Annotated in this window: 102 protein-coding genes (1 of these 102 only partly in view); 38 read left to right on the forward strand and 64 right to left on the reverse strand. The window is 70.7% G+C overall.

The features are described 5' to 3' along the window. Window positions 1-91: 91 nt before the first annotated feature. The 3 genes from AC0ZLC_RS14780 (at window position 92) to AC0ZLC_RS14790 (ending at window position 1,542) form a co-directional block, all read left to right on the forward strand. Window positions 92-733 carry a TetR/AcrR family transcriptional regulator gene (locus AC0ZLC_RS14780; RefSeq protein ID WP_476752396.1) on the forward strand — a complete coding sequence of 214 codons (642 nt, stop codon included), beginning with the start codon at window positions 92-94 and terminating at the stop codon, window positions 731-733. Between the two features lie 143 nt (window positions 734-876). Continuing rightward, on the forward strand, window positions 877-1,104 hold the full coding sequence (locus AC0ZLC_RS14785; protein WP_006379546.1) for a DUF3107 domain-containing protein: 228 nt from the start codon (window positions 877-879) through the stop codon (window positions 1,102-1,104). A gap of 168 nt (window positions 1,105-1,272) precedes the next feature. Beyond that, window positions 1,273-1,542 carry a hypothetical protein gene (locus AC0ZLC_RS14790; RefSeq protein WP_476752397.1) on the forward strand — a complete coding sequence of 90 codons (270 nt, stop codon included), beginning with the start codon at window positions 1,273-1,275 and terminating at the stop codon, window positions 1,540-1,542. A 95-nt stretch (window positions 1,543-1,637) separates the two neighbouring features. Here AC0ZLC_RS14790 and AC0ZLC_RS14795 read toward each other — a convergent pair whose 3' ends face one another. After that, the gene (locus AC0ZLC_RS14795; RefSeq protein WP_476752585.1) at window positions 1,638-2,396 is read right to left on the reverse strand and encodes a ferritin-like fold-containing protein; all 759 of its coding nucleotides are present in this window, start codon (window positions 2,394-2,396) and stop codon (window positions 1,638-1,640) included. Between the two features lie 459 nt (window positions 2,397-2,855). Here AC0ZLC_RS14795 and AC0ZLC_RS14800 point away from each other — a divergent pair, with 459 nt between their 5' ends. Together AC0ZLC_RS14800 and AC0ZLC_RS14805 are read left to right on the forward strand one after the other, a co-directional pair. Then, window positions 2,856-5,114, forward strand: coding sequence for a DEAD/DEAH box helicase (locus AC0ZLC_RS14800; protein WP_476752398.1), 2,259 nt, complete (start codon window positions 2,856-2,858; stop codon window positions 5,112-5,114). A 378-nt stretch (window positions 5,115-5,492) separates the two neighbouring features. Next, on the forward strand, window positions 5,493-6,443 hold the full coding sequence (locus AC0ZLC_RS14805) for an alpha/beta fold hydrolase (protein ID WP_476752399.1): 951 nt from the start codon (window positions 5,493-5,495) through the stop codon (window positions 6,441-6,443). A gap of 30 nt (window positions 6,444-6,473) precedes the next feature. Here the strand turns inward: AC0ZLC_RS14805 and AC0ZLC_RS14810 are convergent, their stop codons facing one another. After that, window positions 6,474-7,370, reverse strand: coding sequence for an NYN domain-containing protein (locus tag AC0ZLC_RS14810; RefSeq protein ID WP_476752400.1), 897 nt, complete (start codon window positions 7,368-7,370; stop codon window positions 6,474-6,476). Between the two features lie 247 nt (window positions 7,371-7,617). Between AC0ZLC_RS14810 and AC0ZLC_RS14815 the strand changes: the two genes are divergently transcribed. Further along, window positions 7,618-7,770: a hypothetical protein gene (locus tag AC0ZLC_RS14815; RefSeq protein ID WP_121405831.1), complete on the forward strand. Its 153-nt coding sequence runs from the start codon at window positions 7,618-7,620 to the stop codon at window positions 7,768-7,770. A gap of 139 nt (window positions 7,771-7,909) precedes the next feature. Here AC0ZLC_RS14815 and AC0ZLC_RS14820 read toward each other — a convergent pair whose 3' ends face one another. The 4 genes from AC0ZLC_RS14820 to AC0ZLC_RS14835 all read right to left on the reverse strand — a co-directional run bounded on the left by AC0ZLC_RS14820 (window position 7,910) and on the right by AC0ZLC_RS14835 (window position 11,373). Beyond that, the gene (locus AC0ZLC_RS14820) at window positions 7,910-8,515 is read right to left on the reverse strand and encodes a MarC family protein (RefSeq protein WP_476752401.1); all 606 of its coding nucleotides are present in this window, start codon (window positions 8,513-8,515) and stop codon (window positions 7,910-7,912) included. A 360-nt stretch (window positions 8,516-8,875) separates the two neighbouring features. Then, complete coding sequence (locus tag AC0ZLC_RS14825) at window positions 8,876-9,745, reverse strand: PHP domain-containing protein (RefSeq protein ID WP_476752402.1); 870 nt, start codon at window positions 9,743-9,745, stop codon at window positions 8,876-8,878. A 255-nt stretch (window positions 9,746-10,000) separates the two neighbouring features. Further along, entirely contained in the window at window positions 10,001-10,642 is a 642-nt protein-coding gene (locus tag AC0ZLC_RS14830; protein ID WP_476752403.1) for a DUF6758 family protein, read from the reverse strand. Window positions 10,643-10,788: 146 nt separating this feature from the next. Further along, window positions 10,789-11,373 carry a suppressor of fused domain protein gene (locus AC0ZLC_RS14835; RefSeq protein ID WP_476752404.1) on the reverse strand — a complete coding sequence of 195 codons (585 nt, stop codon included), beginning with the start codon at window positions 11,371-11,373 and terminating at the stop codon, window positions 10,789-10,791. Window positions 11,374-11,931: 558 nt separating this feature from the next. On the opposite strand from AC0ZLC_RS14835, the gene AC0ZLC_RS14840 reads away from it, so the two are divergent. Both AC0ZLC_RS14840 and AC0ZLC_RS14845 read left to right on the forward strand, forming a co-directional pair. Next, window positions 11,932-13,044: a magnesium and cobalt transport protein CorA gene (locus AC0ZLC_RS14840; protein WP_476752405.1), complete on the forward strand. Its 1,113-nt coding sequence runs from the start codon at window positions 11,932-11,934 to the stop codon at window positions 13,042-13,044. A 44-nt stretch (window positions 13,045-13,088) separates the two neighbouring features. After that, window positions 13,089-13,634, forward strand: coding sequence for a hypothetical protein (locus AC0ZLC_RS14845; RefSeq protein WP_476752406.1), 546 nt, complete (start codon window positions 13,089-13,091; stop codon window positions 13,632-13,634). Between the two features lie 118 nt (window positions 13,635-13,752). Here AC0ZLC_RS14845 and AC0ZLC_RS14850 read toward each other — a convergent pair whose 3' ends face one another. Beyond that, the gene (locus AC0ZLC_RS14850) at window positions 13,753-14,514 is read right to left on the reverse strand and encodes a hypothetical protein (RefSeq protein WP_476752407.1); all 762 of its coding nucleotides are present in this window, start codon (window positions 14,512-14,514) and stop codon (window positions 13,753-13,755) included. A gap of 188 nt (window positions 14,515-14,702) precedes the next feature. Here AC0ZLC_RS14850 and AC0ZLC_RS14855 point away from each other — a divergent pair, with 188 nt between their 5' ends. From AC0ZLC_RS14855 to AC0ZLC_RS14865, 3 genes are read left to right on the forward strand one after another with little or no spacing between them, the layout of a single operon-like run. Then, on the forward strand, window positions 14,703-16,001 hold the full coding sequence (locus tag AC0ZLC_RS14855; protein WP_476752408.1) for a magnesium transporter MgtE N-terminal domain-containing protein: 1,299 nt from the start codon (window positions 14,703-14,705) through the stop codon (window positions 15,999-16,001). After that, window positions 15,991-16,575, forward strand: a complete 585-nt coding sequence (locus AC0ZLC_RS14860; RefSeq protein ID WP_476752409.1) for a DUF1003 domain-containing protein — start codon at window positions 15,991-15,993, stop codon at window positions 16,573-16,575. The genes AC0ZLC_RS14855 and AC0ZLC_RS14860 overlap by 11 nt, the downstream gene beginning before the upstream one ends. 44 nt (window positions 16,576-16,619) lie before the next feature. Then, window positions 16,620-17,753, forward strand: coding sequence for an Mrp/NBP35 family ATP-binding protein (locus AC0ZLC_RS14865; RefSeq protein ID WP_476752410.1), 1,134 nt, complete (start codon window positions 16,620-16,622; stop codon window positions 17,751-17,753). 62 nt (window positions 17,754-17,815) lie between these two features. Here AC0ZLC_RS14865 and AC0ZLC_RS14870 read toward each other — a convergent pair whose 3' ends face one another. The 5 genes from AC0ZLC_RS14870 to sigE all read right to left on the reverse strand — a co-directional run bounded on the left by AC0ZLC_RS14870 (window position 17,816) and on the right by sigE (window position 23,444). Then, on the reverse strand, window positions 17,816-18,472 hold the full coding sequence (locus tag AC0ZLC_RS14870) for a hypothetical protein (protein WP_476752411.1): 657 nt from the start codon (window positions 18,470-18,472) through the stop codon (window positions 17,816-17,818). Window positions 18,473-18,734: 262 nt separating this feature from the next. Beyond that, a complete protein-coding gene (locus AC0ZLC_RS14875) occupies window positions 18,735-19,187 on the reverse strand; it encodes a sec-independent translocase (protein ID WP_476752412.1) in 453 nt (150 codons plus the stop codon). Between the two features lie 194 nt (window positions 19,188-19,381). Further along, window positions 19,382-21,298, reverse strand: a complete 1,917-nt coding sequence (locus AC0ZLC_RS14880) for a S1C family serine protease (protein ID WP_476752586.1) — start codon at window positions 21,296-21,298, stop codon at window positions 19,382-19,384. A 482-nt stretch (window positions 21,299-21,780) separates the two neighbouring features. Then, entirely contained in the window at window positions 21,781-22,746 is a 966-nt protein-coding gene (locus AC0ZLC_RS14885; protein WP_476752413.1) for an anti-sigma factor family protein, read from the reverse strand. Then, the gene (gene sigE / locus AC0ZLC_RS14890) at window positions 22,743-23,444 is read right to left on the reverse strand and encodes an RNA polymerase sigma factor SigE (protein ID WP_476752414.1); all 702 of its coding nucleotides are present in this window, start codon (window positions 23,442-23,444) and stop codon (window positions 22,743-22,745) included. The genes AC0ZLC_RS14885 and sigE overlap by 4 nt, the downstream gene beginning before the upstream one ends. A 214-nt stretch (window positions 23,445-23,658) precedes the next feature. Between sigE and AC0ZLC_RS14895 the strand changes: the two genes are divergently transcribed. Continuing rightward, window positions 23,659-24,357, forward strand: a complete 699-nt coding sequence (locus AC0ZLC_RS14895) for an O-methyltransferase (RefSeq protein WP_476752587.1) — start codon at window positions 23,659-23,661, stop codon at window positions 24,355-24,357. A 140-nt stretch (window positions 24,358-24,497) separates the two neighbouring features. On the opposite strand, the gene AC0ZLC_RS14900 is transcribed toward AC0ZLC_RS14895, so the two are convergent. Beyond that, the gene (locus AC0ZLC_RS14900) at window positions 24,498-24,665 is read right to left on the reverse strand and encodes a DUF3117 domain-containing protein (protein WP_003966491.1); all 168 of its coding nucleotides are present in this window, start codon (window positions 24,663-24,665) and stop codon (window positions 24,498-24,500) included. A gap of 363 nt (window positions 24,666-25,028) precedes the next feature. Between AC0ZLC_RS14900 and chcB the strand changes: the two genes are divergently transcribed. Continuing rightward, on the forward strand, window positions 25,029-25,835 hold the full coding sequence (chcB, locus tag AC0ZLC_RS14905) for a 2-cyclohexenylcarbonyl CoA isomerase (protein ID WP_476752415.1): 807 nt from the start codon (window positions 25,029-25,031) through the stop codon (window positions 25,833-25,835). A 25-nt stretch (window positions 25,836-25,860) separates the two neighbouring features. On the opposite strand, the gene AC0ZLC_RS14910 is transcribed toward chcB, so the two are convergent. Then, a complete protein-coding gene (locus tag AC0ZLC_RS14910) occupies window positions 25,861-26,439 on the reverse strand; it encodes a DNA-3-methyladenine glycosylase I (RefSeq protein ID WP_476752416.1) in 579 nt (192 codons plus the stop codon). Further along, a complete protein-coding gene (locus tag AC0ZLC_RS14915; protein ID WP_358850216.1) occupies window positions 26,436-26,786 on the reverse strand; it encodes a DivIVA domain-containing protein in 351 nt (116 codons plus the stop codon). The genes AC0ZLC_RS14910 and AC0ZLC_RS14915 overlap by 4 nt, the downstream gene beginning before the upstream one ends. 148 nt (window positions 26,787-26,934) lie before the next feature. Between AC0ZLC_RS14915 and folP the strand changes: the two genes are divergently transcribed. Next, window positions 26,935-27,795, forward strand: a complete 861-nt coding sequence (gene folP, locus AC0ZLC_RS14920; RefSeq protein WP_476752417.1) for a dihydropteroate synthase — start codon at window positions 26,935-26,937, stop codon at window positions 27,793-27,795. Between the two features lie 100 nt (window positions 27,796-27,895). On the opposite strand, the gene AC0ZLC_RS14925 is transcribed toward folP, so the two are convergent. Both AC0ZLC_RS14925 and dapE read right to left on the reverse strand, forming a co-directional pair. Then, window positions 27,896-28,654 carry an LOG family protein gene (locus tag AC0ZLC_RS14925; protein ID WP_476752418.1) on the reverse strand — a complete coding sequence of 253 codons (759 nt, stop codon included), beginning with the start codon at window positions 28,652-28,654 and terminating at the stop codon, window positions 27,896-27,898. A 110-nt stretch (window positions 28,655-28,764) separates the two neighbouring features. Then, window positions 28,765-29,844, reverse strand: a complete 1,080-nt coding sequence (gene dapE / locus AC0ZLC_RS14930) for a succinyl-diaminopimelate desuccinylase (protein WP_476752419.1) — start codon at window positions 29,842-29,844, stop codon at window positions 28,765-28,767. A 106-nt stretch (window positions 29,845-29,950) separates the two neighbouring features. On the opposite strand from dapE, the gene AC0ZLC_RS14935 reads away from it, so the two are divergent. Together AC0ZLC_RS14935 and AC0ZLC_RS14940 are read left to right on the forward strand one after the other, a co-directional pair. Beyond that, a complete protein-coding gene (locus AC0ZLC_RS14935; RefSeq protein WP_476752420.1) occupies window positions 29,951-30,934 on the forward strand; it encodes a VldE C-terminal domain-containing protein in 984 nt (327 codons plus the stop codon). A 342-nt stretch (window positions 30,935-31,276) separates the two neighbouring features. Further along, complete coding sequence (locus tag AC0ZLC_RS14940; RefSeq protein WP_476752421.1) at window positions 31,277-31,684, forward strand: ATP-binding protein; 408 nt, start codon at window positions 31,277-31,279, stop codon at window positions 31,682-31,684. Between the two features lie 101 nt (window positions 31,685-31,785). Here AC0ZLC_RS14940 and AC0ZLC_RS14945 read toward each other — a convergent pair whose 3' ends face one another. Both AC0ZLC_RS14945 and fdxA read right to left on the reverse strand, forming a co-directional pair. After that, window positions 31,786-32,880, reverse strand: a complete 1,095-nt coding sequence (locus AC0ZLC_RS14945) for a bifunctional succinyldiaminopimelate transaminase/glutamate-prephenate aminotransferase (protein WP_476752422.1) — start codon at window positions 32,878-32,880, stop codon at window positions 31,786-31,788. A gap of 143 nt (window positions 32,881-33,023) precedes the next feature. Beyond that, on the reverse strand, window positions 33,024-33,344 hold the full coding sequence (gene fdxA / locus AC0ZLC_RS14950) for a ferredoxin (protein WP_003973842.1): 321 nt from the start codon (window positions 33,342-33,344) through the stop codon (window positions 33,024-33,026). A gap of 140 nt (window positions 33,345-33,484) precedes the next feature. On the opposite strand from fdxA, the gene AC0ZLC_RS14955 reads away from it, so the two are divergent. Further along, the gene (locus AC0ZLC_RS14955; protein WP_476752423.1) at window positions 33,485-34,525 is read left to right on the forward strand and encodes a GNAT family N-acetyltransferase; all 1,041 of its coding nucleotides are present in this window, start codon (window positions 33,485-33,487) and stop codon (window positions 34,523-34,525) included. 17 nt (window positions 34,526-34,542) lie between these two features. Next, complete coding sequence (locus tag AC0ZLC_RS14960; RefSeq protein ID WP_476752424.1) at window positions 34,543-35,394, forward strand: transglutaminase family protein; 852 nt, start codon at window positions 34,543-34,545, stop codon at window positions 35,392-35,394. Between the two features lie 26 nt (window positions 35,395-35,420). Here AC0ZLC_RS14960 and AC0ZLC_RS14965 read toward each other — a convergent pair whose 3' ends face one another. From AC0ZLC_RS14965 to AC0ZLC_RS15005, 9 genes are all read right to left on the reverse strand, one after another. Then, a complete protein-coding gene (locus AC0ZLC_RS14965) occupies window positions 35,421-36,035 on the reverse strand; it encodes a response regulator (RefSeq protein WP_476752425.1) in 615 nt (204 codons plus the stop codon). 25 nt (window positions 36,036-36,060) lie between these two features. Continuing rightward, window positions 36,061-37,227, reverse strand: a complete 1,167-nt coding sequence (locus AC0ZLC_RS14970) for a sensor histidine kinase (protein ID WP_476752426.1) — start codon at window positions 37,225-37,227, stop codon at window positions 36,061-36,063. Window positions 37,228-37,397: 170 nt separating this feature from the next. Continuing rightward, window positions 37,398-39,632, reverse strand: a complete 2,235-nt coding sequence (locus AC0ZLC_RS14975; RefSeq protein WP_476752427.1) for a hypothetical protein — start codon at window positions 39,630-39,632, stop codon at window positions 37,398-37,400. A gap of 159 nt (window positions 39,633-39,791) precedes the next feature. Next, window positions 39,792-40,211, reverse strand: a complete 420-nt coding sequence (locus AC0ZLC_RS14980; protein WP_476752428.1) for a DUF6113 family protein — start codon at window positions 40,209-40,211, stop codon at window positions 39,792-39,794. Beyond that, a complete protein-coding gene (mshB, locus tag AC0ZLC_RS14985) occupies window positions 40,208-41,116 on the reverse strand; it encodes an N-acetyl-1-D-myo-inositol-2-amino-2-deoxy-alpha-D-glucopyranoside deacetylase (RefSeq protein WP_476752429.1) in 909 nt (302 codons plus the stop codon). The genes AC0ZLC_RS14980 and mshB overlap by 4 nt, the downstream gene beginning before the upstream one ends. A 92-nt stretch (window positions 41,117-41,208) precedes the next feature. Then, window positions 41,209-41,466 carry a hypothetical protein gene (locus AC0ZLC_RS14990; protein ID WP_476752430.1) on the reverse strand — a complete coding sequence of 86 codons (258 nt, stop codon included), beginning with the start codon at window positions 41,464-41,466 and terminating at the stop codon, window positions 41,209-41,211. Further along, on the reverse strand, window positions 41,463-41,810 hold the full coding sequence (locus AC0ZLC_RS14995; RefSeq protein ID WP_476752431.1) for a hypothetical protein: 348 nt from the start codon (window positions 41,808-41,810) through the stop codon (window positions 41,463-41,465). The genes AC0ZLC_RS14990 and AC0ZLC_RS14995 overlap by 4 nt, the downstream gene beginning before the upstream one ends. Window positions 41,811-41,890: 80 nt before the next feature. Continuing rightward, entirely contained in the window at window positions 41,891-42,760 is an 870-nt protein-coding gene (locus AC0ZLC_RS15000; RefSeq protein ID WP_476752432.1) for a helix-turn-helix domain-containing protein, read from the reverse strand. A 323-nt stretch (window positions 42,761-43,083) separates the two neighbouring features. Beyond that, window positions 43,084-43,554: an ATP-binding protein gene (locus AC0ZLC_RS15005; protein WP_476752588.1), complete on the reverse strand. Its 471-nt coding sequence runs from the start codon at window positions 43,552-43,554 to the stop codon at window positions 43,084-43,086. 111 nt (window positions 43,555-43,665) lie between these two features. Between AC0ZLC_RS15005 and AC0ZLC_RS15010 the strand changes: the two genes are divergently transcribed. Beyond that, complete coding sequence (locus tag AC0ZLC_RS15010; protein ID WP_476752433.1) at window positions 43,666-44,544, forward strand: helix-turn-helix domain-containing protein; 879 nt, start codon at window positions 43,666-43,668, stop codon at window positions 44,542-44,544. Next, complete coding sequence (locus tag AC0ZLC_RS15015; protein ID WP_476752434.1) at window positions 44,541-44,753, forward strand: DUF397 domain-containing protein; 213 nt, start codon at window positions 44,541-44,543, stop codon at window positions 44,751-44,753. The genes AC0ZLC_RS15010 and AC0ZLC_RS15015 overlap by 4 nt, the downstream gene beginning before the upstream one ends. Before the next feature lie 105 nt (window positions 44,754-44,858). Here the strand turns inward: AC0ZLC_RS15015 and AC0ZLC_RS15020 are convergent, their stop codons facing one another. Then, window positions 44,859-45,053, reverse strand: coding sequence for a hypothetical protein (locus AC0ZLC_RS15020; protein WP_476752435.1), 195 nt, complete (start codon window positions 45,051-45,053; stop codon window positions 44,859-44,861). A 174-nt stretch (window positions 45,054-45,227) separates the two neighbouring features. On the opposite strand from AC0ZLC_RS15020, the gene AC0ZLC_RS15025 reads away from it, so the two are divergent. Next, window positions 45,228-47,387, forward strand: a complete 2,160-nt coding sequence (locus tag AC0ZLC_RS15025) for a S9 family peptidase (protein ID WP_476752436.1) — start codon at window positions 45,228-45,230, stop codon at window positions 47,385-47,387. A gap of 150 nt (window positions 47,388-47,537) precedes the next feature. On the opposite strand, the gene AC0ZLC_RS15030 is transcribed toward AC0ZLC_RS15025, so the two are convergent. The 7 genes from AC0ZLC_RS15030 to AC0ZLC_RS15060 all read right to left on the reverse strand — a co-directional run bounded on the left by AC0ZLC_RS15030 (window position 47,538) and on the right by AC0ZLC_RS15060 (window position 54,325). Continuing rightward, window positions 47,538-48,680, reverse strand: a complete 1,143-nt coding sequence (locus AC0ZLC_RS15030; RefSeq protein ID WP_476752437.1) for an ABC transporter ATP-binding protein — start codon at window positions 48,678-48,680, stop codon at window positions 47,538-47,540. After that, window positions 48,673-49,647: an ABC transporter ATP-binding protein gene (locus tag AC0ZLC_RS15035; RefSeq protein ID WP_476752438.1), complete on the reverse strand. Its 975-nt coding sequence runs from the start codon at window positions 49,645-49,647 to the stop codon at window positions 48,673-48,675. Before AC0ZLC_RS15035 ends, AC0ZLC_RS15030 begins: the two co-directional genes overlap by 8 nt. Before the next feature lie 5 nt (window positions 49,648-49,652). Then, the gene (locus AC0ZLC_RS15040) at window positions 49,653-50,633 is read right to left on the reverse strand and encodes an ABC transporter permease (protein ID WP_476752439.1); all 981 of its coding nucleotides are present in this window, start codon (window positions 50,631-50,633) and stop codon (window positions 49,653-49,655) included. Beyond that, the gene (locus AC0ZLC_RS15045) at window positions 50,626-51,549 is read right to left on the reverse strand and encodes an ABC transporter permease (protein WP_476752440.1); all 924 of its coding nucleotides are present in this window, start codon (window positions 51,547-51,549) and stop codon (window positions 50,626-50,628) included. The genes AC0ZLC_RS15040 and AC0ZLC_RS15045 overlap by 8 nt, the downstream gene beginning before the upstream one ends. Before the next feature lie 57 nt (window positions 51,550-51,606). Next, window positions 51,607-53,235, reverse strand: a complete 1,629-nt coding sequence (locus tag AC0ZLC_RS15050) for a peptide ABC transporter substrate-binding protein (protein ID WP_476752441.1) — start codon at window positions 53,233-53,235, stop codon at window positions 51,607-51,609. Between the two features lie 190 nt (window positions 53,236-53,425). Then, window positions 53,426-53,818 carry a VOC family protein gene (locus tag AC0ZLC_RS15055; RefSeq protein WP_476752442.1) on the reverse strand — a complete coding sequence of 131 codons (393 nt, stop codon included), beginning with the start codon at window positions 53,816-53,818 and terminating at the stop codon, window positions 53,426-53,428. A 3-nt stretch (window positions 53,819-53,821) separates the two neighbouring features. Further along, window positions 53,822-54,325 carry a DinB family protein gene (locus AC0ZLC_RS15060; RefSeq protein WP_476752443.1) on the reverse strand — a complete coding sequence of 168 codons (504 nt, stop codon included), beginning with the start codon at window positions 54,323-54,325 and terminating at the stop codon, window positions 53,822-53,824. A gap of 99 nt (window positions 54,326-54,424) precedes the next feature. Between AC0ZLC_RS15060 and AC0ZLC_RS15065 the strand changes: the two genes are divergently transcribed. Then, window positions 54,425-55,477: an amidohydrolase family protein gene (locus AC0ZLC_RS15065; protein WP_476752444.1), complete on the forward strand. Its 1,053-nt coding sequence runs from the start codon at window positions 54,425-54,427 to the stop codon at window positions 55,475-55,477. Between the two features lie 104 nt (window positions 55,478-55,581). Here the strand turns inward: AC0ZLC_RS15065 and AC0ZLC_RS15070 are convergent, their stop codons facing one another. The 7 genes from AC0ZLC_RS15070 to AC0ZLC_RS15100 form a co-directional block, all read right to left on the reverse strand. Beyond that, the gene (locus AC0ZLC_RS15070) at window positions 55,582-56,730 is read right to left on the reverse strand and encodes an ABC transporter ATP-binding protein (RefSeq protein WP_476752445.1); all 1,149 of its coding nucleotides are present in this window, start codon (window positions 56,728-56,730) and stop codon (window positions 55,582-55,584) included. After that, complete coding sequence (locus AC0ZLC_RS15075) at window positions 56,723-57,772, reverse strand: ABC transporter ATP-binding protein (RefSeq protein WP_476752446.1); 1,050 nt, start codon at window positions 57,770-57,772, stop codon at window positions 56,723-56,725. Before AC0ZLC_RS15075 ends, AC0ZLC_RS15070 begins: the two co-directional genes overlap by 8 nt. Window positions 57,773-57,783: 11 nt before the next feature. Continuing rightward, window positions 57,784-58,740: an ABC transporter permease gene (locus AC0ZLC_RS15080; protein WP_476752447.1), complete on the reverse strand. Its 957-nt coding sequence runs from the start codon at window positions 58,738-58,740 to the stop codon at window positions 57,784-57,786. After that, window positions 58,733-59,665: an ABC transporter permease gene (locus AC0ZLC_RS15085; RefSeq protein WP_476752448.1), complete on the reverse strand. Its 933-nt coding sequence runs from the start codon at window positions 59,663-59,665 to the stop codon at window positions 58,733-58,735. The genes AC0ZLC_RS15080 and AC0ZLC_RS15085 overlap by 8 nt, the downstream gene beginning before the upstream one ends. A 150-nt stretch (window positions 59,666-59,815) precedes the next feature. After that, on the reverse strand, window positions 59,816-61,441 hold the full coding sequence (locus AC0ZLC_RS15090) for a peptide ABC transporter substrate-binding protein (protein ID WP_476752449.1): 1,626 nt from the start codon (window positions 61,439-61,441) through the stop codon (window positions 59,816-59,818). A gap of 787 nt (window positions 61,442-62,228) precedes the next feature. Then, window positions 62,229-64,145, reverse strand: a complete 1,917-nt coding sequence (gene typA, locus AC0ZLC_RS15095; RefSeq protein WP_476752450.1) for a translational GTPase TypA — start codon at window positions 64,143-64,145, stop codon at window positions 62,229-62,231. A gap of 160 nt (window positions 64,146-64,305) precedes the next feature. Then, window positions 64,306-66,567 (reverse strand): ABC transporter family substrate-binding protein, encoded by a 2,262-nt coding sequence (locus AC0ZLC_RS15100; protein WP_476752589.1) that lies wholly within the window; start codon window positions 66,565-66,567, stop codon window positions 64,306-64,308. A 447-nt stretch (window positions 66,568-67,014) separates the two neighbouring features. On the opposite strand from AC0ZLC_RS15100, the gene AC0ZLC_RS15105 reads away from it, so the two are divergent. The 4 genes from AC0ZLC_RS15105 to AC0ZLC_RS15120 are packed head-to-tail and all read left to right on the forward strand — an operon-like array spanning window position 67,015 to window position 70,892. Continuing rightward, window positions 67,015-67,302, forward strand: coding sequence for a hypothetical protein (locus AC0ZLC_RS15105; protein WP_476752451.1), 288 nt, complete (start codon window positions 67,015-67,017; stop codon window positions 67,300-67,302). A gap of 19 nt (window positions 67,303-67,321) precedes the next feature. After that, the gene (locus AC0ZLC_RS15110; protein WP_476752452.1) at window positions 67,322-68,143 is read left to right on the forward strand and encodes a hypothetical protein; all 822 of its coding nucleotides are present in this window, start codon (window positions 67,322-67,324) and stop codon (window positions 68,141-68,143) included. After that, a complete protein-coding gene (locus AC0ZLC_RS15115) occupies window positions 68,143-70,125 on the forward strand; it encodes a fumarate reductase/succinate dehydrogenase flavoprotein subunit (protein ID WP_476752453.1) in 1,983 nt (660 codons plus the stop codon). Before AC0ZLC_RS15110 ends, AC0ZLC_RS15115 begins: the two co-directional genes overlap by 1 nt. Next, window positions 70,122-70,892 carry a succinate dehydrogenase/fumarate reductase iron-sulfur subunit gene (locus AC0ZLC_RS15120; protein WP_476752454.1) on the forward strand — a complete coding sequence of 257 codons (771 nt, stop codon included), beginning with the start codon at window positions 70,122-70,124 and terminating at the stop codon, window positions 70,890-70,892. The genes AC0ZLC_RS15115 and AC0ZLC_RS15120 overlap by 4 nt, the downstream gene beginning before the upstream one ends. 21 nt (window positions 70,893-70,913) lie before the next feature. Here AC0ZLC_RS15120 and AC0ZLC_RS15125 read toward each other — a convergent pair whose 3' ends face one another. Next, complete coding sequence (locus AC0ZLC_RS15125) at window positions 70,914-72,173, reverse strand: glycoside hydrolase family 18 protein (RefSeq protein ID WP_476752455.1); 1,260 nt, start codon at window positions 72,171-72,173, stop codon at window positions 70,914-70,916. A 105-nt stretch (window positions 72,174-72,278) separates the two neighbouring features. Here AC0ZLC_RS15125 and AC0ZLC_RS15130 point away from each other — a divergent pair, with 105 nt between their 5' ends. Then, window positions 72,279-72,662, forward strand: a complete 384-nt coding sequence (locus tag AC0ZLC_RS15130) for a hypothetical protein (RefSeq protein WP_476752456.1) — start codon at window positions 72,279-72,281, stop codon at window positions 72,660-72,662. Between the two features lie 13 nt (window positions 72,663-72,675). Here AC0ZLC_RS15130 and AC0ZLC_RS15135 read toward each other — a convergent pair whose 3' ends face one another. The 7 genes from AC0ZLC_RS15135 to AC0ZLC_RS15165 form a co-directional block, all read right to left on the reverse strand. Then, window positions 72,676-75,300 (reverse strand): SpoIIE family protein phosphatase, encoded by a 2,625-nt coding sequence (locus tag AC0ZLC_RS15135; RefSeq protein WP_476752457.1) that lies wholly within the window; start codon window positions 75,298-75,300, stop codon window positions 72,676-72,678. Window positions 75,301-75,621: 321 nt separating this feature from the next. After that, window positions 75,622-76,083, reverse strand: a complete 462-nt coding sequence (locus AC0ZLC_RS15140) for an ATP-binding protein (protein WP_476752458.1) — start codon at window positions 76,081-76,083, stop codon at window positions 75,622-75,624. A gap of 161 nt (window positions 76,084-76,244) precedes the next feature. Beyond that, the gene (locus tag AC0ZLC_RS15145; RefSeq protein WP_476752459.1) at window positions 76,245-76,652 is read right to left on the reverse strand and encodes a (deoxy)nucleoside triphosphate pyrophosphohydrolase; all 408 of its coding nucleotides are present in this window, start codon (window positions 76,650-76,652) and stop codon (window positions 76,245-76,247) included. 224 nt (window positions 76,653-76,876) lie between these two features. Beyond that, window positions 76,877-77,059, reverse strand: coding sequence for an SPOR domain-containing protein (locus AC0ZLC_RS15150; protein WP_476752460.1), 183 nt, complete (start codon window positions 77,057-77,059; stop codon window positions 76,877-76,879). Between the two features lie 349 nt (window positions 77,060-77,408). Further along, complete coding sequence (locus AC0ZLC_RS15155; RefSeq protein WP_476752461.1) at window positions 77,409-78,161, reverse strand: GntR family transcriptional regulator; 753 nt, start codon at window positions 78,159-78,161, stop codon at window positions 77,409-77,411. A 147-nt stretch (window positions 78,162-78,308) separates the two neighbouring features. Continuing rightward, window positions 78,309-79,025, reverse strand: a complete 717-nt coding sequence (locus tag AC0ZLC_RS15160) for a septum formation family protein (RefSeq protein ID WP_476752462.1) — start codon at window positions 79,023-79,025, stop codon at window positions 78,309-78,311. Between the two features lie 547 nt (window positions 79,026-79,572). Next, window positions 79,573-81,135, reverse strand: coding sequence for a S8 family peptidase (locus AC0ZLC_RS15165; RefSeq protein WP_476752463.1), 1,563 nt, complete (start codon window positions 81,133-81,135; stop codon window positions 79,573-79,575). 219 nt (window positions 81,136-81,354) lie between these two features. Here AC0ZLC_RS15165 and AC0ZLC_RS15170 point away from each other — a divergent pair, with 219 nt between their 5' ends. Further along, window positions 81,355-82,461 carry a pyridoxal-phosphate dependent enzyme gene (locus tag AC0ZLC_RS15170; protein ID WP_476752464.1) on the forward strand — a complete coding sequence of 369 codons (1,107 nt, stop codon included), beginning with the start codon at window positions 81,355-81,357 and terminating at the stop codon, window positions 82,459-82,461. A gap of 170 nt (window positions 82,462-82,631) precedes the next feature. On the opposite strand, the gene AC0ZLC_RS15175 is transcribed toward AC0ZLC_RS15170, so the two are convergent. After that, window positions 82,632-83,072, reverse strand: coding sequence for a MarR family winged helix-turn-helix transcriptional regulator (locus tag AC0ZLC_RS15175; RefSeq protein WP_358850273.1), 441 nt, complete (start codon window positions 83,070-83,072; stop codon window positions 82,632-82,634). A 125-nt stretch (window positions 83,073-83,197) separates the two neighbouring features. Between AC0ZLC_RS15175 and AC0ZLC_RS15180 the strand changes: the two genes are divergently transcribed. Beyond that, a complete protein-coding gene (locus tag AC0ZLC_RS15180; protein ID WP_476752465.1) occupies window positions 83,198-84,202 on the forward strand; it encodes an SMP-30/gluconolactonase/LRE family protein in 1,005 nt (334 codons plus the stop codon). 22 nt (window positions 84,203-84,224) lie between these two features. Here AC0ZLC_RS15180 and AC0ZLC_RS15185 read toward each other — a convergent pair whose 3' ends face one another. The 6 genes from AC0ZLC_RS15185 to AC0ZLC_RS15210 all read right to left on the reverse strand — a co-directional run bounded on the left by AC0ZLC_RS15185 (window position 84,225) and on the right by AC0ZLC_RS15210 (window position 91,501). Next, window positions 84,225-86,687, reverse strand: a complete 2,463-nt coding sequence (locus tag AC0ZLC_RS15185; RefSeq protein ID WP_476752466.1) for a DEAD/DEAH box helicase — start codon at window positions 86,685-86,687, stop codon at window positions 84,225-84,227. A 186-nt stretch (window positions 86,688-86,873) separates the two neighbouring features. Continuing rightward, on the reverse strand, window positions 86,874-87,917 hold the full coding sequence (locus tag AC0ZLC_RS15190) for an isopenicillin N synthase family dioxygenase (protein WP_476752467.1): 1,044 nt from the start codon (window positions 87,915-87,917) through the stop codon (window positions 86,874-86,876). Between the two features lie 203 nt (window positions 87,918-88,120). Then, window positions 88,121-89,011 carry a homocysteine S-methyltransferase gene (mmuM, locus tag AC0ZLC_RS15195; RefSeq protein WP_476752468.1) on the reverse strand — a complete coding sequence of 297 codons (891 nt, stop codon included), beginning with the start codon at window positions 89,009-89,011 and terminating at the stop codon, window positions 88,121-88,123. Window positions 89,012-89,022: 11 nt separating this feature from the next. Then, the gene (locus AC0ZLC_RS15200; protein WP_476752590.1) at window positions 89,023-89,772 is read right to left on the reverse strand and encodes an amino acid ABC transporter ATP-binding protein; all 750 of its coding nucleotides are present in this window, start codon (window positions 89,770-89,772) and stop codon (window positions 89,023-89,025) included. Further along, window positions 89,772-90,599: an amino acid ABC transporter permease gene (locus tag AC0ZLC_RS15205; protein ID WP_476752591.1), complete on the reverse strand. Its 828-nt coding sequence runs from the start codon at window positions 90,597-90,599 to the stop codon at window positions 89,772-89,774. The genes AC0ZLC_RS15200 and AC0ZLC_RS15205 overlap by 1 nt, the downstream gene beginning before the upstream one ends. Then, window positions 90,599-91,501, reverse strand: a complete 903-nt coding sequence (locus tag AC0ZLC_RS15210) for an ABC transporter substrate-binding protein (RefSeq protein WP_476752469.1) — start codon at window positions 91,499-91,501, stop codon at window positions 90,599-90,601. Before AC0ZLC_RS15210 ends, AC0ZLC_RS15205 begins: the two co-directional genes overlap by 1 nt. A gap of 181 nt (window positions 91,502-91,682) precedes the next feature. Here AC0ZLC_RS15210 and AC0ZLC_RS15215 point away from each other — a divergent pair, with 181 nt between their 5' ends. Then, window positions 91,683-92,504, forward strand: coding sequence for an IclR family transcriptional regulator (locus AC0ZLC_RS15215; protein ID WP_476752470.1), 822 nt, complete (start codon window positions 91,683-91,685; stop codon window positions 92,502-92,504). A 9-nt stretch (window positions 92,505-92,513) separates the two neighbouring features. Here AC0ZLC_RS15215 and AC0ZLC_RS15220 read toward each other — a convergent pair whose 3' ends face one another. Together AC0ZLC_RS15220 and AC0ZLC_RS15225 are read right to left on the reverse strand one after the other, a co-directional pair. Continuing rightward, window positions 92,514-93,263, reverse strand: coding sequence for an IclR family transcriptional regulator domain-containing protein (locus AC0ZLC_RS15220; RefSeq protein ID WP_476752471.1), 750 nt, complete (start codon window positions 93,261-93,263; stop codon window positions 92,514-92,516). 802 nt (window positions 93,264-94,065) lie between these two features. Beyond that, window positions 94,066-95,223, reverse strand: a complete 1,158-nt coding sequence (locus AC0ZLC_RS15225; protein WP_476752472.1) for a tyrosine-type recombinase/integrase — start codon at window positions 95,221-95,223, stop codon at window positions 94,066-94,068. 580 nt (window positions 95,224-95,803) lie between these two features. Here AC0ZLC_RS15225 and AC0ZLC_RS15230 point away from each other — a divergent pair. From AC0ZLC_RS15230 to AC0ZLC_RS15250, 5 genes are all read left to right on the forward strand, one after another. Next, window positions 95,804-97,414, forward strand: a complete 1,611-nt coding sequence (locus tag AC0ZLC_RS15230; RefSeq protein ID WP_476752473.1) for a class I SAM-dependent DNA methyltransferase — start codon at window positions 95,804-95,806, stop codon at window positions 97,412-97,414. Further along, a complete protein-coding gene (locus tag AC0ZLC_RS15235) occupies window positions 97,414-98,679 on the forward strand; it encodes a restriction endonuclease subunit S (RefSeq protein WP_476752474.1) in 1,266 nt (421 codons plus the stop codon). Before AC0ZLC_RS15230 ends, AC0ZLC_RS15235 begins: the two co-directional genes overlap by 1 nt. Next, window positions 98,676-101,912 carry a type I restriction endonuclease subunit R gene (locus tag AC0ZLC_RS15240; RefSeq protein WP_476752475.1) on the forward strand — a complete coding sequence of 1,079 codons (3,237 nt, stop codon included), beginning with the start codon at window positions 98,676-98,678 and terminating at the stop codon, window positions 101,910-101,912. Before AC0ZLC_RS15235 ends, AC0ZLC_RS15240 begins: the two co-directional genes overlap by 4 nt. Before the next feature lie 754 nt (window positions 101,913-102,666). After that, window positions 102,667-103,479, forward strand: a complete 813-nt coding sequence (locus tag AC0ZLC_RS15245; RefSeq protein WP_476752476.1) for an AAA family ATPase — start codon at window positions 102,667-102,669, stop codon at window positions 103,477-103,479. Between the two features lie 32 nt (window positions 103,480-103,511). Further along, a complete protein-coding gene (locus AC0ZLC_RS15250; protein WP_476752477.1) occupies window positions 103,512-104,234 on the forward strand; it encodes an HNH endonuclease family protein in 723 nt (240 codons plus the stop codon). 77 nt (window positions 104,235-104,311) lie between these two features. On the opposite strand, the gene AC0ZLC_RS15255 is transcribed toward AC0ZLC_RS15250, so the two are convergent. Then, on the reverse strand, window positions 104,312-106,186 hold the full coding sequence (locus tag AC0ZLC_RS15255) for a DUF2075 domain-containing protein (protein WP_476752592.1): 1,875 nt from the start codon (window positions 106,184-106,186) through the stop codon (window positions 104,312-104,314). Between the two features lie 913 nt (window positions 106,187-107,099). Next, entirely contained in the window at window positions 107,100-108,188 is a 1,089-nt protein-coding gene (ychF, locus tag AC0ZLC_RS15260; protein ID WP_476752478.1) for a redox-regulated ATPase YchF, read from the reverse strand. A 176-nt stretch (window positions 108,189-108,364) separates the two neighbouring features. Here ychF and AC0ZLC_RS15265 point away from each other — a divergent pair, with 176 nt between their 5' ends. Further along, on the forward strand, window positions 108,365-109,036 hold the full coding sequence (locus AC0ZLC_RS15265) for a DUF6542 domain-containing protein (protein WP_476752479.1): 672 nt from the start codon (window positions 108,365-108,367) through the stop codon (window positions 109,034-109,036). A 179-nt stretch (window positions 109,037-109,215) separates the two neighbouring features. Here AC0ZLC_RS15265 and ppgK read toward each other — a convergent pair whose 3' ends face one another. Together ppgK and AC0ZLC_RS15275 are read right to left on the reverse strand one after the other, a co-directional pair. Next, window positions 109,216-109,962: a polyphosphate--glucose phosphotransferase gene (gene ppgK, locus AC0ZLC_RS15270; RefSeq protein ID WP_476752480.1), complete on the reverse strand. Its 747-nt coding sequence runs from the start codon at window positions 109,960-109,962 to the stop codon at window positions 109,216-109,218. A gap of 61 nt (window positions 109,963-110,023) precedes the next feature. Then, complete coding sequence (locus AC0ZLC_RS15275) at window positions 110,024-111,028, reverse strand: 4-hydroxy-3-methylbut-2-enyl diphosphate reductase (protein WP_476752481.1); 1,005 nt, start codon at window positions 111,026-111,028, stop codon at window positions 110,024-110,026. A gap of 97 nt (window positions 111,029-111,125) precedes the next feature. On the opposite strand from AC0ZLC_RS15275, the gene AC0ZLC_RS15280 reads away from it, so the two are divergent. Both AC0ZLC_RS15280 and xseA read left to right on the forward strand, forming a co-directional pair. Further along, a complete protein-coding gene (locus AC0ZLC_RS15280) occupies window positions 111,126-112,532 on the forward strand; it encodes an APC family permease (RefSeq protein ID WP_476752482.1) in 1,407 nt (468 codons plus the stop codon). 367 nt (window positions 112,533-112,899) lie between these two features. Then, window positions 112,900-112,975, forward strand: the 5' portion of a protein-coding gene (xseA, locus tag AC0ZLC_RS15285; protein ID WP_476752483.1) for an exodeoxyribonuclease VII large subunit. 1,133 nt of this gene lie beyond the right edge of the window; only the first 76 of its 1,209 coding nucleotides appear in the window; it begins with the start codon at window positions 112,900-112,902; the stop codon falls past the right edge of the window.

Here is a 112,975-nt window from a genome sequence, read left to right on the forward strand (position 1 = left end):
AATTGTGCGTCCGTGGCGCGCACACCGGGGTTACCGAAAAGTACGATGGCGGCGCGGCGCACACCGCATGTGGACGATTTTGGGAGGCGGCGTGACAGCCATCGAGCAGACAGAGGCAGCACGCCCGCGAGGCACACGCCTGCCGCGCCGTGCCCGACGCAACCAGCTCCTCGGCGCGGCCCAGGAAGTCTTCGTCGCCCAGGGGTACCACTCGGCCGCGATGGACGACATCGCCGAGCGGGCGGGTGTCAGCAAGCCGGTCCTGTACCAGCACTTCCCGGGCAAGCTGGACCTGTATTTGGCCCTCCTGGACCAGCACTGCGAGTCCCTGCTGGAAGCGGTGCGCACGGCGCTCGCCTCAACCACCGACAACAAGCTGCGCGTCCGCGCCACGATGGACGCCTACTTCGCGTACGTCGAGGACGAGGGTGGCGCCTTCCGGCTGGTCTTCGAGTCCGACCTGACGAACGAGCCCGCCGTGCGCGAGCGCGTGGACCGGGTCACGGTGCAGTGCGCGGAGGCCATCTGCGACGTGATCGCCGAGGACACGGGCCTGTCCCGGGCCGAGTCGATGCTGCTCGCCTCCGGGCTGGGCGGACTGGCCCAGGTGGTGGCCCGTTCCTGGCTGCACAGCGACCGCAGCGTGCCGCGCGACCAGGCGGTCCAGCTGCTCACGTCGCTTGCCTGGCGCGGCATCGCCGGCTTCCCGCTGCACGGCAGCGAATCCCACTGACGTACGGCGGGCGCGTTTGTTCCCGTCCGCTGTTCGCTGATGGCGTTCTCGGACGGAACGTGTACGTCCCCTCACCGGGCTAATGTGTGCTGCGTACGGCGCGGAGGAACGCGCACATCACTGACCGTCGGAGGGACAAAGCCGTGGAGGTCAAGATCGGCGTGCAGCACGCGCCTCGCGAGATCGTTCTGGAGAGCGGTCAGAGCGCCGAGGAGGTCGAGCGCGCGGTGTCCGAGGCGCTGGCCGGCAAGTCGGCACTGCTGAGCCTCGTGGACGACCACGGCCGCAAGGTCCTGGTCCCGGCCGACCGTCTCGCGTACGTGGAGCTCGGCGAGCCCACAGCGCGCAAGGTGGGCTTCAGCGCGCTGTAGTCGAGACAGCGCGAAGGGGCCCGGCGGCATCAGCCGCCGGGCCCCTTTCCGATGATCTGAACTGCACAGACGAAGCACATCGCCCGGACAGGGGAGGATTGCCTTCCGCACCTCGGGGGTAGATCGAGTAGGACCGATTTGCCCCAGCCGTGCGGGAGGGAACCCACCATGTTTTTGGAAGCGCTCGGCTCTGCGATCCTCGGTCTCGCGCTCGCCTGGGCGGCGCAGCACCGCCTGTCCCACCGGCTCCCGGCGCACAGTCTCGTCCTGTCGACGGGCGTCGCCGGAGCCCTTTTCGGAGCCTTTCTGACCCACAGCGCGCTCGGACCCGGCTACTTCGTGCCGACCCTGATCGGCGCGATCGCGGTGTCGTCCGCCTCGCTGTCGCTGCTGCTCCGCCCGGCCGAGAGGTTTCGCCGCCGCTCGGCAACGGCGTAGGACCGCCGCGCACCGGGCGCCGCACTGAGCCGACGGACGCCGGCCTGCCTTCTCGAAAGGCCGGCCGGCGTCGTGAACGTCCGTGGACCCTCCGGTCAGGCCGCCAGCCCCAGCGCCGCCATGCGCTTGGTGTGGGCCTCGGTGATCCGGGAGAACATGCGGCCGACCTCCGCGAGGTCGAACCCGTCCGCGACCCCTCCGACCAGCATGGTGGAGAGTGCGTCGCGGTCGGCGACCACTCGCTGCGACTGCGACAGGGCCTCGCCCATCAGCCTGCGGGCCCACAGCGCGAGCCGTCCGCCGACGCGCGGATCGGCGTCGATCGCGGCCCGCACCTTCTCGACGGCGAAGCTGGCGTGCCCGGTGTCGTCGAGGACGGCGAGGACCAGACGCCGGGTGTCGGTGTCGAGCCGCGCGGCGACCTCGCGGTAGAAGTCACTGGCGATCGAGTCGCCGACGTACGCCTTGACGAGCCCCTCGAGCCAGTCCGAGGGGGCGGTCTGGCGGTGGAATCCGTCGAGCGCGGCCACGAACGGCTCCATCGCCCCGGTCGGTTCCACACCGACCGCGGCCAGCCGCCCGCGCAACTGCTCGAAGTGGTGGAACTCGGCCGACGCCATCTTCGCCAGCTCCGCCTTGTCGTTGAGTGTGGGCGCCAGCTTGGCGTCCTCCGCGAGCCGCTCGAACGCCGCCAGCTCGCCGTACGCGAGCGCTCCGAGCAGGTCCACGACCGCGGCTCGGTACTGGGGGTCCGCGGAGGCCGTGTCCCAGTTCTGGGCGGCGACCGCGGTGGCCGCGGGAGCGGTTTCGGCGGGGGTGGCAGCGGCGTTGTCGGGCGTCGTCATGAAGCGCACAATAGCCCGCTCACCGCGGCGTGGACGTTCCTGGTCAATCAGTGTGACGACGACCATGTGACCGAATCGGCCATCGCGTGTGCGTGATTCCGGGGTATGGTGGTAATGCGCCCGTTGAGTACTGCGACGGGCCGCGTGAATGAGGATGCCCGGTCGGAGGCCCGATCGGCTCCGACCCGACAGACCTCCACGTCCGTACGGCACCTTGCGTACGACACCGGAGGAACCCTCAGCGGTACGAGCGCTCGAGCGTCGGCAGTGGTCCCATGCCACTCGGCCAGCCCGCAAAGCGGCCGACGTCCCCGGCACGGTCCAGACACGACCCCCGCGCTCGCCTCGCACCGCGTACACAGAAGAGGCAGCACCCTGACTACGACTTTTCGTGACCTCGGAATCCTTCCCGAGACGGCCGAAGCCCTGGAGGCCGTCGGCATTCTCAACCCCTTCCCGATCCAGGAGATGACGCTCCCGGTCGCCCTCACGGGCAAGGACGTCATCGGCCAGGCGAAGACCGGCACCGGCAAGACCCTGGGTTTCGGCCTTCCGCTCCTGGAGCGCGTGACCGTCCCCGCGGACGTCGAGGCCGGCCGGGCCCTGCCCGAGCAGCTCACGGACGCCCCGCAGGCGCTCGTCGTCGTGCCGACGCGTGAGCTGTGCACCCAGGTCACGAACGACCTGCTGACCGCGGGCAAGGTCCGCAACGTGCGCGTGCTCGCCATCTACGGCGGTCGTGCCTACGAGCCCCAGGTCGAGGCCCTGAAGAAGGGCGTCGACGTGATCGTCGGCACCCCCGGCCGGCTGCTGGACCTCGCGGGCCAGAAGAAGCTGGACCTGAAGCACATCAAGTCGCTCGTCCTCGACGAGGCCGACGAGATGCTCGACCTGGGCTTCCTGCCCGACGTCGAGAGGATCATCAACATGCTGCCGGCCCGCCGTCAGACGATGCTGTTCTCGGCCACGATGCCGGGCGCCGTCATCGGTCTGGCCCGCCGCTACATGTCGCAGCCCACGCACATCAGCGCCACGTCGCCCGACGACGAGGGTGCGACGGTCCGCAACACCGCGCAGTACGTCTACCGCGCGCACAACATGGACAAGCCGGAGATCGTCTCGCGGATACTGCAGGCCGACGGCCGCGGTCTCGCGATGGTCTTCTGCCGCACCAAGCGGACGGCGGCGGACCTCGCCGACCAGCTCCAGCAGCGCGGTTTCGCGTCCGGCGCGGTCCACGGCGACCTCGGACAGGGCGCCCGCGAGCAGGCGCTGCGCGCCTTCCGCAACGGCAAGGTGGACGTCCTCGTCTGCACCGACGTCGCCGCTCGCGGCATCGACGTCGAAGGCGTCACGCACGTCATCAACTACCAGTCCCCCGAGGACGAGAAGACGTACCTGCACCGCATCGGCCGTACGGGCCGCGCGGGCGCCAAGGGCATCGCCGTCACGCTCGTCGACTGGGACGACATCCCGCGCTGGCAGCTCATCAACAAGGCGCTGGACCTCGGGTTCCCGGCCCCGCCGGAGACGTACTCCACGTCCCCGCACCTCTTCGAGGAACTGAGCATCCCGGCCGGCACCAAGGGTGTCCTGCCGCGCGGCGAGCGCACCCGCGCCGGGCTCTCGGCCGAGGCGGTCGAGGACCTGGGCGAGACGGGCGGACGCGGTCAGCGCGGGGCCCGTGGTGGCCGCGCCGCCGCGCCGGTCGTGGAGCGCGAGAGCGAGCGTGAGCGCCCGGCGCGCACGCCGCGCCGCCGCCGCCGTACGCGCAACGGGACGCCGCTGGAGGAGACCGCCGCGTCTCCCGCGGTGACGGCCACCGAGCCCGCCGAGCCGGCCGGGACCGCGGAGGCCACCGAGCCCCGTACCCCGCGCCGTCGCCGCCGTACCCGCGGCAGCGGGGCGTCCGCCGAGCCGGTCGCGGTGACCGAGACCACCGCCGAGCAGCCGTCGGCCGAGGCCGCCGTCGACACGGCCGAGGGCGTCACCGAGGAACCCTCGAAGCCGCGCCGCCGCCGCACTCGCAGGACCGCGGAAGCGGCGGCCGCCGAGGCCCCGGTCGCCGAGGCCCCGGTCGCCGAGGCCCCGGTCGCCGAGGCCCCGGTCGCCGAGGCCCCGGTCGCCGAGGTCCCGGAGACCACCGAGACCAAGCCGCGCCGCCGCACCCGCAAGGCCGCCGCCGCGCCCGTCGTCGAGGTGGCACCCGAGGCCGCCGAGGTCGTGGAGCCGAAGCCGCGTCGCAGCCGTGCGAAGGCCGCGGCGCCGGAGGCCGAGGCCGCTCTGGACACAGCGGAGGCCAAGCCGAGGCGCCGCACCCGCAAGGCCGCGGTTGTCGTGGCCGACGCCGACATTCCGGCGCAGGCGGTCGACGAGCCCGAGGCCAAGCCTCGTCGCCGCACGCGCAAGGTCGCGGAGGCAGCGGTCGAGACCGCAGAAGGTGCCGCCGAGACCCCGGCCAAGCCGCGCCGCACGCGCAAGGCCGTCGCCGCCACGGCGGAGGCCGCGAGCGAGGTCGCGGAGGCCAAGCCGCGCCGCAGCCGTGCCAAGGCCGCGGCGCCGGAGGCCGAGGCCGCCGTCGAGACCACGCCGAAGCGCCGTACCCGCAAGGCCGCGGTTGCCTCCGTCGACGCCGCCATCCCGGCGCAGACGGCTGAGGAGCCCGAGGCGAAGCCGCGTCGGCGTACGCGCAAGGCCGTCGCAGCCACGGAGCCCGCGGACAGCTGATCACCGACCCGATGGCCCGGTCCCCGCACTTGCGGGAACCGGGCCATCGGCGTCTCCGCACGCCGCCGGGGGGCCAACCCCCGCATCAGCACCCGGCGTTGCCGCTGGGGCCGGGTGGTACGGCGAACCCGGCGCGAACGAGGTGCAGCCGAGCCGAGACACCCCGCACCCGCCCTCCCACCGAAGGGGCCGTGCCGGTACATCAGATGCCCGTTGCAGGTCGGGCAGACAACCCCGGGGCCCCATGTGACGCGGCCGGTCGCCCGACATGCAACGGGCGGATGTACCGGCGCGGCCCCGACCCACCCACCGGGCCAAGGCGCGACGGGACCTACCCACCCCGGGAGAAGAGACACCCCGCACCGATAGCCTCGCTGCATGAGCAGGCCGCCGACCTTCGTCCCCCCGCCCGGTGTCCGCGCGTACCGTCTCGCGACCACCCGCGGCGAGTTCGCCGTGCTCGACGCGACACCGCAGGCACCGCGCGCACCGCAGGAACCACTGGCACCGCACGCACCCCAGGCACCGCCGAAGGGAACCGCCCTGCTGGTCCCCGGTTTCACCGGCAGCAAGGAGGACTTCATCGCGCTGCACGAGCCGTTGGCGGCGGCCGGATACCGGACCGTCGCCGTGGACGGCCGCGGCCAGTACGAGACTCCTGGGCCCCCGGACGACGAATCCCCCTACGCACAGGCCGAGTTGGCGCAGGACGTACTTGCGCAGGCAGCCGCCCTCGGCACCCCCGTGCACCTCGTTGGCCACTCTCTCGGCGGACAGATCGCGCGCGCCGCGGTCCTGCTGGACCCGACCCCGTTCAGCTCGCTCACCCTCATGTCCTCGGGCCCCGCCCAGATCTCCGCACCCCAGCAGCAGCGCGTGAAACTGCTGAGAGACGCCCTCGCGGTGATGGGCATGGCCGACGTCTGGGAGGCCATCCAGGCGATGGAGGCCCCCGCGCAGACCGGCCCGGGCGACCCCGGCGACTCGGACGGCCCCGGTTCCGGCAACCTCGACGCCGGCCTGGACGACCGCGCCGACCTGCGCCGGCGCTGGTTGGCCAACAGCCCGGCCCAGCTCATCGCGACGGGCCGGCAACTGTGCACGGAACCCGACCGCGTCGCGGAACTCGCCGCCGTACCCATACCGGTGCACGTGCTCTCCGGCGCCTTCGACGACGCCTGGCCGGTGCCGCTCCTGGACGACATGGCCGTACGCCTGCACGCGCAACGCAGCGTCGTGCAGGGCGCCGAGCACTCCCCCAACACGGACCGGCCGCGGGAGACGGCCCAGGCCCTCGCCCGCTTCTGGGACCGGTGCGGCCCGGCCTGACACGCGCCGGTCGGTCCCGCCGGGCACGTCCTAGTACTGCGCCTGAAGATGCGCCCAGAAGCCGTCCCGCAGCGCACGCCGCAGATCCGCCTGCCCGCGCAGGGAGTACTGGAGCAGCCCCTCGGCCTCCACGAGCAGGTCCTGGTCGACGGACCCCGGCAGGTAGGGGTGCCCGGGGAGCAGGTCCACGAGCGCCTCCCGCCCCCGCTCCGCGAGCCACTTCGCGGCGATCTGCGCGCCCACGAACCGCACGTCGTCCCGCCCGGGCCGGGCCGTCCCGGCGGCGTCGTACGTGGTGGCGGTCCGCCGGGACACGTACGGCTTGATGAAGTCGAGGTCGAACGTCCGCTGGCTGTCGACCTCCCACAGCAGCGGCTCGGCCTGGTTGCGGCCCTCGGGCACCTCGATCCCCCACAGGTGGACCCGCGCCCCGTACCCCTGCGCCGCCTCGACGGCCGACACCAGGTCCTCGTCGCCGCCGAGCAGGGCGGCGTCGCTGATGGCACGGTGCCGGGCGAGCGACTCGAGGTCGCTGCGGATCAGCGAGTCGACGCCCTTCTGCTGGTTGTTGGCGTTGAGATTGCCGAGGCGCACCTTGACGTCGGGCAGCTCGGCGATCGACTGCTGCTCGGAGGTGTGGATACGGCGCCGCGCGCCGTCGTACCAGTAGACGCGCAGCAGCCTGCTGTCCGCGAAGATCGTGCGGGCCCGGTCGATGAGCGCCTCGATGAGGCCTCCGGCGTCGAGGTCGAAGGCCCGACGGTCCTCGGACCCGGAGACGAGCCGTCCGGCGGCCGCGTACAGATACCCGGCGTCGACGAAGATCGCGTGGGTGGAGGGCGTCTTCGCCACCTCGGCGAGCATGCGCTGGAGCAGCTCGTTCGTACGGTCGATGCGGCCGCCCAGCGCCGCGAGGTCGTCGTTCATCTCTGCCATTGTCCCGGCGGTCACGCTGCGAACACAACCGGCCCCTGCCGGTCCGGCCGGGGGCCGCAGCCGCCTTCACCCACCTCTTACCGGTCAGTAATTAGGTTCTCGAAAAATTTCCTTAGCGTAGGGAATGTTTGTAACACGCATCCCGTTGAATCCGTATGAAGCGGAAGGGCAGCGACGCCCCACGCCTCACACATCAGTAGTTCTCCTCAGGAGGATGACCAGACGAAGGGAGAAGCCAATGCGCTTCGAAATCATGCGACTCGACGATGTCGACGGCACCCCCGTGGACACGACCGTCGTGGACGCCGCCTCCGTCAACCGGATCGTTCAGCAGGCCGCGGCCATCGGCCAGCGCCTCTGGATCCGCCCGGCCGACTCGACTGCCTCGTAACACGCGGGTGATTTCCACGTAACCCGCAGACGGTTCGCAGACTTCGGAGCCCCCGTACGGCACATGCCGTACGGGGGCTTTGCACGTGGCCCGCGCCGAGGGCCCGGCGCCACCCGTCGGCGCCACCGGCCCACGCCGCTCAGGCGCCGCGGATCACCTGCGTGACCCCGTTGATGATCTGCTGCACGGCGATCGCGGAGAGCATCATCCCCGCGAGGCGGGTCACCAGCACGACACCGCCGTCCTTGATGACGCGGATGATCAGCAGCGAGTACCGCATGACGACCCACAGCACGACGTGGATGGCGAGGATCGCGGCCCACACGGACACCTGGGTGGTCGCGGTGTCCGCCTTCTGGACGGCCAGGATCACGGACACGATCGCGCCGGGACCGGCCAGCAGCGGCATGCCCAGCGGTACCAGGGCGACGTTGACGTCCTTGGTCTGCTTGGGCTCGTCGGTCTTGCCGGTCAGCAGGTCGAGGGCGATCAGCAGCAGGAGCAGCCCGCCCGCGATCATCAGCGCGGGCACGGACACGTGCAGGTAGTCCAGGATCTGGTGCCCGAGCAGACCGAACACGGTGATCACACCGCCGGCCACGCAGACGGCCTGGAAGGCCATGCGCTTCTGCACCTTGCCGGGACGTCCGGCGGTGAGCGCGAGGAAGATCGGGGTGATCCCGGGGGGATCCATGATCACGAAGAGGGTCAGGAAGAGGGAGCCGAAGACGGCGACGTCGAACACGGTGGTGCCTTGCTGCTTGCGGAGAGACGAGACGGGCAGGACGAGGCGGCCACGCCTTGCGGGCGGAGGCCACACATACGGGTGTTGCGAGGAACGGACCAGAACGGAACGAGCTCGGGCAATCGGAAGGAATCCCGACCCCGGTTCCCCACCCCGGTCCCGGCCCCCGGCCCCGGCCCCCCGGTCCCGGCCCTGGTCCCGGCCAGACCCGGAAACGGACCTGGAGAACCGGAGCCACCGAGACCGAAGAGGCCGAAGAGGCCGGACGAGCCAGGGACGCCGTGAGTCCGAAGAAACGGTCGGCCCGGGCCACGCCGGCTCGGACATCGTCACCGGCCCGCGAAGCCCGACGGGACAGGCCTAGACGGAGCGGCGGCTTCCCCCCGCGCCGGGCACGGGGAACGCCCCGGTGGCCCGCCGGGTGATCTCCCCGTAGACCTCGGGGTCGGTGGTGTACTCACCGAGCGCACACGACTTGCGGCTGCCGTGGTAGTCGGAGGACCCCGTGATGAGCAGCCCCAGCTCGGCCGCCAGGCCACGCAACCGCGCCCGGGTGGCCGGCTCGTGGTCCATGTGGTCGACCTCGATGCCGTCGAGTCCGGCGGCGGCGAGCTCGGCGATCGTGGAGTCCGGCACGGTCCTGCCGCGCTTGGCGGCGCCCGGGTGGGCGAACACGGCGACGCCGCCCGCGCCCTTGATCAGCCGGATCGCTTCGAACGGGTCGGTCTCGTGCTTGGGGACGTAGCCCCGGCCGCCGTCGGCCAGCCACTCGCCGGTGAAGGCGTCCCCCACGGTGGGCACGACGCCGATCTCGACCAGGGCGGAGGCGACGTGCGGGCGGCCGACCGAGCCGTCGCCCGCGATCCGTGCCACCTGCTCCCAGGTGATCGGAACGCCCAGTTCCTGGAGCTTGGCGACCATGGCCCGCGCGCGCGGCACCCGGTCGTCCCTGACCAGCTCGCGCTCGGCGAGCAGCTCGGGCTCCTCGGGGTCGAAGAGGTACGCCAGTACGTGCATGCCGACGCCGTCGAGCCGGCACGACAGCTCGGCGCCGGTGACCAGCGTCAGCCCCCCGGGGAGGGCGGCGATCGCCTCCGCGTGGCCCCGGGTCGTGTCGTGATCGGTCAGCGCGACGACGTCCAGTCGGGCGGCGGCGGCCTTGCGGACCAGCTCGGCGGGGGTGTCCGTACCGTCGGAGGCGGTGGAGTGGGTGTGCAGGTCGATGCGCACGACGCGGACTCCAAGCGGTGTCGGTACGGAAGGGGCTGCTCAAGGATAACGGGAATCCGACGCCCCCCTGTCACACCCGCTACGGCCGAGCACCCCCTACGCCCGCCGCGCTCCACCCCGCAACCGGAGCACACAGGAACCGCACGGACCGCACCCCGTACGGTCGGGCACGGCGCCGGCAGAGCTCACACGAACCGCACGAAGCGCCCCCCTGTGATCGCGCACGGCCGAGCGGGCCGCGAGCGGGTGCCGTACCTACGGCTCCAGAATCCGTGGCGACAGCGCCCCGCACGGCAGCAGGTCCACCTCCGCACCGGCGTCCCGCAGGTCCGTCAGCACCAGTTCGTCGTACATCAGCAGCCCCGACTGCTCCGGCCACACGACGGCCCACAGCCACAGGCCGCGCGCCTCGCCCGCGAAGACGGCGCGGTCGTCCGGGGAGCCGGAGACGAGCCAGAGCGGGGTCGGCCGGCCGGCCGCGAGGACCTTGGCCTGGGGAGGCTTCTCGACGTTCATGTACGGACCGGGGTCGGGGCCGTCGACGCCCGCGTACCGCGCGCCGAGGCCGACGCCGAGTTCCTCGGCGACGAGGACCAGCTCCCCCATGCCGCCCAGCGGGCCGGGGCCCGAGCAGGCGACGACGGTCGCACGGCCGCCGCTGCGGTCGTCGCCGGCGCAGCCCACCCCCGTGAACAGCCAGCCCACCGGCAGCGGCCACGGCATCCACACCGGGACCCGCGCGCGGTGCACCACGACACTGAGCGCCTCGACGCTGGGCGGGATCACGGGCTGCAGCGGATGCACCGTCCCGTGCACGTCGCACTGCCAGGAATCGGAGAAGAGTCCGGGAGCCCTGACCCGGCCACCACACTTCGGGCAACTGGGTTCGCCCCTCATAAGCCCCAACGGTCCTCCCCGTCCTTCGCCGCGTCAAGGACGATCACCCGTCCGGCGTGAGCCCTTCACCCCGGGTGAGTAGGCACCCGCACTCGTCGGCGGGACCGGCGAAGGCCGGATGCGGACTCGTACGGAGCCGCCGCGGCTCAGTCCAGCGGGACGGACCTGCGCAGCGGATCGCGCAGGTCCGTCCCGCTGCTCAGCCAGCGTTCCTGGAGGGCGCCTGCGCCGTGCACCCTCTTCCAGGCGGCCTCGTTCGGGGTCATCGGCAGCAGCGGCAGGAACCGCACGGGATCGGCGGGCGCGTCCAGGTCGAGGTCCTCCACCAGACCGCCCGACTCGGCGACCAGGACGGACGTGAACGGCGCTCCCGGCCACAGGGGTTCGCCCACGTCGAGAGACGCGCCCGGGGCCACGACGAGGCCCTCCACCTGTGGGGAGGCGGCCAGTACGGCGAGGGGGCGGAGCACCTTGTCGGTGTCGGCACCCGCGGCGCGCACCGACAGGACCAGCTCGGCGCGCGGGCCCTTGACCGGGTCGGCGAGGACCGCGGTCGGGTCGCTCATCGGCTGCGCCGACATGCCGAGCGTGGCGTAGCGGACGACGTCGCCCGCGGTGAAGCGCAGCACTTCGATGCGGTCGGTGCCCAGGAAGGTGACCGCGGCGCGCGCGTCCGGCTCGCCCAGCGCGGAACGCAACCGGGTCTCGACCAGCGGGAGAACATCTGCCATGGGCCGAGCATAGGCGGCGCTTTTCCGACCTGGGCACCCCGCACGCACCCGGCGCCACGGAGTCAACAACGCGCAAAGCGGGGACTTGACGCTTCGGTGCGCTGATAGTCTTGGCCGCTGGTCGGGGCAGCACGCAGAAGCGTCGCTCTCGAGCCTCGACGCATGCGACTCCCCCTCGGGGGACGGATCGTCCCTCACGGGGGACCGGCCGGAGGAGGTGGGGCTGCAATGGACCGAAGTCGACCGTGCAGTACCACCCGCTCTTCCGGCCGCTGACGCAGCTTCGGCTCTGCCTGTCTGCCGCTTCCCGCGCTCGCATCTTTGTCTGTCCGGTGCACCGACGGAAGAGCACTTCGTTTCCGCCTGATCCATCCGACTGATCCGTCTGATCTGAATCAGTAGCGAAGCTGCCACCGCGACGGTGCGGTGCTCCCCGCTTTGTGGACGTGCCGGACATCCTTCCCCTGCCTCGACGGGCGGGGAGGCCCCTTGCAAGGACGTCCCCATTCCGGGCAGTTCCAACCGTCGCCGGCGGCCTCCGTATGAAGGAGCCTGCCCATGTCGATGATCCGTGACCTCCGTGCGGCGGTCCGTCCGCGCCCCTCGCTGCGCAAGGACAGTGGCTCGTACGACGCCACCCGCGACCCGGCCACGCCCTCCGCCGTGGTCGACTGCGCGGTCTACCTCGACGGCGCCCGCGTCCAGAGTGGCGGGCAGCTGACACCGCACGAGGCGATGCGTCAGGTGCGCCGCGACGGCGGTTTCGTCTGGATCGGTCTGCACGAGCCGACCGAGGCCGAGTTCGCCGGTATCGCCAGCGAGTTCGGGCTGCACCCGCTGGCCGTCGAGGACGCGGTGCAGGCGCACCAGCGGCCCAAGCTGGAGCGGTACGACGACACGCTGTTCACCGTCTTCAAGACCATCCACTACGTCGAGCACACCGAACTCACCGCCACCAGCGAGGTGGTGGAGACCGGCGAGGTCATGTGCTTCACCGGGCGGGACTTCTTCATCACCGTCCGGCACGGCGGGCAGGGCTCGTTGCGGGCGCTGCGGCACCGGCTGCAGGACGACCCCGAGCTGCTGTCCAAGGGCCCCTCGGCCGTGCTGCACGCGATCGCCGACCACGTCGTCGACGGGTACATCGCGGTCGCCGACGCGGTGCAGGACGACATCGACGAGGTCGAGACGGAGGTGTTCTCGCCGGGCCGCAAGGGCACGCCGCGCGGCACCGACGCGGGGCGGATCTACCAACTCAAGCGCGAGGTGCTGGAGTTCAAGCGTGCGGTGTCGCCGTTGCTGCGTCCGATGCAGCTGCTGAGTGAGCGGCCGATGCGGCTGATCGACCCCGACATCCAGAAGTACTTCCGGGACGTCGCCGACCACCTGGCCCGGGTGCAGGAGCAGGTCGTCGGCTTCGACGAGCTGCTCAACTCGATCCTCCAGGCGAACCTCGCGCAGGCCTCCGTCGCGCAGAACGAGGACATGCGCAAGATCACGTCCTGGGCGGCCATCATCGCCGTGCCGACGATGGTGTGCGGGGTGTACGGGATGAACTTCGAGCACATGCCCGAGCTGCACTGGCGGTTCGGTTACCCCGTGGTGATGGGCATCACCGTGGTCATCTGCCTGGGCATCCACCGCACGCTGAAGCGCAACGGCTGGCTCTGAGCGGGCCGGTCGTCGGCGCCGTGCCGCTGGATAGTCTTGGCCCCATGACCAAGAAGCTGCTCGACCAGGCCCTCGTCGAGGAGGCCACCAAGAAGTCCGGGCTGATCTGGGTGACGGGCGGCCGCCCGCAGGCGCCGGACGTCCCGGAGGACCACGCGGCGCCCTCGCGTCCGCTGTGGCACGTCTGGCACGACGGTGCGGTGTGCCTGGTCGGCGACGGCCCCGGTGAGCAGCCGCTGCCGGGGCTGGCCGACGGCGGCGACGCGGTGGTCACCGTACGCAGCAAGGACAAGGGCGGGCGGCTGGTGTCCTGGACCGCGCAGGTCGTGGAGCTGGCGCCGCGGTCCCCACAGTGGGAGGCGGCCGTCGCCGAGCTCAAGGGCAAGCGGCTGAACGCGCCCGACGGCGAGGCCATGCCGGAGCGCTGGGCGGCCGAGTGCCGGGTGCTGCGCCTGGAGCCGCGGGGCGCCACGGCCGCGCTCCCGACCGGTTCCCTGGCCGCCGTGCCCCTCCCTACCCCGGCGACGACCCGCAGGGCGGCTCCGGCCGGCCTCCCCCGCCTCCTGTTCAAGAAGCGCAAGCGCTCGTAGACCGGCGGGAGCGGCGTGACTGCGGGACCGCGGGAGCGACGGGAGCGACGGGAGCTCGGGAGCTCGGGAGCTCGGGAGCGACAAGCCCGCGGGAGCGCGGGCCCGGCGACTGCGGCGGTTACGAGGCCGGCAGCTGCTGCCCGTAGTCGACCGTCTCCTTCTTCGACGGCTCCTCCAGGGCGAAGTCCTCGCCCCAGTCGGTGAGGCGCAGGGTGCCGGCGTCTCCGGCGCGCACCAGCAGCAGGGGGTACGGCTTCCCCTCCAGGGACACGTCGAGGCTGCCGCCCGCGCCCTCCTCGGCGGTGATCCGGACGGTGCGCGTGCCGTTCACCTCGTGGTGGCCGTCCTTCTCCAGAGCCCCGTGCAGCGTGAGCAGACCGTCCAGGAGGACGTCCTTGTCGGTGAAGCCGCTGAAGCGCTTGTACGCCGGGTCGCCGGTCGGGACCTTCACGTACATGCCCTCCAGCTTGTCCGCGGCCGCCGCGTCCGAGCCGGCGTCGTCACCCGCGCCGTCCTGATGGCTCCAGAACTCCGCGTCGGCCTTCAGGAAGAGGTGCTCCCCCACCCGCAGCAGCCGGAACGTCGCCCCCTTCGAGGTGACCGAGCCCGTGCCGCCGTCGCCCTTGAGGCGCATGTCGAGCCGGTATGTGCGCCCGTTGGTCACCACGGATCCCGAGAGCCGTACCGCCTTCGCCGCGTCCGCGGTCGTGCGCGCCCTGCTCCGGATCTTTTCGGCGGACAGCTTGCCCACCCCGTTCGTGCCCGCGTCCGGGTCCTCGCTGCTGCACCCCGTCAGCCCCGTCCCCGTCACGACCAGCGCGCACACCGCGCTCACCAGGACGGCGCTGCGGGTACGGCCCAGGGGAGGAATTGCAGTCACGGATGGGCTGCCTCTCGTGCGGGGGGTCCTCAACGGCGTACGGCAGCGTACCGGGGCCGGGTGGTGCCTTCGGAGGCAGTCCATCCGCACCCCCCACCAGCGCGTATCCGACCGGGACGGGCTAGCCTGAAGCCCATCCGAGCGGACATCGCGGCATATGGCGTTCAGTACGAGAAGGAGGCGCGGGCATGGCGGCAGGCGCCCCGAGGATCTTCGTCTCCCACCTCTCCGGCACCGCCGTCTTCGACCCCAACGGTGACCAGGTGGGACGGGTGCGCGACCTGGTCGCCATACTGCGGGTCGGCCGGCGCCCGCCCCGGCTGCTCGGCCTGGTCGTCGAGCTGTCCACGCGCCGCCGCATCTTCCTGCCGATGACCCGGGTCACCGGCATCGAGTCGGGCCAGGTCATCACCACCGGCGTGCTCAACGTGCGCCGCTTCGAGCAACGGCCCACGGAGCGGCTCGTGTTCGGGGAGCTGCTCGACCGGCGGGTGCGGCTCGTCGACGGCGGCGAGGAGGTCACCGTCCTCGACGTGTCGGTCCAGCAGCTGCCCGCGCGCCGGGACTGGGAGATCGACCGGGTCTTCGTGCGGAAGGGCAAGAGCGGGACGTTCCGGCGCGCCAAGGGCGAGACGCTGACCGTCGAGTGGTCCGCCGTCACCGGGTTCTCGCTGGAGGAGCACGGGCAGGGCGCCGAGAGCCTCCTCGCCACCTTCGAGCAGCTGCGCCCGGCCGACCTCGCGAACGTGCTGCACCACCTGTCGCCGAAGCGGCGCGCCGAGGTGGCCGCGGCGCTGGACGACGACCGGCTCGCCGACGTGCTGGAGGAGCTCCCGGAGGACGACCAGATCGAGATCCTCGGCAAGCTCAAGGAGGAGCGCGCGGCCGACGTCCTGGAGGCGATGGACCCGGACGACGCGGCCGACCTGCTGGGCGAGCTGCCCGAGGCGGACAAGGAGCGGCTGCTCGCGCTGATGCGGCCGGACGAGGCCGCGGACGTGCGGCGGCTGATGGCGTACGAGGACCGCACCGCGGGCGGTCTGATGACCACCGAGCCGATCGTGCTGCGCCCGGACGCGACCGTCGCCGACGCGCTCGCCCGGGTCCGCAACGCCGATCTCTCCCCGGCGCTCGCCGCCCAGGTGTACGTGTGCCGGCCGCCGGACGAGACGCCGACCGGGAAGTACCTCGGCACGGTGCACTTCCAGCGCCTGCTGCGCGATCCCCCGTACACCCTGGTCGGCGCGCTCGTCGACGACGACCTGCAACCGCTGGCGCCCGGCGCGGAGCTGCCGGTGGTGGTCGGTTTCTTCGCGACGTACGACATGGTCGCGGCGCCCGTCGTCGACGAGAGCGGCTCGCTGCTCGGCGCGGTGACCGTGGACGACGTACTGGACCACATGCTGCCCGACGACTGGCGCGAGACGGAGTTCCACCTCGACGACACCCCGGCCGCCGAGGGCACGGGAGCCGCACATGGCTCCTGACCGCGATCCCCGCGAGCGGACGCCCGCCGGGGCGGCCGCCACGCCCCGGCCGCGCACCCGGCTCGACCAGCCGCTGCCGCGGCGCCGCAGGCTGCTGCCCGAATGGGACCCGGAGGCGTTCGGGCGGTTCTCCGAGCGGATCGCCCGGTTCCTCGGCACCGGGCGGTTCCTGGTCTGGATGACCGCGGTCGTGGCCGTGTGGGTGGTGTGGAACATCGCCGCGCCCCGGGACCTGCGCTTCGACCAGTACCCGTTCATCTTCCTGACGCTGATCCTCTCGCTCCAGGCGTCCTACGCGGCCCCGCTGATCCTGCTCGCGCAGAACCGCCAGGACGACCGCGACCGGGTCAATCTCGAACAGGACCGCAAGCAGAACGAGCGGTCGATCGCGGACACCGAGTACCTGACCCGCGAGATCGCCGCGCTGCGCGTCGGCCTCGGCGAGGTGGCCACCCGCGACTGGATCCGCTCCGAGCTCCAGGACCTGGTCAAGGAGCTGGAGGAGCGGCACGGGGACGGGCGGGTCGTATTCCCGGCGGAGCACGCGCGGGGACGTGACGTAGACGACCGGTGACGGGGCTTTCCGGGCCCCCCGTCCGGCGCCGTACCATCGTGCCTATGGCTACGGAAGACGCGGTGCGTGAAGCACTGGCGACGGTGAACGACCCCGAGATCCAGCGACCCATCACCGAACTGGGGATGGTCAAGTCCGTGGAGATCGGTGCGGATGGCGCGGTCGCGGTCGCGGTGTACCTGACCGTCTCCGGCTGCCCGATGCGCGAGACCATCACGAACAACGTGACCACGGCGGTCTCGGCGGTCGAGGGCGTCACCCGCGTCGACGTCACGCTGGACGTCATGAGCGACGAGCAGCGCCGTGAGCTGGCGGGGGCGCTGCGCGGCGGGCAGGCGGAGCGCGAGGTCCCCTTCGCCAGGCCGGGCTCGCTGACGCGCGTGTACGCGGTCGCCTCCGGCAAGGGCGGCGTAGGCAAGTCCTCGGTGACGGTGAACCTGGCGGCGGCGATGGCGGCCGACGGTCTGAAGGTCGGTGTCGTCGACGCCGACATCTACGGCCACTCGGTGCCCCGCATGCTCGGCGTCGACGGCCGTCCCACCCAGGTCGAGAACATGATCATGCCGCCGTCCGCGCACGGCGTGAAGGTCATCTCGATCGGCATGTTCACCCCGGGCAACGCGCCCGTGGTCTGGCGCGGCCCCATGCTCCACCGTGCCCTCCAGCAGTTCCTCGCGGACGTGTACTGGGGCGACCTGGACGTCCTTCTGCTGGACCTGCCCCCGGGCACCGGCGACATCGCGATCTCGGTCGCGCAGCTCGTCCCGAACGCGGAGATCCTCGTCGTCACGACCCCCCAGCAGGCCGCGGCCGAGGTGGCCGAGCGGGCCGGCTCCATCGCCGTCCAGACCCACCAGAAGATCGTCGGCGTCGTCGAGAACATGTCCGGGCTGCCCTGTCCGCACTGCGGCGAGATGGTCGACGTCTTCGGCACGGGCGGCGGTCAGACCGTCGCCGACGGCCTCACCCGCACGACGGGCGCGACGGTGCCGGTCCTCGGCTCCATCCCGATCGACGTCCGCCTGCGCGAGGGCGGCGACAACGGCAAGCCGGTGGTGCTCTCGGACCCCGAGTCCGCGGCGGGTTCCGCCCTGCGGGCCATCGCGGGCAAGCTGGGCGGCCGCCAGCGCGGCCTGTCGGGCATGTCGCTGGGCATCACACCGCGCAACAAGTTCTGACCTCGCTACGCCGAAGGGGGCGCCGTCCGATGACGGCGCCCCCTTCGGCGTAGCGGCGACTCCTAGGCGTACGCCGCGATGTCCTTGATCATCGAGAAGCCGAGCCCGTACGCGCTCATCCCGCGCCCGTACGCGCCCACGTGCACGCCCTCCTGGGTGGAGCCGGCGAGGACCCAGCCGAACTCCGACTCCCGGTAGTGGAAGGGCGTGGGGACGCCGTCCACGGGGAGCGACAGCGTGGACCAGTCGGCGCCGGTCAGGTCGTCGGCGAGGACCCACGCGGTCTCGGTCTGCTGGTCCAGCCAGTCGTCCCGCAGCGAATGGTCCATCTGACCCGGCCAGGTGCACGAGAGCAGCCCCACCCCGGCGAGCCAGGCCGCGGAGGAGACCGAGGTGGCCTCCAGCATTCCCGTGCCGTCGGCACTACGCCGTACGGGGCTGGCCGCGACCGTGACCACCACCGCGAACCGTTCCTTGTCCTCGGCGGACTCGCTGCGCAGCGTGGGCTCGTCGCCGTGCCCGATCGAACCGTGCTCGACGGCACCGTCCGCCGAGGTGCCGACCTGCATCAGCCAGCGCGGCCCCGTGAAGGCCTCGTCGAGGCCGTACCACGGGAAGGGCGCCAGCAGGTAGCCGTCGACCGTACGCCGGGCGGAGGGGACCTGCTGTCCGCCCTCCGCGGCCGGCGCCTGCGCGCCTACCCGACTTGTCGTCTCCATCTCCCGGACGCCTCCTCGCTCTTGTTGGACCCGAGCGGCCCGCCCCCCGCGGGCGTCCTCGCTCACACCTGGTCCACACGACAACTGGGCAGCATAGCCACACCGTTGCGAGGGGCCCGGTAGCCGTCCGGCGCGCGGGGCGCGTGCGCGGCCGTCAGGGCCGTGAACGAGGGCGTACGTGTATGACTCATATCACGTACGCGGAGGGGGTGCGGCCCGGGCGCGCGACCGGGGGACCCCGCCACGGGAGGCCGCTCGCGGCTCAGGTGGCGTCCGCGTCGAAGGGCGGCCGCTCGTCCGTCTCGAGCTGCTCGCGCTTCTTCGTCATGTCGACGGAGCCGCCGGCGGTGCCGTTCGCCGAGGCCCCGGACGAGTCGGAGGCGGCGTCGGCGTCCCGGTTGTGGACCGCGTCCGTCACCTCGGCCATCTCCTTCTTCAGGTCGAAGCCGTTGCGGATCTCCTTGAGCCCCAGCTCGTCGTTGTCCAGCTGCTTGCGCAGGAACGTCTTGGGGTTGAGGTCCTCGAACTCGAAGTCCTTGAACTCGGGGCCGAGCTCCTGGCGGATGTCCTGCTTCGCGCTCTCGCTGAACTCGCGGATCTTGCGGATGGTGCGCGTGACGTCCTGGATCATCTTCGGGAGCTTTTCCGGACCGAAGACGAGCACGGCGAGGACAACGAGCGTCACCAGCTCGAGCGCTCCTATGTCATTGAACACCTGATGCTCCTTGCGATGTCCTCGGCCCCCGGCGGGTCTTCCGTGGTCCGGGCCGGATCCACGGTACCCGGCGATCCCTCACGTCCGGTACTGTCCCGGGCCTTCCGGCTTCGTGTACACGACCGGTTTCCCGCGATGTCCCCCGCCGGCCGCGGAACGGGGGCGGGGCCGAGGGGCCCCGGCCGCGGCTCCCGTCAGTCGCCGTCGGCGGAACCGAGCACCAGCGTGAGCCGCTTCTCGGTGCCGTCGCGGTCCAGGGTCAGCTCCAGCCGGTCGCCGGGGCGGTGGGCACGGATCCTGACGATGAGTTCCTCGCCGGAGTGGACGGGCCGGCCGTCGACCTCGGTGATGACGTCGCCCGCCTCGATGCCGGCCCGGTCGCCGGGGCCGCCGGAGGTGACCGGGGCGCCGCCGTCCTCGGCCCCGGTGCCGACGCGGGCGCCGTCGCCGCCGTAGTCCATGTCGAGGGTGACGCCGATGACCGGGTGCGTCGCCCTGCCCGTGTTGATCAGTTCCTCGGCGACGCGCTTGCCCTGGTTGACGGGGATGGCGAAGCCGAGCCCGATGGAACCGGACTGGCCGCTTTCCACGCCGGAGCCGCTGTCGGCGGAGCGGATGGCGCTGTTGATGCCGACGACCCGGCCCTGCGAGTCGAGCAGCGGGCCACCCGAGTTGCCGGGGTTGATGGGCGCGTCGGTCTGCAGGGCGTCGACGTACGAGACGTCGCTGCCGTCGCCCTTCTCGCCGCCCGCGGTGATGGGCCGCTCCTTGGCGCTGATGATGCCGGAGGTGACGGTGTTGGGGAGGTCGAAGGGCGCGCCGATGGCGACGACGGCGTCGCCGACCTGCACGTTGTCGGAGTTGCCCAGCGGCAGGGGCTTGAGGCCGCTGACCGAGCCGACCTTGACGACGGCCAGGTCGTATCCGCTGTCCCGTCCGACCACCTTGGCGGTGGCGGTCTCGCCCCCGCTGAAGGTGACGGTTATGTCGCCGCCGGTGCCGGCGGGTTCGACCACGTGGTTGTTGGTGAGGATGTGACCCGAGCCGTCGAGCACGAACCCGGTACCGGTGCCCTGGGCCTTCGAGCCGCGCACGTGCAGGGTGACGACGCCGGGCAGCGCGCCGGCCGCGATCCCGGCGACCGTGCCCGGGGCCCGGTCGTTCGGCTCCCTGCCGGCCTGGGGCAGCTCCACGTCCGCCATGCCGCCGTTGCGCTCCAGGTAGGCCCCGACGAGGCCGCCGACGCCGCCGGACAGCAGCGCGACGAGGAGGGCCCCGCCGACGATGGCCCGTCTCGCCCGCCGGCGGCGCTGCGCCTTGGACGCGACGGCCGCCCCGTTCTGCTGGAGCGGCCCCGCGGCCCACGGGTCGTAGTTCCGCCAGGGCGCGGACACCGCCGCGGCCTGGCCGGAGGACGGGGCACTCTCCACCCCCGGCACGACCGCAGACTGAGCCCCGGGGCCGGGGGTCAGGGGCGAACCGTGGGCGGGGGCGGCGCCGGGCGGGGGTGCGGCGTGGGCCGGGGCGGCCGGGACGGCTGTCTGCGCAACGGTGGGGAGGTGGGTCCCCCGGCTCGGGGTGGCGCCCGGGTGCTGGACGGGCGGCGCGGGCGCCCAGGGGCCGGGCTCGCCGTACGGCGGGGTGCTGTAGGGATCGGGGGCGTGCAGGGGGCGGGGACGCCCGGAGGGAGCGGCCACGGGAGGAGTGACGGCCTCAGCGAGCGCGCCTACGGGAGGCGTGACGGCCTCGGAGGGCGGACTGGCGGGGGCGGTGTCCGGCGTCGTGAGCGGCGGGGACCCGTCCGTTCCGGGCGCAGGGGCGGGGACCGCGACCGGCGTGAGCGCCGGGGAGGTGGCGTCCGTTCCGGGCGCAGGGGCGGGGACCGCGGCCGACGTGAGCGCCGAGGACCCGTCCGTTCCGGGCGCAGGAACCGCGTCCGGCGAAAGCCCCGGGGACCCATACGTTCCGGGCGCGGGGGCGGGGACCGCGTCCGACGTGAGCGCCGGGGAGGTGGCGTCCGTTCCGGGCGCAGGGACCGCGTCCGGCGTGAGCGCAGGCGCGGTGACCGCGTGCGGTGCTCGCGGGCCGGCCGCATCGCCGGGGTCCGGCATCTCCGGCTCCGGGGCGTCCGGTGGGTCCAGCTCGTAGTCACCTTCGTCGGCCCCACCGGGCGCAGCCGTCGGCTCGGGGCGGTTCAGCTCGAAGTCACCGTCTACGGCGCCGGTCCCCGGGGGCAGCGGGCGTTCCAGCTCGAAGTCCCCGTCGGCGGTGCCCGGGGTCTCCGGACCCGCTCCCCGGGGCTCGGACGGCCCCGTCCCGACGGCCTCCGGAGGAGTCGGCACCGCCGGGCCCGTGGCCGGGTCGGTCCCCGGGTCGTTGGGCCGGGGTCGGCTCCACCACTTCGTCTTCGCGGGCTTCCCCTGGTCCATGCTCTCCCCACACCTGGCCCGCGGCACGACGGCACCGGCGGTCACGCAGACTGTCGACTCCGCGCCCGGAGTCCTCCTGCGGGCGCGGCCCACCCCGGATTCAACCAGGTTCACGGGGCGGCGCGCAGGATCGGCCGGGGCCGGTCCCGCGACGGGACCCAGGCCTAGCGGGAGGAGGGAGAGGGGGACGGGGTGTTCGGTGGCACGGTCAGCAGGCCCGGCTTCACGACGTCCCACGACGCCGACCAGGTGGCCGGCTCGGTGAGCTGGACCGCGGTGAGCGGACGTATGAGCGGGGACATCGCGGCGGCACCGGCCACGATGGGTGTGGTCGGTGTGCCCATGGCCTCCTGCCCCGACGGCGGGGTGGGGACTCCGGGCAGCAGGGGCGCGGACAGGGAGGTCGGTATGGCCGGGCCGTCGCCGGGCGCGCGCTGGCCCTGGGCGAGCAGCGGGGCGCTGGACCGCCGGCGCTGGGAGTCGGGAGCCGTCGTCCCGCCGGTGCCCTGGGTGCGCAGCGGTGTCACGTTGCTCCCCGAGCCGGAACCGCCGCGCGCTTGCGGGGTGTCACCGGGCACGCCCGTGGACACCCCGCCGAGCGCGACCGCGGCCAGCGACACCGCGCCCGCGGCGGCGAAGGCGAGGCGCAGCCCGCGCGAGGACGACCGCTCGGCCTCCTGGCGCGTGACGTCATGGATACGGAAGCCGCGGCCCGGGGAGGGGGGCAGCACGTCGGCGTGCGGTCCTGTCGGCACGTAGCCGAAGGACTCGCCCCTCGTTCCGAAGAGCCCGGCGACGCCCGAGTGCGTCCCGGAGCCGGAAAGTCTTCCGCCGAATCCGCTTTTGCCCAGCGGCGAGCCGTCGCCGTCGGAGTCACCTCCTCCGGGGAGCCCCTGGAGCCGGGCCAGGAAACTCTCGGAAGGGGGCGGCGGAGCGACTTCCGCGAACACGTTCTTCAGGCGGCGCTGCGCGTCCGCCTCTGCCTTGCACTTCGCACAGGTGGCGAGGTGGGCGAGGACACGCTCGCGCGCGTCATGACCTAGCTCGCCGTCCACCAGGGCGGAGAGCCGGTCTCCGAGGTGCTGGTCTGCCACGCGCCGTTCGGCGGGGTCGGGCCGGGATCCACTCACGCGGTCGCGCCCCCTCCTCCCAGCGCGGGAACTCCCGTGACTGCGAAGCCGCGGCGCTCGGCGCGGGCTTCCGGAGAGCGGTGTGCGAGGGCCTTGCGCAGCTGGGAGCGGCCACGGTGGATACGGCTGCGGACCGTGCCGAGCTTGACGCCGAGGGTCGCGGCGATCTCCTCGTACGAGAGGCCCTCGATGTCGCAGAGGACGACCGCCGCACGGAATTCGGGCGCGAGGGTGTCCAGCGCCTGCTGGACGTCGGCGTCGAAGTGCGCGTCGTTGAAGAGCTGCTGCGGGGAGGGCTCGCGGCTGGGGAGGCGCTCGGCCGCGTCGTCGCCGAGGGAGTCGAAGCGGATGCGCTGCTTGCGGCGCACCATGTCCAGGAAGAGATTCGTGGTGATGCGGTGCAGCCAGCCCTCGAAGGTGCCGGGCGTATAGGTCGACAGCGAGCGGAAGACGCGGACGAAGACCTCCTGGGTGAGGTCCTCGGCGTCGTGCTGATTGCCGGTCAGGCGGTAGGCGAGCCGGTAGACCCGGCCGCTGTGCGTGCTGACGATCTCCTCCCAGGTGGGAGGAGTCCACGCCTGCGAGTCCGCGTCGGTGGCGAAAGTCGCGGTCTGTGCGGAGTCAGCGGTGTGGGATCGGTCAGCGGTGTCAATCACGGCTCTCGGCTCACCCGCCGACCTGAGAAAGCGCCGCAGCACTCCTCCCCGATCCTCAGGCGCAGCCGCACCTCCCCTGTCGGCTCTGGCGGTGTCCAGTGGAGCCCCTACCATAGCCACCTCGCCCGTTAGCTCCGGATAAGCGGTTTTACGAGAATTTGATGTGCGCTTCTGCGGCTGCGTCAGCACTTGCTCGGTGTCCTGCTTCATCAGCGTCCCCCCACTGCCTTCCCCACTCATCTGAACGCCTGGTCCCATCGGCGGGTTCCCGACGGCAACGGATACAGTCACGGCCAGGCAACTACGGGGACAGGAGAGGGTCATTACCGGCAACCGGCAGACGAGCTGGGCGTTCGCCGACGCCTTTGTCGCCGAGGAGGAGGCGCTGCGCTGGGCCCGGGAGCGGGCCCGGGAAGCAGGGCTGCGCTCGGTGTCGCCCGGCACGGGTGCCGCGCTGCGGCTGCTCGCCGCCACCGTGGACGCGAAGGCCGTCGCGGAGATCGGAACCGGAACCGGTGTCTCCGGAATTCATCTCCTGCACGGCATGCGTCCGGACGGGGTACTGACCACCGTGGATCCCGAGCCGGAGCGCCAGCAGTTCGCCCGCCAGGCCTTCCGCTCTGCCGGTTTCGCCAGCAACCGGGCCCGTTTCATTCCGGGCCGCGCCCTGGAGGTCCTGCCGCGGCTCGCGGACGCCGGGTACGACCTGGTCTTCTGCGACGGCGACCGTCTGGAGTGTCTGGACTATCTCGCTGAATCGTTGCGCCTGCTGCGTCCCGGCGGGCTCGTGGTCTTCGAGGGCGTCTTCGCGGACGGCCGCACGGTGGACTCGGGACCGCAGCCCGCGGAGGTCGGCCGGCTGCGGGAACTGCTGCGCGCGGTGCGCGAGAGCCAGGAGCTGGTGCCCTCGCTGCTCCCGGTGGGCGACGGGCTGCTCTGCGCCGTCAAGCGCTGACCCGGGACCCGGCCCAGGGCGCTGACCAGGGAGTACCCCGGGGCCACGGGCCGGAAGGACGCCGCCTTGCCCCCGGAAAACAGTGTCCCGGCACCGCGTACGATGCCGGGACAGCTGTAAAAGTAGGGTCGCGTTCCGCGTCAGCCGACGACCTTCTTGAGGGCGTCGCCGAGCGCGTCGGCCTCGTCGGGAGTCAGCTCGACAACGAGCCGACCGCCGCCTTCGAGCGGAACGCGCATGACGATGCCCCGCCCCTCCTTGGTCACCTCGAGCGGGCCATCGCCCGTCCGCGGCTTCATGGCCGCCATGCTCGTTCCCCTTCCTGAAACCAGCTCATCGTCGCCGACGGCCCCTTAGGAGGGCACGCACGTCCCCTCATAGGACACACGTCACCGGCATCGAACACATTGCTTCCAGGCCATTATCCCGCATCTCAGGACCCGATGACCAACATCAGTCGGCATCGCTTGCGCAACGCGCTTGAGCAAAACCACTCAATTCGGCGATGTGACTGCGATACTGCGCCGCCGCATGGACTTTCCCGCGCCGGAATCCTTTGACGCAGGTCACATGTCCGGCTCGCGCCACCGTCGGCGATCTCCGCCATGCTGTCCTCGGAAGCAGCGCGTACCGACCGGTACGACGAGCCGTGACACCGGAGGGGACCCACCATGGCCGACACCGTGCTCTACGAGGTGAGCGACGGGCTCGCGACGATCACGCTGAACCGCCCCGAGGCGATGAACGCGATGAACGTCGCCGCCAAGGTCGCCCTCCGGGACGCCGCCCAGGCGGCCGCCGCGGACGACTCCGTACGGGCCGTGCTGCTGACCGCCTCGGGCGACCGGGCGTTCTGCGTGGGCCAGGACCTCAAGGAGCACGTCGGCGGGCTGCTCACGGCGCGCGAGTCGGGCTCCGGCGAGGGCGTCATGAGCACGGTGCGGGAGCACTACAACCCGATCGTGCGGGCGCTGACCGGTGCGGCGAAGCCGGTGGTGGCGGCCGTGAACGGCGTCGCGGCCGGAGCGGGCTTCGGCTTCGCGCTCGCCGCGGACTACCGGATCGTCGCGGACACGGCCGCCTTCAACACCTCCTTCGCCGGGGTCGCGCTGACCGCCGACTCGGGCATCTCGTGGACCCTGCCGCGGGTCGTCGGACCGAGCCGCGCCGCCGACCTGCTGCTCTTCCCGCGCAGCATCTCGGCACAGGAGGCGTACGAGCTGGGCATCGCCAACCGGATCGTGCCGTCGGCCGAGCTGGCCGCCGAGGCGGTCAAGGTGGCCAGGGCGCTCGCCGAGGGCCCGACGCTCGCGTACGCCGCACTCAAGGAGTCCCTCGCCCACGCCCTCTCGCACTCCCTGGACGAGTCCCTGGAGAAGGAGGACGAACTCCAGTCCCGGGCGGGCGCGTCCGAGGACCACCTGATCGCCGTGCGGGCGTTCATCGGCAAGGAGAAGCCGAAGTACCTGGGGCGCTGACCGGCGCGGGCGGGCTCGGGGCGGGTCAGCGGCCCCGGGCCGCGCAGTCCGCCAGGTGGTCATCGACCAGGCCGCACGCCTGCATCAGCGCGTACGCCGTCGTCGGGCCCACGAAGCGGATGCCGCGCTTCTTCAGCGCCTTGGACAGCGCGGTCGACTCGGCGGTGACGGCGGGCACGTCGGCGAGCGTGGCCGGGACCGGGCGGGAGGCCGGGTCGGGGGCGAAGGACCAGATCAGCTCGTCCAGCTCGCCCGGCGCCCAGCCGGCCAGTACGCGCGCGTTGGCGAGCGTCGCCTCGATCTTGGCGCGGTTGCGGATGATGCCCGGGTCGGCGAGCAGGCGCTCCGCGTCGGCCTCGGTGAAGGCCGCCACCTCGGCGATCTCGAAACCGGCGAAGGCGGCCCGGAAGCCGGGGCGGCGGCGCAGGATCGTGATCCAGGACAGGCCCGACTGGAAGGCCTCCAGGCACAGCCGCTCGTACAGCGCGTCGTCGCCGTGGACCGGACGGCCCCACTCCGCGTCGTGGTACGCCACGTAGTCCTCGGTCGACAGCGCCCAGGGGCAGCGCGGTGTCCCGTCGGTGCCGGGGAGGGCGCCGCTCACCGGTCTTCCTCACCGGCGGGCTTGCGCAGCGACGGAGCGGCGGACGCGCGGGCGCCGGCGAGGGCGGCCTCCAGGTCCGCGATCCGGGCGTCCCGCTCGGCGATCTCGGCGCCGAGGCGGCCGAGCGCGTCGTCGACGTCCGCCATGCGGTAGCCACGGACGGCGACGGGGAAGCGCAGCAGGTCCACGTCGGCGCGGTTCACCGGCCGGTGCGCCGGCAGGGGGTCCTCCAGCCGCTCGGGCGCGACGTCGGTCAGCGGGCCGCTCTCGCCGCCGCCCACCACGGACAGAGTGACCGCGGCGACCACGACGGCGAGCGCGACGACCAGGAACAAGAACATGAACATCGCTGAGGTCCCCACGCTCTGGTGCCGGCACGGGGCGCGCCGACGTGGAATGTATCGGAAGTGTCAGGGTCCGATCGTGCCATGCGACGCTGACAGTTAGGGTCGCAGGCGGCCGAACAGCGGGAAGCACTAGGAGAGGTCACAGGGGATGCTCAGGCTGGGCAGGCGTGAATTCGACGCGCACGAGCCGGTGATCATGGCGATCGTGAACCGGACCCCGGACTCCTTCTACGACCAGGGGGCGACGTTCCTCGACGAGCCGGCGCTCGCCCGCGTCGAGCAGGCGGTGGCCGAGGGCGCCGCCGTCGTCGACATCGGCGGGGTCAAGGCGGGCCCGGGCGAGGAGGTCACGGCCGAGGAGGAGGCACGCCGTACGGTCGGTTTCGTCGCCGAGGTGCGGCGCCGGTTCCCCGACGTGGTCATCAGCGTCGACACCTGGCGGCACGAGGTCGGGGAGGCGGTCTGCGAGGCGGGCGCGGATCTGCTGAACGACGCGTGGGGCGGGGTCGATCCGCGGCTGGCCGAGGTCGCCGCCCGGTTCGGGGCGGGCCTGGTGTGCACGCACGCGGGCGGGGCCGAGCCGCGGACGCGTCCGCACCGGACCACGTACGACGACGTCATGGACGACATCCTGCGGGTGACCCTCGGGCTGGCCGAACGGGCGGTGTCGCTGGGAGTGCCGCGGGAGTCGGTGCTGATCGATCCCGGGCACGACTTCGGGAAGAACACCCGGCACAGCCTCGAGGCGACCCGGCGGCTGGGCGAGATGGTGGACACGGGGTGGCCGGTCCTCGTCTCCCTGTCCAACAAGGACTTCGTGGGGGAGACGCTCGACCGGCCGGTCAAGGAGCGGGTGGTGGGGACGCTGGCCACGACAGCGGTGTCCGCCTGGCTGGGGGCGCAGGTGTACCGGGTCCACGAGGTCGAGGAGACGCGGCAGGTGCTCGACATGGTCGCGTCCATCGCCGGACACCGGCCGCCCGCGGTGGCGCGCCGGGGACTGATGTAGCCCCGGCGCTCCGGCACCCGGGGCCCGCCCCTGCCCCGTCGCGCCGCCCCCGTCGCGCGGACGCGCTCGTCCCCGGCCGCCGGTCGGGCCGGAAGTCCCGCTACCTGCCCGCCTCCTTCGACACCAACGCCACCGCCTCCTGCACGTCGTCCGTCAGGTGGAAGAGGAGCAGGTCCTTCTCGGAGGCCTTGCCCTGGGCGATCAGGGTGTTCTTGAGCCAGTCGACGAGACCGCCCCAGTACTCCGTGCCGAACAGGACGATGGGGAAGCTCGTGACCTTCTGGGTCTGGACGAGGGTGAGCGCCTCGAAGAGTTCGTCCAGGGTGCCGAGGCCGCCGGGCAGCACCACGAACCCCTGGGCGTACTTGACGAACATCATCTTCCGGACGAAGAAGTAACGGAAGTTGAGGCCGATGTCGACGTACTGGTTGAGCCCCTGCTCGAAAGGCAGTTCGATGCCGAGGCCGACGGAGACGCCCTTGGCCTCGCAGGCGCCCTTGTTGGCGGCCTCCATGGCGCCCGGGCCGCCGCCGGTGATGACGGCGAAGCCGGCCTCGACCAGGCCGCGGCCGAGCTCGACACCGGATGCGTACTCCGGGGAGTCGACGGGGGTGCGGGCCGAGCCGAACACACTGATCGCAGCCGGGAGTTCGGCCAGCGTGCCGAAGCCCTCGATGAACTCGGACTGGATGCGCAGCACCCGCCAGGGGTCGGTGTGCACCCAGTCCGAGGGCGCGCGTCCGTCCAGCAGACGCTGGTCCGTGGTGCTCGCCTGCACCTGGTCCCGCCTGCGCAGCACCGGTCCCAGCCGCTGCTCCTCCGGTGGCCGCTTCTTGCCCTCGGGATTGCCGGTAGCCATGTCCGCTCCCTCCGCTTGCGGTAGTTCCACCCCAGCGTAGATCCACGCGGGTTACGAAGGGGGGACCTGAGCATGTCCGCCATGAACCGCCACGGCGCGGAACCGGGCTGTCAGGACGTCAGCCAGGCGCGCAGGCGCTCCTCGGCCTCGGGAATCAGGGAGGCCCGGACCCGCTCGTCCACCTTGTGGGCCAGGAGCGGTTCGCCGGGGCCGTAGTTCACGGCGGGCACGCCGAGCGAGCTGAAGCGGGCGACGTCCGTCCAGCCGAACTTGGGGCGGGCCTCGCCGCCGACGGCCGTGAGGAAGGCGGCGGCGGCCGGGTGGGTCAGACCGGGGCGGGCGCCGCCGGTGTGGTCGTCGACGACGAACTCGTCCACGCCGCAGCCGGCGAAGTAGTCCCGGACGAACGCCTCCGCCTCCGCCTCCGTGCGGTCGGGCGCGTAGCGGAAGTTGACGACGAGGGTGCAGGCGTCGGGGATGACGTTCGTGGCGACGCCGCCCTCGATGCGGACGGCGTTGAGCCCCTCGTGGAACCGCAGGCCGTCCACGAGGGGCTTGCGGGGCTCGTACGCGGCGAGCCTGGCCAGGGCCGGGGCGGCCGCGTGGATCGCGTTGGAGCCCATCCACGCGCGCGCGGAGTGCGCCCGCTCCCCCGTGAACCTGAGGAGCATCCGCAGGGTGCCCTGGCAGCCGCCCTCCACCTGGCCGTCCGTCGGCTCCAGGAGGATCGCGAAGTCGCCCGCCAGCCAGTCGGGGTGGGCCTCGGCGACGTGCTTGAGGCCGTTCAGGTGCGCGGCGACCTCCTCGTTGTCGTAGAAGACGAAGGTGAGGTCGCGGTTGGGCTCGGGGACGGTGGCGGCGATGCGCAGCTGCACGGCCACGCCCGACTTCATGTCACAGGTGCCGCAGCCCCACAGGACGCCGTCCTCGTCGAGCCGGGACGGCACGTTGCCCGCGATCGGCACGGTGTCGATGTGGCCGGCGAGCACGACGCGCTCCGGGCGGCCCAGGTTCGTACGGGCCACCACGTTGTTGCCGTGCCGGTCGACCGTCAGGTGCGGCAGGGCGCGCAGCGCGGCCTCGACGGCGTCCGCGAGCGGCTTCTCGCTGCCGCTCTCCGAGGGGAAGTCGACGAGCCGCGCGGTGAGGGCGGCGGCGTCCAGCGTGAGGTCAAGCGGGGTGTCGGCCATGCCGCCGAGCCTAACGCGACGCCCCCGACCCCTTCGTCCAAGGCCCCTGACCCCTTCGTCCACAGCCCCGCACCCCGGTCACAGGCGCCTTTAGTACCTTGGGGGCGTGCCAGAGCCGTCCCCCACCTCCTCCCGGCGCGGCCGCCTCCTCCGTCTCGGGGCGGCCGTCGCGGTGCTGCTCGCGGTCGCGGGCTATCTCGCCGTGCAGTACGTGACGGGCGGCACGGGCGCGCCCCGCTGCGAGGTGGTCTCGGGCAAGGGCGACGGCGCCTCGTACGAGTTCACCCCGGAGCAGGCGGTGAACGCGGCGACGATCACCGCGGTCGGCACCACGCGCGGCATGCCCGAGCGGGCGGTCACCATCGCCCTCGCGACGGCCCTCCAGGAGTCGGGGCTGCGCAACATCCGCCACGGCGACCGTGACTCGCTCGGCCTGTTCCAGCAGCGGCCCTCGCAGGGCTGGGGCACGCGGAAGCAGGTCATGGACCCGGCGTACGCGGCGGGTGAGTTCTACACGCATCTGGCCAAGGTGCCGGGCTATTCGCGGCTGCCGCTCACGGTCGCGGCGCAGCGTGTGCAGCGCAGCGGCTATCCCCAGGCGTACGCGAAGCACGAGCCGGACGCCACGCTGCTTGCGGCGGCCCTGACCGGCCGTGCGGCGGCCACGCTGACCTGTGAGGGGCGGCCGGGCGCCACCCGTACCGGCGGTCCGGAGGCCGTACGGGCTTCGCTCGTGCGGGACTTCGGGCGCGAGGTGCTCCAGGTGGCCGGTGCCGAGGTCGATGCCGGATCCGGAGGGCAGGCGCCGCCCTCCGCGGCGCCCTCCCCGTCCTCGCCGGGCGGGGGCTCCGCCGTCACCGTGCCCGTGCCGGAGGGGACGACCGCCGAGGGCAGCCGCCGTCAGCGCGGCTGGGAGCTGGCCCACTGGGCCGTGGCCAACTCGTCCGCGCTGCACATCGCGCACGTCTCCTACGCGGGACGCGAGTGGTCGGCGGGGCGTTCCGAGAGCGAGTGGACCGCGACCGGGGTCGCGGGGCCAGGGAAGTCCGCGACGTCCACGGCCGAGGTCCGGATCGTCACCGGTCAGTAGTGCGGGCCCTCACTCTTCGGGGGTACTCCCCCTGCCCCGGATGCGGTCACTGCCCGGATTTCCGCGCGGTCACGCCCGCCTCCGTCAAATCCCTTGGGAACAAAGGGCCGTAAGCATTCGGCAGACTTTCGGACCGGGTGGCCTTTGCCCGCTTTCATCCGCAGCCGATAATGCGACGCATTGCCAACTCTTTACGTCGGGTCACCGCAACCTTCGCGGACTTCGAGCGGTAGTCACTGCGTCCGCGCCCCGGGACGATCACAGCCGTCCGGTCGACAGCCAGTCGGTCAGATGCCGGGCGATGCCGGACACACCAGTGTTTTCTCCCGTCTAAGGAGCATCATGTCCCTCCCCCTGACCCGCCGGATCGCCCGTGTCGCGCTGCTCGTCGCAGCGGGGGCGGCGCCCGTGGTCGGTGCGGCCGGCTCCGCCGGCGCGGCGGCCGAACTGCCGGCCACCCCGAACCTGGGTGGGCTGACCGCGCTGGACGGCGCGCACGCGGGCAACACCGTGAACAGTACGGCCCAGAAGGCCACCGGCCTGGCCGGCGACGCCGGCAGCAAGGCGGTCAGGAAGGCCCTGCCCGCGGCGGGCAGGACCGGCGGCAAGGTCGCCAGGACGGCCCCCGTCACCGTCCAGAAGACCGCGGGCGGGCTGCTCGGCGAAACCGCGAAGGCGACCGGCAGCGGCCTGCCGACCGGCTCCGTCGCCAAGGGGGGCCTCCCGACGCAGGGCCTGCCGCTCGGCTGACACGCGGGACAGCACGGTCACGGGGCCCGGGGAACTCCCCGGGCCCCGTCGCCGTGTCCGGCCGGCCGGACGTCGCCCAGGCCCGGCCTCGTGCCCGGCGGCTACGCCAGGCGGGCCACCGCCGCCGCGATGCGCTCGTCGGAAGCCGTCAGGGCCACGCGTACGAACCTCTCGCCCGCGTGGCCGTAGAAGTCGCCGGGCGCCACGAGGATGCCGAGGCCGGCGAGGTGGGAGACGGTGTCCCAGCAGGACTCGTCCCGCGTGGCCCACAGGTACAGGCTCGCCTCGCTGTGCTCGATGCGGAAGCCGTGGCCGAGGAGGGCGGCGCGCAGGGCCGTGCGCCGGGCCGCGTACCGCTCGCGCTGCTCGCGGACGTGGGTGTCGTCGCCGAGGGCGGCCACCACCGCGGCCTGGGTCGGCGCGGACGTCATCATCCCGCCGTGCTTGCGGATCTGGAGCAGCGGACCGAGGACGGCCGGGTCGCCGGCGAGGAACGCCGCACGGTAGCCCGCCAGGTTCGACCGCTTCGAGAGCGAGTGGACCGACACGATCCCCTCGTACGAGCCGCCGCACACGTCCGGATGCAGCACCGAGACCGGGTCGGCCTCCCAGCCCAGTTCCAGGTAGCACTCGTCGGAGAACACCAGGATGCCGTGCTCCCGGGCCCACGCGACGATCCGGGCGAGCTCGTCCTTCGCGAGGACGCGGCCGGTGGGGTTCGACGGGGAGTTCAGCCACAGGAGCTTGAGATCCGTGGGGTCGAGCTCGGTCGGGTCGTCGTAGGCGACGTGCTCCGCGCGGGCCAGGCGGGCGCCGACCTCGTACGTCGGGTAGGCGAGGCGCGGGTGGGCGATCCTGTCCCCGGGACCGAGGCCCAGCTGGGTCGGCAGCCAGGCCACCAGCTCCTTGGAGCCGACGATCGGGAGCACGTGGTGGTGCGTGATCTCCCGGGCGCCGAGGCGCCGCCCGACCCAGCCCGTGATCGCGTCCCGCAGCTCCGGCGTGCCCCACACCGTGGGATATCCGGGCGAGTCGGCCGCGGCGACCAGAGCCTTCTGGACCAGCTCGGGCACCGGGTCGACCGGGGTACCGACGGACAGGTCGACGATGCCGCCCGGGTGAGCGGCGGCGGTCGCCTTGAAGGGCTCCAGCTTGTCCCAGGGGAACGCGGGAAGCCGGTCGGAGACTGCGGACACGGGGTCGGGCTCACTTTCTCGCAGGTACGGCCCGCGGCTGCGGGCCGTACTCACGGCGGGTACGGACGGCTCACGCGCCAAACACCTCGGTCCCGCACGGCAGCGAGGCCGTACGGGACCGGGGCGGCGCGGATCCGGGCCGCTTACTGGTTCTGCGGCGGAAGCGCTGCGACGAAGGGGTGGTCGCGCTCGATCAGTCCCAGCTTGCTGGCACCACCGGGCGAGCCGAGCTCGTCGAAGAACTCTACGTTCGCCTTGTAGTAGTCCTTCCACTCCTCGGGAGTGTCGTCCTCGTAGAAGATCGCCTCGACCGGGCAGACCGGCTCACAGGCACCACAGTCGACGCATTCGTCCGGGTGGATGTACAAGGACCGCTGGCCCTCGTAGATGCAGTCGACCGGGCACTCCTCGATGCACGCCTTGTCCTTGACGTCGACACAAGGCTGCGCGATGACGTAGGTCACGCTGTCGTTCCTCCTCGATAGGGCGCTGGCGGGCCTCCTCAGGCTCCGCCGCCTGGCGCGCGGGAGCGCGGCGTCGTCGATGCCCGCCCCTAGTATCTCCGTTCTTGGGCACGATCCGAACAGGAGGGGTGAACTGACCTGTGGAAATCTCCGCGGCCGGCCGTCTTGAGGTCCGCATCACCGCTGCTGACGTGGGCAAACGTGTCTCCGTACGCCGCTTGAACGAGGACGGAGACACAGCAGAGAAGTTCACCGACACGGTCGGTGTTCTCACATCATGGGACGACGGTGTGGTGCTGATCACACGACGCACCGGGGAGAGCGTCCGCATTCCGGAATCCTCGCTGGTCGCGGGCAAGGTGGTGCCCGCCGCACCGGCGCGGCGGCGGGGCCCCGCGGCCTCGTACGGGGAGCTGGCGCGGATCGCCGCGCGGGCCTGGCAGCCGGTCGAGAGCGAGCGGCTCGGCGACTGGGAGCTGCGGGCGGCCGCCGGATTCACCCGGCGGGCCAACTCCGTGCTGCCGCTCGGCGATCCGGACGGACCACTGGACGAGGCGCTCGCGGCGGTACGTGACTGGTACGCCGTCCGCGGGCTGCCCGCGTACGTCCAGACGGCGACCGGGGCCGAGGGCACGCAGGAGCTGCTCTGCGCGGAGCTGGAGGCGCGGGGCTGGACGCGTGAGGTGACGGCCGAGCTGTGGACCGGCCCGCTCGCGCCGCTCGGCGACCGGGAGGCTCCCGAGGTGACGCTGTCGCGGCATGCGGACGAGGCGTGGCTCGGCCGGTACCAGCGCAAGGGCCTGAGCGAGGTGGCGCTGCGGGTGCTGGGCAGTGGTCCTTCCGTGTGGTTCGCGACGGTGCCCGGTGCGCACGGCGGCCCGCCGGCCGCGATCGGGCGGTGCGTGGTGGACGGGCGGTGGGCCGGTTTCGCGGCCGTCGAGGTCGACCCCGCGTACCGGCGGCAGGGCCTCGGGACGGCCGTGATGGCCGCGCTGGCCCGGCGGGCGCTGGACGAGGGCGCCTCTGCGGCCTGGCTCCAGGTCGAGGCGGACAACACGGGGGCGCGGGCGCTGTACGCGGGGATGGGCTTCGGTGCGCATCACGCGTACCACCACTACCGCGCGCCCCAGGCGGCGCGGGAACCGCAGCCGCCGCACGACGGCCCCCGCCGGGCGGCGTGAGAGGACACGAGGCTGCCATGCGTCCCCCTCACCCCCCGGAACCGGAGCGTGCCGCCGAGGTGCGGCGGCGGTTCGCCGACGAGGCGCGGTCCGAGCGGCCCGATCTGGCGATGCTGTGCCTGCTGGTGGGCGCCGCCGCCGACGGGACGCTGGACGAGGCCGGTATGGACGCGGCGCAGATCGAACTGGACCGGCTGGCCGGACAGCTCCCGTTCCGGCCGGGCGGTCCGCGGTCCTGGGCCACCGCGCTCGCCGGACTCCTCGGCGACCGGTGCCGGTTCCACGGCACGCCGGGCGACTACCAGCGGCTGGAGTCGTCGTTGCTGCACGAGGTGCTACGGCGACGGCGCGGGCTGCCCATCCTGCTGTCCGTGGTGTGGATGGAGGTGGCACGGCGGGCGGGGGCCCCGGTGTACGGGGTCGCGCTGCCCGGGCACTTCGTGGTGGGCTTCGGCCCGCCCCAGGACCAGGTGCTGGCCGACCCCTTCGACGGCGGCCGGGTACTGTCGGGCCCGGACGCCGAGCTGTTCGTCACGGGTGCCACCGGCGCGCCGCTCGACCCGTCGATGCTCGCGCCCGCCGACCCGCTCGACGTCGTCCTGCGCGTCCTCAACAACATCCGCGCCTGGGCGGCCGCCCGCCCCGAGCGTTCCGACGTCGCCCTGTGGGCCGTCGAGCTGTCCCTGCTGCTGCCCTCGCACCCGGCCGCGCTGCGCCACGAACGCGCCCAACTGCTGGTACAGCGCGGCGAGTTCTTGGCGGGCGCCGCCGAACTGGACGCGTACGCGGACGTGGTGGCCGCCGTCGACGAACCGGCGGCCGACCGGATACGCCAACAGGCGCGGGCCGCACGGGCGATGCTGAACTGACACCGGGAGGGAGCGGGCACCGGCGGCTACAGCCAGCCCTTCTCCCGTGCTGTCCTGACCGCCTCCGCGCGGTTGCGGACCGCCAGTTTCTGGATCGCCGTGGAGAGGTAGTTGCGGACCGTGCCCTGGGACAGGTGCAGGGCCGCGGCGAGTTCGGCGTTGGTGGAGCCGTCGGCCGCCGCGCGCAGCACCTCGCGCTCGCGTCCGGTCAGCGGATTGGCGCCCCCGGCGAGCGCGGCGGCCGCCAGGACGGGGTCGATGACGCGCTCCCCGGCGAGCACCTTCCGTATCGCCTGGGCCAGTTGGGCCGCCGGGGCGTCCTTCACCAGGAAGGCGTCGGCGCCGGCCTCCATCGCGCTGCGCAGATAGCCGGGCCGTCCGAAGGTGGTGAGGACGACCAGCTTGAGGGCCGGGAACTCCCGGTGGAGTCGGGCCGCCGCCTCGATGCCGGTCATGCCCGGCATCTCGATGTCGAGGAGAGCCACGTCCACGTCGTGCGCGCGGACCCCGGCCAGCACCTCGTCCCCGCGCGCGACCTGGGCGACGACCTCGATGTCGGGTTCGAGGCCGAGCAGGGCGGCCAGCGCCTCGCGGACCATCGACTGGTCCTCGGCGAGCAGGACCTTGATCGTACGGCTCATGCCCCGGATCCTACGGCGTCGTCCGTCAGCCCCCGCGGCCTGCGGCCGGCTCCGGTACGGCCGCCGACGGCACCCGGGCGACCAGCCGGAACCCGTGCCGGGACCGGCCTGCGTCCAGCGTGCCGCCCGCCTTCTCCAGCCGCTCCGCCAGCCCGGACAGGCCGTTCCCCGGGCCCTTGCCCGAGCCGCCCGAGCCGTCGTCCTCGACGGACAGTTCGAGGACCGGTCCGTCCAGGGTCTCGCGGCGGATCAGCTCCACCGTGCAGCGCCGGGCCCCGCTGTGCCGAACGACATTGGTGACCGCCTCGCGCAGCGCCCAGGCCAGCGCCGACTCGCTGTCCTCGGCGAGCTCGCCGGGGCCGGGCCCGGCGGGCAGGTCGGCGACGACGTCCGCGGCGGTCAACGCGACCCGTGCACCGGCCAGTTCACCCGACAGCCGGGGCCGCCGGTAGCCGCTGACCGCCTCCCGTACGTCGACGAGTGCCTGGCGGCTGACGTTCTCGATGTCGGCGACCTGCTGGGCCGCCTTCTCGGGCTGGCCGGGCAGCATCCGGCCGGCCAGCTCGCTCTTCAGCGTGATGAGGGAGAGGGAGTGGCCGAGGAGGTCGTGCAGGTCGCGGGCGAGCCGCAGCCGTTCCTCGTTCGCGGCGAGCTGGGCGACGGTGGCGCGGGCCTCGCGCAAGGCGATGGTGGTGCGCACGAGTTCGCGCACACCCGTCATGGCGAACCCGCCGAGGAACGCCGGGACGAGGAGACCCCCCAGGTACTCCCTGCCGTCGGGGACGGTGAGCGCGAGCGCCGCCATCAGCGCGGACACGGCCGGGATGCTCCAGCGCGCGGTCCGCAGCGGCAGCGCGGCGCCGGACGCGATCGACACGTACACGAACAGGACGAGCCACTGCCGGCCCAGGGTGAGGGAGAGGACGGCGGACTGGGCCGCGAGCACGGCCAGTGAGCCGAGGACCAGGCCACGGGCCTCGCCGCGCCCGGTGCGCAGGACCAGGGCCCAGTACCAGGCCACGAAGACCACAAGACCGAGCCAGCCGAGCACGGTGACGCCGGTGCTGTGCCCGCCGTGCAGCAGGTCGGTCACGGGCGCGCTCAGATAGACGAGCCAGATGCCGGTCCACAGGGACCTGACCAGCTTCTGCCTGCGGTTGTCCGGGCGCTGCCCGGTGCCGACGCCGCTCATGCCCTCGAGGTGTCCTTCGTCATGGCAGCCATCGTGGCCGCGCGGGGGCCGCACCGGCAGTGCCCGATGTCCTCGGACCGGGATGACAGATGTCATGGCCGCCGGTGACGGGGGTGACCGGCCGGCGGCCGGTCACCCCCGTCACCGGCGCGGGGCCGGCGCACCCGTCCCTAGCTCGGGTCCGTGTCGAGCACGGCGATCCGGTCGGCGGCGTTCTTCGACATGAGCGCCGGACGCAGGACGCCGATCACGTCCTCCACGGTGACCGGGGTCTTCTTGCCGGTGCCGCGGGTGACGAGGACACCGTCGAAGGTGTTGCCGTAGAGCTTGGTCAGCTCCGCCCTGTCGTAGAAGTCGACGAGCTTGCCGTCCTGGGCCTTCACGCGCAGGAACCTCCACAGGGAGTTCTGCGGGCTGAAGGACACCGTGTGGGCGGCGTCCGTCCGGACGGTGACGATCCCGGACATCGCCGGCTCGGCGAACTTCTTCATCATCCGGTCGACCTCGGCGTCCGGGACCGTCGGCTGCTTGGTGGTGGTCGGCACCTTGACGGGGGTGGTCGTGCCGGACTCCACCTGACTGCGGTAGGCCTGCTCGACGGCCTCGGTCGAGGACGCGACGTCGATGCCCTTGCCCGCCTTGCCGTACACGGCGACGGCCTTGCCGGGCTGGAACTTGATCGTGCCGTCGCCGGCCGAACCCGCGCCGCCCGCGGCGCGCTGGAGGGCGGCCTGGAGCTTCTCCTCGTCCACCGGCATCACGGGTTCCACGACGCGCTGCTGCCCGAAGAGGGAGCCGATCACGGACACCGGGTTGTAGTCGCTGCCCGCGGCGGCGCTGACCGTGGCCTTGCTGTCGAGCTGGAGGCCCGCCTGGTCCGGCTTGAGGGACACCGTGTCGCCGCCGACCGACAGCTGCAGCGCCTTGTTCGTACGGCCCCCGAAGGCGTCGTCGAGCTTCTTGACGGCCTCGTCGCGGGTACCGCCGCCGATGTCGACGCCGAGCACGGTGGTGCCCTTGGGCACGTCCGAGTGGTTCATGAGCAGCCCGGCGCCGTACGCGACGCCGCCGAGGAACACCACGCCGACACCGAGGAGCACCAGCTTGCTGCGCCCCTTCTTCTTCTTTTTCGGCTTGGCGGAAGCGGCCGGCTTCGGGGCGGGGTCGGGCAGCTTCGGGGGCGTGTGCGGCAGCGGTCCCTCGGAGTGGCCGCCGGGTCCGAACGGCGAGCTCTGGGCGCCGCCCGGGACGACGGGGATGCCGCTGGTGACCGTGTGCCCGGAGACGTTGTCGTTGGCGCCGTAGCCCTGGCCGCCCGGTTCGGGGGCGGGCCGCTGCGGCGTGAGGATCGCCGTGTCGTCGCTGAGGCCCCCGCCGGATCCCATGCCGCCGGGACCGCCGGGTCCCGCACCGGGAGCACCCGGACCGCCGGGTCCCATGCCGCCGGGGCCGCCGGGTCCCGCACCGGGAGCACCCGGACCGCCGGGTCCCATGCCGCCGGGGCCGCCCGGGCCGCGGGGGCCCGCGCCGGGGCCCGCGGGCGGTACCAGCGGGCCGTCGCCGGTGACCGGACCGCCGGTCGGGCCGGCGGGACCGCGCCCGCCGCCGCCCTGGCCCTGGCCCTGGCCGTTGTCGGAGAAGTACGGCAGGTCGTCACGGCGCGACTCGGCGCCGGCCGGAGGGCCGACGAGGGCGCCGGAGACGTCGAAGGAGCCGGTGCCGCCACCGTGGCCGGGAGCCACGGGGCCCCCGCCGGTGGCGCCCGCGGGCCCCGCGCCGTTCGTACCGCCGGGCCGGGCACCGCCCTGGCCGCCGAGCGGTCCGGACCCGCCGGGGGCTTTGGGTCGCGCGCCGCCCGGGCCCTGCGGACCCGAGGACATGCCGGGCGCCGGTGCGGAGCCCGCGGGGGCGCCGGTCCCGGCGGGTGCCGAACCCGCGGGCAGACCCGCGCCGTTGGCCGGGCCGCCGCCCGACGCGCCCTTGGGCGCGCCGGACTTGCGCGGCGCGAACCAGTCGCTGGTCTTCTCCTCGCCCGGCCCGGAGGGCTCGCCGGGGCCTTCACCGGCGGGCGCGGGCGGGCCGGAGGCGACGGCGGGCAAGCGCATGGACCCCGTCGTCTCGGGGTCACTGCCCGCGCCGTCGCCGTGCTCGGCGGACGCGTCGGCGTCGGCCATGGGCGTACGCACGACGACCGGCGGAATGGGCCGCGAGCCGGGGATGTTGATCCGGATCCGGGTCGTCAGCGTGGTCTCGGTCTTGCGTTCCTCCGGCTGCGTGGCCGAACGGCCCGCGTCGGTACCGTCTTCGGAAGCCGTGGGGGTCCCGTACGGCGGCGTCCCCGACGGGTACGCGGCTCCACCGCGCCCGTTGGGCCCGGAGGACGAACTGTCAGTTTCACGACTCAAGGCAGGTTCTCCCGGTTGGCTCCGCCGCCCGTTTACTCGACCTCATCTCGGGCAGCTCGGCGGCGCGCACCACCATACTGTCCGTCTCCACGCGCGGGCCGCGCCCGGGAGGGAAACCCCCACGGGACCCGCACGTCTCTGATACGGCGAAGTAGTACGTCATTTCTCAAGTCGGGCCGGAGGACCGCCCGGTTGCCGCTCGATGCCCAGGGTGGCGCACATCACAGCGGCCGCCATCCCGCCGAGCAGGAAAAGGTAGGAGCCGAGCCCCGCGCCGAACAGGAAGTCCCCTTCGGGGCGGCTGGCGGTGAGCAGGATGACGGCGAGCGTCCAGCCGACGGCCGGGGCGACGGCGCCGGCTCTGGTGCCGAGCGCGCGCGAGCCGCCGAGGAAGAGTCCGGCCGCGCCCGCCAGGGCGAGCAGCAACCCGCCGGGGAACCAGCCGGATTGCACGAGCGCCCCGGCCGTACCGACCACCGCGCCCAGCACGAACAGTCCCAGGCCTGCGGCCATGCGTCCGCCGGAGGGGCGCTGCAACGGCTGGGCCAGTGTGCTGCCCTGTCTGCCCGTCGTACTCATCGGCTCTCCGTCTCCCGCTGCCCGGTCCGCGCGTCCGCGAGGCCCGCGAACAGGTCCGTCTCCGGCGTCCCGCCGGGTTCCCCGCGCACCAACTCGTAGTACTCGGTGGTGAAGAGGGGCTGCGCCAGCTCGTTCGAGAGGGCGAACCAGGGTCCGGTCACCTCGATCTGGGTGGCGTGCGCCCGCATCGCGGCGGCCTTGGCGGCGGCGAACGCGGTGCCGTCGATCGCCGTGGTGATCACCGCGTCGTCGGCGACGCCCGGCACGTCGGCGAGCTGCGCCGACTTCGCGTGGGGCAGGTCCGGAAGGGCGGCGCGCAGGCGGGCGAAGGCCTCCTCGGCCACGGAGCGCGGTACGCGGTTCCAGTACACCTTGGCGATCTGCCAGGGCGCGCCGAGGCCGGGGCGGAAGCCGGCCTGCGCGGCGAGTTCCGCGGCGCGCACGGCCACGCGGTGGGTCTGGATGTGGTCCGGGTGTCCGTAGCCGCCGTCGGGGTCGTAGGTGACGAGCACCTGCGGCCGCACCTCGCGGATCACCTCGACGAGACGGGCGGCGGCCTCGTCGACGTCCGCCCGCCAGAAGGAGCCCGGCTCGTCGTTCTCGGGGCCGCCCATCATTCCGGAGTCCCGGTACCGGCCGTCGCCGCCGAGCCGGCGGAAGTCCTCGACGCCGAGGGCGCGCATCGCCGCGTCCAGCTCGCCCAGCCGGTGTGCGCCGAGGGCGGCGCCGGTCAGGTGGGCGAGCGCGGGCGGGATGACCTCGCCCTGCTCACCGAGGGTGCAGGTCACCAGCGTCACCCGGGCGCCCTCGGCCGCGTACCTGGCCATGGTCGCGCCGTTGTTGATCGACTCGTCGTCCGGGTGCGCGTGCACCAGGAGCAGACGCCGGTCGGGCAGTTCCGTCATGGGTCCCACCCTACGAGGCGGCTTCCCGGGTAGTCGCGTCCTGGGGGTGCCCTCACTCCCCGCGACTGCAAGCGCCTTCTCAAGCGAATCGTTCAGAATCCCAGATAGGTGATCTGAACGACGTATACGCGCTCGCTGCGCACGACGACCTGATACGTGAACATGCCGCCGGGGACGATGATGTCGCCGCCCTTGGGATCGATGCCGTCGTGGGCTCGGCCATGGACATGAAGGGCCTCAGCAGCTCTGAACAGCTCGGTCGCGATTCTCTCCACCTCGGAGAGAAAGTTTGCAGGAGCTGTACGGGCGGCCTGCTCCGCTCCGAAGGCGTACTCCCACTTCCAGCTCACTCGCGCACTGCCTTCAGGGCTTCATCCAGGACAGCGCTCAGCTCACCGAGGGCTTCACGGGCGACGACAGGGTCTTCGTGCTCCAGGTTGCTTCTGGCGCGTGCGTGGCGGACGGACAGCTCAGGGCGACGGGCGATCTCGATGTCCCTGGCCCAGGTCAGCACCCAGCTCTGCACCGGACTCAGGGATTGCCACTCCACCGCCTTGGCGAAGGCGTCGTCCTTGGTCGCCTGCATCTCTTCCAGACGGGCTGGGTCGACGACCGCGAGTGCCGCGCGCAGGGCGTCAGGGGTCTGCTGGGGGCGGGGAATCAGCTCGCGTCCGTGATCGGCCTGAGTGCTCATGGTGTCCTCCAGTGCGTGCTCCGGCCAGCGTATCGGGGCACGCTGACGCCGATACGGGACACGGGCACGGGAGTTTCGCATCAGGCGGCCGTACGGGCGTCGCGCCGGCAGTCCCGGCAGTTGCCGGGTTCTGCGCTGCGGAAGGCGCGGTCGCAGCCGTCGCAGGTCTGGAGGGGGTGCCGGACGGCCGGAGGCCGGGCTGTCGGCAGGCCGAACGGTGGCGGGGGCGGCAGCTGTGCGGTGAGCCGGTGCGCCAGGAGGGCGGCCGGGCGGCGTACGCCCTCCGGCGGAAGGTCAGCGGTGAGTGCCTGGCGTACGGCGGTGGCGCTGACGTCCCGCTCCAGCCAGGCGGCGACGCCGGGGGCGAGGTGGGCCGTGTCACAGGCGGAGAGGAGGAGGCGGGGATCGTGACGGCGAAGGCCGGCGAGGAGGTCGGTGGCCGCCTGGAGAAGTGCCGGAGCGGGGTGGCCGGGGCGCGGTACGGCGGGGAGTGGCTTGCGGGGTGTGCGCTTCTTCGGGTTGGCGGGAGTGGTTGCGGGGTCGTGAGCGCGATCGGCGGCTGAAGGGCGGCGGTCCTGGCGGCCGGGCTGGTTGCAGGAGACCGTGCGGGTGACGATGCGGCCGCCTGGGACGCGCTCGCGGGTGCGGCGCAGATAGCCGTGGGTCTCCAGCTCGCGCAGCGCGGCGGAGATCCGGACCGCACCCTCGGGGAAGCGGACGGCGAGGGTCTTGATGTCGACCCGCGCCCCTTTGGGCAGCGACTGGATGTGCACACCCAGCCCGATCGCCAGGAGGGACAGCTCCCGGTGCTGGGCGAGGTGGTTGCCGATCACCGTGAAGCGGGTGGTGTGACGGGCGTTGTCGTGGGTGAGTCCGCCCGCGCGGGGGTGGTTTTTGCCCGTGTCACGGGACTCGGCGCACGGGGGCGCGCTAGGGTTTCGCGTATCCATCGGGAAGCTCCTACTTCCTCGGCGGTCAGGCCCTCGCACTGGGATTGCAGTCCCGGCGGGGGCCGTCGCATGTCTGCGGTTGTGGTGCTGCGTCGAGGTCCTGCGTCGCGCTGAGCGTAAGGCAGGCAACCCGTCCCAAATCCAGCGGAGTTGGGCATATTCACTCGCGGGAGTGAGTTTGCCCGACGGGCGGGAGGGGTGGGGCTTGGTCGGGTTCTTTCTCCGCAGTCAAGGTCCTTTGGAATGAGCGCCACTTGCCCCGAAGCCCGAGAATCCGGGTTCCGGTGACGGCCGCGCGTCGTCTCGTCCGGGTCTTCCGGCGATCAGGAGTCGCGGCGGCTCTGAACGTCCTCCGGTGGAAGCACGACCTCGGCCCAGACCGTCTTGCGCGGGCGCAACTCCGGAGCCCAGCCCCACCGGTCGGCGAGCGCCCCGACCAGGAGCAGTCCACGGCCCGACTCGGATTCGGCGTCGGGGCCCGGATGCGGTGGCTGGGGAGGGCGGTCCCCCGCCGTGTCGGTCACCTCGATGCGCAGCGTGCGCGCGATGACGTAGAGCGTGAGTCTGAAGTCCCGGCCCGGTACGCGCCCATGGGTCACCGCGTTCGCCGCGAGTTCGGCGACGATCTGGCCGGCCGGGTCCACCGGCATTCCCCAGGAGCGCAGTTGCTCGACGGTCAGCAATCGGGCGAGGCGCGCTCCACGAAGTGTCGGAGACAACCGCACGCTGAAGTTGCGGAGGTGCCGGCCGGGTTGGGGCACAGAGGAGAGGGATTCCTGGATCACGTCACTCAGAGTGGCCACTCCCACTTACCGTGAACAGTGATGGAGCCGTTGCGTACGGTGACTGTCCGGGTGTTGTCCGGTCGTGTCGGGACTGTCGGTTTCGGTGGCGGAGGGGTGCGAATGACGCAGGTGAACGGCAAGCCGGTCCAGCTCAAGGAGGAGGCGGACGAACCGGGTTGGGAGGTGGACCCGGACGACGACTGGGGCATCGCCGTCGTCGAGACGGTGGGGCGGCAGCTGAAACTGCGGCGAGAGGCCGTGGGGATGCGCGCGGCCGACTTCGGGCTGGCGGTCGGGTACGGCGAGGACCTCGTCTACAAGATCGAGAGCGGGAAGCGGATCCCCCGCCCCGAGTACCTGGACAAGGCCGACAAGGTTCTGGGGGCGGGCGGGCTGCTCTCGGCGATGAAGGAGGACGTGAAGAAGGTCCGGTACCCGAAGAACGTCCGCGAGATCGCCAAGCTGGAAGCGCAGGCCGTCGAACTCGGGGTGTACGTCGGGCTCAGCCTGCATGGGTTGTTGCAGACGGCGGAGCATGCGCGGGCGCTGTTCGAGGTCTGGCAGCCTGTTTACTCACCGGAGGAGGCTGAGCGGCGGGTGGCTGCCCGCCTGGCCCGGAAATCGATCTTCGAGCGGTCGCCCGCCCCCGCTCTCAGCTTCGTCCAGGAAGAGGCGACACTGCGTCGGCCTGTCGGAGGCACAATGGTGTGGCGTCAGCAGCTCGAACATCTGCTGGAGTTGGGACAGTTGCGCCACGTCACACTTCAGGTGATGCCGACGAGCTCCGAGGCGCACCCTGGGCTGAGCGGAAAGATCGAGGTGCTGAAGTTTCCGGACGGCACGGCAGTGGGCCGTTCCGACGGCGCGTACAACGGCCGACCGATCTCAGATCCGAAGCAGCTGCGAATCCTTGAGCTGCGGTATGGCACCATCCGGGCCCAGGCTCTCACGCCACGGGAGTCGCTGACCTTCATCGAACAACTGCTGGGAGAGACATGATCCACAAGGGTTCCGCTGGAAAGAACTCCGAGTTGGCGTGGTTCAAGAGCAGCTACAGCGACGGCCCTGACGGTGACTCCTGCGTCGAGATCGCCACCACCCCCGGCACTATCCACGTCCGCGACTCCAAGCACACCGCCGGCGGCCCCCTCCTCCAGCTCTCGCCGGAAGCCTGGGCCGACTTCGTGCCGTACGCGTCCGAGGGCTGACGGTCCACTCGGCCTCGGGCGCGCGGGGAGAGAACGGGACGGGCGGAGTGGGCTTCGGGCGTCACCCCGGAACCCACGCCGCACCGATCACGCACCGCACGCGGATCAGAACTTGATGCTGCCGATCATGCCCGCGATGTTCGTGGTCACCTCGTTGATCGTGGGTGCCACCGTCGACGAGGCGAGATAGAAACCGAACAGGACACACACGATGGCGTGACCTCCCTTCAGTCCTGACTTCTTCACCAGGATGAAGACGATGATCGCCAGCAGCACCACCGCCGAAATCGAGAGTGCCACGGCGGCTCACCTCCAAAGATCCCAGGGACGAGGGGCGTCGAACGGGGTCGGTAAACCCATACAGCGGCCAAGCGGGTTCCTACCCACGCAGCGCTAGTGATCATAACTATCCGTACGCGCGCATCGATCGGCGCACGGCCGCACAAGGGGGCGCATGGCCAATATGGTCGGGGCATGACGACCGAGCCCCTTTCCTTCCCGCGCCTGCAGGCGCGCACCCAGCGGTTCACCCTCGGCGCACCCCGCGCTTTCACCGTGTCACCCGACGGTTCACGCGTCGTTTTCCTGCGTTCCCGCTCCGGCACGGACCGGGCGAACCTGCTGTGGGTCCTGGACGTCGCCGAGGGCGGGGAACGCGTCGTCGCCGACCCGCGGACGCTGCTCGGGGGCCGCACGGAGCGGCTGTCGGCGCAGGAGTTGGCGCGCCGCGAGCGCAGTCGCGAGGGCGGCGCCGGGATCGTCGGCTACGCCACCGACGCGGCAGCGGAGTTGGCGTCTTTCTCCTTGTCAGGACGGCTCTTCACGGCGGAGCTGCGGGCCGGCACGGCCCGTGAACTGCGGGTGCCGGGACCGGTGATCGACCCGCGCCCCGCCCCCGACGGCCGCCGGATCGCGTACGTGGCCGGCGGTGCCCTGCGCGTGGTCGGCGCCGAGGGTGCGGACGACCGGGTGCTGGCGGAGCCTGAATCGGAGACGGTTTCCTATGGATTGGCCGAGTTCATCGCGGCCGAGGAGATGGGGCGTTCGCGCGGTTTCTGGTGGTCCCCGGAGTCGGACCGGCTGCTGGTCGCCCGGGTCGACGACGCCCCGGTCAAGCGCTGGTGGATCGCGGATCCCGCGCACCCCGAGCGGGATCCGCAGCAGGTCGCGTATCCGGCGGCGGGCACCGAGAACGCGGAGGTACGGCTCTTCGTGCTGGGCCTTGACGGGACGCGCACGGAGGTGGTGTGGGACCGGGCACGCTACCCGTATCTGGCGCATGTGCACTGGTCAGCGGCGGGGGCGCCGCTCGTGCTCGTGCAGGCGCGGGACCAGCGCAGCCAGCTGTTCCTGGCGGTGAACCCGGACACCGGGGCGACCCGGATGGTGCACGCCGACGAAGATCCACAATGGCTGGATCTTTTCCCTGGCGTGCCCTGCTGGAGCCCCGGCGGACAGCTGGTGCGGATCGCCGACGAGGGCGGGGCGCGGGTGCTCGCCTTCGGCGAACGCACGCTGACCGGACCGCAGTTGCACATCCGCGCGGTGCTGGACGTGTCGACCGACGACGTGCTGGTCTCGGCGTCGGCGGGCAGGGCGGCGGCCGACCCGGAGATCGGCGAGGTCCACGTCTACCGGGTGAACGAGCTGGGGGTGGGGCGCGTCTCGCAGGAGCCCGGCGTGCACTCGGCGGTGCGGGCGGGCGGGGTGACCGTGCTCGTCTCGGCGACGCCGGACCGGCCGGGCAGCCAGGTGCAGGTGCTGCACGAGAGCAGGCGGAGCGGGGCGGGGGCACCTCCGGCGGGCGGCTCACGCAAGGCGGCCAGTGTGGCGTCGTACGCCGAACGCCCCGGTCTGTCCCCGCGCGTGACCCTCACCGAGGGGGGCGCACGGCGAATTCCATGCGCCGTGCTTATGCCTACGGACTACCACGGTGACACTCCCCTGCCCGTGCTGATGGATCCGTACGGCGGTCCACACGGTCAGCGCGTGCTCGCCGCGCACAACGCCCACCTGACCTCGCAGTGGTTCGCCGACCAGGGGTTCGCGGTGATCGTCGCGGACGGCCGGGGCATGCCCGGGCGCTCGCCCGCCTGGGAGAAGGCGGTCAAGGACGATCTGGCCGCCGTCGTGCTCCAGGACCAGGTCGACGCCCTCCAGGGTCTCGCCGGGTCGTTCCCGCTCGACCTGGACCGGGTGGCGATCCGCGGCTGGTCGTTCGGCGGGTATCTGGCGGGACTCGCGGTGCTGCGCCGCCCGGACGTCTTCCACGCCGGCATCCTGGGCGCGCCGGTCACCGACCAGCGGCTGTACGACACCCACTACACCGAGCGCTATCTGGGCGATCCGGGCGTCCGGCCCGAGGTGTACGCGGCGAACTCGCTGATCGACGACGACGGACTGGTGGCCGCCGCGGAGCCCGCCCGGCCGATGATGATCGTCCACGGACTCGCCGACGACAACGTGGTGGTGGCCCACTCCCTGCGCCTGTCCTCGGCGCTGCTCGCCGCCGGCCGCCCGCACGAGGTGCTGCCCCTGTCGGGCGTCACGCACATGACCCCGCAGGAACAGGTCGCGGAGAACCTGCTGCTGCTCCAGGTGGACTTCCTTAAGCGGTCGCTGGGCCTCGTCTGACCATGGCGACGGGCCGGGGCGACATGGTGCGCCCCGGCCCGTCTACGGCACCCGCACGGCCGTACGCTGTTCACCCTGCCGCGTCCGTATATCGGTACGGCTTCCGCCAAGTTGCCTGCGTGTAAACGACGTTCATGCGTGTTTGTACGCCTATGCAACCCCGCCGGGCGGTGGCGAAGGGGGCGGCTCGCCGCTCCCCGGCCGGCGCAGGGGCAGGTCCCCCGGGGGCGACGCCCGGTGCTCCTCCGGGGGCACCACGCGCTTCTCCTCCGCGAAGTGACAGGCCGAGTCGTGTGCCGCGGGCCCCTCGGTGAGCCGGAACTCGGCGGGCACCGCGAGCAGCGGGACCTCCAGGGCGCAGCGCTCCCGCGCCTTCCAGCAGCGGGTGCGGAAGCGGCACCCGGAGGGGATGTTCGCCGGGGAGGGCACGTCGCCGGTGAGGATGATCCGCTCCCGGTGCTCGCGCGCCTCCGGGTCGGGCACCGGCACGGCGGAGAGCAGCGCCTGGGTGTAGGGATGCGTCGGGTGGTCGTAGATCTCGGCGTCCCTGCCGATCTCCACGATCCGCCCCAGGTACATCACCCCGACGCGGTCGGAGATGTGCCGGACGATCGACAGGTCGTGCGCGATGAAGACGTAGGAGAGGTCGAACTCGTCCTGGAGCTTGTCGAGCAGGTTGATGACCTGCGCCTGCACGGAGACGTCGAGGGCGGAGACCGGCTCGTCCGCCACGATGATCTCGGGGCGCAGCGCGAGGCCGCGGGCGATGCCGATGCGCTGGCGCTGGCCGCCGGAGAACTGGTGGGGGTAGCGGTTGATGTACTCGGGGTTGAGTCCGACCACGTCCAGCAGGTCCTGCACCCGCTTGCGGCGGTCGCCCTTCGGCGCGACCTCGGGGTGGATCTCGTAGGGCTCCCCGATGATGTCGCCCACCGTCATCCGGGGGTTGAGCGAGGTGTACGGGTCCTGGAAGACCATCTGGATGTTGCGGCGCACGGCCTTCAGTGCGCGCCCGGACAGCTTGGTGACGTCCTCGCCCCGGTATTTGATCACCCCCGCCGTCGGCTTCTCCAGGTTGACGAGCATCTTGGCGACCGTCGACTTGCCGCAGCCGGACTCGCCCACGATGCCGAGGGTCTCGCCCCCGCCCAGCGCGAAGTCGACGCCGTCGACGGCCTTCACCGACCCGATCTGCTTGCGCAGGACGATGCCCCGGGTGAGCGGATAGTGCTTGACCAGGCCGCTGACCTCGAGGATCGGCTCGCTCGTCGGCACCGGCGTCGTCTCAGCCATGCAGACACTCCCTCCAGAAGTGGCAGGCACTCCCGCGCTCGTCGGAAACCTCGTAGAGCGGCGGTTCGTCGGTCCTGCACACGTCCTGGGCCATCGGGCAGCGCGGGTTGAAGGCGCAGCCCGGCGGGATGTGCATGAGGTTCGGCGGCAGCCCCTTGATGGCGTAGAGCTCCTGGCCCTTCTGGTCCAGCCGCGGGATCGATTCGAGCAGGCCCCGGGTGTAGGGGTGCGCGGGCGCCTTGTAGATGTCGTGGACCGGCGCCGTTTCGACGATGCGGCCCGCGTACATCACCGCGATCCGGTCGGCGACGTCCGCGACCACGCCGAGGTCGTGGGTGATGAGGATGAGCCCCATGTCGAGTTCGCGCTGGAGTTCCGCAAGGAGGTCCATGACCTGCGCCTGCACGGTGACGTCGAGGGCGGTGGTGGGTTCGTCGGCGATGATCAGCGCGGGTTCGAGGGCCAGCGCCATGGCGATCATGATGCGCTGGCGCATGCCTCCGGAGAACTGGTGCGGATAGTCGCGCACCCGCTGGGCGGCGCCCGGGATCCGCACCCGGTCCATCAGCTCGATCGCCCGGGCCCGGGCGTCCTTGCGGGACATCCCGCGGTGCACGACGAACATCTCGCCGAGCTGGTCGCCCACGGACAGTACGGGGTTGAGGGAGGACAGGGCGTCCTGGAAGATCATCGCCATCTCGGCGCCGCGGACCTTGCGCCGGTCCTCCTCCTTGAACTTCAGGAGGTCCTGGCCCCGGAAGAGGATCTCGCCGCCGGTGATCCTGCCGGGCGGCACGTCGAGGATGCCCATGACGGCCTGCGCGGTCACGGACTTGCCGGAGCCGGACTCGCCGAGCACGGCGAGCGTCTCGCCCTCGTCGACGCTGTAGTTCACCCCGTTGACGGCCCTGGCGACGCCGTCCCTGGTCCGGAACTCCACGTGCAGGTCGCGCACTTCGAGCAGCACGGCGGTCACCTCAGCTTCGGGTCGAGGGCGTCGCGCACCGCGTCGCCGAGCATGATGAACGCCAGGACGGTGATCGCGAGGGCGCCGGCCGGCCACAGCAGCATGTGGGGAGCCTGGCGGATGTACTGGGAGGCGGCGGAGATGTCGATGCCCCAGGACACGGTGGGCGGCTTCAGTCCGACGCCGAGGTAGGAGAGCGTCGCCTCCAGGGCGATGTAGGTGCCGAGCGCGATGGTCGCCACGACGATCACGGGCGCGACGGCGTTGGGCGTGATGTGGCGCAGCAGCAGGCGTGAGTTGGCGGCGCCGAGGGCGCGGGCCGCCTGGACGTAGTCGTTCTGCTTGGTGGTGATGACGGAGCCGCGGGCGATCCGGGAGATCTGCGGCCAGCCGAGGAGCACCATGAAGCCGATGACGGGCCAGACCGTGTTGCTGGTCACCACGGACAGGAGTACGAGGCCGCCGAGCACCACGGGGATCGCGAAGAAGATGTCCGTGATCCGGGACAGGACCGAGTCACCCATCCCGCCGAAGAACCCGGCGAGGCCGCCCAGCACCGTGCCGAGGATCGCGACGCCGAGCGTGGCGCAGACGCCGACCGTGATCGAGACCCGGGTCCCGTACACCGTCCGGGTGTAGACGTCGCAGCCCTGGCCGTCGAAGCCGAACGGGTGGCCCGGCTGGGAGCCCTCCTGGGCCTTGGACAGGTTGCAGTTCAGCGGGTTCTGGGAGGCGATCAGCGACGGCCAGAGCGAGATGACGACCAGGAAGAGGATGACCAGCGCGGAGACGATGAAGACGGGGTTGCGGCGCAGGTCGCGCCAGGCGTCGGACCAGAGCGAGCGCGGCTTCTCCTGCGGTCCGGTGCCCTCGGGGCCGCCCGGGGTCTTCTCCAGGGTGGCGCCCTCGCTGGTGGCGAGGTCCATCGCGCCGCCCATGCCGGTCGCGGCGATGGCACCGTCCGGCTCGTACGGCTGCTCAGGCATAGCGGATCCTCGGGTCGAGTACGGCGTAGAGGAGGTCGACGAGCAGGTTGGCGACCAGGAAGACGAGGACCAGGACGGTCACGAAACCGACGACGGTCTGGGTGTTCTGCCGCAGGATCCCCTGGTAGAGCTGGAAGCCGACGCCGTGGATGTTGAAGATCCGCTCGGTGACGATGGCGCCGCCCATGAGCGCGCCGATGTCCGTGCCGATGAAGGTGACCACGGGGATCAGCGAGTTGCGCAGCAGATGACGGACGATCACGCGGCGCCGGGGCAGGCCCTTGGCGACCGCCGTGCGGACGTAGTCGGACCGTTTGTTCTCCGCGATGGAGGTCCGGGTCAGCCGGGTCACGTAGGCCAGGGACACCGAGGCCAGGACGAGGCCGGGCACGATCAGCTCGCCGAAGGTGGCGTCGGAGGAGACGGACGGCTTGATCCAGCCCCATTCGACGCCGAGCAGCAGCTGGAGCAGCAGGCCGGTGACGAAGGTCGGCACCGAGATGACGACGAGGGTGAGCAGCAGCACCCCGGTGTCGACGGGGCGTCCGCGGCGCAGGCCGGTGACGACGCCGAGCAGGATCCCGATGACGATCTCGAAGAGGATCGCGACGACGGTGAGCCGGATGGTGACCGGGAAGGCGGTCGCCATCAGTTCGGTGACCGGCTGGCCGTTGAAGGCGGTGCCGAAGTCACCGGTGAAGACGTTGCCCATGTAGGTCAGGTATTGCTGCCAGACCGGCTTGTCGAGGCCGAACTCCTTCTTCAGCTGGGCGGCGGTGGCGGGGTCGCACTGGCGGTCGCCGCACAGGCCCGCGATGGGGTCGCCCATCACGTTCACCATCAGGAAGATCAGAAGCGTGGCGCCGATGAAGACCGGGATCATCTGCAGCAGGCGCCGGATTACGTACCGTCCCATGGGGGCTCCGGAGGTAGGAGGGGCGGCCCGCTGGTCGGCGGGGCCGCCCGGCGCGGCTCAGCCGACCTTGATCTCGCCGTAGACGGGGACGCTGAACTGGTTGAGCGCCACGTTCGAAAGCCGGTCCGAGTAGCCGGCGCTGCCGTTCTGGTACCAGAGCGGGATGGCCGCCATGTTGTCCCGGACGACCCCCTCGGCCTGCTGGAAGAGGTCGACGGCCTTGGCGGTGTCGGTCTCCGCGTTCGCCTGGTCGACGAGCTTGTCGAAGTCCTTGTCGGACCACTTGCCGTCGTTGGAGGAGGCGTTGGTGTAGTACAGCGGCTGGAGGAAGTTCTGGATCAGCGGGTAGTCCATCTGCCAGCCGGCCCGGAAGGGGCCCGACATCTTCTGCTGCGTGATCTGGTTGCGGTAGTCGGCGAAGGTGCCGACGGGGTTGCCGACGCATGCCTTGTCGTTGCCGAGGGCGTTGTTGATGCTGTTGCACACGGCGTCGATCCACTCCTTGTGGGAGCCGGTGTCCGCGTTGTACGTGATCTTGATCTGACCGCCGGGCAGGCCCCCGCCGTCCTCGATCATCTTCTTGGCCTCGCTCGCGTTGTACTCGCAGGCGTCGCCGCACAGCCCCTCCTTGAAGCCGCCCTCCGCGCCGAGCACCGGCGAGGTCCAGTCGGTGGCGGGGGTGCGGGTCTTCTGGAAGATCGTCTCGGTGATCTGCTTGCGGTTGATGGCCATGGACAGGCCCGTGCGGACCTTCTCCATCCCGGCCGTGTCCCACTTCTTGTCGTAGAACGGGAAGGCGAGGGTCTGGATGATGCCGGCGGGCGTGTTGATGTAGCGGTCGCCGAGGTCGCTCTTGGCGTTCTTGAGCTGGGAGGCGGGCACGTCGTCGACGAGGTCCAGGTTGCCGGCCATGAGGTCGGTGTAGGCGGTGTTGTTGTCGGTGTAGACCTTCAGGTCCACCCCGCCGTTCTGCGCCTTGTCGTCGCCGGAGTAGCCGTCCCACTTGCGCAGGGACATCGTCGAGCCCTTGGTGTACGAGTCGACGGCGTACGGGCCGTTGCCGACCGGCTTCTTCAGCCAGTTCGCGTGGTCGTCGAAGAACGCCTGGGGCAACGGCGAGAAGGCCGCGTAGCCGAGGGTGTCGGGGAAGGTCGAGAACTTCTGGTTGAGCTTGACGGTGAAGGTCTTGTCGTCCTTGACGGCGAGGCCGGACAGCGTGTCCGCGCTCTGCTTGCCGGAGTCGGGGTGGACCTTGTCGTACCCGTCGATGTACCCGAAGAAGTAGGCGTTCTTCTGGTTGTTCTTGAGGCTGGCGCCGTAGTTCCAGGCGTCGACGAAGGACTTGGCGGTGACGGCCTCGCCATTGCTGAACTTCCAGCCGTCCTTGATCGTGATCGTGAAGTTCTGCGAGTCCGAGGTCTCGATCTTCTCGGCCAGCATGTCGTCGGCCTTTCCGGTCTTCGCGTCGTACCGCTTCAGACCACGGAAGATCATGTCGAGGACCTTGCCGCCCTGCACCTCGTTGGTGTTGGCCGGCTCCAGCGGGTTCTGCGGGTCGCCCCAGGAGGAACTGAGGACCCCGGAGCCGTCGCCGCCGCTGTCGCTCCCCCCGCCCCCGCAGGCGGTCGCCGCGAGGGCTACCGCCGCCGCGCATGCGGCCCATGTGGCGTGCCTGGCTCCACGCATGGAGTGCCTCCTCGGAATGCGCCGGTCATTAGCGCTCAATATCACCCGCCCTCCCCCATACCGCACTTCTGTCCCGTCTGTACGGGTGGCGAAGGGGGGATGGAGGAACCGGGAGGAAGACAGACCGGGGTAGGACGCAAGGAACCGCCGGCGCGTCCGCGCCGGCGGTTCCGGGGACAAGGGCCTGGGCTCAGTCCAGCTCTCCGCGCTCCACGCAGAACTCGTTGCCCTCGGGGTCCGCCATGAGGACCCAGCCGCCGCCGTCCGGGCGCGTCAGGTCCGCGAGCCGCCGCGCCCCGAGACCGAGCGCCCGCTCCACCTCCTGCGCACGCGTGCGGCCCCGCGGCCGGAGGTCGAAGTGAATGCGGTTCTTGGCCGTCTTGCCCTCCGGCACGCGCACGAAGAGGAAAGCCGGACCGCCGGACGGGTCGCTGAGCAGCGCCTCCGGGTCACCGGGCTTGTCGTCGTCGGCGAGCGGGCGCCCGAGCAGCTCGCTCCAGAAGAGCCCGAGCTCGTACGGGTCACCGGTGCAGTCGAAGGTGACGTGGCGGATGGCGGGGTACTGCGGCACTGTCTCTCCCATGCGCTAGACGCCCGTCCGGCCGTCCACCAGCTCGCGCAGAATGTCGAGATGGCCGTTGTGACGGGCCGTCTCCTCGATGAGGTGGAGCAGGATCCACCGCAGGTCGACCGGGCCGCCGTCGCCCCGCGCGCGCTTCGCGGTGTCGTCGAGGCTGTGCTCGGCGACCAGCTTCCGGTAGCGGGCGCTCTGTTCCTCGTACTCCGCGAGGAGGACCGCGACGGGCACGTCGACGGCGATGCGCATCTCGCGGTCGGGGTCCTCGTCGGTCCAGGGCCCCTCGTCCTCCTCGCCGAGGAAGACCACCTGGAACCAGTAGTACTCGACCCAGCGCAGATGGTTGATCAGGCCGCACAGGGTCATGAGCGGGGAGCCGGGCAGCGGGGCGAGGCGGGCGTTCTCCGGGGAGACGTCCTCGCACTTGGCCCGGACCGTGTCACGCGTGTAGTCGAGGAAGGTGGTCAGCTGTGAGCGCTCGTCCCGTGCGGGAGGCGTGTCAGTTCGAGTCATCGGGGTGAGCATCCCGGTCCGGCCGTCCGATGTCGAGCGAATATGGCGGCACCCGCCGGGAGTTGGCTCCGCCGGCCGACCAGGACCAGACTGCCGGACATGATCCTCCATCTGCGCGGCACCGTCCTGCCCGACGGCGAGCCGCGCGACCTCTGGCTGCTCGGGGACCGCATCACCTTCGTCCGGCCCGCCGGCGCCGCCGACGTCGTCACCGTCGCCGACGGCGGCTTCCTGCTGCCGGGGCTCGTCGACGTGCACACACACCCGGGCAGCGGGAACGGCGCCGACGATCTCGCCTTCGACCCCGCCCTCTTCGCCGAGCACATCGCCGCACACCGCGAGGCGGGGACGACGGCACTGCGCTTCCCGGGGCTTCTGGGCGAGATCCCCGACGCCCTGCGCGGGGCCCCCGACTCGCCCCGGATGATCACCGCGGGCCGCTGGCTGGCCTGGGCCGGGCTCTCCGGAGTCGCGGCCTTCCACACGGTCACCGACGATCTCGTCGCCTCGGCGGTGGCGGAGGCGAAGGCGCACGACGGCTGGTGCAAGCTGATGGGCGACTGGGACTTCGAGGCCGCGCCGGTGCCGTACGAGCTGCTGCGGGCGGTCGTCGAGGGCGTGCACGCGGCGGGCGGCCGGGTCGCCGTGCACTGCCAGTCCGCCGAGGGCGTGCTGGGCGCGGCCCGGGCGGGCGTCGACTCCGTCGAGCACGGGATGGGCATGCCGGAGAGCTGCGTCGCTCTGATGGCGGCACACGGGACGTCATACGTGCCCACGCTCACCGCCTTCGCACAGAGCGCGCCGCTGCGCACCGGGAACACGGCCCGTGACCGGCTGTGGCGCGACGGGCACCGTACGATGATCCGCCGGGTCCGCGAGGCGCACGACGCGGGGGTCACCGTGCTCGCGGGCACGGACTGCGCACCGTTCGGTGACGTCGCCTCCGAGGTCGGGCACCTGATCGACGCCGGGCTGCCCGCCGAAGCCGCGGTCGGCGCCGCGAGCTGGACCGCGCGCGCGTTCCTCGGCCTGAGCGGGCTGACCGAGGGCGGACTCGCGGACATCACGGTCCACGACGCCGACCCGCGGCTCGACCCCGGTACCCTCCGCCGCCCCCGCCGCATCGTGCTGCGCGGCCGGGTCGTGCGCTGAGGCGGCCGACGGGCGCGGCCCCTACGGGAAACCGTGCTCCGACATGCCGGTTCCCGGCACCGCCTGGCGGTGCCGGGAACCGGCGGGGTGGTGCCTGCGCGGGATCAGACCGCGTGCACGACGTCCTTCTCCTCGGCGAAGTGGCACGCCGACTCGTGTGCCGCCGGGGTGTCCACGCCCACGAAGAGCTCGGGGACCGCCAGCAGCGGCTCCACCTGGGAGCACTTCTCCTGCGCCTTCCAGCAGCGGGTGCGGAAGCGGCAGCCCGACGGCGGGTTCGCCGGGGAGGGCACGTCACCGGTCAGGATGATCCGGTCACGCCGGTCGCGCGCGTCCGGGTCCGGCACGGGCACGGCCGACAGCAGCGCCTGCGTGTACGGGTGCGTCGGGTGGTCGTAGATCTGCTCGTCGGTGCCGATCTCCGCCATCCGGCCCAGGTACATCACGCCGACCCGGTCGGAGATGTGCCGCACGATCGACAGATCGTGCGCGATGAAGAGGTACGACAGGTTGAACTCGTCCTGCAGCCGCTCCATCAGGTTGATGACCTGGGCCTGCACCGACACGTCCAGCGCCGACACCGGCTCGTCGCAGATGATGATCTCGGGGTTGAGCGCGAGGCCGCGGGCGATGCCGATGCGCTGGCGCTGGCCGCCGGAGAACTGGTGCGGATAGCGGTTGATGTACTCGGGGTTGAGACCGACCACGTCCAGCAGGTCCTGCACCCGCTTGCGGCGGTCGCCCTTCGGTGCCACCTCGGGGTGGATGTCGAAGGGCTCCCCGATGATGTCGCCCACCGTCATCCGGGGGTTGAGCGAGGTGTACGGGTCCTGGAAGACCATCTGGATGTTGCGGCGCACGGCCTTCAGGGCACGCCCGGACAGCTTGGTGATGTCCTGGCCCTTGTAGAAGATCTCGCCCGCGGTGGCCCGCTCCAGGTTCATCAGCAGCTTCGCCACGGTGGACTTGCCGCAGCCGGACTCGCCCACGATGCCCAGGGTCTCGCCCTGGTACAGGTCGAAGGAGATGCCGTCGACGGCCTTGACCGCGCCGATCTGCTTCTTGAAGAGGATGCCCTGGGTGAGCGGGAAGTGCTTCACCAGGTTGCGCACCTGGAGAATCGGCTCGCCCCGCTCGACGGGTGCCTCGATGGCGGCGACCGCCTCCGTCTCGGAGTGGGCGTCCACGACCTCGACGTCGGAGACGTTCGGCGTGGCGTCCTGCGGCTCGTCGTTCTTGCTGAGCTCAGCCATGGATCGTCTCCTTCCAGAAGTGGCACGCGGAGGCCCGGCCGGGCAGTTCGCCGCCGTCCCGCTCGGTGACCGGGAACAGGGCCGGCTCGTCCGTGCGGCAGATGTCCTGCGCCTTGGGGCAGCGCGGGTTGAAGGCGCAACCGGTCGGGATGCGCAGCAGGTTGGGCGGCAGACCCTTGATCGCGTACAGCTCCTGGCCCTTCTGGTCCAGGCGCGGGATCGAGTCCAGCAGACCCCGTGTGTAGGGGTGCGCGGGCCGCTTGTACAGCTCGTGCACCGGGGCGCGCTCGACGATCCGGCCCGCGTACATCACGGCGATCTTGTCCGCGACGTCGGCGACCACGCCGAGGTCGTGGGTGATCAGGATCAGACCCATGTTGTACTCGCGCTGCAGCTCCGCGAGCAGGTCCATGACCTGGGCCTGGACCGTCACGTCGAGAGCCGTGGTGGGCTCGTCGGCGATGATCAGGTCCGGCTCCAGGGCCAGCGCCATGGCGATCATGATGCGCTGGCGCATACCGCCGGAGAACTGGTGCGGGTAGTCGTTCACCCGCGCCGCGGCGGCCGGGATCTTCACCCGGTCCATCAGCTCGATCGCCTTGGCCCTGGCGTCCTTCTTGGACAGGCCCTGGTGGACGCGGAACATCTCGCCGAGCTGGTATCCCACGCTGAGCACGGGGTTGAGCGAGCTGAGCGCGTCCTGGAAGATCATCGCGATCTTCTGGCCGCGGATCCGGCGGCGCTCCTCGCCGGACATCTTGAGCATGTCCTGGCCGCGGAAGAGGATCTCGCCCTGCGGGATCGTCGCCGGCGGCATGTCGAGGATGCCCATGATGGCCTGGGCGGTCACCGACTTGCCGGAGCCCGACTCGCCGAGCACGGCGAGGGTCTCGCCCGCGCTCACGCTGTAGTTGACGCCGTTGACGGCCTTGACCACGCCCTCACGGGTGTGGAACTCGACGTGCAGGTCCCGCACTTCGAGCAGCGGGCCGTCGCCGGCACCGCGCTGCGAGGGCACGGCTGCTTCTTCGATGATGGTCACGAACGCCTCCCTCAACGCATCTTCGGGTCGAGGGCGTTGCGTACGGCCTCACCGAGCATGATGAATGCCAGCACCGTGATGCTGAGCATGATCGACGGGTAGAGCATGATCCACTGGGCCACACGGATCTGGTTGCCGCCGCCGGAGATGTCGTTGCCCCATGAGACGCCGTCCAGGCCGAGGCCCAGGAAGGACAGCGTGGCCTCGGCGGAGATGTAGATGCCGAGCGAGATGGTGGCGACGACGATCACCGGAGCGAGGGTGTTGGGCAGGATGTGCCGGAACATGATCCGCGGGGTGCTCGCGCCGAGTGCCTTGGCCGCCTGCACGTAGTCGGCCTGCTTGGTGGTGATGACCGCGCCGCGCATCACGCGGGCGACCTGCGTCCAGCCGAAGAAGCCCAGGGCGCCGATGACGACCCAGGTCGTGCGCTCCGTGAAGGAGTTCAGGATGACCATCGTGCCGAGCAGGAACGGAATGCCGAAGAAGACGTCCGTCAGCCGGGACAGGAGGGAGTCGACGATGCCGCCGAAGTAGCCGGAGATCATGCCGACCAGACCGCCGAGGAGGGTGACCACGACGGTGGTGCCGAAGCCGACGGCGATGGAGGCCCGGGCGCCGTAGATGACGCGGGCATAGACGCTGCGGCCCTGCTGGTCGTAGCCGAGCCAGTCCGCCGAGCCGACGTCGCTCAGCTTCGGCTTCTGCAGGTAGTTCTTGGCCAGGTCGCCGAGGATCGGGTCCTCGCTGGTGAACCACCCCGGGAAGAAGGTGATCAGCAGCAGGATCAGGATCAGCACGCTGGAGATGACGAAGATCCAGCTGCGCCGCAGGTCGGCCCAGGCGTCGCCCCAGAGGCTTCGGGTCTTCTCCGGCTTGGCCTCGGGCGCGTGCGGCGTCATCGAGGGCGTGCCGCCCACGGGGTCGATCGCGCCGGTCTTGACGTCGGTCTTGGTCACGTCAGGCATAGCGAATCCTCGGGTCAAGGACCGCATAGAGCAGGTCGACGAGCAGGTTGGCGAGGAGGTACACGAGGACGAGGATCGTCACGAGGCCGACGAGGGTCGTGCCCTCGCGGCGCACGATCGACTCGTAGATCGTGCCGCCCACGCCGTGAATGTTGAACAGGCCCTCGGTGACGACCGCGCCGCCCATCAGCGCTCCGATGTCGGTGCCCAGGTAGGTGACCACGGGGATCAGCGAGTTGCGCATGAGGTGCACGCCCACGACGCGGCGCTTGGGAAGGCCCTTGGCGATCGCGGTGCGGATGTAGTCGGCGCGCATGTTCTCGGCGACCGAGGTCCGGGTCAGGCGGGTCACGTAGGCCAGCGAGGCAGCGGCCAGCACGATGGCCGGCATCAGCAACTCATTGTAGTTCGTGTCGTCGTTGACGTTCGGCGGCAGCCATCCGAGGTTGAACGCGAAGACGACCTTCAGGATGAAGCCGAGAACGAAGACCGGGACCGAGATCAGCAGCAGCGAGACCAGCAGGGCCAGGTTGTCGGTGAGCCGGCCGGCGCGCATGCCCGCCATGACACCGAGGGCGATGCCCACGACGACCTCGATCAGGAAGGCCAGGGAGGCCAGCCGGAGCGTCACCGGGAAGGCCTCACCGAGGACGTCCGTGACCGGACGGCCACTGGCGATCTGCGTGCCGAAGTCGGCGTGCAGGATCATGTCCTTCATGTAGTGGTAGTACTGCACCAGGATCGGCTGGTCCAGGCCGTACTCATGTCTCAGGGCGGCGATCACCTGGGGGCTTCCGCCCTTGTCCCCGAAAAGCCCGCGCACGGGGTCGCCGGGCAGGGCGTAGACCATGAGAAAGATCAACAGGGTTGTCCCGATGAACACCGGGATCATCTGGAGCAGTCGTCGCGCGACGTAGCGCCCCATGGTTCCTCCATGTCGGTTGCAGCGGCAGCCGACGGGCCCTTTCCTTACGCACCGATGACCGATGCGCATGGAAAGGGCCCCCCAGCCGCTGCCGCACGCCGGGTACGGCGCACGAGGCGGCGCCGTACCCGGATCGCGGGCTGATTGCGGTTACTTCTTGACCTGAACGCCGGTCAGGATCGGGTCGCCGTCCTGGGCGTACTCGACGCCGGTGACCTTGTCCGAGTAGCCCGCGTTGACCTTGTAGTACCAGAGCGGAATGCTCGGCATGTACTCGGGGAGCTGCTTCTCGAGCTCCTGGTACTTCTTCTCCGACTCGTCCAGCGAGGAGGCGCTGTCGGCGGCCTCGATCGCGGCGTCGATCTTCTTGTTGGAGAAGCCGCTCTGGTTGCCGTCCGACTTGGTGCCGAAGAGGTCCCGGATGAAGTTGGCGTTCATCGGGAAGTCCAGCACCCAGCCACTGCGGTACATGGACTTGACCTCTTTGCCGTCACGGGCGTTGAGGTCGGCCTGGAAGTCGGCCTTGGAGTCGCCCGTGCACTTGACGCCCGTGGACTTGGTGATGGAGTTGCAGACCGCCTCCACCCACTCCTTGTGACCGCCGTCCGCGTTGTACTGGATGGAGATCTTGTTGCCGGGAACGCCACCGCCCTCCTTGATGAGGGACTTGGCCTTCGCCGGGTCGAACTTGAAGACGTCGCCGCCGGCGTTCGGCTCGAAGCCGAGGACACCCTTGGCGACCCAGCCGGTGGCGGGCTCACGGGTGCCCTGGAGCACCGTCTTCGTGATGGTGTCGCGGTCGATCGCCATCGACAGGCCCTGCAGGACCTTGGGGTCGATGTCCTTCCACTGCTTGGTGTAGAAGGCCGGGGCGATGGTCTGGATCGCGGAGTAGGCCTTGTCCACGGCACGGTCGCCGAGGTCCGTCTTGTAGACGGGCAGGTCCTTGGGCGCGATCTGACGCAGGACGTCGACGTTGCCGGACTTCAGGTCCTCGTAGGCCGTCTCGAGGTTGGTGTAGTTCTTGAAGACCACACCGCCGTTCTTGGCCTTGTCGGGACCCTGGTAGTCCGCGAACTTGGCGACCTCGATCTTCTTCTTGTGCTGCCAGCTCACGAACTTGTACGGCCCGTTGCCGACCGGCTTCTCGCCCGCGGCCTTCGGGTCCTTGAAGAAGGAGTCCGGGAGCGGCGAGAAGGTCTCGTAGCCGAGCTTGTACACGTAGTACGGGATCGGCTTCGACAGCGTGATGGTGAAGGTGTTGTCGTCGACGACCTTCAGACCGGACAAGCTGTCGGCCTTCGGGGAACCCTTGGCCGGGGCGACGTCGTCGTAGCCCTCGATGTCGGAGAACCAGAAGCTGTTGGTCTGCTTGTTCTTGATGTTCGCAGACCAGTTCCACGACTTGACGTAGGAGTCCGCGGTCACCGGGGTGCCGTCGTGGAACTTCCAGCCCGCCTTGAGCTTGACCGTGTAGGTCTTGTTGTCCTTGGTGTCCACCGACTCGGCGTTCACCATGACGATGTTGCCCTTGTCGTCGTAGTCGACGAGCTGAGAGAACAGGGCATTGATGACAATGCTGCCGTTGGACTCCATGGTGTTCGCCGGCTGCAGCGGGTTCTGCGGCTCGCCCACCTCGACCGAGAACTTGCCGTTCGGGTTGACGGCGGCCTTGTTGTCCTTGCCGCTGTCACCATCGCTACCACCACAGGCGGTCGCGCCCAGCGCCACAACCGCGGCTATCGCGACCCACTTGGCGCTCTTGGCACCGCGCATGGGTTCCTCCTCATGAGTCCATTGGTTCACCGCAAAAGGGAGCACTGGTCACACCACCGACATGTCGGCCGGAAATAGTGTTCGTGCTCCCCCGCGCTCGTGAGTCGGCGCCGGCTGCAGCGCGTGACCCGTTGACCGAGCTCTACGCGCCTAACTATCTGCCATGGGCCAGGAGCCGACCACACTCACAAGGTCTCGGTTCGATCACACCTGTCGCCCACTTCTTCCAAAATCCGGACAAAGGGTTTGCTGAAAGATCCCTGCGAAACGGACTTGTTACACATCTATCGGTGACAGGTGTCCGTATTGCGGACGGATGGGCTCGAAAAACCTGTTGCGACTAACGTGGTCGCCATGCTGGGGCGCCTTCGGCGTGCCCGCGCACCGGGGATTCGCGGTGCCGACCACCCCTCATCACCCGGCCAACTCGCCTGTGAGGCAGGGCCGTTGTGTGACGGGCGATCACGTCCGGGAGAGCGGGCAGCGCCTGGTGGGGCGCACGCCGTCCGGACGGAATGCATGTGGTCTGCAGGGTAGTGCGCATCGGTCGCCCGGAGGGGCCCCGCCGCCACAATGAAGGGTTTTCCCTATCCCTCACCGCCTGCGGATTCCTTGCTGCCGCGCGTTGCGGGCGCCTCACACCTACGTCCCCTCAGCGCCGGCTGGTCTCCCGGCGTCGGCGCCCGTGCCGCCGGTGCGCCCGCCGGGCGGTACGCGCGGCATCCCCCCGCAACGACGTCGGGCACCCCGCTGGAGCGGGGTGCCCGACGTCGGTTCAGCGCGTGGTTCAGCTGTGCTTGGCGCGGCTCGCGGAGCGCGCGCGCTCGCGGGCGTCCAGCCTCACCTTGCGGATGCGTACGGCCTCCGGGGTCACCTCGACGCACTCGTCGTCGCGGCAGAACTCCAGCGACTGCTCCAGGGAGAGCTTGCGCGGCGGCACGATCGCCTCGAAGGAGTCGGCGGCGGCCGAGCGCATGTTGGTGAGCTTCTTCTCCTTGGTGATGTTCACGTCCATGTCGTCGGCGCGCGAGTTCTCACCGACGATCATGCCCTCGTACACCTCGGTGCCGGGCTCCACGAAGAGCACACCGCGCTCCTGGAGGTTCGTCATCGCGAACGCGGTGACGGCGCCGGAGCGGTCGGCGACCAGCGAACCGTTGTTACGGGTCGTCAGCGTGCCGAACCACGGCTCGTGGCCCTCGTGGATCGAGTGCGCGATGCCGGTGCCGCGCGTGCCCGTGAGGAACTCCGTACGGAAGCCGATGAGACCGCGGGAGGGGACGACGAACTCCAGGCGGACCCAGCCGGAGCCGTGGTTGGACATGTTGTCCATCCGGCCCTTGCGGACGCCCATGAGCTGCGTGACCGCGCCCATGTGCTCCTCGGGGACGTCGATCGTCATGCGCTCGACGGGCTCGTGGACCTTGCCGTCGATCACCTGGGTGACCACCTGCGGCTTGCCGATCGTCAGCTCGAAGCCCTCCCGGCGCATCTGCTCGACCAGGATGGCCAGCGCCAGCTCACCGCGGCCCTGCACCTCCCAGGCGTCGGGGCGCTCGGTGTCGAGCACGCGCAGCGACACGTTACCGATCAGCTCGCGGTCCAGCCGGTCCTTGACCTGGCGGGCGGTGACCTTGCGGTCCTTGACCGCGGCCTTGTTGTCCGCGCCCTTGCCCGTGGCGCCCCGGCCGACCAGCGGCGAGGTGTTGGTACCGATGGTCATCGAGATCGCCGGCTCGTCGACCGTGATGAGCGGCAGCGCGACCGGGTTCTCGGGGTCGGCGAGGGTCTCGCCGATCATGATGTCCGGGATACCGGCGACGGCGCAGATGTCACCGGGGCCGGCCTTCTCCGCGGGCTTGCGGGTGAGCGCCTCGGTCATCAGCAGCTCGGTGATGCGCACATTGGACATCGTGCCGTCGCGCTTGATCCACGTGACGGTCTGGCCCTTGCGCAGCTCACCCTGCTCGACGCGGAGCAGCGCGATACGGCCGAGGAAGTTGTCGGCGTCCAGGTTCGTGACGTGCGCCTGGAGGGGGGCCGCCTCGTCGTACTGGGGGGCCGGGACGTGCGAGAGGATCGTGGAGAAGAAGGGCTCCAGGCTGTCGCTGTCCGCCGGGACGGTGCCGTCCTCCGGCTTGGTCAGCGAGGCCACGCCGTCACGCGCGCAGGCGTAGACGATCGGGAACTCGATCTGCTCCTCGTCCGCGTCCAGGTCCAGGAACAGGTCGTACGTCTCGTTGACGACCTCGTCGATCCGGGAGTCGGGGCGGTCCGTCTTGTTGATGCAGAGGATGACGGGCATCCGTGCCTGCAGGGCCTTGCGGAGCACGAAGCGCGTCTGCGGCAGCGGGCCCTCGGAGGCGTCGACCAGCAGCACGACCGCGTCGACCATCGACAGACCGCGCTCGACCTCGCCGCCGAAGTCGGCGTGGCCGGGGGTGTCGATGATGTTGATGGTGATGACGTCGCCGCCATCCTTCGGGTGGTACTTGACCGCCGTGTTCTTGGCCAGGATCGTGATGCCCTTCTCACGCTCCAGGTCGTTCGAGTCCATCATGCGGTCGTCGAGCGACTCGGCGGCGTGCGCGGCGAAGGCACCGGCCTGCTTGAGCATGGCGTCGACCAGGGTGGTCTTGCCGTGGTCGACGTGGGCGACGATGGCGACGTTGCGGATGTCGTGACGCGTTGCAGTCACAGCCATATTGAGGCGCTTCTCCCGGGGTGAGTGGACGGCCTCCGCTGCGCGGGGCCTGCCGGGCTGTACACGCCACGGCCTTACCCCATGGTACGTGGCCCTGACGGAGGCAGCCTCCGCAGGGCCACGCGGGCCGGGCCGGCGGGGCGGTCGCGGCCGCCCCGAGTCAGCTCTTCGACGGGCCCGGGGCGGGCTTCGCGCCCTTCTTCAGGAAGCCCATGTCCTCGTAGAGCGGGGTCTGGAATCCGAAGGCCCCGGCGTTGGCCAGGTTCGGGCGTGCGGCCGTGAGCTGGGGGCGCTGATAGAGAGGAATCGATCCTGCGGCGGCCCAGATGCGGGAGTCCGCCTTGCGCACCAGGTCCCGCGACTCACCCTCGTCCAGCTCGGCGATGGCCTGGTCGAACAGCTGGTCGACCTGGTCGGTGCCGACGCGGGTGTAGTTCTGCTCGACGTTCAGTGAGCCGTCGGCGGCCGGGACCGGCTTGGCGTAGATGGGCCGGGCGTCGGTGGCCGGGAACGCCGAGGCGGGCCACGAGTACAGCGCCAGGTCGTACTGGCCGGACGCGATGTGGTCCTTGAAGTAGCTGCCGTCCGAGACCTTCGAGATCTCCGTGCGGATCCCCACCCGGTCCAGCATCCTCGCGATCCGCGCACCGACCGCGCGCAGCGACTCCGAGCCGGGCCCCGAGGGCAGCACGAACCGCAGGGTCAGCGGCTTGCCGTCCTTGGCCAGCGCGCCGGCCGCGGCGCCGGCCGGCGCGGCCGTGCCCTTGGGCGCGTACGCCCCGGGAGCGCCGCCCTGCCTGCCGTGCTCGCGCACGTACCGCCGGCCGTCCAGGGGCCTGGCGGCCTGGTCGTCCGCGGTCCGCCGCCCGTCCTTGCCGTGCTTTCGCGCGTGGTCCTCGGAGTCCTTCTTCTGCTCCCGGCCGGCCCTCTGCTCCCGCTCGCCCTCGGAGACCCTGCCCGCAGGCTTGTCGTCCTCACCGACGATGTACGTCCCGTCGTCGCCGGTACCGGACTCGGCGTCCGGCTTCCTCCCCTTGGACCCGGCCGCCTTGTCGGGCTTCTTCTGCTCCTTGACGGGCCCGCCGGGCACCCAGCCGGCGTCGGCGAGCAGCGCCTGGGCCTCGGCGGTGTCCTGACCGCCGAGGGTGCCGCTGTTGTCGGCGTACGCGAGCTGGCCGGACAGCGCGAGATGGCTCCCCACGGGGACGGCGGGCAGGCCGAGCGGCTTGAGGACGATCCGGGCCAACTCCTCGCGGTCGATGGCGCGGGCGACGGCGCGCCGGACGCGCTCGTCGGCGAGGGGGCCCTCGGCGCCGTTCAGAGCGAGCTGGGTGAACGAGGGTTCGAGCGACTTGCGGACCTCGAAGCCCCGCAGGACCGACTGCCGGTCCGCGTACTTCGCGAGTGCCTTGCGCTGCTTCTTGCGGGCGCGGATCTCCGTGTCCGCGGCCTTCTCGTCCGAACCGTTGGCGACGGCCCAGGAGCGCAGCGCCCCGGCGGTGCCGGCCGCGGCGCCGGGTCCCTGGTGCGGAGTGCTGCCCTTGGTGGCGGCGCGGGTGATCCGCCGGGCCTCCTCCGGGTCGATCTCGGCCAGGTCGACCTTGTCGGCGTCGAGGGCGGCGGCCCGCTGGGCGCGCGGCACGGCTCGCAGCACCAGCTCGGAGAGCTTGGCGGGACTGCCCCACCAGCGCGGGTTGCGGGTGAGGGTGATGTCGCCGTCCTGGCGGTCGATCTTCTTCAGTGCGAAGGGGCCCGCGGTCACCTTCAGCCTGCGGCGGGCGCCGTCGTTGAAGCTGTCGGGGGTCCCCATGACCTCCTTGGGGTACAGCGGCGAGAACAGCGACTTCCAGTCCGCGTAGGGGCGGCTGAAAGTGACCCGGACCTCGAGGTTGCTGGCGCCGCGCTCGATCTTCTCGATGCGGTCGTAGCCGGCGTTGCGGGCCGTCCAGTACGCGGTGTCCTTGCCGGACAGCGCCCGCCACTGGGCGGTGAAGTCGGCGGCCCCGATCTCGCGGCCGTCGCTCCAGACCGCCTGCTGGTTGAGCTTGTAGAGGACGACCTGCTTGGGCTCGCGGTCGACGACCCTGGCCGACTCCAGGAAGTCGCCGTTGCGCACGGGGCGGCCCATGGCGTCGGTCCGGTACATGGCGGGCAGGACGGCGCCCGCGATCCGTGAGGTCGCCGCGTCGGCGTCCGCCTGGAAGGTGTTCAGCGTCTCGGGTACGGCGTCCACCGCCCAGCGCAGGGTGCCGCCGTCGGCGACCTGGTCACGGGACGCGGGCGCGATGTCCTGCCCGGCGACGGGTTTGCCCGCCTGGTCCTCCGCGCTGCACGCGGCGAGGGCGGGCACCGCGAGTGCGCCCGCGGTGAGAAACGCGACCGAGCGCATGACCGCGCGCAGTCCGATGCCGTCGTGGGACACCACTGCAACCTCCGGGTCTGGTGGCGCTGCCGCTCCGCCAGGAGGACAGTGCGGATTCTGATCACGTTTGGCGGTATATGGAGCTGATCAGATCTATGCGGCCCACTGAAGGGGAGCCCGGACGCCCCGGGGCGACGACACGGCGGGGGCGGGCGCGAAGCCCACCCGTGCGGCGCAATGCCCAGGGCCACGAGGCGGAACCCCGGGGCGCGGGCGGGGCTCCCGGGGTACGGGCGGGGCTCTTGAAGCGCGGGACGAGGCTCACGGGGGGCGCGCCGCGAGGCTCTCAGGGCCACGGCGCACCCAGGCGCGCACGGAGCGCGCTCGCGGGCCGCGAGCCGGGAATCCGTGCAGATCTCTTCACAGGGGCTCGTGTGACGCGCGACACTCGCAGGCGCATGAACGTTGCCGCCTGGGGCCCGAGGCCCGTGGAAGTGAGGGCAAGTCATGTCCGTGCACGACGATTTGACGTCCGTTCAGCGCTGCCTCGACGACCTCTCCAGGTGCGTGGGGCGACTGGAACAGCGGATGGGCGCGGGTCTGGAGATGCGCCGTGTGCGCACCGACGCCGACCACCTGCGCGAGAGCTTCGCCCTGCTGCGCGAGGCCGCCCCGGCGCTGACCGCACCCGGGCGGACCGACCTGCTGTCGATCCCCGACACCCCGTACGACAGCTCCCTGTGGACCGACTCGGACGACGAGGGACTCGGCGCCCGCGACCGGCACGCCCCCTGACCACCGACCGGAGCGACAGTTGACCACTGGTACGGAACCCCATCAGGACGGCGGCGGCGTGCGGACCCGTACGCGTGCCGCGATCGCCGCCCCGCATCTGCGGACCGACCGCTGGTGGCTGGCGCCCGCCGGCACCGCGGCCGGGCTGCTCGCCTTCGTCGTCTACTCGACCTGGCGGGCCTTCGCGGACACCGACTACTACTCCGCCCCGTACGTCTCGCCGTTCTACTCGCCCTGCCTGGCCGAGCGGTGCGCGCCCATGCGCTCCGGGCCCAACGCGGACCTCTTCGGCAGCTGGTGGGCCCTCTCGCCGGCGATCATCATCCTGATCTTCCCGCTCGGCTTCCGGCTGACCTGCTACTACTACCGCAAGGCCTACTACCGCGGCTTCTGGGCGAGCCCGCCGGCCTGCGCGGTCGCCGAGCCGCACAAGAAGTACACCGGTGAGACCCGCTTCCCGCTGGTCCTGCAGAACATCCACCGGTACTTCTTCTACGCCGCGATCGGCGTCGCCGGGATCCTCACGTACGACACCGTGCTCGCGTTCCGCGACGAGCACTACGCGTGGGGCCACATGGGTCTCGGCAGCCTGGTCTTCCTGGTCAACATCGTGCTGATCTGGGCGTACACGCTCTCGTGCCACTCGTGCCGGCACATCGTCGGCGGCAAGCTCAAGCACTTCTCCCGGCATCCCGTGCGCTACCGGATGTGGCAGTGGGTCGGCAGGCTGAACGCCCGTCACATGGCGCTCGCCTGGGCCTCGTTGGTGAGCGTGGCGCTCGCCGACTTCTACGTGTACCTGGTCGCGTCCGGCGCCTTCGACGATCCGAGGTTTTTCTGATGTCCGCAGTGGAGCGGCAGGAGTGGGACGTCGTGGTGATCGGTGCCGGCGGCGCCGGGCTCCGGGCCGCCGTCGAGGCCCGTGAGCGCGGCGCGCGTACGGCCGTGATCTGCAAGTCGCTGTTCGGCAAGGCGCACACGGTGATGGCCGAGGGCGGCATCGCGGCCGCCATGGGCAACGTGAACTCCGGCGACAACTGGCAGGTCCACTTCCGCGACACGATGCGCGGCGGCAAGTTCCTCAACCAGTGGCGGATGGCCGAGCTGCACGCCCAGGAGGCGCCCGAGCGGGTCTGGGAGCTGGAGACCTGGGGCGCCCTCTTCGACCGCACGGGCGACGGGCGGATCTCGCAGCGCAACTTCGGCGGGCACGAGTATCCACGGCTCGCGCACGTCGGCGACCGGACCGGCCTCGAACTGATCCGCACCCTCCAGCAGAAGGTCGTGTCCCTCCAGCAGGAGGACTACCGGGAGACGGGCGACTACGAGTCGCGCCTGAAGGTCTACCAGGAGTGCACGGTCACCCGGATCCTGATGGACGGCGAGCGGAGCGAGATGGGGGTCCACCCGGCCGGAGGCCGGCGGAGGGTCTCCGGCGCGTTCTGCTACGAGCGGGAGACGGGCCGCTTCTTCGTCCTCCAGGCGCCGTCCGTGGTCATCGCGACCGGCGGCATCGGCAAGTCCTTCAAGGTGACGTCGAACTCGTGGGAGTACACCGGCGACGGCCACGCGCTCGCGCTTCTCGCCGGGGCGCCCCTGCTGAACATGGAGTTCGTGCAGTTCCACCCGACGGGCATGGTCTGGCCGCCGTCGGTGAAGGGCATCCTCGTGACGGAGTCCGTGCGCGGGGACGGCGGCGTGCTGCGCAACTCCGACGGGAAACGCTTCATGTTCGACTACATCCCCGACGTCTTCAGGGAGAAGTACGCCCAGTCGGAGGAGGAGGGCGACCGCTGGTACGAGGACCCGGACCACAACCGGCGGCCCCCCGAGCTGCTGCCGCGCGACGAGGTCGCGCGGGCCATCAACGCCGAGGTCAAGGCGGGCCGCGGCTCCCCGCACGGCGGAGTCTTCCTGGACGTGTCCACCCGGATGCCCGCCGAGGTCATCCGGCGCCGGTTGCCGTCCATGTACCACCAGTTCAAGGAGCTGGCCGACGTCGACATCACCGCCGAGGCGATGGAGGTCGGCCCGACCTGCCACTACGTGATGGGCGGCATCGCCGTGGAGTCGGACACGGCGGCGGCGCGCGGAGTGCCGGGGCTGTACGCGGCTGGCGAGGTCGCCGGCGGTATGCACGGGTCCAACCGGCTGGGCGGCAACTCCCTTTCCGACCTGCTGGTGTTCGGGCGCCGCGCGGGCCTGCACGCCGCCGAGTACGCCGCCGGCCTCGCCGGGGAGCGCCCCGGCGTGGAGGACGTCCAGGTCGACGCTGCGGCCGCCGAGGCCCTGCGGCCCTTCTCCGCGGAGGGTCCCGAGCCGGGCCGGGAGAACGGGCGCCCGCCGGAGAACCCGTACACCCTCCACCAGGAACTCCAGCAGACGATGAACGACCTCGTCGGCATCATCCGCCGCGAGGCGGAGATGGAGACGGCGCTGGAGAAGCTCGCCGACCTGCGGGTACGGGCCCGGCGGGCCGGGGTGGAGGGCCACCGCCAGTTCAACCCGGGCTGGCACCTCGCCCTCGACCTGCGCAACATGCTCCTCGTCAGCGAGTGCGTGGCCCGGGCCGCGCTGGAGCGGACGGAGTCGCGCGGCGGCCACACCCGTGAGGACCACCCGGCGATGGACCGCGCCTGGCGCCGAGTCAACCTGCTGTGCCAACTGACCGACCGTACAGGCGGGTTGGCCGCCACGGATCCGGTGCGCGGTCAGATCGACCTCGTCCGGACGACCACCGAACGCATCCGCCCCGACCTGCTCGCCCTCTTCGAGAAGGAGGAGCTGGTCAAGTACCTCGCCGAAGAGGAGCTGTACGAGTGAGCAGCTATGAGGCCCGCTTCAAGGTGTGGCGCGGCGACGTCGGGGGCGGTGACCTGGAGGACTTCACGGTCGAGGTGAACGACGGGGAGGTCGTCCTCGACATCGTCCACCGTCTTCAGGCGACGCAGGCTCCCGATCTGGCCGTGCGCTGGAACTGCAAGGCGGGCAAGTGCGGTTCGTGCTCCGCGGAGATCAACGGGCGGCCGCGGCTGATGTGCATGACCCGGATGTCCGTGTTCACCCGGGAGGAGACGATCACCGTCACGCCCCTGCGCGCGTTCCCGGTCGTCCGCGACCTGGTGACGGACGTCGGCTTCAACTACACGAAGGCGCGCGAGGTCCCCGCCTTCGTGCCTCCCGCCGGTCTGGGACCCGGTGAGTACCGGATGCAGCAGCAGGACGTGGACCGCTCGCAGGAGTTCCGCAAGTGCATCGAGTGCTTCCTGTGCCAGGACACCTGCCATGTGGTGCGCGACCACGAGGAGAACAAACCGGCGTTCGCGGGCCCGCGCTTCCTGATGCGCGTCGCCGAACTGGACATGCACCCCCTGGACGCCGCCGCCGACAGCGGCCTGGACCGCAAACGCTCCGCCCAGGAGGACCACGGCCTCGGCTACTGCAACATCACCAAGTGCTGCACCGAGGTCTGCCCCGAGAACATCAAGATCACGGACAACGCCCTGATCCCCCTGAAGGAACGAGCGGTGGACCGCAAGTACGACCCCCTGGTGTGGCTGGGCTCCAGGATCAGGAGGCGGCGGTCCTGAGCGGGCAGGCGGCCCCCGCGGTCACCCGGCCCAGCCCTCCAGGTAAGCCGTCCAGTCCTCCTCGTGGGCCGCGAAGTCGACGTACAGGGCCACGCCGAAGCGGGTGCGGGTGCGGTCCGTGCGGGAGAGGCCGAGGCGGGTGCCGCGGACCGCTGCGGCGACCGTCTCGGCGGACTCGTGGTGGCTCATGTCGTCCTCGTGGAAGAAGGGCAGCCCCATCAGCAGGTCCGTCGACTCGGGCGTGACTTCGAGGGCGAGGGAGGTCTGCTGGGCGACGTGGCCGCCGAACAGGCTCTCCAGCGGCAGCGCGGTGTCGTACGTCATGACGGCGATCTGGTCGACCCGGCGGGCGACCTGCCCGAAGTACGCCTGCGACCACCACTTGGGGTGTCCCGTCAGGGCGCCCCGGACGGAGTTGGCCGCCGGCAGCGGGTCGATCTGGTGGGCGGCGACGGACAGCGGCACGCCCTCGGCGCGGGTGACCCGGCGCAGGCCGTCGAGCAGGGAGAGGTAGTTCCGGTCGCCCGAGTGCAGGGGTTCCAGATCGAAGTGGGCGCCCTCGAAACCGGCCGCGAGGACCTGCCGGGTGGAGCGGACGACCGCGGCCCGGGTCGCCTCCCGCTCCAGCCGCATCCCGTGCGGCCCCTCACTCGCGAGCGCGTCGCCGAGCCAGGCCTGGACACGGACGCCGGGCAGTTCGCGGTGCACGGCCGTGATCAGCCAACGGGCCCCCGGGTAGGCCGACCGGGGCAGCGTCCCGTCGTGCTCCAGTGGTCCCGCGTGCACGTACAGGTCCCGGATCCCGGTCCTTCGCAGCCGCCGGGCCAGGTCCTCGACGTCCGCGTCCCGTTTCCGCCCGTCGACCCAGGCGTGCCCCAGCCAGAGGGCGTCCCGGTCGCGGGTCCGGGTGCCGGGGGCCGGGTCTCCCGCGTAGTTGACCCGCAGGGCGATGCCGGCCGCCGACACGGGGAGCAGCAGGACGATCACGAGGGTGAGCGCGACGCGTCTGGGCCACCTCAGCGACGGCCGCCGCCACAGGTCCAGCACCCGCCGCCGCCACCCGGCGCCGGCGGACGGACGTGCCCGGTCCTCACCGGGGACTGCGGGCGGCCCCTCGTCCCCCTTGTCCCCCTCGGCGCCGGTGGCTTCGGCGTCGGACGGTGACCCTGCTCCGTCCTCGCCCGGGTTCCCGGGACGGACCGGGCGGGGCTGTCTCCCGGCTTCGTCGTCGCTCCCGTTCGCCGCGTTCCGCGGATCCGATGTGCCCCGCCCCGTGTGCATCCCCCACGCCCCTCCGCTGCTCCCCCGAACCCCCCGTACCTTAGGCGCCGCACCCCGGCGGCGGACCGCTCGCGTCGACGCGCAGGGGGCCATACGCTCCCAAAGGTGACGTCACTTCTCAGCCGCAGCCGGGCACGGGCGGCGTACGCCCTCGCCGGGGGGCTGATGACGGCGGGCTGGCTGCTCCCGTCGGTCGCGGCGGCGGCCGGTGCGGCCGAGCGGCCGGATGTCACCGCCGTACCTCTCGCACGGCCGTCGTCCCCCGGCCATGAAGACGCGGACCCCGCCGACGAGAACGAGACATCCGCCGCCGACCTGGTGCTGCCCCTCGCCACGGTGACCGTCGCGGGGGCGCTGGCCGCGTACGGGTTCCTGCGGCGCACCCGGCGCGCCCGTACCCGTACGACGCCCGGCGGTGCCCCCCGGCCCCGCGGAGACGACACACCCGGCTCACCCGCACGGGGCGAACCGCCGGGTCCGCCGGAGTGAGGGCCGGTGCGGGTCAGAACAGGCTGAGCAGGGCCTCGGCCGGGTCCGCGAGACTGGTCTCCCCGTCGGGGAGCGGGAGTTCGAACCAGACCGTCTTGCCGCGGGGCGTCCGCCGCGAGCCCCAGGCCGCGGAGAGCAGCCCGACCAGCTGCAGGCCCCGCCCGCCCTCGTCGGTGTCGCGCGCCCGGCGCCTGCGCGGCTGGACGAGCCCGGCGTCCCAGACCTCGCACACCAGCGTCCGGTCGAGCAGCAGCCGCAGCCGGATCTCGCCCTCGCCGTACCGCAGGGCGTTCGTCACCAGTTCGCTGACCAGCAGTTCCGCCGTGTCGACGAGGGGTTCCAGGTCCCAGGACTGGAGCCGGGCGCGCGCGTACTCACGGGCGCGGCCCACGCTGCGCGGCTCGCGCGGCAGCGTCCAGTCGCCGACGGAGTCGGCGGGCAGCCCCTGGACACGCGCCATGAGCAGCGCGATGTCGTCCTCGCCGTGATGGGTGTCGAGGGTGCTGAGGACGTGGTCGCAGACGTCCTCCAGGGGGTCGGTCGGGTCGGTGAGGGCGCCGACGAATGCCTGGAGTCCCTCGTCGAGCGGATGGTCGCGCGATTCGACCAGTCCGTCCGTGTAGAGCGCGAGCAGAGCGCCCTCCGGCAGCTCGACCTCGACCTCCTCGAAGGGTTCGCCGCCGACCCCGAGGGGCATGCCGGGCGGCACGTCGAGCATCAGCGCGGTCTCGCCCGGCTCGACCAGCACCGGCGGCAGATGGCCCGCGTTGGCGAAGGTGCACCGCCGGGTGACGGAGTCGTAGACCGCGTACACGCAGGTGGCGAGGTACACCTCGGACAGGTCGGCGTCGCGGGGCTGGCGGGCCGCGCGGGTGGCCTGCTGGACGCCGCCGGGGGTGCCGAGCCCGCGGGCGATCTCGTCCAGCGCCGAGAGCACCTCGGCCGGTTCGAGGTCCAGCAGCGCCAGGGTCCGTACGGCGGTGCGCAGCTCCCCCATCGCGACGGCGGCCCGCAGACCGCGGCCCATCACGTCGCCGACGACCAGCGCGGTGCGGTGGCCGGGGAGTTCGATGACGTCGAACCAGTCGCCGCCGACCTCGGTGGCCGCGTTGCCCGGGAGATAGCGGCAGGCGATGTCCAGGCCGGAGGCCTCTGGGTCGCCGGGGGGCAGCAGGGAGCGCTGGAGCATCAACGCCCGCTCGTGCTCACGCCGGTACAGGCGGGCGTTGTCGATGCAGACGGCGGCCCGCGCGGCCAGCTCGACTGCGAGGGCGCGGTCCCGTTCGCCGAACGGCTCGCTGCCCTTCGTACGGGAGAACTGGGCCAGTCCCACGACGGTGTCGTGCGCGACCATCGGCACGGCGAGCGTGGACTGTATGGGACCGCTCTCGTCGGCGGGTATGTGCTGCGGGCGCGCGGTGCGCAGGGCGTCCCCGCAGGGCGAGTTGAAGGGGTAGTGGTGCACGGCCCCGACGGCCACGGGCGCGGGCCCGCCGTCGAAGGGTGCGTCGGAGACGGCGCTGGAGAAGGCGACGCGGCGCAGTTCCGCGCTGCCGTCGGCGAGGCCGGGCGGGGTCTCGTCGCCGGCCAGCAGCCCTTGGTAGAGGTCGACGGTCGCGAGGTCGCAGAAGCCTGGGACGACGACGTCGAGGAGTTCGCGGGCGGTGGTCTCGAGGTCGAGGGAGTTCCCTATGCGGGCGCCGGCCTCGTTCAGGAGGGCCAGGTTGCGGCGGGCCGCGGCGGCCTCGCGGGCGGCGGCCCGGCGGCGGGTGATGTCGGTTCCCAGCCACGCGATCCCGATGGGGCGGCCGGTGCCGCTGTGCACGCGGTAGAGGTTGACGGACCAGTGGCGGCGCTCGTCGGAGTCGGGCACCTGGCCCGTGACGTGCATGTCGGTGATGGAGTTGCCGGTCTCCAGGACGCGCCGCAGCGTCGCGGCGACGCGCTCGGCCTCCGAGCGCGGCAGGTAGTCGTGGACGGTCCGGCCGCGGTGGTCGTCGACGCCGCCGCCGAAGACCGAGGCGAACCGCTCGTTGGCCCGGCGGATCCGCAGGTCGCTGTCGATCAGCAGGAAACCGAAGGGAGATTGACCGAAAATCGCCTGCGAGGCGGCGAGGTCCGTCTCGATGCCGCGCAGGGTGCGCACGTCCACGACGATGCAGACGGCGGCCCGCTCGCCGTGCTCGGTGGTGGTGGGCATCACGTAGACCTCCGCGAGGCCTTCCACGGGTCCGCCGTCCTCGGCGGGGGCCGGCAGCCGGAAGGGAACCACGCCGGTCCACTCGCGGCCGTCGAGGATCTCCGCCATCTTGCGGTGGCCGCGCGCGCGCTGGTCGGAGGCGACGAAGGCCTCGATGGGATCCATGCCGACGGCCTGCCCGGCGGAGATCCCGAAGAGGTGCTCGGCACGCAGGCTCCACTGGTCGACGAGCCCGTCGGGGCCGATGGAGAACGAGGCGACCTTGATGTAGTCGTAGATCGAGCCGGGCGGACTGCTCTGCCACATCGCGTCGCCCGCGCCCTCCGCGTAGCCCACGGTCCCGCCGGATCCGTCGGGCGGCACCTCGCCCGCGGCGTCGGCCCTGGCGCGGTCCGACGGGTCCTCGGACTCCGTGGCCTTCGCTGGTATCTCGCTCACGCGAACCGTCCCCTCCAGCTCACCGCGTCCGGCACCGGTCACCGGGGGCGGCTGCCCGCAGTATCCAGCACTACGGCCCCGCACAACACGGTGTTCACGATCACAGCACGGTCCCGATGATTTTTGGACCGGCCGCCTCATACTTCCAGTCTTCTAACCAGGTGAGGCCCAGTCGAACCAAAGTCTCCAGGCCGCACCCCTGGCCGGATCCTGTCGATCCCGCCGCGCGTCGGCGTCCCGTGGCCGGCGCGCTCCGGCCGGGTGCCCGCGCACCGGCGCCCCATGCGCCCGGCGGCGCGCCCTCGCGCCTGTCGCGCGCCGTCATCGGGGGACCGCCAGCTCGAACCAGACGGTCTTGCCGGCATCCCCGGGCCGCATGCCCCAGCGGAGCGAGGAGCCGGCGACGAGCTGCAGGCCCCGGCCGCCCTCGTCGTCCGGCCGGGCGGTCCGTTCGCAGGGCAGGTCGGGCAGTGGGTCGGAGACCTCGACGAGCAGGGCGTCCGGCAGCGCGGCGGGACGCAGCAGCCGGACGCCGATGGGGCCGGTGGCGTGCCGCAGGGAATTGGTCACCAGCTCGCTGACCAGCAGGGCGGTGATGTCGCCGAGGGCGTCGAGATCCCAGGTGCGCAACTGGCCGCGGACGAGTGCACGAGCGCTGCGTACGGCGCCCGGCTCCGCGGGAAAGGTCCACTCGGCGCATTCGCCGTCGGTGTGGAGCACGCCGATCACTTCCCGGCCAGAAGAGCCCGCCCATGTCCGCTTTCGTGGGGTTAATGGGCACATACCCGATATCCGGGCCGCCTTACCGCCTTTGTCGGTGCACTGTGGCACGAAACGGCGTACGCAGGCGCCGGGCCCGGGGGCGGCGTGCGCCCCGGCCCCTCGGGCCGGTCGGATACCGGGGGCCGGCCGGCTGCCGAGGGCCGGTCGCATGCCGGGGCCGGTCAGGCGCCGGGGGCCCATCGGGGCAGGGTGGCCCGTACCGCGGGGACGTCCTGGTCGAGCCAGTCCACGTCCCCGATCTCGTCCGGCGTCAGCCAGCGCAGCTCGTCGTGGTCCTGGAGCGGCTGTGGCGCGGCCGAGCGGGGGAGCAGGCGCGCGGTCCACACACGCAGGACGTATCCCGGTTTCAGGGGCCACTCCCCCGGGACGCGGTCGACGGGCTCCGCCTCGATGCCGAGTTCCTCGCGCAGCTCGCGGACGAGGGCGGCTTCGGGGGCCTCGTCCGGCTCGACCTTCCCGCCGGGCAGTTCCCAGCGGCCGGCCAGTTCGGGAGGGGCGCTGCGGCGCGCGGCGAGCAGACGCCCGTCGCTCAGCAGGGCGGCGGCGACCACCACGGTCCGTTCGGTCATGCGCCGGAGCCTACGGGAGCGGTGCGGGGCGCCCGGGCGGCTGAGCCATCGGGAACGGTGCGGGACGCCGAACGGCGGAGCTGCGGGGAACGGTGCGGCTCCCGGGCTCCACGGCTCCCGGAGTCACGGGAGCCGTGCGGGTCGCCGGGGCGGCGGAGCCTGCGGGAGCGGTACGCGGTTCAGGGGCCGGCGGAGGGGGCGGCGCCGGGCGGCCGCCCCGCGCATCACCTGGTGCCGTTCGGTCCGATGCGCTCGACCCAGTAGAGCTGCCTGTGGCCGCGGGCGTCCAGGCTGTCGGCGATCTTCTGGGCCTCGGCGCGGGTCGCGTACCGGCCGACGCGGTAGCGATTGCCGTTGTCGTCCTGCCGTATGACGAGCCAGGGGAGAGTGATCGTGCCGTCGTTCATCGTGCGCCTCCACTTGCCGTCCCCGGCCTGCTCCGCACCCCGCTCGGTAAGGAAACCGCAATCCGCATATGCCCGAGCCTACGCCCAACCTTCACGCAGCGAATACGGGTTTTCACAAAGAGGTACGCAACCGGCCACGGCGCGGGGGGCGCACGCCGCCGTCTGCGCCGTCGGCCGCCGGCCGGGCGCCCGTCGAGCAGCACACGAGCAGCACACGAGCAGGAGGGAGGACGGGCCGGGGGCGACGCCGGAGAACGGCCAATTTCCAACCGCGCGGACCCGCAGGCCACTTGGCGGCTGCTGACTCGCGCGCGACACCGGGCGACACCCAACGGCCTCGGCTGGGCGGCTACTTCACCGGCAGGTGGTACGCCACGCGGTAGCGGTCCGCCGGCACCACCACGTCGGCCGTCTCCACCGGCCGCCCCGACGCGTAGTACGTCCGCTGGACGACGAGGACGACGTGGCCGGGGACACCGCCCAGCGTGCACAGCTCCTCGGCGAGACCGGGGCGCGCTCCGACCTCCTCCGTGACGTTGTCCACGATCACGTCGATGGCGGCCATGCGCTCGACGACGCCCATGCCGCCGAGCGGGCCCTCCTCCGGGAGCATGACCGGGGTGCGGCCCGTGACGGCGAGCGGCTCCCACGAGGTGGAGAGCATCATCGCCTCGCCGGCGTCCCGGAAGACGTACTTCGTGCACATCACACGGTCCCCGGGCTTGATGCCGAGGCGCTCGGCGATCGCGCCGCCCGCCTCGGCCTGCTCGCTGCGCGATTCCCACGTGCCGCGCGCGGAGACCTCCGCCTGCTCCTGACGGAAGGGGGTCGCGCCGCTGTCCGGGCGGTAGCCGGAGCGGGCTACGCGGCGCGGGACGGGGCGCTCCCGGACGTAGGTGCCGGACCCGGAGCGGCCCTCGACCAGGCCCTCGGCCATCAGCACCTTGCGCGCCTCCAGGGCGACGGTGTCCGAGACGCCGTACTCCTCGCGGATCCGGGCCTGGGAGGGGAGACGGGTGTGCGGGGGAAGTGAACCGTCGACGATCTTCTTGCGGAGATCACCCGCGACGCGCAGGTACGCCGGCTGCTCACCGAATGTCACTGGCCGCTCCCATCAGGTTGTACAGACAGCAACAGCCTGGCAACCCTGGGTTCTTTCGTGCAAGCAAAGGCCAGAGAATCACTCGATGTGATGACATGGGCCCGGTGAGGGCTTTACGCAGGCACTTTCTCCCCGCTATGGCGGTCCTCACACCTCCAGGGCGGCACCGGCTCCCCCGTCGCCCTCGCCGCCACCCTCCTCGTCGTACGCGGGCGGGGTGGTGTCGAGGCCCAGAGCCTTGCGTGCCGTGACCGTCCGGAGGAGGTCGATGAGCTTCGAACCCTTCTCGTAGGGCGGGTGGAAGGCTTCCGCGTCCGCCGCCCCGGCCGCCTCGGACCACTGCTTCCGCGCCGCTTCGAGGTCCTCGACGAGGGCGGCCACGGCCTTCTCCGCCCCGGGGACGAAGGTGTGGCCGCGCAGCAGGTCCGCCTGCTCGGCGAGCGCGCCCGACATCCGGGTCGCCCACTTCCGGTGACCGGGCAGGTCGTCCTCGACGTACTTCTCCCCGGGTGCCGAGTCCATCGCCGTGTCGAGGACGCGCGCGGCCTCGAGGTAGGCCGGCTGGTCCGCGTCGAGCGTGGTGCCGTCGCTGCGGAGCGAGCCGGTCAGGCCGCCCTTCTCGTCCGTGTTCCCGAACATGCAGGTGATCTCGCGGTCGCCCAGGTTCCAGCTCTGCCGGGTCGGGGTGAAGAAGTAGACGTCGACGTCGTCGGGGACGGCCCAGTAGTCCATGGCGTACTGGTCCTGGAGCGCGTAGCACTTCGTGTCGGCGGTGTCGGTGACCTCGTCCTCGCCGGAGTAACTTCCCCGCGGCATGGTGAAGTCGGCGAACACCTCGGCGTCGTGCTCGCCGGCGCACGGCACCCGGTCGACGTCGTACGCGTAGCCCTCGAGGGAGCCGCCCGGCGCGTTGAAGCACTCCCCCTGCCGACGGAGAAGGTGACCTCGGACCCCTCGGCCGCCGCTAAGGCCGCTGGGGGTACGGAGACTGCGGGTACAGAGCCTGCGGGTACGGAGCCTGCGGGTACTACGGCGGGTACGGGCCCTGGGGCCGCTCGGCCCGGGCGGCGGGGGTGTGGCCTCTGGTGCCTTGCTCCTCGTGCGGGTGTACGGACGGCCGAGCGCCTGTCGTACTGCTGGGCGAATGGTAAGCGGGGCGGACGGGGGCGGTATGCGCGTCACGCACGCCACGATCCGGGCGGTCAACGGGCTCACCGCGAGGCACACCGGCGTCGAGGACACCGACCGGGAGCCCCTGGACGCCTGAGCGGCGAAACGGGCCGACGGCCGGATCCGGCGCATGCCCGTCGCCCCCACCGACCGCACAGCCTTACGCGCCTCGTCCTCGCGGCGGGCCGGGTCGACGACCCGGAACCGTACCGCGAGGACGAGGCAACTCACCGACGATGCGTCAGAACTGGAGGGCCCAGGCGTCGATCTTCCCGGTGTCCGCCGACGCGTTGTCGCTCACGCGCAGCTTCCACGTGCCGTTGGCCACCTCGGAGGAGGCGTTCACCGAGTACGTGGTGTCGATGTTGTCCGCACTGCCGCCGGTCCCGTACGCCTTGAGCGTGTACGCCGAGCCGTCGGGGGCGATCAGCTGGACCTGGAGGTCGCCGATGTAGGTGTGCACGATGTGGACCTCGACCGACAGCGCGGAGGGCGCGTTGCCGGAGACACCGCTGACGGTGACCGGCGACTCGGCCGTGGCGTTGTCGGCGATGGCGTAGTCACCGGTGTTCTCGAAGCGCGCGCCGGGCGGGGTCGTCGTGCCGCCGCCGACGTTCAGGAGGCGGTTGGGCGAACCGGTGCCCGGGCTGGTGACGACGCCCGTCGAGGCGGCGGCGACCAGGCCCGAGGCGACCTGTGCGGGCGTGGAGCCGGGGTGGTCGGCGAGGTACAGCGCCGCCGCGCCCGTCACGTGCGGGGTCGCCATCGACGTACCGGAGATGGTGTTGGTCGCCGTGTCGCTGGTGTTCCACGACGAGGTGATCGAGGAGCCGGGGGCGAAGATGTCCAGCACGGAACCGTAGTTGGAGAAGCTGGAACGGGCGTCGGAGGACGTGGTCGAGCCGACGGTGATGGCCTCGGCGACCCGTGCGGGCGAGTAGTTGGAGGCGTTCGCGCTGTCGTTGCCCGCGGCCACGGCGAAGGTGACGCCGGAGGCGATGGCGTTGCGCACGGCCGTGTCGAGCGCGCTGTCCACCCCGCCGCCGAGCGACATGTTGGCGACCGAGGGGCCGCTGTGGTTCGTGGCCACCCAGTCGATGCCCGCGACGACCTGTGCGGTCGTGCCGGATCCCGCGTTGTTGAGCACCCGGACGCCGACGATCTTCGCCTTCTTGGCGACGCCGTACGCGGTGCCGGCCACCGTGCCCGCGACGTGCGTGCCGTGGCCGTTGCCGTCCTGCGCGGTGTTGTCGTTGTCGACGGCGTCGTAGCCGTACGAGGCACGGCCGCCGAAATCGCTGTGCGTGATGCGTACGCCGGTGTCGACGATGTAGGCCGTCACCCCCTGCCCGGCACTGTCCGGGTAGGTGTACTTGCTGTCGAGCGGCAAGGCCTTCTGGTCGATGCGGTCCAGTCCCCAGGAGGGCGGGTTCGTCTGGGTCGCGTTGATGTGGAAGGTGCGGTTCTGGACCACGGAGGCGACGGCCGGGTCCGCGGCGAATCGTTTCGCCTCGGCGGGGGTCGCCTCCACCGCGTAGCCGTTCAGGGCCTTGGTGTACGTGCGCTCGATCTCGGCGCCGTAGGTCCTGGCGAGGGCCTTGCCCCGGGCCGAGGACGACTTCGCGGCCTGCGGGTCCAGGGTCACGATGTAACTGTTCGCGACCGCGTCGGCGTCGCCGGCGTACTGGATGCGGCCCTCACGGGCGGGGGCCGCGTTCGCGGGGAGTGCCGAGACGATGCCGAGTACGAGGGCCGCGGCTGCCGCGCCGGCCAGTCTTCGGCGGGTGTGACGCATCACTGCCATCTGAGGGATTCCTCCTCGATCGGTGGTGCGCTGGTGGGGGGTGGTGGGGATGATGTCGAAGCGACAGGGGCATGACAACCTGGTGGGGCTCTCCCTGTGCGTCAGCCGAAGGATTGCGGCTTCCACAGGAATTGCACAAGGGTCCTGCACGGCCGTAACGCGAGTGCCATATGCCTGTCATGACAGACCGTCACCAATGGGCCGATCTAACCTGCGTCCATGACACCCTTGCCGGATTGTTTCTGCCCCGCGGACGGCACACGCGTCCCCGCCGGCTCGCTCGCCTGGCGCTGCCCGGCCTGCGGCGGTCCGCTGGACCTGGACTTCTCCCCGACGCCCGCCTCACTCACGTCCCTGTCCGGGCGCGTGAATTCACTCTGGCGGTACGCGGAGTGCCTGCCGCTCGCCGCGCCCACGGTCAGCCTCGGCGAGGGCCGCACCCCCCTGGTGCCGCTGCGCGACGGCATCTCGGCCAAGCTCGACTTCCTGATGCCGACACTGTCCTTCAAGGACCGCGGCGCGGTGCTGCTCGCCGAGCTCGCACTGCGGCTGCGGCCCCGCCGGGTGGTCGCCGACAGCAGCGGCAACGCGGGCACGGCGATCGCCGCGTACTGCGCACGGGCCGCGCTGCCGTGCACGGTGTACGTCCCCGCGGGCACCTCGCCGAAGAAGCTGGAGCAGATCGAGGCGCACGGGGCGCGCCTGCACGTGGTGGACGGCGACCGCGAGTACACGGCGGCTGCTGTGCGGGAGGCGGCGGACGACCCGGAGACGTTCTACGCCTCCCACGTCTTCAACCCGTACTTCCTGCACGGCACGAAGACCTACGTCCACGAGCTGTGGGAGGCCCTCGACGGGCGGCTCCCGGACATCCTCGTCGTCCCCGTCGGCAACGGCACGCTGCTCCTCGGCGCGGCCCTCGCCGTCGCGGAGCTGCACGCCGCCGGGTTCATCGGCCGGCGGCCCGCCCTGTACGCGGTCCAGGCGGCCGCGGTGGCTCCGCTGGCCCACGCCTGGGCCGAGGGCGCCGACGACCTGGTCGGGGTCACGGCCGCGGCGCCCACCTTCGCGGAGGGCATCGCGATCCCCCGGCCGGCACGCGCCCGCCAGATCCTGCGGGCGGTACGGGAGTCGGGCGGCACGTTCCTCACGGTGACGGAGGACCAGATCCGGCACGCGCAGACGGACCTGGCGTCGCGGGGACTGTTCGTCGAGTCGACGGGGGTCGCGTGCTGGGCGGCCGTACGGGAGGAGCAGCTCGGGGAGCGCACGGCGGTGGTGCCGTTGTGCGGGGCGGGGGTGAAGACGGGGCTGGCCCGGGGGTAGCGGCTCACGGGAGGGCGGACGGAGGTTCGCAGCCCGGGCGGCCGGGGCGAGCACGTCGGCGCCAAGCGGCCCGGCGCGGGGTACGCGGCGGCGCATCCGCGCCGAAACGTCGGTCGCGTCCGCGCCGTGGGTGGGCCCTGAGAACTCCGGCGTCACCCCGGCCGGGGTTCTCAGGGCCGTTCGTCTTCGAGGAGGCCGACGCAGCGGCCCAGCAGGGCGACGAGTGCCGTGCGCTCCTCGTCCGTGAACTCCGCGGCCAGCGCCCGCTCGACCCGCACCGCCCGCGCGTCCGCGTCGGCCAGGACGGCCCGGCCCTCGTCGGTGAGACGCGTCTCCAGCACGTTGCGGTGCCACTCGTGCGGCGTGCGCTCGATGAGGCCGCGGTCCTGGAGGTTCTTCAGGACCGTGTTCATCGTCGGCGGGGTGACCCCGCACAGGCGGGCCAGCGCCGCGGCCGAGATGCCGGCGTTCGCGCCGAGGTGGAGCAGGGCCGCGTACTGCGCGACGGTCAGGCCGGCCGGCTTGAGGACGGCGGTCTTGGTCGCGTTGAGAGCCTGCTCGGCCCGCTTGATGTGGGAGCCGAGCCGCTCGGCCGCGGGCATGGACGTCATGACCGCATCGTATCGACCACTCGATGCTGAGCCTTCTCGCGCACATAAATACCTTGACGAGCATTAGAGCCCTAATCTAACTTCGTACCCGTTCATCGCTCAGACGCCGACCGAGAGGCACCGTCGTGTCCCGTCCGATTCAGCGCCGCACCTTCCTGACCGCCGCCGCCCTGACGGCCGCGGCGACCGCGTTCACCGCACCGCCCGTGGCCGGCGCCGCGGCCCGCACCGCCGCCCCGCCCCGCGTCACCACCGCGTACGAGCTTCCGGGCGACCGCGTGTACCCCGAGGGCATCGCCGCTGACCCGCGGACGGGCGACCTCTACGTAGGCTCGTACACCACGGGAGCCGTCTACCGCGCGACACCCGGCCGCCGTACGGCCGAGGTCTTCCTGCCCGGCGGCACGGACGGCCGCACCACCGCCAACGGGCTGAAGGCCGACCGCGCGGGACGGCTCTGGGTGACCGACTCGACGTCCGGCGTGGACGTCTACGACCTGCGCACCCGCGCCCTGCTGGCCCGCTTCGACGTGCCCGGCGACGCCCCCCGGTTCGTCAACGACCTGGCGATCACACCGGACGGCAGCGCGTACCTGACGGACAGCGTGCGCGAGGTCGTCTACCGCGTGACGCCGGCCGAGCTGGCCCGAACGGCCGCGCACGGCGGCCGGTCGGCACTGACCACCGCGTACGACCTCGGCGGTGTCCTCGCCCCGCATCCGCCCGGCACCTTCACCCTGAACGGCATCGTCGCCACCGGCCACTACCTGCTCACGGTCGACATGACCGCGGGCGCCCTGTACCGCGTCGACCTCGCCACCGGCGGCATACGCCCCGTCACGCTGTCCGGCGGCGACCTGGTGAACGGCGACGGACTGGAACTGGTCCGCGGCACCCTGTGGGCCGCCCACAACGCGACCGACACGATCACCCGCTGGCGGCTCTCGCGCGACGGCACCGCGGCCCGCCTGGAACGCAGGGTCACCGACACCGCCCTCTGCATCCCGACCACCCTCGTGCGGCACGGCGGGCGCACGCTCGTCGTCCGGTCGCAGTTCGACAAGGGCGGACCGATGGGGCCGGGGACACCCCGGACCCCGTTCACGGTGGCCCAGGTGCACGGCATCTGACGCCGCCTCGGCCGCCGGCGCGTCAGGTGCGGGCGGCGGCGGCCAGCCGCTGCTGCTCCTCCTCCACGAGACGGCGGGCGAGCCGGCCGTCCGACACGTCGACCGCGTCCGGGGTCGCCTCCGCCACGTCGCTGCGGCGCGCGTAGGCGTCGAACAGCCGGTCCTTGTTCTTCAGGATCTCCAGCAGCCGCTCGTCCACGCTGTCCGCGGCGAGGAGGCGGTGCACCTGGACCGTGCGGACCTGGCCCATGCGGTGCGCGCGGGCCACGGCCTGGTGCTCCAGGGTCGGCTTGACCTGCGGCTCGCAGAGGATCACCACGGACGCCGCCTGGAGGTTGAGGCCGACCCCGCCCGCCTCGATCTGGCAGAGCAGCACCGCGTGCCCGTCGGCCGCCGCGAACGCGTCGACCAGAAGCTGGCGGCGGGCGGCGGGCACCGATCCGCAGATCGGCCCGAACACGCGCTCGCCGAGGGCCTGGTGGACGGTGCCGAGCACGTCCCGGAAGTACGAGAACACGACCACCTTCAGTCCGTTCTCCGCCGCCTCCGTCACCAGCTCGCGCAGCCGCTGGAGCTTGGCGGACTGCTCCGCGTCGGCGTACGCGGCCCGGCGCATCGCCATGAAGTTCCCCGCCTCGACCGCTCTGCGGTAGGCGTCCTGGTCCGCCGCGCCGAACTCCTCCCACTCGTCGACCTCGACGAGCGCGGGCAGTTCGGTGAGAACGTCCTGCTGGTTGCGGCGGAGGTAGGCGGGGGCGACCGACCTGCGGAACGCGTGCGGGCCCGCGACCGCGTCGCTGCCGTGGATCCCGGGCACCAGCTCGGGACGGAGGTGGCGCACGAGGCTGCGGAACTCCCCGACCCGGTTCTCCATCGGCGTGCCCGTCAGGAACAGGACCCGGTCGCAGTGCGCGGTCCAGACGGCGACGGCTCTGGCCCGGCGGGTTTCCGGATTCTTCACGTAGTGCGCCTCGTCGACGACGAGCAGGCCGGGCGGGGAGCCGGGTACGGGGGCCGCGGGCGCCGCGTCGGAGGCCGTGGCCTGCCGCACCGCGCCGAGTGCCGTGATCGCCCGCGCCGGACCGGGTGCCGTGGCCGCCCGCGCCACATCGGGTGCCGTGGCCCGCGCCGCTTCGGGTTTCGTGGTGCGCCGCGCTCTGCCGGGAGCCGGGACCCGTCGCGGTCCGCCGGGGGCCGGGACCGTGGTCTTCGCCGCGGCGTCCGGCCGGGGCAGGGTGTGCAGGACGTCGAAGGTGGTGACAGCGACGCCGCCGCGCTCGCACCACTCGGCGTACGCGTCCTGCCGGTCGGGGCCGTGCACCGGCAGGGCCCGCAGGGTGCTGCGGGAGCGGATCTCGCGCGTCCAGTTGATCAGCACGCTCGCGGGGCACACCACCAGGAAGTGGCTGTGCCCCTCCGTCGCGAGGTGGGCCAGCGCGGCGATGGCCTGCACCGTCTTGCCGAGCCCCATCTCGTCACCGAGCACGACCCGGCGCTGGGCCAGGGCGAAACGGGCACCGAAGGACTGGTAGCCGCGCAGCGACACCCGGAGGTGGGTGTCGTCGAGCGCCTGCGCGTGCACCCGTTCGGCGACCTCCGACGGCAGGAAACCCTCCGCGGCCGCGACGTCGGGTGCCTGGTCCGACACCTCGGCGAGCTGGCTGTAGTAGTCGGCGGAGCGCAGCTCGAAGTCGACCCACGCCTCGATGTCGGAGGCCGGTTCGCGCAGCAGGTCCGCGGAGGCCTGGGCGAGCAGCAGCCGCAGGCCGCGTGCCCTCGCGTCGGCCGTCAGCTCGCGCAGCTCGGTCATCGCCGCGGCCGCGCTCTCGCGCCCGTGGCGTCCGGCGAACGCCATGCGCAGCCGCCCGGCGGCCGGACGGGCCGCGGGCAGCAGTGCGCCGAGCCGCTCGTCCAGCCGCCCGGCGGCGTCCACGGCGCGCCGCAGCTCCGGGCCGGCCTCGACGAGCCTGCGCAGCGCGACGACGAGGGCGGCGGTCCGCGGCTCGGGACGGTCCACGTCGATGCGCACGGAGACGGTCTCCTCGACCGCCCGGGCGATCTGGCGGGCGGCGGCGAGCGCCTGGTCGGCGGTCTGGGCGCCGACTCCGGGGATCTGCCGCAGTTCGTAGCGGCTCGCCTCGTGCACCGCCCGGACCGAGCCGAGACCGGCCGCCTCGATCGCCGCGAGCCGCAGCCGGCCCTCGGTGACGTCCTTGAGCCGGGAGACGGGGATGGACTCCAGCTCCCCGGCGACGAGTTCGGCCCGGAGCGGCTCGAGCGCCGCCCGTACGGCTTCCCGTGCGCGGGTGTGGTCGGCGAGGACGGTGCGCGCCGCGTCGTACAGCCGCCCGCCCTCCGCGAGCAGGTCCCGGGCCCTGCGCCCCACGGGCGGTTCCTCCGGCCGTGGGTCCCCGGCCCGCTCCCGCGTACCGCTCGCGCCCGGCACCGCGGATGCCCCGCCCGCCGTCCCGCCGCCACCCGCCATGACGCCCCTCGTGTGCTCGCCGCCCGCGCTGCCCGCCCGGATCCGCGCAGTCTTCCACGGAGGACTGACAACGGGGACGACATCGGGGGCCGGGGGCGGAAGGCTCGGGGGTCGGAGGGCTCGGCGAGTACGCGGAGGCGGGCATTCCGCGCGCGGCGTCATAGGCCCGGCGTCGCTCACGCCCTCCTACGACGGCTGCCCCTGACGATCACTCACCAGCCGCCCCGACGACGGGTCGACAGCGGCTGGCGATATCTCCATTGCCGGGTGGTGCTTCCTCACGACCTCGGGGTGGGCGCGGGCCCATCCCTTGAGTTCGTTCCAGCCGAACTCCGCGAACAACGGGTTGCCCGGGTCCTGGGTGACGCCTCTCGCGTCCGCCGCGTGGGGGAAGGGAAGGCGGGCGATGCGGGCGTCCAGCCGTGGGTTGTAGAAGAACGGGGCGGAGAAGCGTTCGCGGGCACCGGGCGGGGAGACCACGCGGTGGTTGGTCGCCCTGAGGTAGCCGTTGGTCGCCACTTCCAGCAGTTCGCCCAGGTTCACCACGAACGCACCCGGCAGGTGGGGCACGTCGATGAACCCGGCCCCGTCGGGCGACTCCACCTGCAGGCCGGGCACTTCGTCGGTGAGCAGCAGGGTGAGGAAGCCGTAGTCCTTGTGCGTGCCCACTCCCTGGTCGTCCCCCTCCGGGGCCCGGCCCGGGTAGCGGACGAGTTTCAGGTGGTTGCGCGGGTTGCCCGCGAAGGCGTCGTCGTAGAAGTCGGCGGGGCCGCCGACAGCGGCGAGCAGTTGGTGCAGCAGCCGGTGAGCGACTCCGCTGAGGCGGTCCATCCAGGCGAGCGTGACCTCGCGCAGCGCGGGCAGGGCGTCCGGCCACTGGTTCGGGCCTTCCAGCCACCAGTACGGCGGCTCACCGGGTCCGGGTACGTGGGCGGGCAGCTCGTTGCTGATGTCGAGCTGGTCTCGCCAGTCGCGGCGGCCCTGGGTCTGCTCGTTGCCGATCCGCGTGTAGCCGCGAAAGTGCGGGGAGTTGAGGTTGTCGACGGTGTGTCGTTCAACCTCCGGCAGGGCGAAGAACCCGCGCGCCGTGTCCAGTAGGCGGGCCTGCTCAGCAGGGGTGACGCCGTGGCCGACGAGTTGGAAGAAGCCGACGTCACGGGCGGCCCGGTGGAGTGCGTCGCGGTCGGGGGCGGAGAGGTCGATCACCGGGAGGGAGGCGGGCTGCGACATGAATGGCGTTCCTTGAGACGAGGCGGCTGCGAGAGGTGGGTGGTCAGCGGTCGTGCGTGCGAGAGGAGATGGTGGTGACGCGGATCAGGTCCACGTGCCGGCGGCGGGCGAGCAACGGCACGCGGCAAGCCGTGAGCCGCCGTCCTGCGGGCACGGCTCCTGCGGGCACGGCTCCTGCGGGCACGACGGGCACGGCTCGGCCTTCAGCCGACTTCGTCGGAAGGGCGCAGGCGGACGGCCAGCTCCCTGATCCCGGCGGGGCCCACCCGGCAGCAGCCGCCGACCAGCGCCGCGCCGGCGGCGAGCCAGGAGGGGGCCAGGTCCGAGATCTCGTCCTCCGCGCCCTGCCAGCTCCGGGCCTGCGGATCCCAGACGCCGCCACCGTTCGGGTAGGCGACGCCAGGCAGACCGGCGGTCAGGGCGAGGGCCGGGGCGACCTCGGCGGCCGGGGCGCAGTTGACGCCCGTGGCGAGGACCGCGGCGCTGCTCCGGGCCAGAGCGAATGCTTCCACCAGGGGCTGACCCGCACTCGTGGTCGTCCCCCGGATGCTGTAGGCGAGCCAGGCCGGGATGCCCAGGCCGTCGAGGACGGTCAGTACGGCCTCGGCCTCCCGTATGTCGGGGATCGTCTCGACGGCGAAGACGTCGGGGCCCGCCTCGGCCAGGCTCTCCAGCCGGGGACGGTGGAAGCGCGTCAGCTCGGCCACGGTGAGGCCGTAGTCGCCGCGGTATTCGGAGCCGTCGGCCAGCATCGCGCCGTAGGGGCCCACCGATGCCGCGACCCAGCCTCTCCCGGCGGCTGCCTCGCGGGCCAGAGTCACACTGCGTCGCAGCAACATGCCGGTCTCGGCCCGGGAGATGCCCAGTCGGGCGAAGCCCTCGTACGTGGCCTGGTAGCTCGCGGTGATGGCGACCTGCGCGCCCGCCTCGAAGTAGGCCCGGTGGACGGCCGCGATCGCCTCGGGGGCGTCGCGCAGCAGACGGGCGGACCACAGCACGTCGCCGAGGTCATGGCCCTGGGCCTCCAGCTCGTTGGACATGCCGCCGTCCAGGACGAGCGGTCCGGCGGCCAGGGCGTCACGGAAGGTCTTCACGGCACTCCTGGTCACAGCACTCTCGCTACGAAGTCGCGGGTTCGGGGGTGGTCCGGGGCAGTGAGAATCCGGGCCGGCGGCCCGGACTCCAGCACGCGGCCGTCGTCGAAGAAGACGAGCTCGTCGGCGACCTCGCGGGCGAAGGCCAGTTCGTGGGTGACCACGAGCATCGTCATGCCGTCGGCGGCGAGGCCCCGCATGACGTCCAGGACCTCGCCGACGAGTTCCGGGTCGAGCGCCGAGGTCGGCTCGTCGAACAGCATCAGCTTCGGCCGCATCGCCAGGGCGCGGGCGATGGCCACCCGCTGCTGTTGGCCGCCGGACAGCTGGGCGGGGTAGGCGTCCCGCCGGTCGGCGAGGCCGACCCGGTCCAGCAGTGCCATCGCCTCGTCGGTGGCCTCGGCCCGGGATCGTCCCGCGCCGACCGGTCCCTCGGTGATGTTCCCGAGTGCCGTCAGGTGCGGGAACAGGTGGAAGCGCTGGAAGACCATGCCGATCCGGCGCCGCTGCCGGGCGAGGTCGCGACGGCGCAGCTCGCGCAGCCCGCGTCCGTGCGGCTCGTACCCGATCGGCGAGCCGTCCACCAGGATGCGACCGCCGTCGGGCCGCTCCAGGTGGTTGACGCACCGCAGGAAGGTGGACTTCCCGGACCCGGACGGGCCGATCACGCAGGTGACCGTGGCGCGTGGCACGGACAGATCCACACCGCGCAGGACTTCGTGTCCGGCGAACGATTTACGGACCCCGGTGGCCTGGACCATCATCGGCGGCTGCCCTTCGCGAAGTGACGTTCGAGGTAGTACTGGCCGAGGTTGAGGAGGGTGGTGACCGCCAGGTACCAGATGCAGGCGACGATCAGAAGCGGGATCGTCTCGTAGGTGCGGGCGTACACGATCTGCACGGAGTACAGCAGTTCGGCATAGGCCAGCACGCTCACCAAAGACGTCGTCTTGAGCATGGAGATGGTCTCGTTGCCGACCGGCGGGATGATGACCCGCATCGCCTGGGGCAGGATGATGCGGCGCAGCGTCCTGGCCCGCGACAGGCCCAGCGACTCGGCGGCCTCGGTCTGCCCGTGGTCGACGGAGACGATGCCGGCCCGGATGATCTCGGCGAGGTAGGCGGCCTCGTTGAGGCCGAGGCCGAGCAGGGCCGCCGCGTAGGTGGTGATGACGGCGTTCGCCGGTACGTCACCGATCGCCGGCAGGAACGGCAGGTGCAGCGACAGCGTCGGGTACAGCGCGGAGATGAAGCCCCAGAACAGCAGCTGGACCAGCAGCGGCGTGCCCCGGAAGAGCCAGATGTACAGCCAGCTGACCGTGCGGGCGACGGTGTGGTCCGACAGGCGCATGAGTGCCAGCGCGACCCCCAGTACGAGCCCGATCGCCATGGCGGCGACGGTGAGTTCGAGGGTGGCCAGCAGTCCGCTCAGCACGGTCCGGCTGAACAGCCACGCGCCGACCGTTCCCCATTCGAAGCGCGGGTTGGTGACCAGCGACCGGACCAGGGCCGAGGCCAGGAGCAGGACCACGAGGGTCAGGACCCACTGGCCGGGCCGCCTGCGGCGGAGGATCGGCAACTCCTCCATCACGAGGCCGCGTTTATCTCGAACGTGTCGAGCGCCCCGGACTCCAGGCCCCACTTGGCGAGAACGCTTCCATAGCCGCCGGTCGTCCTGAGGTGTTCCAGGGCAGACTTCAGCAGGCCGGTCAGCTCGCTGTTCTTGGGAACCGCTATGCCGAAGGGCGCGTTGCCGTAGGACGAGCCGGCGACCTCGAGCTTGCCGTCGGACTGCTTGGCGGCGTACGCGGCGACCGGGGAGTCGGCCAGGGCGGCGGCGGCCCGGCCGCTGGTGACGGCGAGGTTCACGGAGGTGCCGTCCGGGAAGGTGCTGACCTTGATCGGTGTTTTGCAGCTCTTCTGCCGGGCCGGCAGGTCCACCAGCGCCTGGGTGGATCCCTTCGCGACGGCCACGGTCCGGCCGCACAGCGAGTCGCCCTTGGGTTTGAGCGCCTCGGGGTTGCCGGCCGGGGCCAGCAGCGATGTGCCCGCGTCGAAGTAGGTGACGAGGTCGACCACCTTCTCCCGCTCGGCGGTGTCCGTGAACGAGGAGAGGCCGAGCTGGTACTTGCCCGCCTGCAGCCCCGGGATGATCGAGTCGAAGGGCACGTTGGCGAAGGTGACCTTGACGCCGAGGACGGTGCCGAGCGCCTTGCCGAGGTCGGCCTCGGCGCCGATCACCGTCTTGTTGTCGGAGTCGAAGAAGTCCATGGGCGGGTAGCTGACGTCGCTGGCGATCGTGATGCCGCTCGCCTTCAGCGCGGCCGGGACCTTGGCTGCGAGTGCGGGGTCCGTCGCGATCGCGGCGCCGGCGGAGGGGGTGTCGGGCGACTCGCCGGCCGGTGCGGCGGACGATCCGGAGGGGTCGGCGCAGCCCGCCAGGAAGAGCGTCGCGATGCCGAGAAGTACGAGCGGGCGCAGAGCGGACAAGGGGACTCCTGAGGGGCCTGACGTTCCGGTGGATTGAGGGGAGCGTAATGCCGGTTGCAAAATAATCAAGCCCAGTTGCTCATCCTGCACGCGCACCTTCATGAGACTGAAATGTCGCCGCAATGAACCGAGCGGCAGAGCGCCCGGGAGCCCCACGGACCGGCGCTATGCTCGGCCCGCGATGACCACCGACAGCAGCCTGAAGCGCGGCCTTGCCGTACTCCGCCTCTTCGCCGAACACCCGCCGCGGGACCCCCGCGGACACACCGCCGCCGAGGTCGCCGACCTGCTGGGCCGGGAGCGCAGTCACGTCTCCCGCGTCCTGCGCAGCCTCGAAGCCGCCCGGTTCCTACGCCGTGATCCCGCCTCGCTCCGCTACTCCGTCGCCTGGGAGCTGTACGCACGGGCCCAGCAGGTCACGGAGGCACGGCTGCGGCGGGACGGCCGCACCGCGCTGGAGGGTGTCGCGGCCGACACCGGGGAGTGCTCCTACCTGGGAGTCCTGCGGGGCGCCAGCTCCGTCACGATCATGGAGGCGATGCCGCCGGCCCTGTCCTCGTTCGTGTCCTGGATGGGCCGCGGCTATCCCGCCTACTGCAGTGACGCCGGGCAGGCCCTGCTGTTCGACGCCGGCCGCGCCGAGATCGAGGCCGTCTTCGCCCGCACGGCCTTCGTCCGGCACGGCCCCAACACCCCGGCCGACCTGGACGACTTCCTGGCCCGCCTCAACACGGCCCGGCAGCGCGGGTACACGATCGTCGACCAGGAGGCCGAGCCCGGCCTGTACTCACTCGCCGCCCCGGTCAGGGACTTCCGGGGCGAGATAGTCGCCGCCGTCCAGGTCGTCGGCCCCCGCCGCCGCCTGGAGCCCGGCACGGCGGCCTGCGCCGAGTCGGTGGTCCGCTGGAGCGCCTGGCTGACCGCCGCTCTGCGCTCGGCGGAGCCGGACTCGGACCCGGACCCGGACTCGGACTCGGACTCGGACCGAGGCTCCGGAGACTGAGACTGAGACTCAGCCCAGCAGGGACGCCAGTTGCGCGGCCGCGTCACCGACCGCCGCGACGAGCTCGTCCCGGTCGTCCCTGGCCGCCGCATGCGGCACGACCACGCTCACCGCCGCCACGACGGCGCCGCGCGGGTCCCGTACCGGCGCGGCGATCTCCAGCACGTCCTCGTCGTACTCGCTCTCGCACACCGCGACCCCGTGCGCGGCGTCGGCGGCGACCCGCACCAGCAGATCGTCCAGCGAGCGGGGTGCGTACGGACCACCCGCCCCGATGAAGTCCTCGCCGCCCAGCAACTCGGCGACCTCCTCCCGGGAGTGGCCGAACAGCAGCGCCCGCCCGGCCCCGGTGCACCAGACCGGCGTCAGCCGCCCCGCCCGCGCCCAGGCGAACTCGGCCCACGCGGCCAGTTCGGCCCGCACCGAGAGCACCATCGCCCCACAGAGCACGTCCACGTACGCGCACGCCCCGAACCGGACCACCAGCTCCCGCAGCAGCGCCCGGCTCCGCACCCCCCACGGACCGCCCTCCCCCGCGACGGCCAGCAGCTCTGCCCCGGCACGAAACTCGTGGCCTTCCCGGGCGAGCACACCGGAGGCGACGAGATCCCTCAGCAGCCGCGACGTCTGCCCCTTGTCCAGCCCGCTCTCCTCGGCGAGCCGGACCACACCGGGCCCCCCGCGCGGGTCGAGCTCCCCGCGGACCACGCGCTCCACCAGTGCGAGCCCTCGAGGCAGCGCCCCCATCACCACGTCCATCCGCCGGATGCTACCGGCCGAGGGCGATCACAGCGGGCGGCTCACACCCGGTCCTGGCCGACCAGGAAAGCCGCCCCGACGGCGAACGCCTCTCGGCAGAACGGTCCGGTGCGCTCGTGGAGACCAACGTCAAATGAGGACATCGGCCAGCGACAGCGCCCGGTGAAACCCAGCGTTCAGCGCCAGCGCCTGGATCGCGAGCGCCCGCTCGAACTCTCGTCGTTGCACGGCAAGCAGTCGAAACCGCGGAGCGGTGTACGCAGACGCAGCGCCTCGGGCCTTCCGCGCGCCGAATTACTCGGTCGGGGCGCACACCGCCAGGAGCCGTCACGGCCCAGCGCGTCCAGCCGGGCCCGCACCGCCGGTTTGCCCCGGCGGGCCGGGGCGGACTTGTCGATGAGGTAGCTCCTCCTCACGCCGCCGAAGTCCTGCCGTCGCGCTTCAGCGAACCGTCCGGATTTTTTGCGGCCCGGTCTGCGCCCGGACTTCCGCGAACGCGTCCTCGACTCGCCCTCGTCAATGGCATCGAACAGCTCCCGGCGCAGCCGCAGCCTGCTTGTATGTCCCGAGAGCACCTGGATCAGGGGCTGGAGCACAGCGCCGGATGATGACGAGAGGTCAGCCATCCCAGCACCATCCCAGCCGGAGAAAACACAACGGGCCCGACTCCGAAGAGCCGGACCCTTCCTGACCTGCATGTTTGCCAGATCGGCGATGTGATGCTGCCAAGTGACGCACTACACGTTGAAGCGGAATCCGTAGTACAGAGCTCCCACCTGCGGAAACGCGGGTTTCGCAAGGGTCATCCCAGCACCATCCCAGCACGGGCGTTCCATCCCAGCACCGTGCAGGCTAAACGGCCCCTCGTACACCTACGCGGCTCGGGCGCTGCCGCTCGAGCTCCCTCCTCTGCCGGGCGGGACGTCGCGTCTGGGGATACAGGCCGCATGGCGCGCTGCAGAACATCCCGGCAGCGATCCCAGGCGCTGGGCAGCAGATGCCCATAGATGTCGACTGTCGTCTTGACCGAACGGTGCCCCAGCCAGCGCGAGACCTCGTGGATTGGCACACCGTTGGTCAGGGCCGTGGATGCGAAGAAGTGCCGCAGGCTACGAGGCGTGTACTTGGCATTGCCGTCCAGATCCACAAGGCCAGCCGAGAGGCATGCCTTCTTGAACTGGTAACCGTAGGACGCGATGGACGGCATCACGCCAGCGCCAGGCTGACGTGGAGCAAAGAAGGTCTCAAGCCGAATCCGTTTCCCCTTCTGCCCAGTGAAGACGACGGGCACCGACTTCCACTTCAGAAGGTGCGCGTCGATCTCCTGCTCAACGAAGAGGGCGGTTGGGACGTCTCGGCACTCCTTCTCCAGCCGATGCTTGAGCGGCACGAAGGGTGTTTGGCAGTCCTCACGGTGCGCCTTGGCACTGACCTGCCATCGAATCCTGACGTAGCCAGGCCGCCTGCACTCGGCAGAGAAGGCCAGGGCTTCGCTGGGGCGCTGGCCTGTGCCGGACTGAAGGTAGACAGTGAGGCGGAAGCGCGGCGCGATGTGCGCAGCGATCAGATCGACCTCGGCTGACGTTGGAACTTCGTCCTCGTCCACCGCCAGCGCATCCCTGCGGGAGATCCGGACACCCCTGGCTGGGTTCTCTGTGATGCGCTTGTCCACGACGGCCGCCTCCATGATGGCGGCCACCATCACCATGCGGTCATTCACTGTCGATGCAGCCAGCCCTGCACCGCCTCGGTAGATGTCCTTGATGAACTTCTCAAAGTCCCGCCGTGCCAGCCCAGCCAGGGACTTACAACCGAGGCGCGGCACGAGATGGTTGTGGACGAACCCTTCGTAGTTGCGGCGGGTCGCCTCACCGACAACTCGTCGCTCCAGCCACTCCCCGGCCCAGACCGACAAGGACATGGCGCCGCGCACAGGATCGACGCAGACGCGAGCCTTCATACCCTTCTCCACACCAGCGGCGAAGGCGTCCGCACCGTCCAGGCCGATCCTCCGCGGAAACGACTTCTCCCTCTGCCGGCCCCGTCGTCCGCCCGGCTCCCGGTACCGCACGGTCCATGCGTGACCGCAGCGTGGACGCACGCACGGATAGTTTCGATCCCGGGTGTCCCCCTTGCACCTCTGAAAGACGCTCGCCATCCATGCTCCTTGCTATCTGACCCAGCACTGAAGATCGGTGCCCCTCCCTCCCAACCAGACCAGACATTCGCCGCTAATCCACCTCTTTCGGCGAACCTCCAAGCCCTATCTGTGCTGCCGCTCACGGCGGCCGCCAGGATGGAGGCGTCTTGAACGGAGTGGAGCACTCCACCCTGAGCTGCGTCGCCAGCTAGAGCGCGAGCAGAGACGAACCAAGTAGGTAGTGGCCGAATCCATTAGTGACGACCTTGCGCCGATGCGACGGATGTGGCGTAGATCTGTACGAGACTGAACCACGACGGACGTCTCCCTGATCCCCGCTAGACGACGAAGCGAGCCTCCCGTGCCACCCCGCCAGAAGAAGCAAGCCCAGCCGGAGGACATGAAGTCCATCCTCTGGAAGTCCGCCGACAAGCTGCGTGGCAGCCTGGACGCGGCCGAGTACAAGCACTTCGTACTCGGCCTGGTCTTCCTGAAGTACGTGTCGGACGCGATGGAGGAGAAGCGGGAGCTGCTGGAGGAGGAGCTGCGGGGTGGCGGCATGCTCGCCGAGATGGGACTGGAGGGCACAGCCCCAGAAGAGCTGATCCGCAAGACGGTCGAAGACCCGCTCCAGTACACCGGGGCCGGCATCTTTTACGTGCCACCGACAGCACGGTGGAACGAGGTGCTCAAGCACGCCAAGGTGAGTACAGACGGGCCGAGCGTCGGTGAGGTCATCGATGGCGCGATGGGGACCATTGAGAAGTTCAACCGGCCTCTGAAGGACACCCTCCCAAGGATGTACAACAGCGGTCGAGTCGACGAGCCCACTCTCGCCGAACTAGTGCGACTCCTCGACCAGTTGACCTTCCAGTCGCAGATCTCTCTGGACGGGAAGCGAGTAGGCGCGCGGGACCTGATGGGTGAGGTATACGAGTACTTCCTCGCGCAGTTCGCACTCGCCGAGGGGCGCAAGGGAGGCGAATACTTCACGCCGCCCTCAGTGGTACGACTGCTCGTGGAGATGCTGGAGCCGAAGGAACGTGAGCGGGTACTCGACCCCGCGTGCGGATCGGGCGGCATGTTCGTGCAGGCCGAGAAGTTCGTGGAGACGCACGGCGGCAACCGATTCAACGTCTCTGTCTACGGCCAGGAACGGAACCAGACGACCTGGCGGCTCGCCAAGATGAACCTCGCCATCCACGGAATCGAGGTGGACCTGGGCGAGGAGCCCGCGGACTCCTTCCGCAACGACCAGCACGGTGACGTGAAGGCCGATGTGGTTCTCGCCAACCCGCCGTTCAACATCTCCGACTGGGGTGGCGAACTACTCGCCCGCGACGAACGCTGGAAGTACGGCCCCCCGCCGGCCAGCAACGCCAACTTCGCCTGGATCCAGCACATGGTCAGCAAGCTCGCGGTCGGTGGGCGGGCCGGAATCGTCCTGGCCAACGGCTCAATGAGCAGCACGTCGGGCGGGCAGGGCGACATCCGGCGCGCGATGGTCGAGGAGGACTTGGTCGCGTGCATGGTGGCGCTGCCGGGACAGCTGTTCCGGTCGACGCAGATCCCAGCGTGCCTGTGGTTCCTGGTGGAGGGAAAGGGGAAGCGGCCAGCGCGATCGCCATGGGTGTCGGCGGAACGGGCGGAGCAAGTCCTCTTCATCGATGCGCGAGAGCTCGGCTTCATGGCTACGCGGACGATGCGGGAGCTGAGCGAGGCTGAACTGGGGCGGATCGCAGGGACATTCCACTCCTGGCGGGGAGTCGAAGGCGAATCCACGTACAAAGACGTCGCTGGCTTCTGCCGCAGTGTCCTTCTGGACGAACTGCGCGAAAACGATTTCCTCCTGACGCCGGGACGGTACGTAGGAACCGCGGAGGTCGCGGACAACCCGGATGCCGAGCCGATCGAGGTGAAGATCGCACGCCTCACGGCGCTGCTACGGGACCAGTTCGCGGAGGCTGAGCAGCTAGCAAAGGCTGTAGACGAGCAGCTGAGGAGGATCTGATGGAGACGTGGCCCCATGAGCCCTTTGTGCACCTCGCTGCCGCAGGTAAAAAATCCTTCTCTCTCGGCCCATTCGGGTCGAAAATCACAACGGAAGATTACGCAGCGGACGGCGTTCCTTTCATTCGCGGTATTAATCTGAATAGAGGCATCTTCCATGATGCGGATTTTGTCTTCATTACTGAAGACGCAGCGAATGAAGTGAAGTCATCCCGCGTGTCATCGGGCGACCTAGTATTTACTCGCAAGGGCACCATTGGGCAGGTCTCAATGATTCCTCGCAGCAGCTCATATTCAGACTACGTCATCTCGTCCAGCCAGATGAAGGCCACGCTGGACGAGTCCCGATCAGTGCCCGAATTTTACTATTACTGGTTCCGCTCCCCACAAGGGCAGCGCGCACTACTGGCCAACGCCTCACAGGTAGGCGTTCCGAGCATCGCCAACTCGCTGGCCACTCTTCGAGGGCTGAAAGTTCCTACGCCTCCGATGAAAGATCAAGCGGCGATCGCCGAAATCCTCGGCGCCTTGGACGAAAAGATCGCGGCTAATGAGCGTCAGCTCACCACGCTCAACGAACTCTGTTCTGCCTGGCACGAACGCATCATCAACCTTGGCGACGCCGACACTTCGACTTATACGCTGGCAGAACTGGCCAAGCGCGGATTCATGGCCCTCGGAGACGGATACCGCACCAAGCAGTCCGAACACGGCGAACCAGGGCTTCCGATTCTTCGAGTAGCCGATGTCGGCCACGGGGCGATCACTCCCAGCTTCACCCACTACGTCAGCAATGCGTATCGGGGCGCTATGGGGCCGAAGGTCTCCCAGCAAGGCGATGTCATCCTGACCACGAAGGGAACCGTCGGCCGCGTAGCGCTTATTGAGGCCGGCCAGCCTGAGTTCGTTTACAGCCCGCAGGTCTGCTATTTTCGACTCGCGGAAAGCAGCCCCGTTTCCCCTCTCTTCATGCTCCATTGGTTCCAGGGAAAGGAATTCTGGAATCAAGCAGGCGGGCTCAAGGGCCAAACCGACATGGCGGATTACCTCAGCCTTCGCGATATCCGAGCACTACGGATCACTGTTCCGTCTCCTGCAGATCTCTCCGAGTTCAGCAGGGTTTGCGACCCGATGCAGGAGCAGTCTGTAGCCGCACGTCGCGAGAACGACACTCTCACCGCCCTCCGCGACACCTTGCTCCCCGGGCTCGTCACTAGAAAGATCCGCGTCAAGGACGCCGAAAGGATCGTGGAGGACGCCGCATGACCACCAACGGGGGAACGGACGCCATGGAGATCGGCACGCCCGCTGGCCGTGCCATGTCCGAGTCGGATTGGGAGCTCCACGCGCTCGAGCAGCTCGCCGAGCGCGGCTGGCAGCACGTCCGGGGCAAGAATCTCCGCCCCCGGGATGGGCACCGGAAAGGGTGGGACGACCTCATCCTCTATCCTCGCCTGCGCGCAGCCATCACATCGCGCTATCCCGAGCTGCCCTCACCCGCAGTGGAGGACGCGATCGAGCGGCTGCTCGACACCTTCCCGGCAAAGGAAGTCCGCCTCAGCTGGAGCTTCTACCAGCACCTGAAGGCCGGCGTGAAGGTGTCCTACATCAACCCCGTGACTCAGCAGGAACGACATGTCACTGTCCGACCTGTCGACCTCGCCAACCCTCACGGCAACGACCTCGTCGCTGCGAACCAGGTTCGCGTCAAGGGAGCCCGAGGACGCGTCTTCATATTCGACATCGTCCTGTACGTCAATGGAATCCCGCTCGCCATCATCGAATTGAAGAAAGCAGGCGGCACGGACGATTCACGATCTGCATACGACCAGATCCAGAACTACCGCCGCGAACTCAAAATCGACCGCGTCTTTCGTACGCTGCTCCTCTCGCTCGCGAGTGACGGGATAACGGCTCGCCTCGGCACCCCGCATACCCCCTGGCAGCACATGGCCCCCTGGCACGCGGAGGAGGACGGCACTCTCCTTCGCAAGCACGAGCGGAACGACGACCTCGCGCTCGACCGCATGATCCACGGCGCACTCGAGCCCGATCGCTTCCTCGACCTGATCGCGAACTTCCTCTCGTTCTCCGCCGAGGGGATGGGTGGCGAGGTCGACACCGTAAAACTTGCCAAGGCCCACCAGTATGTTGCGGTGAGGCAGGCGATCACCGCCACCGCCTCAGCCGTCGCCACTGACGGTCGGGCCGGCGTCATCTGGCACACTCAGGGCGCGGGCAAAAGCGAGGAAATGCTCTTCTACACAGGACTCGCCGCCACCATCCCCGAGGTCGCAAACCCCACGGTCCTGCTGCTCACAGATCGTATCGACCTGGACTCCCAGCTCTTCGACACCTTCGCGCAGAGCAAGAGCCTAGAAATGGTCAGCGGTAGCCCGAAGAAAGCAACCAAGGCCAGCCAGTTGCGCGAGCTACTCACCCGCCGAGCAGACAGCGGGGGCATCGTCTTCTCAACGCTTCAGAAGTTCCGGGTGAGTGAAAAGGAACGGAAGGCCGGCGCCCGGCATCCAGTCATCACAGACCGACGTGACGTGATCGTTGTGGTCGACGAGGCCCACCGTAGCCACTATGACCTGGAGGATGGCTTCGCCCGAAACCTCCGCGACGCCCTCCCCAACGCCACTTTCATCGCCTTCACCGGCACCCCCATCGACAACCGGACTGGTTCCACTCACCAGGTCTTCGGGCCAACCATCCACACGTACGACCTCACACAGGCCGTCGACGACGGGGCGACCGTGCCCGTCTTCTATGAGCCGATCCTGCACAAGGTCAATCTCCCCACAGGGATAGACCTGGACGAGCTCAACGCCAAGGCCGAAGGGCTCGTCGAAGGGCTCACTACGGAAGAGCAAGCCCGGGCACGCAGCATCTTCGCCCGCTTCGAGGACCTAATCGGTGCCCCCGAACGTATTGGCTCCATTGCCGACACGATCCTCTCCCATTGGAACATCCGCCGCCAGGAGATGATCAAACTTACGGGCAGCCCCGGCAAGGCCATGATCGTCTGTTCCTCACGTCGTAACGCCGCCCGCCTCTTCCGAGCTCTGGCAGAACGCCGCGAGGAGTGGACCGGCACTCCCGACCCTGAGACCGAGCTCTACCCGGACGGCTCCGGGAAGATCCGGGTGGTCTTCACCGGCAATCCCGGCAGGGATACACCCGACATCGCGGACTACGTACGCACCCCAACTCAGCTCAAGAACATCCAAGACCGTGTCGGCAAACCGGAAGACGAACTTGAGTTGATCATCGTTCAGTCCTTGTGGCTGACAGGCTTCGACGCCCCTCCCCTGCACACCATGTACCTGGATCGCCGCATGCGCGGCGCCGCCCTCATGCAGGCCATCGCACGCGTAAACCGCACCTGGGACGAGAAGCCCTCCGGCCTAGTGGTGGACTTCCTAGGCGTAGCCAGAGAACTCAAATACGCGCTGGCCACGTACTCGGAGGCTGACCAGGAGCAGGAGACTATCGGCGCGCACATCGCCGAGGCGGTCAAGTCTGTACGCGGCATGCACAGCAAAGTCGACGCAGTACTGCGGGACTGCTCCTGGCGCACAGCTCTACGGGATGTCGGACACCGCGAAGCACTCCGTGAAGCCCTGGACCTTCTGGAGACCGCCGAGCCTGCCCTACCACCGGGCGAGCCCACCCGGGCACAGCGCTTCCTCCACTTCGGCCGCCTGCTCTCCCAGGCGTTCTCTCTCTGCCCCACCCATCCCGACGTGCAGGACCTGTTGTCCGACGTCCACTTCTTCGCGACCCTGCGTACGACTTATCAGAAGCTGGCCGCGGAACATCGGCAGCAGCTCGGCCTGGCCACCGAAGCGGATGTTCGCCGCATGATCGAGCAGCTCAACGCTGAGATGGTGGCCGCGGACGGTGTCGTGGACATCTACGACGCCGCCGGCCTCACCAAACCCGATCTCTCCCACCTCGACGCGGGCTTCGTGCAGCAGTTGAGGGACAGCCGCCATCCGAACCTGGCGCTCAAGGCCCTGCGGGACGCCATCGCCCGCGAAATCCAGGAAGCGCACCCGAGTAACCTCACGCGGCAGAAGGAGTACTCCGAAGCAATGAAAGCGGTGATGAACCGCTATCACAACGGCCTCATCGGCTCCGCTGAGGCGGCAAGACTCCTCGTCGAGATGGCCCAAGAGGTATCCGGGTCCCGCGCGCTAGCTACCGAGCTCGGCTTGTCCGAACACGAGATGGCCTTCTACGACGCCATCGCTGCCAACCCGAAGGCCCTGGAAATGGGACAGGACATCCTGTCCAAGATCGCCCGCAAGCTGTACGAGCAGGTTGCGGGAGACGTCACTATTGACTGGCGCGTCAAGAGCCAAGCCCAGGATCGCATTCGCGCCAAGGTCAAACTGCTGCTCAACTTCTTCGGCTACCCCCCGGACGAGGAGCCGGACGCGGTCGACCGCGTCCTGAAGCAGACTGAAGTCATCGCGGACGATCTAGCCTGACGTCCGGCCGCTACCAGCACGCAAACGCTGACTGTGAGGTCTGAATCTTGCCCTGCCAGAGGGCTGGGCGTGTCTCGGCGAGGAGCTGTCCGAAGCATCGGAGCCGAGGCAGATGGCAGTGTCAGCAGCTCATGAGAGGCTGACACTGCCATCCCCGCTGGGGGAACAGAGGATCGGTAAGGAGGGCTGTGTGTACGTTACAGAGTTCGGCCTCTCCAGTGTCCGGGGTTTCCATGGAGCCCGTGCTGTTGACACACTCGCCCTGCCCCAGCCCGGCGATGGCGGCAGTTGGACTGTAGTCGCGGGACGCAACGGCTCCGGAAAGTCCACGTTCCTGCGCGCCTTGGCCCTTACGCTCGCCGGCCCGCGTGTCGCTCGTACCCTCACCCAGAATTTCAGCGGTTGGATCACTACTGGTGAGACAGCCGCCTGGTGTCAGGCTGCTGTCTCACCTGACTACGCAGTCGACCAACTCACCGGCCGAGGCCGCGGACCGGACGGCCGCATGATGCTCGGTCTGGACTGGACGCTACCGAAAGCCGACGGCCTCCAGCACAACACCCTCGGCGGCGCCGTACAGCCCTCGCTATCCCAATACGGCGGCGTCAAGTACGGGTCTCCGTCAGCCGAGCGCGGCCCCTGGTCTGACAATCCGCAAGGTTGGTTCTGTGCCGCATACGGCCCCTTCCGACGCCTGATGGGGGGCAGTGGGGAGGCCCAACGGCTCATGCTCTCGCCGGGACCCGCGGGACGGATGGCCTCGCTCTTCCACGAGGACGCCTCGCTCGCCGAGGGCGTCAGCTGGCTCAAGGAGCTGAGGCTGCGGAGTCTCGAGGGCAGCGAAGAGGCCACCCAGCTCCTGGATACCGTTAAGGAGCTGCTCTCCGACGGCCTGCTGCCCAACAAGTATCGGGCGCTGCGGGTCTCGTCCGAAGGACTGTGGGTGGCACCGGCCGACTCCCCAGACCGGGCCTATCCCCTAAGGGAGATGAGTGACGGCTTCCGAACCGTCGTGGCCCTCGTCCTCGACATAGTCCGACAACTCCAGACGGCTTACGGGACCCTCGACACCGGGACTAACAGCACCGGCCGTCCAATCGTGCGGATGCCAGGAGTGGTCATCATCGACGAGGTGGACGCCCATCTGCACGTCACCTGGCAACGGGCGATCGGCGACTGGCTGAAGTGTCACTTTCCAAGGATCCAGTTCATTGTGACCAGCCATAGCCCTTACATTTGCCAGGCAGCTGATCCAGGTGGACTGATTCGGTTGCCGGGGCCTGAGGAACAGCGGGCGCCTGAGGTCGTAGCACCGGACCTGTATCGGCGGATCGTGTACGGCAGCGGCGAAGATGCCGTGCTCTCCGAGCTTTTTGGCCTAGAGACCCCGTACTCCGAGCACGCAGACAACCTGCGAAAGAGGCTCGTGCATCTCGAAGAGAAGGTCTTCGATGAGGAAGCGAATGCCGACGAAGTCGCGGAGTACAAGGACCTGGCAGCCAAGCTGTCGAGTTCCCGCACCGCACGGATCTATGAGATGGCGGCGCACCTCGCAGGTGACGAATGATCCCCGTCCAACGCCTGCCTGCCACTGACGCGATGACCAAGCTCTGCGAGTCTCGTACGAAGAAGATCCAGGACGCAGGGGCCACAAGCAACGCAGCCGATGCACAGTGGAAGGGTGCGCAAGCTGCCAGAGGACACATCAAAAGTCTGCTGGAGCAGATGGCCCCCGGTCGTATCCGTTGCATGTACTGCCTGGATAACCAGGGAACCGACATCGACCACTTCGAGCCGAAGGCTCGTACCCCACTTCGGACCTTTTGCTGGGACAACCATCTGCTGGCCTGCTCTCACTGCAACAGCAACGAGAAGCGCCACCTGTTTCCCTGCGACCCCGAAACAGGCGCTTGCCTGCTCATCGACCCGACTGTGGACGACCCCGCGGATCATCTGAAGCTACTGCCGAGGACGGGCAAGCTAAAATGCCGTACGCCCAAGGGTAAGCACAGCATCGAGGTCTTTGGGCTGAACCGCGAAGAACTGCGGAAGGGTCGCGCGGATGCCTGTGAGATGTTCATCTCCGGTCTCATCCGATGGCACGATCAACTACAGCTTGGGAAGGCGGAAGCGGCTAGACGCACCGCCGTACGCCTGCGTCGTGCGGATTTCCCGGAGGTCCTTCGCACTCTCGAAGGTTTTTCCGGAACACCTCTGGCCTCGATTCTAGAGGATCGCCATTTCCCTGCGGCGCTTTCTGTCTGGACGTCCTCCCGTGAGAGCATGAGAGCAACTCACATAAGGCACACAGGCATCGACTAACATCGTGGAAACAATTTTCGCATCAGCGCCCGATTGGCAATAGCGAAAAAATGCGCTGACAAAAGAGAATCTGTCGCCTACAAGGCAGCGGTGACTGGCGTTTCAATTAGCTCACGCAGCTTGACGCGCGTCGCGGCGTCAGTGGAATAGATCACTGTGCCAGCCATGCCACGAGTCAACAGCACCTTATATGTGTTGCAGATCAAACGATGCACATCGTCGTCCGCAATGACCTTCCGGAATACAGGATCCTTGGACGCTGCGCGGTCAACAACCCATTTCCCGTTTCGCCACACTAGGTCCGGCCCAAGGATCACGCCGCTCCAGTCGTACTCGAATCCTTGCGCGGTGTAAACCGAACCCACCTGACTGAATCCGGCCGGATCGGTCGCCCATAGCGCGGCTGGTGGGGCCCCCATAACGGATCGGTCGCCCCGGAGGCTCCAAGGGCGGGCCCAGTCGCCGATCACTACATCCTTCGGCAGTGGCTCCCCCGGCTTGGCCTCCGACCATCGCCAGCAGTAGCCGGCTGTCACGCGTGCGCTGAAACCAAGGGACCGCTGCTGATGGAGGAACTCTTCCAGTTCCTGGGGTGAGTTGGCGGTTCGGAGATCCATCCGTCGCTCAGGTTGCCAGGATTTTGGTCCCGCCTTCGGCGGGTCGAGCAATTGTGTTACCCAGCGCAGATACTCATCACTGCCACTATTTCTGAAATTTCCGCTGAGGGATACGATCCGACAGTCGATCCCCCTCTCCTCCGCAGTTTTCCGAATCATGTTTACCGTCCCTAGCTCTCCGGGACGTACAGCCTGAAACTCGTCCAGCAGGAAAACGGGAACGTGTGCCGCATCGATCAGCTCCTCAACCTGCAGCCTTCCAGTCCGATGAGAAGCTGGGGTGTAGCGGTTGGCGGAAGTTTCTCGAATTCGGTGCGCTTCGTCACAGATGAGGACGTCTACGCTGTTAGGGTCGGCAGTAATAAAGCTGTTGAAGTATGTGAAAAGGCTCTGCACTTCACGGCTGCGCGCCCCGGCAATCTTCCGCATGGTTTTCGTCAACGCAGCCGAGCCCGTGGCATAAAGCACAGTGGAACCACTCCGGTGGAGTTCCCCTAGGAGCGCCAGCGCAATCGCACTCTTTCCAGAACCCGGGTTTCCTGTAACGACCACTACCTCTTTGTTAGCGGAGCGTCGTGCCCGGCGGACCGCGTGCATAACCTCTTCATACGCAACACGCTGCTCGTCCAGAAGAACGTACTGTTCTCGCTCGCGCACCTCATTGGCAGCCACTGTCAAGAGTGGCTTTGGAGGAGCAATACTCCCGGTGAGCAACCCTTCAGCCGCCGCTGCACCGGACTCAGGCGCCAGTAGCTCACCTAGGTATGCAATAAATTCGCCACGACGCTCTCCGCTGAACAACCGTCCGCGTACGCCCAGCCTCTCTTCGCGCAACCCAGAGATACCGAACTCAGTTGCGTTGTATAGATAGGCCACACCTGCGATGCGCTCCGGAAATTCGGCGAGCGCCCCGTTAAAGGATGCCAAATAGTCGCAGTAACCGCGAACCTGCTCTATCGGATTAAGCACGGGCCGCGCATATGCATCGACGCGACACAGTAGCGGTTCCCCTTCTTCGGGCTTCGCCCTACTCCACTGTTTCAGCTCAATGACAACATACGAGGGCTGCCCGCTCACTGGGTGCACTCCGGCGAGCACCACGTCGGCGTACTTGGAGGTGAGTGGCAGCGCATATTCGATCATCATGTCGACGTGATCCAGCCCCGCTTCCAGAAGCACGCTGGTCAGCAGAGGAATGCTCTCTTCCCAGAAACGAACCTCAGACGTGCTGGGCTCATGGCCATGCGCGTGGATGAAGTTCTGACGCAGCTGAGAGATGAGCGAGCCTTCACGGACTTGTGCGGCGATTTCGTGTACCGGTGCATGAAACAGCAAGGAACGCCCCCAGGTAACGTGCAGGGATTTGTGCAAGTTCAGAATGAGTTGCTTTGAGCTGCTGCCTCAGCGGGGCATGAGCCCGGACGAGAACGTCCACAACGCTGCTCAACTGTATATCCACAAGTACCTCACGCCGATAGAGCCGACCGGAGCGCGCGCACACAGAACGCGCTCCGGCCGGCATGTGAGGGGATCGGTGAACAGCTACTACTTGCGTCGCCACCAAGTCGACAGGAGCTGGCGGAAGACCCTGGCAAGCTCGCGGATGATCTCAGGGCGGTCGGCGGAGCGGCTGTTGCGAAGGGCCGCGTTGACGATCCTGCATGCAGTGACACAGATCGCCACACAGCAAGTAATCACAGTAAAGGCAGCCGTCGAAGCGGCGACGATGAGGGGATCGGAGAGCAAGGCAGTCCTTTCGGCGCTACGCCGAACCGCGATGGGGAGGCACGCCCCTGGGTCCGCCGCAGCCCGTCGGTAGGCGGTCTGCGTGTTAGACCGTTGGGTCGGAACTGGCCGACGATGCCGTGGAGACTGCCGTGTCCCAGCGTGCTGCGTAGCGCGGAACAAAGGCCACCGCTGTAGAACGACAGCTGAACGCATGGAAAGGCATGGAGAAGCTCCGTTGGCTGTTGAGGACGTGTCTGCAGGAGCAGAAGTCCGGTGTTTGCCAGATGGGGCCGAATCGTACTCTCAGAACGCCCTTACGGGTAGCTAGCCCAGGCCCCGGACTGCCGCGCGGAGGGCAAAACGCTCCCCGCAGGGCAGCGTGCAATTCGGGGACCACCCGAACAGCATCTGCGCTCCGAGCGCTGGTCAACCTCGGCACAACGTCAAGTAGGGACCGCCCTGGGTCGACGGCCCCTTCTTGACCTGCGCCTTCCCAGACGCCATTTGATTGAAAGTTAAATTAGACGTTGAAGCGGAACTCCACCACGTCGCCGTCCTGCATCACGTAGTCCTTGCCCTCCATGCGCGCCTTGCCCTTGGCGCGGGCCTCGGCGACCGAGCCGGTCTCGACGAGGTCGTGGAAGGAGATGACCTCCGCCTTGATGAAGCCCTTCTGGAAGTCCGTGTGGATGACTCCCGCGGCCTCGGGGGCGGTGGCGCCCTTCTTGATGGTCCAGGCGCGGGATTCCTTCGGGCCTGCCGTCAGGTAGGTCTGCAGGCCGAGGGTGGCGAAGCCGACGCGGGCCAGGGTGGTGAGGCCCGGCTCCTCCGCGCCGACGGACTGGAGGAGCTCCATCGCGTCCTCCTCGTCGAGCTCGGCGAGGTCCTGTTCCAGCTTGGCGTTCAGGAAGATCGCCTCCGCGGGGGCGACCAGGGCGCGCTGTGCGGCCTTGAAGTCCTCGTCGACCAACTCGTCCTCGTCCACGTTGAAGACGTAGAGGAAAGGCTTGGTGGTCAGCAGGTGCAGGTCGTGGAGGAGTTCCTCGTTGCCGGAGCCCTGGACGATGCCCGCCGAGAAAAGCGTGTCGCCCCGCTCCAGGATCTCCTTGGCCTCCTCGACCGCCTTGACCTTCGGCGCGACGTCCTTCTTGATGCGCGACTCCTTCTGGAGGCGCGGCAGGACCTTCTCGATGGTCTGGAGGTCCGCGAGGATCAGCTCGGTGTTGATGGTCTCGATGTCGTCCTTCGGCGAGACCTTGCCGTCGACGTGGACGACGTTCTCGTCCTTGAAGGCGCGGATGACCTGGCAGATCGCGTCGGACTCACGGATGTTCGCGAGGAACTTGTTGCCCAGGCCCTCACCCTCCGAGGCGCCCTTCACGATGCCCGCGATGTCGACGAAGTCGACGGTCGCCGGCAGGACGCGCTGCGAGGCGAAGATCTCGGCCAGCTTCGTCAGACGGGGGTCGGGGACACCGACCACGCCCACGTTCGGCTCGATCGTGGCGAACGGGTAGTTGGCCGCCAGCACGTCGTTCTTGGTCAGGGCGTTGAACAGGGTCGACTTGCCGACATTGGGCAGACCGACGATTCCGATCGTGAGCGACACGTTGCGACTTCCCGTACGTGAGGATGGGCGGCAGGGCCTACGTGGTGAGCGGGCCGATCCACCAGTCTACGGCGTGCGGGGCTTCGTACCGGCGACGTATCGAACGCATGGCCAAGGTCTGTCTGTCGGCGTGTCCCAGGAGCCATTCCACACATAAAACGACCTAAGTTGGTCCGGTGGAGCAACACAGGACGCGCCCCCCGCAGCCCAGAACCCGACGCGGCACCCCCCTGCCCCCGCAGACGGGGCGGGGCGGCATCGCCGCGGGCCGGCCCGGCCGGGCACCGTACGCGGGGCGGGGTGCCGCCGCCGTACCGCGCGGTGCGACCGCCCCCCGGGGCGGAAACGGTGTGCGGCGGGGTGTTTCGGGCGCCCGCCGCCCCGCGTCCCCCCTGGTGCAGGCGGTACGGCGGATGCCGAACCCCCGGCTCACCGGGCTCGGCAGCGGGCTCTTCTGCGGCGCGCTGATGTTCGCGCTCGCCTGCCTCGACCAGTTGCTGTTCGGGGCGTCCCTGACGGTGTACGGCGTGCTGTTTCTGCCGGTGTGCGCGGTGACCGCCGTGTGGGTGCGCCGGGGTGACCTCGTCACCGCGCCGGTCGTCGTGCCGATCGCGTTCGCCTTCGGGCTGCTGCCCGTCGCCGACGGGGGCGGGGGCTTCGGCGGGCATGTGATGGGGCTCGTCACCGCGCTCGCCACGCAGGCGGGCTGGCTGTACGGCGGGACGCTGGTCGCCGGGCTCATCGCGACCGTGCGCAAGGCACGCCTCATGACACGGCGGGCCGCCCAGCGCCGCTCCCAGCCCCCGCGAGCGGCGATGGCCCCGCCCCGCCGCCGCCCGACCGCGTGACCGCGGGGACCGCCCTGCGGTCCCCGCGCCCCTCGAACCCCGGTCCGGTCATCGAGTGACAGCAGCTCCTCGGCGGAGCGGCTCGGCGGAGCGGCTCGGCGGCACAGCACCCGCGTGCCACCTGGGCGGCGCGCCGATCGCGCCGCCCGCCCAGGACACTCACTCCCCCCGCGGCGCCCCTACGCGTGCTCGGCCGCCCGCATCGCCGCGCCGACGATGCCCGCGTTGTTCTGCAGGGCCGCCGGGAGCATCTCCGCCTTGATGTCCTCGATCAGCGGCAGGAACTTCTGGGCCTTGCGGCTGACACCGCCGCCGATGATGAACAGGTCGGGCGAGAACAGCATCTCGACGTGCGCCAGGTACGTCTGGACGCGGGACGCCCAGTGCTCCCAACTGAGGTCGTGGTCCTCCTTGGCCTTGGTGGAGGCGCGCTTCTCGGCGTCGTGGCCGTGCAGCTCCAGGTGGCCGAGCTCGGTGTTCGGCACGAGGGCGCCGTCGATGAACAGGGCACTGCCGATGCCCGTGCCGAAGGTGAGCATGATGACCGTGCCCCGGCGGTCGCGGCCCTGGCCGAAACGCATCTCGGCCACTCCCGCGGCATCCGCGTCGTTCAGCACGGTCACCGGGAGGCCGCCCAGCCGGTCGCCGAGCAGGGCACGGGCGTCCGTGTCTATCCAGCGCTTGTCCACATTGGCGGCGGTACGGATCGTGGAGCCGCCGGTGACCACCCCCGGGAAGGTGATGCCGACGGGGCCGGTCCAGCCGAAGTGGTCCACGACCTCCTTCACGCCGTCCGCCACCGCGTCGGGCGTGGCCGGGTGCGGGGTCAGCACCTTGTGACGCTCCTGGGCCAGCTCACCCTTGTCGAGGTCCACCGGGGCACCCTTGATCCCCGACCCGCCGATGTCCACACCGAAGATCTGCATGGCCCTACGTTACGTCCTACGACTGACAGTCACTCCGCGCCCCCGTGGTCCACGGGAACCCTCACGTGCGCGCGGTGCGCTCCGCCACCAGGGCCGCCGCCTCCGCGCGCAGGTCGCGGCGCAGCTCCTTCGGCAGCGAGAAGGTGATGGACTCCTCGGCGGCCTTGACGAGCTCGACGTCCTCGAAGCCGTGGCCGGCGAGCCGCTCCAGGACCTGCTCGACCAGCACCTCGGGGACGGAGGCACCCGAGGTGACGCCTACGGTCGTGACGCCGTCCAGCCAGGCGTCGTCGATCTCGTCGGCGAAGTCCACCAGGTACGCCTCCCGCGAGCCCGCGAGCTTGGCGACCTCGACGAGCCGCTTGGAGTTGGAGGAGTTGCGGGAGCCGACCACGATGACCAGCTCGGCCTCGGCGCCCATCTGCTTCACGGCGAGCTGACGGTTCTGCGTGGCGTAGCAGATGTCGTCGCTGGGCGGGGAGATGAGCTGCGGGAACTTCTCCTTCAGCGCGTCGACGGTCTCCATGGTCTCGTCGACCGAGAGCGTGGTCTGGGAGAGCCAGACGACCTTGGAGGGGTCGCGGACCTCGACCTTGGCGACGTCCTCGGGGCCGTCGACGAGGGTGATGTGGTCGGGCGCCTCTCCGGAGGTGCCGATGACCTCCTCGTGTCCCTCGTGTCCGATCAGCAGGATGTCGAAGTCGTCACTGGCGAACCGGACCGCTTCCTTGTGGACCTTGGTGACCAGCGGGCAGGTCGCGTCGATGGTGGCGAGCTTGCCCCGCGCCGCCTCGTCGTGGACGGCCGGGGCGACACCGTGCGCCGAGAACATCACGATCGACCCCTCGGGGACCTCCGCCGTCTGCTCGACGAAGATGGCGCCCTTCTTCTCCAGGGTCTGCACCACGTACTTGTTGTGGACGATCTCGTGCCGGACGTAGATGGGGGCCCCGTACTGCTCCAGGGCCTTCTCGACGGCGATCACGGCGCGGTCCACGCCCGCGCAGTAGCCACGAGGGGCGGCGAGCAGGACACGGCGGCCAGACGAAGCGGTCATGGAGACCATCGTAAGGCCGCGCTCGGCAGGTCGAAGATCGCCTCCTTGGGGAGACTGGGGTCGAACAGGGAGGGGCGGGGCCGGCCGCGACGCTCGGGAGGCACGGATGTCCGACACGCAGACCAGGGCCGGCGCGGCGGGTGACGCCGGTGAGGAGGGCGGGCTGCGGCGCAGTCTGGGCTTCCGGGACCTGGTGGTCTACGGGCTGCTGTTCATCGCCCCGATGGCGCCCGTCGGCATCTTCGGCACCCTGGACGCGAGGTCGCACGGCGCGGTCGCGCTGGTGTACGTCGTCGCCACGGTCGCGATGGCGTTCACCGCGTTCAGCTACGCCCAGATGGTGCGGGTGGTCCCGCAGGCGGGTTCGGTGTTCGCCTACGCGCGCGCGGGGCTCGGCAGTGGGGCGGGGTTCATCGCCGGGTGGATGGCGATGCTGGACTATCTGCTGATCCCGGCGGTCGCCTACCTGTTCTCGGGGATCGCGATGAACGCCCTGGTCCCGGACGTCTCCCGGTGGGTGTGGACCGCACTCGCCGTCGTCCTCACGACGCTGCTGAACCTGTGGGGCGTACGGATCGCGGCCCGGGTGGGCTTCCTGGTGCTCGCGATGGAGATCGTGGTCCTGTTCGTCTTCGTCGTCTCCGCGGTCGTCGTCCTCGCGCGCGAGGGGGCCGAGCGCGGCTGGCTGTCCCCGCTGTCCGGCGACGGCTCGCAGGGGGCGTTCGCGCTGTCGGCGGTCATCGGCGCCGTCTCGGTCGCGGTCCTGTCGTACCTGGGCTTCGACGCGATCGCCTCCTTCGCCGAGGAGGTCACGGGCGGTTCGCACAAGGTGGCCAGGGCGGTGCTGTTCTGTCTGGCGCTGGCGGGTGTGCTCTTCGTGGCGCAGACGTATCTGGTGGCGCTCCTGGAGCCGGAGTCGTCCGCCGAGCTTGCCGCCGACCCGGCCGGGCAGGGGTCGGCCTTCTACGACGCGGTGGACTCCTCCGTGGGCGACTGGCTGCACAACCTGGTGGCCGTGAGCAAGTCGATCGGGGCGGCGTTCGCGGCGCTCGCCGGACAGGCGGCGGCCGGGCGGCTGCTGTTCGCGATGTCCCGCGACCGGCGGCTGCCGCGGGCGCTGTCGCGGACGGACGCCGGGGTGCCGCGGGCGGCGCTGCTGTGCGCGGCCGTCATCACGCTGGTCGCCGCGGTGTGGGCGGCGCGGCGCGACGACGGTCTCGACCACCTGGTGTCGGTGGTCGACATCGGTGCGCTGACCGCCTTCACGCTGCTGCACGCGAGCGTGGTGGGCTGGTTCGCCCTGCGCGGCAGCGGCCCGGTCATCTGGTGGCGGCACATCCTGATGCCGGCCGTCGGCGCCGCGATCACCGTCGCCGTGATCGTCGAGGCATCCGGGACAGCGCAGGTGGTGGGTGCGATCTGGCTGGCGGTGGGTCTGGCGGTACTGCTGGCCCAGCGGGGCCGGTCCGGCCCCTCTGGCTCCTCTGGCCCGTCCGGCCCGTCCGGCGGCTGAGGCTGCGGGGCGGAGCGGAGCGGCGGCGCGCGGGACGCCGCGGCGAGGGCGCGCGGGTGGTCCGCGTCGCGACCCGCAGCGTCCCTGTCGCGGTGGGCGCCGGTGTCGGCGCCACGTGGTGGGGGCGGGGCCGTATCGGTACATCCGGCCGTCGCAGGTCGGGCGGATGACTTCGTTGGATGAGTGGCCCGATTCGGGTGCCGCCCGCCACGGGCATCTGATGTGCCGACACGGCCCCTTCCGTCGTATCGCAGCTGCCGGCCGCACACACGTCCGGTTCCCACCCGTACACGTCCGCCGTCGGGGGCTGTCGCGGGCACGGGCCCGCGCGGGCCGGATTGTCAGAACCGGCCGATACGCTCGGCGCATGGCTCTGAACACGTCCGCGGACGCACCGCTGCCCGTCGGTGAGGTGTCCCGGCTCATCGGGGGGTGGATCGACC

The sequence above is a fragment of the Streptomyces sp. GLSS-08 genome (genome assembly GCF_056387915.1).

Excerpts from the sequence above, each read along its gene's own strand:
- AC0ZLC_RS14790 (WP_476752397.1), top strand. The coding sequence starts at position 1,273 with ATGTTTTTGGAAGCGCTCGGCTCTGCGATCCTCGGTCTCGCGCTCGCC.
- AC0ZLC_RS14800 (WP_476752398.1), top strand. The coding sequence starts at position 2,856 with ATGACGCTCCCGGTCGCCCTCACGGGCAAGGACGTCATCGGCCAGGCG.
- AC0ZLC_RS14805 (WP_476752399.1), top strand. The coding sequence starts at position 5,493 with ATGAGCAGGCCGCCGACCTTCGTCCCCCCGCCCGGTGTCCGCGCGTAC.
- AC0ZLC_RS14810 (WP_476752400.1), bottom strand. The coding sequence starts at position 7,370 with ATGAACGACGACCTCGCGGCGCTGGGCGGCCGCATCGACCGTACGAAC.
- AC0ZLC_RS14815 (WP_121405831.1), top strand. The coding sequence starts at position 7,618 with ATGCGCTTCGAAATCATGCGACTCGACGATGTCGACGGCACCCCCGTG.
- AC0ZLC_RS14830 (WP_476752403.1), bottom strand. The coding sequence starts at position 10,642 with ATGAGGGGCGAACCCAGTTGCCCGAAGTGTGGTGGCCGGGTCAGGGCT.
- AC0ZLC_RS14835 (WP_476752404.1), bottom strand. The coding sequence starts at position 11,373 with ATGGCAGATGTTCTCCCGCTGGTCGAGACCCGGTTGCGTTCCGCGCTG.
- AC0ZLC_RS14840 (WP_476752405.1), top strand. The coding sequence starts at position 11,932 with ATGTCGATGATCCGTGACCTCCGTGCGGCGGTCCGTCCGCGCCCCTCG.
- AC0ZLC_RS14845 (WP_476752406.1), top strand. The coding sequence starts at position 13,089 with ATGACCAAGAAGCTGCTCGACCAGGCCCTCGTCGAGGAGGCCACCAAG.
- AC0ZLC_RS14855 (WP_476752408.1), top strand. The coding sequence starts at position 14,703 with ATGGCGGCAGGCGCCCCGAGGATCTTCGTCTCCCACCTCTCCGGCACC.
- AC0ZLC_RS14860 (WP_476752409.1), top strand. The coding sequence starts at position 15,991 with ATGGCTCCTGACCGCGATCCCCGCGAGCGGACGCCCGCCGGGGCGGCC.
- AC0ZLC_RS14865 (WP_476752410.1), top strand. The coding sequence starts at position 16,620 with ATGGCTACGGAAGACGCGGTGCGTGAAGCACTGGCGACGGTGAACGAC.
- AC0ZLC_RS14870 (WP_476752411.1), bottom strand. The coding sequence starts at position 18,472 with ATGGAGACGACAAGTCGGGTAGGCGCGCAGGCGCCGGCCGCGGAGGGC.
- AC0ZLC_RS14880 (WP_476752586.1), bottom strand. The coding sequence starts at position 21,298 with ATGCCGGACCCCGGCGATGCGGCCGGCCCGCGAGCACCGCACGCGGTC.
- AC0ZLC_RS14900 (WP_003966491.1), bottom strand. The coding sequence starts at position 24,665 with ATGGCGGCCATGAAGCCGCGGACGGGCGATGGCCCGCTCGAGGTGACC.
- chcB (WP_476752415.1), top strand. The coding sequence starts at position 25,029 with ATGGCCGACACCGTGCTCTACGAGGTGAGCGACGGGCTCGCGACGATC.
- AC0ZLC_RS14915 (WP_358850216.1), bottom strand. The coding sequence starts at position 26,786 with ATGTTCATGTTCTTGTTCCTGGTCGTCGCGCTCGCCGTCGTGGTCGCC.
- folP (WP_476752417.1), top strand. The coding sequence starts at position 26,935 with ATGCTCAGGCTGGGCAGGCGTGAATTCGACGCGCACGAGCCGGTGATC.
- AC0ZLC_RS14925 (WP_476752418.1), bottom strand. The coding sequence starts at position 28,654 with ATGGCTACCGGCAATCCCGAGGGCAAGAAGCGGCCACCGGAGGAGCAG.
- dapE (WP_476752419.1), bottom strand. The coding sequence starts at position 29,844 with ATGGCCGACACCCCGCTTGACCTCACGCTGGACGCCGCCGCCCTCACC.
- AC0ZLC_RS14940 (WP_476752421.1), top strand. The coding sequence starts at position 31,277 with ATGTCCCTCCCCCTGACCCGCCGGATCGCCCGTGTCGCGCTGCTCGTC.
- AC0ZLC_RS14960 (WP_476752424.1), top strand. The coding sequence starts at position 34,543 with ATGCGTCCCCCTCACCCCCCGGAACCGGAGCGTGCCGCCGAGGTGCGG.
- AC0ZLC_RS14965 (WP_476752425.1), bottom strand. The coding sequence starts at position 36,035 with ATGAGCCGTACGATCAAGGTCCTGCTCGCCGAGGACCAGTCGATGGTC.
- AC0ZLC_RS14970 (WP_476752426.1), bottom strand. The coding sequence starts at position 37,227 with ATGAGCGGCGTCGGCACCGGGCAGCGCCCGGACAACCGCAGGCAGAAG.
- AC0ZLC_RS14980 (WP_476752428.1), bottom strand. The coding sequence starts at position 40,211 with ATGAGTACGACGGGCAGACAGGGCAGCACACTGGCCCAGCCGTTGCAG.
- mshB (WP_476752429.1), bottom strand. The coding sequence starts at position 41,116 with ATGACGGAACTGCCCGACCGGCGTCTGCTCCTGGTGCACGCGCACCCG.
- AC0ZLC_RS14995 (WP_476752431.1), bottom strand. The coding sequence starts at position 41,810 with ATGAGCACTCAGGCCGATCACGGACGCGAGCTGATTCCCCGCCCCCAG.
- AC0ZLC_RS15000 (WP_476752432.1), bottom strand. The coding sequence starts at position 42,760 with ATGGATACGCGAAACCCTAGCGCGCCCCCGTGCGCCGAGTCCCGTGAC.
- AC0ZLC_RS15010 (WP_476752433.1), top strand. The coding sequence starts at position 43,666 with ATGACGCAGGTGAACGGCAAGCCGGTCCAGCTCAAGGAGGAGGCGGAC.
- AC0ZLC_RS15015 (WP_476752434.1), top strand. The coding sequence starts at position 44,541 with ATGATCCACAAGGGTTCCGCTGGAAAGAACTCCGAGTTGGCGTGGTTC.
- AC0ZLC_RS15025 (WP_476752436.1), top strand. The coding sequence starts at position 45,228 with ATGACGACCGAGCCCCTTTCCTTCCCGCGCCTGCAGGCGCGCACCCAG.
- AC0ZLC_RS15030 (WP_476752437.1), bottom strand. The coding sequence starts at position 48,680 with ATGGCTGAGACGACGCCGGTGCCGACGAGCGAGCCGATCCTCGAGGTC.
- AC0ZLC_RS15040 (WP_476752439.1), bottom strand. The coding sequence starts at position 50,633 with ATGCCTGAGCAGCCGTACGAGCCGGACGGTGCCATCGCCGCGACCGGC.
- AC0ZLC_RS15045 (WP_476752440.1), bottom strand. The coding sequence starts at position 51,549 with ATGGGACGGTACGTAATCCGGCGCCTGCTGCAGATGATCCCGGTCTTC.
- AC0ZLC_RS15050 (WP_476752441.1), bottom strand. The coding sequence starts at position 53,235 with ATGCGTGGAGCCAGGCACGCCACATGGGCCGCATGCGCGGCGGCGGTA.
- AC0ZLC_RS15055 (WP_476752442.1), bottom strand. The coding sequence starts at position 53,818 with ATGGGAGAGACAGTGCCGCAGTACCCCGCCATCCGCCACGTCACCTTC.
- AC0ZLC_RS15060 (WP_476752443.1), bottom strand. The coding sequence starts at position 54,325 with ATGACTCGAACTGACACGCCTCCCGCACGGGACGAGCGCTCACAGCTG.
- AC0ZLC_RS15065 (WP_476752444.1), top strand. The coding sequence starts at position 54,425 with ATGATCCTCCATCTGCGCGGCACCGTCCTGCCCGACGGCGAGCCGCGC.
- AC0ZLC_RS15070 (WP_476752445.1), bottom strand. The coding sequence starts at position 56,730 with ATGGCTGAGCTCAGCAAGAACGACGAGCCGCAGGACGCCACGCCGAAC.
- AC0ZLC_RS15080 (WP_476752447.1), bottom strand. The coding sequence starts at position 58,740 with ATGCCTGACGTGACCAAGACCGACGTCAAGACCGGCGCGATCGACCCC.
- AC0ZLC_RS15085 (WP_476752448.1), bottom strand. The coding sequence starts at position 59,665 with ATGGGGCGCTACGTCGCGCGACGACTGCTCCAGATGATCCCGGTGTTC.
- AC0ZLC_RS15090 (WP_476752449.1), bottom strand. The coding sequence starts at position 61,441 with ATGCGCGGTGCCAAGAGCGCCAAGTGGGTCGCGATAGCCGCGGTTGTG.
- typA (WP_476752450.1), bottom strand. The coding sequence starts at position 64,145 with ATGGCTGTGACTGCAACGCGTCACGACATCCGCAACGTCGCCATCGTC.
- AC0ZLC_RS15105 (WP_476752451.1), top strand. The coding sequence starts at position 67,015 with ATGTCCGTGCACGACGATTTGACGTCCGTTCAGCGCTGCCTCGACGAC.
- AC0ZLC_RS15115 (WP_476752453.1), top strand. The coding sequence starts at position 68,143 with ATGTCCGCAGTGGAGCGGCAGGAGTGGGACGTCGTGGTGATCGGTGCC.
- AC0ZLC_RS15125 (WP_476752455.1), bottom strand. The coding sequence starts at position 72,173 with ATGCACACGGGGCGGGGCACATCGGATCCGCGGAACGCGGCGAACGGG.
- AC0ZLC_RS15140 (WP_476752458.1), bottom strand. The coding sequence starts at position 76,083 with ATGTGCCCATTAACCCCACGAAAGCGGACATGGGCGGGCTCTTCTGGC.
- AC0ZLC_RS15145 (WP_476752459.1), bottom strand. The coding sequence starts at position 76,652 with ATGACCGAACGGACCGTGGTGGTCGCCGCCGCCCTGCTGAGCGACGGG.
- AC0ZLC_RS15150 (WP_476752460.1), bottom strand. The coding sequence starts at position 77,059 with ATGAACGACGGCACGATCACTCTCCCCTGGCTCGTCATACGGCAGGAC.
- AC0ZLC_RS15165 (WP_476752463.1), bottom strand. The coding sequence starts at position 81,135 with ATGGCAGTGATGCGTCACACCCGCCGAAGACTGGCCGGCGCGGCAGCC.
- AC0ZLC_RS15170 (WP_476752464.1), top strand. The coding sequence starts at position 81,355 with ATGACACCCTTGCCGGATTGTTTCTGCCCCGCGGACGGCACACGCGTC.
- AC0ZLC_RS15175 (WP_358850273.1), bottom strand. The coding sequence starts at position 83,072 with ATGACGTCCATGCCCGCGGCCGAGCGGCTCGGCTCCCACATCAAGCGG.
- AC0ZLC_RS15185 (WP_476752466.1), bottom strand. The coding sequence starts at position 86,687 with ATGGCGGGTGGCGGCGGGACGGCGGGCGGGGCATCCGCGGTGCCGGGC.
- AC0ZLC_RS15190 (WP_476752467.1), bottom strand. The coding sequence starts at position 87,917 with ATGTCGCAGCCCGCCTCCCTCCCGGTGATCGACCTCTCCGCCCCCGAC.
- AC0ZLC_RS15200 (WP_476752590.1), bottom strand. The coding sequence starts at position 89,772 with ATGGTCCAGGCCACCGGGGTCCGTAAATCGTTCGCCGGACACGAAGTC.
- AC0ZLC_RS15205 (WP_476752591.1), bottom strand. The coding sequence starts at position 90,599 with ATGGAGGAGTTGCCGATCCTCCGCCGCAGGCGGCCCGGCCAGTGGGTC.
- AC0ZLC_RS15215 (WP_476752470.1), top strand. The coding sequence starts at position 91,683 with ATGACCACCGACAGCAGCCTGAAGCGCGGCCTTGCCGTACTCCGCCTC.
- AC0ZLC_RS15220 (WP_476752471.1), bottom strand. The coding sequence starts at position 93,263 with ATGGACGTGGTGATGGGGGCGCTGCCTCGAGGGCTCGCACTGGTGGAG.
- AC0ZLC_RS15225 (WP_476752472.1), bottom strand. The coding sequence starts at position 95,223 with ATGAAGGCTCGCGTCTGCGTCGATCCTGTGCGCGGCGCCATGTCCTTG.
- AC0ZLC_RS15230 (WP_476752473.1), top strand. The coding sequence starts at position 95,804 with ATGAAGTCCATCCTCTGGAAGTCCGCCGACAAGCTGCGTGGCAGCCTG.
- AC0ZLC_RS15235 (WP_476752474.1), top strand. The coding sequence starts at position 97,414 with ATGGAGACGTGGCCCCATGAGCCCTTTGTGCACCTCGCTGCCGCAGGT.
- AC0ZLC_RS15240 (WP_476752475.1), top strand. The coding sequence starts at position 98,676 with ATGACCACCAACGGGGGAACGGACGCCATGGAGATCGGCACGCCCGCT.
- AC0ZLC_RS15245 (WP_476752476.1), top strand. The coding sequence starts at position 102,667 with ATGGCCTCGCTCTTCCACGAGGACGCCTCGCTCGCCGAGGGCGTCAGC.
- AC0ZLC_RS15250 (WP_476752477.1), top strand. The coding sequence starts at position 103,512 with ATGACCAAGCTCTGCGAGTCTCGTACGAAGAAGATCCAGGACGCAGGG.
- ppgK (WP_476752480.1), bottom strand. The coding sequence starts at position 109,962 with ATGCAGATCTTCGGTGTGGACATCGGCGGGTCGGGGATCAAGGGTGCC.
- AC0ZLC_RS15275 (WP_476752481.1), bottom strand. The coding sequence starts at position 111,028 with ATGGTCTCCATGACCGCTTCGTCTGGCCGCCGTGTCCTGCTCGCCGCC.
- AC0ZLC_RS15280 (WP_476752482.1), top strand. The coding sequence starts at position 111,126 with ATGTCCGACACGCAGACCAGGGCCGGCGCGGCGGGTGACGCCGGTGAG.